The following is an 87867-nucleotide window of genomic DNA, read 5'->3' as shown; positions in this document are numbered from 1 at the left end:
CCCCGGCCGCCTGCTTCGCGTACAAACCCTTCACATCCCGCACCGAGCACACCTCCACCGGCGTCGCCACATGCACCTCCACATATCCGGTGCCGGAATTCGCATGGCGTCGGCGGACCTCTTCCCGGGCGTCCGCGTAGGGGGCGATCACCGGTACGAGCACGGTGATGCCGTTGCGCGCCAGTACCTCCGCGACCAGCCCGATCCGCTGCACATTGGTATCGCGGTCCTCGCGGGAGAAGCCCAGTCCGGCGGAGAGGAACGCGCGGATCTCGTCACCGTCGAGAATCTCGACGCGGCGTCCGTCCTTGCGCAGTCGCTCGGCCAGGGCGGCCGCGATGGTCGTCTTCCCCGCACTGGGCAGGCCGGTCAGCCACACGGTGGCTCCGGGGCCGCAGGTGCAGGTGGGCTCGTGGGTCATTCGGTTCCTCCTCCGGCCGGGACGGCGGACGCCTTTTCCGCCGGCTTCTTCTTCACCGCGTTCTCGTCCGCGCCCTCCGGCGGCAGTTGGAGGGTCAGCACGCCCAGGGCCACGGTCGCGAACGCGATCAGCACGTAGTACCACATGAAGTCGCCGGTCAGGTTCTTCAGTGCGCCGGCGGTGTAATTGCCGGCGATTCCGCCCACGCCCTGCACCACGTTCGTCACACCGAAGATGACCGTGGCGGCCGTTCCCTTGGCCGTCTTGGAGACATACGCCGGGACCAGGCCGTAGATCGGATAGAAGGCGACGGCGAACAACACCCCGGAGACCATGGGCAGATACCCCACGGGAGCGATCACGAGGAGCATGGACGAGAGGAAGAAGCAGCCGTAACAGATCAGCAGCGACGCCCGGACCCCGATCTTGTCGGAGAGCCAGCCGACGGCGAATCCGGAGAACATTCCGATGATGCCGATCACGCCCCACACCTGGGCCGCGAAGTCGATGTCGAAGCCGAGGCCCTCGCGGAGATACGGGGACAGGTAGTTCTGGAACGGCATGAAGGCGAAGCCGTTCATGAACTTGATGACCCAGATGATGATCACCCAGCGTACGAGCACCATGCGTACGCCGGAGAGCGCGCCGCCCTTGCCGCTGCCGGCCCCCGAGTCCGCCCGCTGCTCGGCTGCCTGCTCCTCCTCCGCCGGGTCGGGGCGGAACAGCCCGAGCCGCCAGAAGGTGAGCGTGGCCACGGCCGTCACCATCAGCGTTCCGAAGCCGACCGCGTACCAGAGGCCGCGCCAGTTGTCGTCCTCCACGAAGGACGGCACCAGGAGGCTGTTCACGAAGACGCCGTAGCTGGTGCCGCTGGATACCAGGCCCAGCACCTTGCCGCGGTGTTTGTAATCGATGACCCGGCCGACGATCTCGACCAATGGCACATACACCGATGCGGCGGTGCCGCCGAGGATCGTGAGCAGGATGCCGATGACCACGATGCTGTCGGTCAGTGGCAGCAGCACCAGACAGAGACCGCAGAGAGCCACCGATCCGATGGTCACCTGACCGCCGCCGATACGGGACGAGAGCCAGGTCCCGATCATGGCGAAGACCAGGAATCCGAGCTGCCCGGCGGCGGTGATCGTGCCCACGGCCGTGTAACCGAAGCCGAGGTCCCGCCGCATATCGGTGACGAGCTGGGAGAACAGATAGAAACCGAAGCCGTACGTCGCCGCGACGAAGCTCGTCAACAGCACCGTGATGACAAATCCGCCCAGCGGGCCGGTATGCCGCCGACCCGCCGTCATGCTGTCGCTCATGCCTTCCGCGCCACGTGGATGATGAAGTCCGACGCGAAGACGTCGAACTTTTCCTGGAAATCCCCGAAGGTCTGCGTCGTGTCGAATCCCGACTGCAGGAGCAGGCTCGTGAGTTCGTCCTTGAGGACGGGATAGACCTCCAGGTGGTGCGTCGACCCGTCGGGGAAGTCGTACCGGAACCGGCAGAGGTTCTCGTCGATGTGGGCGACCGAGACATTCGCGCCGGTGCCGCAGTAGTAGAAGTTCCCGCTGCTCTTGTACCGGTGGGCCCGGATGGCGTCGAAGTTCCGATGGTCCAGGATCAGCATGCCGCCGGGGTTGAGCGCCTCGTAGAACTCGGCGAGGACCGCCCGGCGGTCCGCCTCGTCGAAGAGGTGCGGGAAGGAGCTGCCGAGACAGACGACGGCGTCGTAACGGCCGTCGAGATTGTCCCCGAGCCCACGCCAGTCCGTGTGGATGATCTCGAAGCTCTGGCCCTCGCGCTGGGCGTTGACCGCCGCCCGCTTGAGCATTTCCTGGCTGCCGTCGACCGCCGTCACGTCGAATCCGGCCTCGGCGAGGCTGACCGAGTGGAAACCCGTGCCGGCCGCCGCGTCGAGGACCCGCCGGGCTTCGGCCTCCTTCAGCAGCTCGACGAAGAAGTTGTTCTCGCTCGCCTTGCGGCGGTCCCAGTCGATGAGATCGTCCCAGCGATCCACCAGCGTCGGCTTGTACTGACCCGTGTACTCCTCCGGTGCCACCTGCCCGGATATCGTGGCGCCGGCCGCGAAGTCCGTCGAACTTTCCGTCATCGTCATCTCTCTGGTCGGAGGGGGATTGCGGTGAGCGGCACCGGTGTGTGCCGCTCACCGTTCAGGTCAGGCGAACTTCTTCTGGAAGTCCCGGTATTTGGCGCCGAGTTCCTCGGCCCAGCCGGCGGTGTCGTCGAGCTTCATGGTGCGGCACTCGTAACCGATCAGCCGCTTCATGATCGCCATTTCGGGTTCGGTGAAGGTCACCGTGCCGTCGTCGTCGATCCGCTCGATGCCGTCGGCGCGCTGGCAGACCTCGTTCAGGCGGATGGCGTCGTCGAGCGTCAGGGACGCGTCGAGGTCGACCGTGCCGCCCTCGGCGCCCACCCGGACCGGGTAGCCGCCGGGCAGGCCGGCGGGGGCCGGGGCGTGGGCGAGGACGCCGCTGTCCGTGGCCATGCCGATGAGGACCCTGGCCGCGGAGGAGGCGGTGAGCAGTTGCCCGTCGATGCCGCCGAGGCGTTTCAGCGCCCCGTCGAGCTGGGCGAAGACCGCGGTGTGGGCGATGTCCTCGCCGACCGGCCCGCCGCCCGAGCGGACGCTGAGGTGGTAGGCGCCCTTCCCGGCGTCGCCGAACCGCGGCACGTAGTGGCTGAAGTAGTGCTGGGCGACCAGACGCAGTTCCAGGTCGGCCGGGTCCGCGCCGAGGAGGTTCGCGAAGCCGTAGGTCAGGGCCGGGACGATGTTGGCGACGTTGCCGACGCCGATCGTCGGGGCGAGGCCGACCTTGTCGAGTACGGGCCCCACCGCGTCGGGGAAGGCCGCGTTGACGACCCGGGCGTCGGTGCCGGACGCCCGTACCGCCTGCATCAGGAGGTGGTTGAGCGTGAGGTGCATCGGCAGCCAGGGGCCGAACTGGGCCTCGTCGAGCTCCTCGAACGTCTCCTTGGGCAGGCCCGTGATGACCCGCCACGACTGGAGCGAGGCGCCCATGAAGATGATGTCGGGACGCACCCGGGCGAGCGTCTCCGCCGTCGCGTCGATGTCGTACAGGTCGATGTGGACCGCGTCGACCTCACCGATCAGGCCCAGGTTCGTGGCGGTGAAGCGCGCGAGGTTGCCCCGCCTGCGGGCGGTCTCGACGTCGCGCCCGGCGAGCACCACCCTATTGGTGGCCGGATTGCCCAGCAGCATATTGAGCACACGGGACGACAGGTCGCCCATGCCCAGCAACATGATGAGCGGCTTCTTCCCGGCCGTGCTCTGCGCCGTGCTCTTCATCAACAGCTCTGCTCCATTTCGTCCACTCCGTTCATGTCTCCCACTGCCCCCGGCTCCCGCCGCCAATCAGCGCGGATAGCAGCCGTTGTCGGCGCGCAGCAGCGCCCCGGTGAGGGTCTTGGACTGGTCGCTCAGGAGGTAGGCGCAGACATTGGCCACGTCCTCGGGGAGGATGTCCCCGTCGAGCTGCTCCTGGCGCTTGTACTCGGCATAGCGGTAGTCGGGAATGCGGTCGGCTATCGCGGTATTGACGATGAGGCCGGGCGAGACGACATTGACGCGGATGTACGGGGCGAAGTTCATCGCGTTGGACTTGGTGAGGCCGATGACACCGGCCTTGACCGTGCCGTAGAGCGCATCGGAGCTGCCGACCTCTCCGGCGACCGACGCCAGGTTGACGATCGCGCCGCGCCGCTTCTCGGGCAGCAGGTGTCCGGCGAAGCGGCGGGACAGCCAGATCGGGCCCATGACGTTGACGCCGATGACCCGCTCCATCGTGGCGTCGTCGTAGTCCCAGACGGGCTGTCCCAGGTAGAGACCGGCGTTGTTGACCAGACCGGTCACGTCGGGGTGGTCGGCGAGGACGCGGTCCATGAAGGCGTCGCAGGCCGCGTGGTCGGCGACGTCGCAGACGTGGGTTTCGAGCGGGCGGTCGGCGTGCTCGTCGGCGAGCGCCTTGAGGGCCGGCTCGTCGATGTCGCAGGCGATGACGGTCATGCCGTCGTCCAGGCACCGGCGCACCAGGGCCCGGCCCACTCCGTTGGCGCCGCCGGTGACGATGACCTTATTGATGCTCACTGTGCTGCCTCCAGGGCGGGCTGTACGCGGAATTGGTCGAGGTGCTCGTAGAAGGGGCGGCAGTAGTCGGCGAATTCGCGCAGATGCGGCTTCTCCTCGTAGGAGAAGCGGTATTTGCGCTCGGGTCGCTGGAATCCGCTGCTGGAGGTGACATCGGTGTGCCAGCCGCTCCAGGTCGACCATTCGGCGCGTTCGCCCGAGGACCAGGTGAGCGCTTCCGGCATGAAGGGGATGCCGGCCGCGTCGCAGTATGCGGCGATGGTGCCGCCGGGGTTCCGGGCCAGATCGGCCGCGTTGATGACGACCGGTGTCGTGCCGGTCGATTCGCGGACGGTGTCGAAGAGGCGCGCGAGCTGCTCGTATCCGAGTACTTCGCGTGTCACGCCGGGGTGGACGGTGGCGTGGGAGAGCACGGCCTCCTCGGGGTCCCGGATGAGGAAGGTGTTGACCTGCCCGAGCAGGTATTCCGGGTCGGCCAGCAGGTGGTCGAGCGCGTGATAGGGGAAGTCCTTGTGGAATACGGGCCGTTCCAGCCGGGCCCGTTCCATCATCTCCTTGACGTCCGGATAGGTCTGCGGATGGTCCGGGTCGGGGTTCTTGTGGGGGATCTCGGCGCGTTCCTCGTGCATGAAGAACACATAGGCGAAGGCTTCGTGGAAGACCTTGAAGTCGCCGCGTTCCATGAACGAGCGCTCCAGCGCCGTCGACATCGACCGTGGATGGCTCCACAGGGCGATTGATGTGTGCATTGGGCGTTCTCCCGAACTCGTTCGTCGTGCTGATGTGCTCTCGCGGGCGTGGCTATCCGATGGATCCCGACACCAGGAGCGCGTCCTCGCGGGGCGGGGCCAGCTCCAATTGGTGTGCCACGAAGTCGATGAGCCGTCGGGTGTTCTGGATGACCTCGCTGTAGGTGCTCACGAAGGACCCGTAGCTGGCGAATTCCTCGGGCGCCATGCCGTACGGGGTGATGGCCCGGTGGAATGAGGGCAGGCGCATCAGCTTCTCCTCCACGGCCGGCGGCACGTCCCGGTCGATCGCGTCGGCGTCGAAGCCCTGGAACTCGCCGTCGCGGCGCATGATGTCGGCGATGAACTGGGGCTTGCAGGTATAGGCGATGGCGCCGCCCGCGCTCTGTTCCAGGTGCATGCTCAGCGAGGACATTCCCTGGTCCGGGTCGTCGGCCTCCAGGCTCGACAGCAGCATCTTCACCGGGATCCCGTCCTCCTGGATCATCCGGTGGATGCGCTTCGCCACCGCGATCTCCGCCCAGCGGATCTCGGTGGGGCTCAGCTCGATGCCCCTGGTGGCGGCCTCGACCCGCAGGTCGCCCTGCGATCCGAACCGTCCGATCATGTGGGTGAAGACGGCGCGCCACCGCGTGGTGTCCGTGCCCTCGCCGCGGGCCTGCTCCAGGCCCGCCTGGACGGCGCGGGCGCAGGAGACGAACTGCGGGACGGTGTAGGAGAGGGTGCTGTTGATGGAGATGCCGCGGGCGACCAACTGCCGTACGACGTCGTAGCCCTGGAGCGTGCCCGGCACCTTGACCATGAGGTTCGGTGCCTTGCGGGCGAGCCGCAGCGCCTGGTCGAGCATGCGCTCGGCGTCGAACATGTGGCGCGGGTCGAGCTGGCCCGACACCCAGCCGTACCGCCCGTCGGTGGCCTGCCACAGGGGCAGCATCGCGGCGGCGGCGCGGCCCACGGCCTCCTCGTAGAGGAGCGCGAACGTCCCTTCGATGTCGGGTGACTCCTGACATCGGATCTGTTCCCGGATCTCGGCGGCCCAGAGGTCGGGGGCGGCCAGGACGCTCTTGGCGACCAGTGAGGGGTTGGTGGTGACGCCGCGGACGAGGGTGCCGGCGGGCCGGGTGGGGATCAGGAAGCGGTCGAGTTGGGCGGCCCAGCGTCCGCGCGCGGCCTCGTCCGGTGCCCCTTCGAGGAAGGAGCCGCGCCAGCGCGGGAAGTCCAGGGGCGAGGAGTCCCACCAGATTTCGGCGGACGGGTGGGTCTGCTGAAGTTGTTCCAGGATGCTCAGCACGTGCCGTGTACCCTTTCTGGGCTCTGTTGAGGCGGCCTCGGCTAATAGGCGGCCCTTCTTTCGCCGCCGGTCCGCTGTGCCGTCGCTCGGGCGTGCCACGCGTCGAGGAGCGCGGGGAGCCGCTCCATCGAGGGGAAGGTGACGGCCCCGGCGTCGCGCAGCGGCCCGTCGGTGCCGCTCCCGGGTGGCGCGTATCCGAAGACGGTCATGCCGGCCGCCACCCCCGCCCGCACCCCGACCAGGCTGTCCTCCACGACCGCGCACCGCTCGGGGGCGACCCCCATGTCCGCGGCCGCGTGGCGGAAAAGGCCGGGGTCCGGTTTCCAGGCGCCGACTTCGTAGGCGCTGTAGATGCGGTCCTCGAAATAGGGCAGCAGTCCGGTGAGTCCGAGCGTGAGGCGGATCTTCTCGGCCGGTGCGCTGGACGCCGTGCAGAACGGGAGGGCGAGTGCGAGCAGGACCTGTTCGACATTCGGCACCGCCCGCAGCTCCGCGGAGAACGCGAGGGCCGTGCGCCGGCGGAATTCGGGAATGAAGGTGTCCGGCAGCGGGCGGCCGAGGCGGTCGCCCAACTCCGCGACCCATTCCGCGACTTTCCGTCCCCGTATCAGCGGAAGGGCGTCCTCGTGCGCGATGGCCAGGCCGGCTTCCGCCGCCATCGCGCGCATCACCTGTGCGCTGAGTACCTCGCTGTCAACGAGCACACCGTCACAGTCGAAGATGACGAGACAGTCGGGCATCGGCAGGGCCTTTCCTTTCCGTCCGGGCCCGCGCCCGGCGCAGGCGGTCGGCCCAGCGAATCAGCACCGCCTAACGGTTCCCTACTTTTTGGATTACGACGGCCCGCGGCCGGTACGAGCAGGCCGCCCCTGACCTGCGAGGCGACCGGCCCGGGGGGCTCTCGGGGCGGCCGGCCCGGGCGCCGGTGGCCGCCGCCCGGGGCCCCGCCGGGCGGTGCGGAAAGCCGAGGCGTATACCCAGCCTTCCGGAGCTCGATCTATGAACATGATCACGATGCGTGCACATGGCATCCAGGCCGTCGGCTGACTATCGTTCCCCCAAGAAACAAACCGCCCAGGCGGTTTATGAGCAATGGCTCGGGGTACGTCCCGGCTCTCCCCCACACCGAAAGTCCTTCCCCCACACCCCGAAAGCGGAGATCCCCTTGGTCGGCCACGCCGCTCCACGGTCCGGGAATTCGACGGAGTTCGCAGTTCTCGGGCCGCTCACCGCCTGGGACGACGGCGTGGTCGAACTTCCCACCGCCCCCAAGACCCGGCAGCTCCTGGCCCTGCTGCTGATCAACGCCAACTCGCCCGTGCCGCTGGAGGCGTGCCTCGACGAGCTATGGCCCTCCGGCGCCCCCCGCAGCGCCGTGCAGAGCGTGCACACGCGTGTGTTCCACATCCGTCAGGCCCTCGCGGCGGCGCCGTCCGTCGGCTCGCTGGAGGCCGCCAAGCACATGCTCTCGACGCGGCCTCTGGGCTACCGGCTGCGGGTGACACGGGGCTCGCTCGACCTGGCGCGGCTCGACGAGTCGCTGGAGGAGGCGCGCCTGGCCCAGGCGGCGGGCGACGACCGTCGGCTCTCAAGGGTGCTGCGGGCCGTCCTCGGTCTGTGGCGCGGGCCCACCCTGGTGGACGTGCGGCCCGGGCCCCAGCTCCAGGCGGCCGTCGCCGGGCTGGAGGAGCGGCGGCTGACCGCGCTGGAACAGTGCGTGGAGACCGAGCTCCGCCTGGGTCTCCACCACGAGCTGCTCTTCGAGCTGGGCGCGCTCGTCGCGCAGTACCCCACCCATGAGAACCTGCACGCCCAGTACATGATCGCGCTGTACCGCTCGGGCCGCGTCGGCCAGTCGCTGGAGATCTACCACCTGCTGCGCGACGCGCTCCGCGACGAGCTCGGCATCGAGCCGTCGCCCAGGCTCAGGCGCCTGCAGTCCGACGTCCTCACGGCCAGCCCGGCTCTCGACGTCGCGGCACTGCCCGGCTCGGAGCTGTCATTGAACCTCCGGGGTGTGTGAGGACCCCCGCCTCACACACCCCGGAGCATCGTCATGCGAACCGCTCAGTCGTTGGGGACGACCGGATAGCGCGGGGTGCCCTCTTCCATCTGCCGCAGCGCGTCCTTGCGCTCGCGCTTGGAGAGGCGGTCGATGTAGAGCCGGCCGTAGAGGTGGTCGGTCTCGTGCTGGAGGCAGCGGGCGAAGTAGCCGGTGCCCTCGACGCGGATGGGGTTGCCCTTGGTGTCCTGACCGCGCACGACCGCGTAGTCGGGGCGGGCCAGGGAGGCGTAGGCCGTCGGGACGGACAGGCACCCCTCGTTGGAGTCGTCCAGCACCCGGCGGTCGGCCGGCAGGTCCTCCAGGACGGGGTTGCACACCGTGCCCACGTGCCGGACGCCCTCGTCGTCCATGCAGTCGTAGACGAAGACCTTGAGGTCGACACCGATCTGGTTGGCGGCCAGGCCCACGCCCTCGGCCGTGCGCTGGCTGGCGAACATGTCGTCGACGAGCTGCGCGAGCTTGTCGTCGAACTCGGTGACGTCCTTGCACTCGCGGTGCAGCACCGGATTGCCGACAACCGTGATCGGTCGGGACGTGCCGCGCTCGCGGTGCGCGAGCTCGCGCTCCTCGCAGTCCTCGGTGTCCACGATGAACCCGTCGTTCACCGGCTGCTCAATCTCTTGCTGCGCCATGTCCGCCGTTATGCCTCTCTCAAAACCCAAAAGGATGTGCCTGTACAGGGTACGGGCGGCCGCGCGGAGCCGTCAGCAGACTTCTTCCAGATCGCGCCACTCGCGCGTATCGGGGCTGTCCGCGACCCAGCCGTCCAGCAGGCCCCGGACGAGCCCGGCCGGCGCGGCGATGCCGCACTCGCGCTCGGGCACCCACAGCGAGCCCGAACCGGCCGTGCGGTGGCCCAGCGGCCCCGGGTGACCCGGCTCGCTGTGGTCGTGCGGGTCCAGGTGCTCGCCGTCGCCCTCGTCGCTGGGCATCCGGCTCTCCGAGCAGGTGCGGCACAGCAGTCTCACGGAGGAGGACCAGTCCTCGGCGGCGAAGCCCGCGTCGGCCGCGAGCCGCTCCAGGGCGTCCCGGTCGCCCTCGGTCGCGGCCTCCAGGAGGACGACCCAGGTGGGGACGGGCGAGGGGGCCCACAGCTCGATCTCGTCGAAGACGGGATAGGCGGGCCCGGCGGCGGTGACCCGCTCGCCGTGCGGAACGCCGTCGTGCAGCACGACCTCGCCCCAGCGGCGCCCGGAGGACGGCAGCGGGATGGAGAGCACCTCCATCCGGGCCGGGTCGAGCCGGCGGCCCCAGACGACCTCCGCCTCGCCCTCCGGCGAGAGCCGTACGGCCGCGCTGCCCAGCTCCATGCCCACCGGCTCACCGGCCGGGCTGCCCTCGCCGGGCACCCGCAGCCCGTACGCCTGCCAGGCGCGGCGGGCCAGCGGCCAGTCCTGGAGGGCGGTGGCGGCGATTCCGACGTTCCACCAGTCGGGGGCGCCGGCCTCGCGGTCCAGCAGCGCGACGGCCCGCAGGCCGGCGGCGCGGGCCTGCTCCCAGTCGTGGCGGAACTTGTGCAGCAGGGCGAGGTTGAACCACGACTCCGACAGCCACGGCTCCATGTCGGCCGCGCGCGTCAGCAGCGCGCCCGCGTCCTCGTACCGGCCGTCGCCGATCAAAGTGAAAGCGCGGTCGGTGGCCTGCCGCCACGAGGCGGAAGGCCGATGCCGTACCTTGCCGAAGATCCTCACGATTCCCGCCTGCCGGTTTCTGCGTGCGACCACGCCGGATGACCCAGGTGACGGCCGCCGTCCTCCCTGACGGACAACCTGCCACATCTCACGTGCTCCGGGAAGCTGCGCCCACCACTCCTCCTTGCCGACGGCGGCGCGTCCGACACCCCCCGAAGTCTGCGTTCTTCACGTTCGCGTTCTTCGTTCCGCATGTCTTTCTCTTCGCATCCAACCATGCCCCTTTGGACGCCCGCTCATTACCCGTGGGTTCAGCCGTCCACTCCGGTTTCGCCGGACTCCTACGGGTCCGTGGGCGCCGGGGGCCCGCCCCGCGCCAGCACCCGCCCCAGGGCCTCCACCACGCGTGGATCATGATCGCGGGCGGTGGCCAGCCGCAGCCGCTCCAGGGCCAGCAGCGGGCCGCAGACCCTGTCGCCCGTGAGGTCGTCGAAGGCATTGACGGTGCGGACGATACGGGCGGTGAGCGGCTGCTCCCGATAGGGGTCCGCCTGGCGCTCCACCACCACCGCCACATCGGCCGGCACCCCGGTCTGGCGGACCACGGCCCCGCCCAGCAGGGCGATGCGGCGGCGCTCGGCGGGCGCCAGCGGCTCGGTCGCCCCGGCGGGCACGGGGTCGACGAGGGAGAGCTGGCCGATGTCGTGCATCAGCGCCGCGTACTCCAGAACGGTGAGGTCCGCCTCGGACAGGCCCAGCTCACGCCCGGTGGCCCGGCTCAGCGCCGCGACGCGGCGGGCGTGCCCGGCCGGGGTGTGCCCCGCGATCTCGGTGGACCGGGCCAGCGAGGCGATCGTCTGGTGGCAGGTGGCGCGCACGGCCGTGTAGCGCCGGAAGGACAGCTGGGTGAGCAGCAGGGGCAGGCAGAACACCGGCAGCGCCCACAGCCCGGCGACGGCGACGGCCAGCGCCATGACGACGCCGGTCGCGCAGATCGCGGTGCCGATGCCGGGCAGGGCGCGCAGCTCGTCGCGGAGCGCGGGGCCGTAGGGGCCGCCGGTGCGGGCGCGGGCGAGCGTGGCGGCGACGACGGCGTCGCACAGGGCGGTGAGGACGAGGAGGAGCAGCAGGAAGGGCGCGTAGTACGGGCTGTGGCCGGGCCAGCGGTCGAGGGCGCCGGTGTTGTGCAGGGGCTGGAAGCAGGTGGCGGCGAAGCAGGTGGTCAGCAGGCGGCGCGCGAGGTGGTCGCGGGCGGGCGGCCGGCCGAGGGCGCCGGCGAGCGTGGCGGCGAGGACGACGGCGACGGCCTGCGCCACGCCGTGCGCGGTGGGCTGTCCGCCGACCTCGCCGAGCAGCGCGTAGGCGAGCGCCCCCGCGGCGCCCACGGGCGCGGTCTCGCGGGCCTCGGTGGCGGCCGCGGGGTGGCCGCGCCGGGCCGCCTCGCCGAGTGCGATCAACGTTCCGTAGGCGAGTGCGACTTGGGGCTGGACGACGCCGTGCCAGGCGGTCCAGGCGAGCGCGGCCAGGGCGACGGTCCCGGCGGCGGCGTGCAGACAGGGGGCGGCGAGGGCGCCCGGAGACCGTGGTCGTGCCGTCATCGCCCCTCGCCACCGTGAACAGTCGCTCCGGTGACCGAATCCCGTGCAGAAGGGACGTTTCCGCTTTGCAGAATTATGCGTTCCGCGAGTTCGAGGCCCTCGGAGGTGACCCCGGGATGCCAGCCGTGGCGGTCGAGGGCCTCCGCGAGCGCGGCGACCATGCGGGGGTCGAACTGCGTCCCGGCACAGCGGTGGAGCTCGGCGAGGGCGGTCGGCACCGGGCGGGCGCGGCTGTAGCTGCGGGTGGAGGTCATGGCGTCGAACGCGTCGGCGACGGCCACGATCCGGGCGAACTGGGGAATCTGACGACCTTTCAGTCCGTAGGGGTAACCACTGCCGTCCAGCCGCTCGTGGTGATGCAGGATCGCCGCGCGCGCCTCGTCCAGGAAGCCGATGCCGCGCACCATCTCGTGCCCGTACTCCGGATGCAGTTCGATCACGCGCCGCTCCTCCGGGGTGAGCGGGCCGTCCTTGCGCAACAGGCGGGTGGGGACGCCGAGTTTGCCGACGTCGTGCAGGATGCCGGCGAAGCGCAGGGCCTCCAGCCGCTCACCGCCCATGCCCAGCTCGCGGGCGATCAGCACGGAGGCGCGCCCCACGCGCTCGCTGTGGCCGCGCGTGTACTGGTCCTTGAGGTCGACGGCCTGCACCAGGGCGCGGATGGTGGCCTGGTGGGCGGCGCGCTCGCGTTCGTAGCGGTCCAGGAACCAGGCGGAGACCGACATGGGCAGCAGGACGAGCAGCGCCGAGGCGGGCCCGTAGGCGCTGCGCCAGAGCACCGCCGTCATCAGCCCCGTCGGCCCGTGGACGAGCACCGGCAGCAGCGAGCCGGGCAGCATGCCGCGCCAGGCCACGCCCGGCGGACGGCGCTCGGCGGTGACGCGGACCACGCCGTCGAGCGCGGCGGCGGCGAGCGAGAAGGTGAGCGCGGCGATCAGGGCGGGCGGCAGTGCCGCCGGGAAGCCGCCGCCCCGGCCCGGCACGGCGAGGGCGAAGGCGTACGAGGCGGCGCACGCGGCGAGCGAGAGCTGGGCCGCGTGCCACAGCCGCCGCACCCATACCGGGGCCTGCTCCACGCGGCCGACGAGCGCGCCCGGAACGGCGACCAGCGCCGCCGCGGCGGGCGGCAGCAGGAACGCGCCGGCGAGCAGCACGGGCAGTGTCAGCGTGCGGCGGGGCAGCCGCTCGCAGACCGCGCAGACCAGCGCGAGCGAGGCGACCACACCCCAGGGCACGGCCGCCGCCGAGCGCAGGGCGGGCGCCGCACAGAGGGCGGCGGCCAGAACGGCGCACGTGATACAGGCGCGCGCCGACGCCGGAAGTGCCCACATGGCGCGACCTCCCCGTCCTGTTCGGATAGCGGCAAGCTTGCCGTCAGGAAGGGGAGAATAGGCTCAGAACGGGCTCGGGAACGGCGCATTCGGGTATTACCCCGCCCGCAGCGAGCGGATGCACACCTTCGGGTGATGTTCGCCGGGGAGGGCGTTTGCCTGCCCGAAACGGGCCGCCGGACGACGCTTCCGTCCCGGTATGTCCGGGGTTGGTTCAGTCCTGCGCGACCGGGGGCGCGGCGGCCTCCGCCGCCCTCGCCTCGGCCACGACGTCCTGCTCGGGCACCGACTGCCCGGAGCGGATCAGCTCGATCCGGCCCATGACCTTGGACCGCAGATCGGCGGGGACGTCGTCATGGCCGCAGCAGCGCTTGACGAGCTTCTTCACCGCCTGTTCCAGGCCGTACTTCTCCAGGCACGGGGAGCACTCGTCGATGTGCACCTCGAACTTGGCGCAGTCGCCGTCGGGCATCTCGTGGTCGAGGAACTCGTAGAGATGATCGAGGACCTCGGAGCAGTCCGTCTCGTGCGGATCTCCGCAGCTCATGAGTCCGAGCCTTTCCGATTGTGCGACTCGTCGGAACCATTCGGCGCCGGGGCGGTGCCCGCCGGGACCAGACCGCGCTCGCGGGCGTAGTCCTCCAGCATGCCGCGCAGCTGGCGGCGGCCGCGGTGCAGCCGGGACATGACCGTGCCGATGGGCGTACCCATGATGTCCGCGATCTCCTTGTACGCAAAGCCCTCCACGTCCGCGAGATAGACCGCTATGCGGAATTCCTCGGGGATGGCCTGAAGGGCCTCCTTGACATCGGAGTCGGGCAGGTGGTCCAGGGCCTGGGACTCGGCGGAGCGCAGACCGGTCGACATGTGCGACTCGGCGCGCGCGAGCTGCCAGTCCTCGATCTCCTCCGACGCGCTGCGCAGCGGCTCACGCTGCTTCTTGCGGTAGGAGTTGATGAACGTGTTGGTCAGGATGCGGTACAGCCACGCCTTGAGGTTCGTACCGTCACGGAACTGGTGGAAGGACGCGTACGCCTTGGCGTAGGTCTCCTGCACCAAGTCCTCGGCGTCGGCGGGATTGCGCGTCATGCGCAGGGCGGCCGAGTACATCTGGTCGAGGAAGGTCAGAGCGTCCCGCTCGAAGCGGGCGTTGCGCTCGGCGGTGCTTTCCCCACCGGTGGCGCTGTTCTTGGTCCCCTCGTCGGTCCCGGCGACCGGACCCACCTCCTCCAACAGCATGGCGGAACCGGATGCGGAACCGCTCGAATCGGAGAATAGACGACGATCCGGCCCGTCCGCCGCTCCAGCCGGGGCGGGCTGCGCCACATGCACCGCCGACCATCCCAGGTCAGCCGTCTGCGGGCGGGACAGGCATGCGGTCGAACCCATGCGGCGAGCTCCCATTCCTCTGTCGTGCCGGTCTTCCAGATGATCTGCACAACAGCCGGACGCCGTGGCGCATTCCCGGAACGCGGACACGGGCCGCGAGAGGACCGAACGGGTCAGCCGCGCAGCCCCGCGAGCCACCCGACGACGGCGTGCGTGATCACCGCGAGCGCCTCCTTCTGCCCCGTGACAGCCTTCTTCGGCACGGCGAATCCATGATCCGCGTCCGGTACGGGCACGAGCTCGGTGCCCACCGGGAACTCCTCGGGCCGCCCGAAGGGATCCTTGGCGCCCTGGACGACGAGCGTCGGCAGACCGGTGCCGGTCAGCTCGTCCGCGCGGGACTTCTCCGGCTTCCCCGGCGGATGCAGCGGGAAACTGAGCGCGAGGACGCCGGCCGCGCCCAGCTCACCGGAGGTGCGGCAGGCGACCCGGGCCCCCGCGCTGCGCCCGCCGGCGACGACCGGCAGCCCGACGTCCGCGAGCGCGGGCCACAGGGCCCGCCAGGCGACGTCCAGCGTCTTCGGCGCGGGCGCGACCTTCCGCCCGGCCACGCGCCAGGGCTGCTCGACGAGGGCGACGGTGACGTGGTGCGCCGGCAGCGCGGCGGCGACGGCCTGGAGATCCCTGGCCTCCACGCCACCGCCGGCGCCGTGCCCGACGGCGAGGACGAGGCGCGGGCGGGGGGCGCGGTACCAGTGGATACGGGCGTCGCCGGCGGGGGTGGGGACGATGTCGATCACGGGTCCATCTTGCACCGGGGCTCCGCCCGGATCCTGGTCCTCAAGCGTCGGCCGGGCTGGATTCCGGCCCGTCCGGCACTGAGGACACCAGGGCTCAGAACAGCGTCGCCTCCTCCGGCGCCTCCAGCTCCGTCGGCAGCTCCGGTCCGTTGTTACGGACATCGCTGACCGCCGTCGTCACCGGATACGCCCGGACAAGGCCGGCCGGCGGCGCGACCAGCAGCCCCCGCAGGTCCTCCGGATCCGTACGCCCCGGATCCAGCCACGCGTCCCACCGGTCCGGCGGAAGCCACAGCGGCATCCGCGGGTGGATCTCCGCCAGTGACCGCGGCCCGCCCTCCCCGCCGCCCGGGGCGAACGGCTCCGGATCGGCCTCGGTCGTGATCACCGAGCAGGTGGCCCACCAGGCCTGGGGGTGGTCCCCCGGCAGCCCCGGATCCCGCCAGAACTCGTACAGACCGGCCATCGCCATGACCGACCCGTCCGCCGGGGTCACGAAATACGGCTGCTTGCGGGCCCGCTTCCGGCGGCCGCGCTCCTCCAGCTCGCGCTCCCCCGCGCCGGTGACCCACTCGTAATACCCGTCGGCCGGTATCAGGCAGCGGCGGGCCTCGAAGGCGCGCCGGTAGGACGGCTTCTCGTGGACCGTCTCCGCCCGCGCGTTGATCATCTTCGCGGCGCCCTCGGGCGACTTCGCCCACGAGGGAACCAGCCCCCAGCGCAGCGGGCGCAGCTGGCGAACCGGACCGCGGTCCCTGGCGTCTTTAAGAGGACGTTCGAGCACCGCGTACACGCTCTTCGTCGGCGCCACGTTCCAGTCCGGAGCGAGCGTCTCCGCCGGATCCCACTTCTCGACCTCGAAGACCCCCACGAGGTCCTGGGGGCTCCGGCTCGCCGCATATCGACCACACATGTTCGCCACCCTGCCACGGACCCTTCAGGAGCCGCGCACAAATGGACAGCACCGCCGCCACCGACCTGTGGGACCGCGTCCTCGCGACCCAGCCCGACCCCGCCACCTGGCTGGTGGTGGTCACCGGGGTCGTCGCGCTGGCGGCGGTCGCCCCGCGCGGCGTCTGGCTGATCAGCCGCAACGCCGTCACCATCGCCCACGAGGGCGGCCACGGTCTCGTCGCCCTGCTCAGCGGCCGCCGCCTGGAAGGCATCCGGCTGCACTCCGACACCTCGGGCCTGACCGTCTCGCGTGGCAAACCGACCGGTCTCGGCATGATCCTGACCGCGGCCGCCGGTTATCCCGCCCCTTCGCTGCTCGGTCTCGGCGGGGCCTGGCTGCTGGCGGCGGGCCACATCACGGCGCTGCTGTGGGGCGCGACCGCGCTGCTCGTCGCGCTGCTGCTGATGGTCCGCAACGCCTTCGGCGTGCTGACCGTCGTGGCCAGCGGCGCCGCGTTCGTGCTGGTCTCCTGGCTGACCGGCCCGGCCGTACAGGCGCTGTTCGCCTACGGGGTGGTCTGGTTCCTGCTGCTGGGCGGGGTCCGGCCGGCCTTCGAGCTCCAGGCCAAGCGGCGCCACGGCGGGGCACCGGACTCCGACGCCGACCAGCTGGCCCGGCTCACGAACCTGCCCGCGGTGATCTGGCTGGGCTTCTTCCATGTCGTATCGCTGTGCGCGCTGACCGGAGGAGGGCGATGGCTGCTCGGCCTGTGACGCGGTACAAGCCACTAAGGTAAAGACATGACCGAGAGCCCCGCGCACACCGACCTCTGGCCCGCCCCCCTCGCCACGGGGGCCGTCGAAGCGACCGTCACCGTGCCCGGATCGAAATCGGTCACCAATCGCGCGCTCGTCCTCGCCGCCCTCGCGGCCGAGCCCGGCTGGGTGCGCCGGCCGCTGCGCTCCCGCGACACCCTGCTGATGGCCGAGGCGCTGCGCGCCATGGGCGTCGGCATCGAGGAGACGGTCTCCTCCAGCTCCTCCGGCGCGGGCGCCGACGCGGGCGACGCCTGGCGGGTCATCCCCGTCGGCCTGCGCGGCCCGGCCACCGTGGACGTCGGCAACGCCGGCACGGTCATGCGCTTCCTGCCGCCGGTAGCCACCCTCGCCGACGGCCCCATCCGCTTCGACGGCGACCCGCGCAGCTACGAGCGCCCGCTGCACGGCGTGATCGACGCGCTGCGCGCCCTCGGCGCCCGGGTCGACGACAACGAGCGCGGCGCGCTGCCGCTGACCGTGCACGGCGGCGGGGCGCTGGACGGCGGCACGGTCGAGATCGACGCGTCCTCCTCCTCGCAGTTCGTCAGCGCGCTGCTGCTGTCGGGGCCGCGCTTCAACCAGGGTGTCGAGGTGCGCCACGTCGGCGCCGTCCTGCCGTCCATGCCGCACATCCGGATGACCGTGGACATGCTGCGGATGGCCGGCGCGCAGGTGGACACCCCCGAGTCCGGCGGCGAGCCGAACGTCTGGCGGGTCTCCCCCAGCGCCCTGCTCGGCCGGGACATCGTCGTCGAGCCCGACCTGTCCAACGCCGCGCCGTTCCTGGCGGCGGCCCTGGTCACCGGCGGCCGGGTCACCATCCCCGACTGGCCCGAGCGCACCACGCAGCCGGGCGACGCGCTGCGCGACATCTTCACCGCCATGGGCGGCAGCTGTGAGCTGTCCGAGGCCGGGCTGACCTTCACCGGCACCGGCCGGATCAAGGGCATCACCGCCGACCTGCACGAGGTCGGCGAGCTGACCCCGGTGATCGCCGCCGTCGCGGCGCTCGCCGACTCCGAGTCCCTCCTGAGCGGCATCGCCCACCTGCGGCTGCACGAGACGGACCGGCTGGCCGCGCTGGCCAAGGAGATCAACGAGCTCGGCGGCGACGTCACCGAGACCGAGGACGGGCTGCGCATCCGCCCGCGCCCGCTGCACGGCGGTGTCTTCCACACCTACGAGGACCACCGGCTGGCCACCGCCGCCGCCGTCATCGGCCTCGCCGTCGACGGCGTCCAGGTGGAGAACGTCGCGACCACCGCGAAGACCCTGCCCGACTTCCCGGCCCTGTGGACCGGGATGCTGGGGCACGTCGCCGGGGCGACGACGGTGCCGAGAGCCTGAGAGAGCGGAAGAGCACCATGCGCCGCTACGGCAAGAACCCCGACGAGGACGACATCCGCGTCCGCCCCAACCGCAAGGGCAACCGCCCCCGCACCAACATCCGCCCCAAGCACGAGGACGCCGCCGAGGGCTTCGTCCTCACCGTCGACCGCGGCCGGCTGCACGTCCTCGTGGAGGACCGCACCATCATCGCGATGAAGGCGCGGGAGCTGGGCCGCAAGGGCGCCGTGGTCGGCGACCGGGTCGCGGTCGTGGGCGATCTGAGCGGCGCCAAGGACACCCTGGCGCGGATCGTGCGGGTCGAGGAGCGCTCCTCCGTGCTGCGCCGTACCGCCGATGACGACGATCCGTACGAGCGCGTGGTGGTCGCCAACGCCGACCAGCTCGCCATCGTCACCGCCCTCGCCGATCCGGAGCCGCGGCCGCGCCTGATCGACCGCTGTCTGGTGGCGGCGTTCGACGCGGGCCTGGAACCACTGCTCGTTCTGACGAAGTCCGACCTCTCCTCGCCGGACAAACTGCTGGAGTCCTACGGCGCGCTGGGCGTCCCCCATGTGGTCACGAGCCGGGAGGAGCTGTACGCCGAGGGCGGGGCGGCCGCCGCCGAGCGGGTCCGCGAGCGGCTGCGGGACCGGGTCACCGCGTTCGTGGGGCACTCCGGCGTCGGCAAGACCACCCTCGTCAACGCGCTGGTCCCGGACCGGCAGCGGGCCACCGGCGTGGTCAACGCGGTCACCGGCCGGGGCCGCCACACCACGACGTCCGCACTGGCCCTGCCGCTGCCCGGCGGGACGGGCTGGGTCATCGACACCCCGGGCGTACGGTCCTTCGGCCTGCACCACGTCGACCCCTCGCGCGTCATCAACGCCTTCCCCGACCTGGTGCCGGGCACGGAGGGCTGCCCGCGCGCGTGCAGCCACGACGAGCAGGACTGCGCGCTCGACCAGTGGGTGGCCGACGGCCACGCCGACCCGCAGCGGCTGTACTCACTGCGGCGGTTGCTCGCGACAAGGGAGCGGCGCGAAGGCGACTGATCGCCTACGTTTGCGGATGACCGTCAGCGGCAAGGGCATGAGCACACCGGACGGGCGGCGGTCACCGAGACGCGGGAGGCAAACTGATGGCGTGGCTGCTGGTGGTGGTCGCCGGTCTGCTGGAAACCGGCTTCGCCGTCTGTCTCAAACTCTCCCACGGCTTCACCCGGCTCTGGCCGACCATCGCCTTCGCCTGTTTCGCGCTCGGCAGCTTCGGCCTGCTGACGCTCTCGCTGCGCAAGCTCGACGTCGGCCCGGCCTACGCGGTGTGGACGGGCATCGGCGCGGCCGGCACCGCCATCTACGGCATGGTCTTCCTCGGCGACCTGGTCTCCACCCTCAAGCTCGTCTCGATCTGCCTGGTGATCCTGGGCGTCATGGGCCTGCAACTGTCCGGATCCGCGCACTGAGCGGCCCCGGGGTCCGGCGGTTCGCCGGCTAGGCGTTCCGGGCGACCGGCTCGCCACGCCCGTCGCCCGCGAGGGCGCGGACCAGACGGGCGACATGCGCGGCCGCCTCCTCGTCCGAGGCCGCTGGGGCGATCACATAGGACAGCGTCAGCCGGACCGCCGCCTCGCAGGCCCACGCGGTCCCCTCGGGCAGCGGCCGGCCCGCACCCTCGGTGACCGCGCGGACGGCCCGGTCGCGGATCCCCTCGGTCAGCGGCCCCGGCCCCGTGGCCCCGCGGTATCCGAGGGAGCCGGGCGAGGCGCGGGGCCGGGGCACGGCCGGGGCCGCGGCCGCCGGGAGCCGGTCGCCGCGACAACCGGTCAGCGCGGCCCGTACGAGGGGGTTGGCGCGCGCCGTACGCAGGATCCAGGCCGTGCCGGCGGCGCAGCGGTCCCCGGCGTCCGCGCCGGGCTCCGGCCCGGCGAGGGCGTGTTCGACACCGGCGAGGAAGGACTCCGCCTCCCGGCGCACCAGGGCGCGCGCGAGGCCGTCCTTACTGCCGAATTCGTTGTAGAGCGTCTGCCGGGAGACCCCGGCAGCGGCCGCGACGTCGACCATCCGGACCCCGTTCCAGGGCCGGGCGGCGAGCGCCGCGAAGGCCGCGTCCAGCAAGAGCTCTCGTGCCGCGGGCATCGTCGCCTCCCCGGCCGTGCGGCCGCACGGCGGTCGTGGCCACAGAATTGACGTGCCGCCATACGGTGTCAAGAGCCCTGGCGGGCCTCAGCCGTGGAAGGCGTGGTCACAGGTAGTGTTCAGCCATGTCCGATTACCACGATGATCTGCGCCTGGCCCACGTCCTGGCGGACGCCGCCGACGCGGCGACCATGGACCGGTTCAAGGCCCTCGACCTCAAAGTCGAGACGAAGCCGGACATGACTCCGGTGAGCGAGGCGGACAAGGCCGCCGAGGAGCTGATCCGCGGGCATCTCCAGCGCGCGCGGCCGCGTGACGCCGTCCTGGGCGAGGAGTTCGGCAGCGACGGCACCGGTCCGCGCCGCTGGATCATCGACCCCATCGACGGCACGAAGAACTATGTGCGCGGGGTGCCGGTGTGGGCCACGCTGATCTCCCTGATGGTGCAGGGCGAGGGCGGCTTCGAACCGGTCGTCGGTGTCGTCTCGGCGCCGGCGCTGGGCCGCCGCTGGTGGGCCGCCAAGGACTCGGGCGCGTACACCGGGCGCAGCCTCACCTCGGCGACGCGCCTGCAGGCTTCGCGGGTGGGCAGGATCGCGGACGCGTCGTTCGCGTACTCCTCGCTGACGGGCTGGGAGGAGCGCGGGCTGCTGCCGGGCTTCCTGGACCTGACGCGCGACTGCTGGCGGACCCGCGGCTACGGCGACTTCTGGCCGTACATGATGGTCGCCGAGGGCTCGGTGGACATGTGCGCGGAGCCGGAGCTGTCGCTGTGGGACATGGCGGCGAACGTCGTCATCGTCGAGGAGGCGGGCGGCCGCTTCACCGGTCTGGACGGGCGGCCGGGCCCGCACAGCGGCAACGCCGCCGCGTCGAACGGCCTGCTCCACGACGAGCTGCTGGCCTACCTCCAGACCTGATCCGCCGGCCGGGGCCGCGGTCCGGGACGCTCTGTCCTTCTGTTGCTCCCCCGGTTCACACCAGGGCGCGGGAGCGCGTGGAAGCGGAATTTCGGCTCCACGCGCCCCTTGTTGTGTCCTCAAGAGCGTGTGACGATGAGACATCTAGCTTGTGAACTTGTGAATTCCTTCTTGGGGTTCACGGTCCGTCAGCAGTCCGTCAAGGAGGTGGCTCCAGCCATGCTCGTCCGCGACGCCATGAGCACGGTGGTCCTCACCATCGGTCCCGCACACACCCTCCGCCAGGCAGCGCGGCTGATGTCCGCGCGCAGGATCGGCGCGGCGGTCGTCCTCGACCCCGATACCAGCGGTCTGGGCATCCTCACCGAGCGCGACATCCTCAACTCGGTCGGCGCGGGCCAGGACCCGGACCGGGAGACCGCCCACGCCCACACCACCACCGACGTCGTCTTCGCCGCCCCCGAGTGGACGCTCGACGAGGCGGCGGCCGCCATGTCGCACGGCGGCTTCCGGCATCTGATCGTCCTCGACGACCAGGGGCCGGTGGGGGTCGTGTCGGTGCGCGACATCATCCGCTGCTGGGTGCCGGTACGGGCGCGGGAGAGCGCGCTGCCGGTCTGACGGTGGGCGCGCGGCGGCCCGTACCCAGGACGAAGAGGCCGGAGCCCCATGGCGTCCGGCCTCTTCGTGCTGTTACGGCAAGCGTCTGGTGGAACATCCCCACCTCGGGCGACGGGGGCCGCCCAAGGGTGGGATCAGCCGCGCAGAGCCTGGACAGCGGCTTCCAGCCGCTTGCCGTAGTCGGGGTCCGCCTGGCGGAAGTTGTTGATCGCGCGCTCGGCGATGTCGTCGCGCGACACCTTGGCGATGAAGCCCGCGAGGTTGTCGATCAGGCGGCCCTTCTCGTCCTCCGACATCAGGCGGTAGAGGTTGCCCGCCTGGACGAAGTCGTTGTCCTCGGCGTGCGAGGGGGCCACCGTGGTGCCCGTGCCGCCGGTGACGGCGATCGTCTGCCACAGCGGCCGGCCGGTCTCGGTCGGGCCGCCGAAGCTGTTGGGCTCGTAGTTCTTGGAGCGGCCGTGGCGGCCGTCGTAGGCGTAGCCGTCGCGGCCGTTGGTCCGGGCCTCGGTGGCGTGCGGGCGGTTCACCGGCAGGTGGTCGGCGTTGATGCCGACGCGGTAGCGGTGGGCGTCGCCGTAGGCGAAGAGGCGGCCCTGGAGCATCTTGTCGGGGGACGGTCCGATGCCGGGCACGAAGTGGGCCGGCGAGAAGATGGACTGCTCGACCTCGGCGAAGATGTTCTCCGGGTTGCGGTTGAGCTCCAGCTTGCCGATCTCGATCGGCGGGTAGTCCTCGTGCGGCCACACCTTGGTGAGGTCGAACGGGTTGAAGCGGTAGGTCGCCGCGTCGGCCGCCGGCATGATCTGCACCTGCACGGTCCAGCTGGGGAAGTCACCGCGCTCGATCGACTCGCGCAGGTCGCGCTGGTGGCTGTCGGGGTCCATGCCGGAGAGCTGATTGGCCTCTTCGGTGGTGAGGTTCTTGATCCCCTGGTCGGTCTTGAAGTGGTACTTGACCCAGAAGACCTCGCCGGCCTCGTTGTTCCACTGGTAGGTGTGGGAGCCGTAGCCGTTCATGTGGCGCAGCGTCGCGGGGATGCCGCGGTCGCCGAACAGCCAGGTCACCTGGTGGGTGGACTCCGGCGAGAGACCCCAGAAGTCCCAGACGTTGTCCGCCTCCTGCGAGCCGGTGTACGGGTCGCGCTTCTGGGTGTGGATGAAGTCGGGGAATTTGATGGCGTCCTTGATGAAGAACACCGGGGTGTTGTTGCCGACGAGGTCGTAGTTGCCCTCTTCGGTGTAGAACTTCAGCGCGAAGCCACGGGGGTCGCGGACGGCGTCGGCCGAGCCGAGGTTGCCGGCGACCGTGGAGAAGCGCAGGAAGGTCTCGGTCTGCTTGCCGACCTCGGAGAGGAACTTCGCGCGGGTGTACCGCGTCACGTCCGCGGTGACGGTGAAGGTGCCGTACGCGCCGGCGCCCCGGGCGTGGACGACGCGCTCCGGGATGCGCTCGCGGTTGAAGTGCGCGAGCTTCTCCATCAGCAGCTGGTCCTGGATCAGAACGGGGCCGCCGATGCCCGCGGTCTCGCTGTTCTGGTTGTCCGCGACCGGAGCTCCGGACTCCGTGGTCAGCGGGCCTGTCTGCGTTATGGCCTCGCCCTGAACCGTCACGTGTGCCTCCGTCATCTCGTCCTGCCACCTTGGCCTGAGCCGAGTCCGATCCTACATTGGACATTGTCTAAGTCAAGAAGGGGCCGAGATAAATATCCGATCCAGTGATGGACGAGGGCCGCTGCTACGCTGGTCCTATCTGACTGATAGGTGAATGGCATGAGTGACCTGCTGGAACGACTCCGGGGACGCGGCTGGCGGCTGACCGCACAGCGACGCGTCGTCGCCGAGGTCCTCGACGGGGACCACGTGCACTACACCGCGGACGAGGTGCACGCCAAGGCGGCCGAACTACTGCCGGAGATCTCGCGCGCGACGGTGTACAACACCCTCGGGGAGCTCGTCTCCCTGGGCGAGATCATGGAGGTGAGCACGGACGGGCGAGCCAAGCGCTACGACCCGAACGCGCACCACGCGCACCAGCACCTGGTGTGCTCCCAGTGCGGCACGATCCGTGACGTTCACCCTTCCGGCGACCTGCTCGCCGGGCTTCCGACGGAGGAGCGCTTCGGCTTCCAGGTCGCGGGCGTCGAGGTGACCTACCGGGGCATCTGCCCGAACTGCGTCTCGGGGTGAGGGCGAGCGGCCGGCGCCGCCGCCCGTCCCGGCTTCCCGGCCCCTGGGCATGACGAAGGCCCGGATCCTTTTAAGGATCCGGGCCTTCGTATCGAGTAGCGGGGACAGGATTTGAACCTGCGACCTCTGGGTTATGAGCCCAGCGAGCTACCGAGCTGCTCCACCCCGCGTCGTTGACCCAACTGTAACCCGCCGGTAGCGACCAAGGCAAACGGCTTCCGGTCCGGGGACCGGAAGCCTCCCGCGGGCGGGGCCGGCTAGGGCCTGTCCGGCGGATCATGGGGGCGCACCACCGCTGCGCGGCGGTGTCCTCAAACGCCGGACGGGCTGGTTGCTGAGCCCAGCCCATACCAGCCCGTCCGGCGCTTGAGGACGTGCCCGCAGGGCGCTCGCCGCCGCAGGCGGCAACGACGGCCCGCAGTCGAAGATCCGCCGGACAGACCCCTAGGCCGACAGCTCCTGCTGTAAGGCGTCCCGCAGGCGTGCCGCGCGCTCGGCGACCTCCGCGGGGCCGAGCTCGACCGCGCGGTCGCACCAGTGCCGCCCCTCGGTGAGATCGCCGCGCCGGGCCGCCAGCAGGGCGAGCCGCAGCGCCGCCCGGCCGTGGCCGGCCTCGGCCGCGCGGGCCCACCACAGGGCCGCCTCCGGCTCGCTGCCCTCCCGGGCGAGGAGCAGCCCGAGATTGAAGGCGCCGTTGCGGCTGCCCGCCTCGGCGGCCTCGCGGTACCAGTGCGCGGCCTCGACCACGTCGCCGCGCTCGGCGACGAGCATGCCGAGCCGCACCTGGGCGCGCCGGTGGCCCTGCCGGGCGGCGCGCTCGTACCACTCCTCGCACTCCTCGCGCGCGTCGTCGTCGCGGTCGAGCAGGGCGGCCAGCCGGAAGGCGGCCTCGGTGTTCCCGCCGCGCACGGCGACCCGCAGATGGCGCTCGGCGGCCTCCTCGTCGCCGTCCCGCATCAGGGCCATGGCGACCTGGAGGGCGGCGTCGGTGTGGCCGGCGGTGGCGGCGCGCTCGTACCACTGGAAGGCCGTCCGGTCGTCGTCGCGGCCGGCGTGGAGGATGCCCAGATTGAACGCGGCGTCGACGCTGCCGGCCTCGGCGGCCTTGGAGAACCACGGCTCGGCACCGGCCGCGTCGCCGCCCTGGAGCAGCAGCACGGCCAGGGCGTTGGCGGCCTCCTTGTGCCCGGCGTAGGCCGCGCGGCGGTACCACTGCTCGGCCTGGGTGTTGCGGCCCTGCCCGGCGCACAGCAGCCCGAGGTTGTACGCGCCGTTGACGTCACCGGCGTCCAGCGCCTGGCGGTACCAGCGCTCGGCCTCGCCCGGCTCGCCCCGGTCGGCGTGCAGGGCGCCCAGGGCGTTGGCGGCGTTGCCGTCGCCGTCCTGGGCGGCGCGGCGCCACCACACGGCGGCGCTGTCGGTGTCCCCGGCGTCGCGCAGCAGGAAGCCGAGCGCGCACGCGGCGCGCGGCTCGCCGTCCTTGGCGGACGTCAGATACCAGCGCGCGGCCTCCTGGATCTCGCCGCGGCCCTCCAGCAGGGTGCCCAGGTGCAGGGCCGCGCGGCGGTGGCCGCGGGCGGCGGCCTGGCGGTACCACTGCTCGGCCTCGCCGGCGGGGCCGCCGGCGTCGCGGCTGTCCGCCGCGGCGGCGCGCAGCTCCCGTACGGACGTCTCCACGCCGCCGGGGCCGAGGCCGTCGTCGGCCCGGGGGCGCGGGGCGCGGCCGTCCAGGATGCGGGCCAGGCGGTACGCGGCCTCGCGGTGCCCCCGCTCGGCGGCGGCCCGGAACCAGCGCTCGGCGCCGACGTCGCTGCGGTGCTCCAGGAGGTCGGCGAGGGCGTAGGCACCGAGAGCGTGCCCGGATTCAGCCGATTGGCGCAGCCAATACTCGGCGGCGGGCTCGTCGCCGCGCTCCCGGTGATAGCGGCCGAGGGCGTGCGCGGCGGCGGCGGAGCCGGCGACGGCGGCGATGCGCCACCAGCCGGCGGCGTCGTCGGCGTAGCCCCGCTGGTGCAGCAGGACGCCGAGGTTGTTGGCGGCGGAGCGGTCGCCGTCGGCGGTCGCGGCCCGCAGGTGGCGCTCGGCCCCGTCGAGGTCGCCACGGCGCAGCAGGAGGGCTCCGAGCATGCTCAGAGCGGCCGGATCACCGGTCTCCGCGGCACGGCGGCGGGCGGTCTCCAGCTCAAGGTCGGCGGGGTCGGCGGAGTCACCCGGGTCGGCGGAATCCGCCGCCGGGGCGTATGCCTGCAGTTCCTGTTCGCTCCCGTCAGCGGGAGCCTCTACAAGCCGGTGTGTCTCCCACAGCCTCGTCCTGTCCCCCATAAGCCCCATCGTCGCACCACCCGCAACCCGCGTACACCTGGTATACCGCAGCCAGTGAGGTCACTTCAGCGTTTTGTCGACTTCCCGACTTCCCGACACGACGGGGCTCCAAACTCTCCACGTAAGCCCCGCACACAACCCGCACAGTCCGCGTCCGCCCGGACACCTCGCGGTCCGGCGGATCCGCCGACACCGCCCGGGTCCGGGCAACACGACAAGGCCCGGAGTCCGAGGACTCCGGGCCTTGTCATTGAGTAGCGGGGACAGGATTTGAACCTGCGACCTCTGGGTTATGAGCCCAGCGAGCTACCGAGCTGCTCCACCCCGCGCTGTTGTGGGACAACCGTACCACGGTGCGGGGTGGGGCCTTGCCTTGTCAGCTGCCCGGCTTGCCGCCCTTCTCCTCGGCGGCGGCCTCGGCCTTGGTCAGCCGGTCCAGCGCGTCCTTGAGCGAATCCTGCGCCTTGGCGTAGGCCCCCCAGTCCTTGTTCTCCATCGCCTTCTGGCCGGCCTCGAAGGCGTCCTTGGCGTCCTTCGCGGCCTGCTTGACGGTGGGGTTCTGCGGAGTGGGCTTGGAGGGTTCGCCGGTGGGCGGCGGGGTGGTGCCGGTGTCGGCCTTGCCCCCGAAGATCTCGTTCAGGGCCTCGTCGAGGGTGTCCTTGAAGGCGATCTTCTCGCCGTAGTTGACCAGAACCTTCTTCAGGAGCGGGTAATTGGAGCCCGCGCCCCGCATGTACACCGGCTCGACATACAGCAGCCCGCCGTCCAGCGGCACGGTCAGCAGATTGCCGTACTCGACCTCGGAATCGCCTCTCTTCCAGATATTGATCTGGTCGGCGACGGCCGGGTGTCCGTTGAACTTGCTCTGCGCCTGTTCGGGGCCCCACACCGTGGTCTCGGACGGCAGTTTCAGAATTCTGATGCTGCCGTAGCCGGAACTCTTCGCATCGGCGTCGACGCTCATGAAGGCACCGAGATTCGGACGGCTCTTGGGCGTGAAGGTCGTCGTCAGCGAGAACGTCTGCTGCTGCTGATCCGGCATCTTCATGCTCAGGTAGTAGGGCGGTACGGCGTTGCCCTTCTTGTTGGTCGGATCGTCCGGGACCTGCCAGCGCTCACTGCCGGTGTAGAACGTCCCCGGGTCGGTGACGTGGTAGCGGGTGAGCAGCTCGCGCTGGACCTTGAAGAGGTCCTGCGGGTAACGCAGGTGGTCCATCAGGACCGGGCCGATCTCGCTCTTCGCCTTCACGGTGCCCGGGAACGCCTTCATCCAGGTCTTGAGGACCGGGTCCTTGGTGTCCCACTGGTACAGCTTCACCGTGCCGTCGTAGGCGTCCACGGTCGCCTTCACGGAATTGCGGATGTAGTTGACCTGATTCTGCTGGGCCACCACCGCCCGCTGTCCGGTCGTCAGCGAGTCCGCCGTCGTGTCACCGAGCGTGGTGCGCGAGGCGTACGGATAGCCGTTGGTCGTGGTGTAGGCGTCCACGATCCACTGGATACGGCCGTCGACCACCGCCGGATAGGCGTCGCCGTCGATGGTCAGCCAGGGGGCGACCGCCTCGACACGCTCCTTGGGGGTGCGGTTGTACAGGATCCGCGAACCCTCGCCGATGGCACCGGAGTAGAGGATCTGCGGCTCGCCGAAGGCCACCGCGTACGCGGCCCGGTTGACGGGATTGGCCAGGTTGACGCCGCTCTTGCCCTGGTACGTGTAGCTCTTCTCGCCCTTGTCGGCGGAGTAGTCGAGCTCCTTCTGCGGGCCGCCGACGATCGAATACTGCGTCGTCTTCTCGCCGTAGTAGACGCGCTGCTCGTAATCCTTCAGCAGGCCCTCGGTCGGCAGGCCCTTGGCGGTGAAGTCCGGGGCTCCGGCCTTGTCCGTGACGGTGCCCTTGGCCGTGATGGCGCCGTATCCGTGGGTGTACTTGAAGTGGTCGTTGATCCAGTTGCGCTCGGGAATGCCCTTGATGTTCAGCTCGCGCAGACCGATGACCGTGTCCTGCTCCTTGCCGTCCACCTTGTAGCGGTCGACGTCCAGCGTGGAGGGGAACTGGTAATACCCGCGGACCTGCTGCTCCTGCTGGAAGGCGGGCGAGACGATGTTCGGGTCGAGGAGCCGCAGGCTGGCCGTGGAGTTGGCGTCGGCGCGCAGCTTCTCCGTGTCCTTGCCCTTGAGGTCGCTCCTGCCCGCGTAGTCCTTCACCTTCGCGTCATCGATGCCGTAGGCCTCGCGCGTGGCCGTGATGTTCTTCTTGATGTACGGCGCTTCCTTGGCCTGCTCATTCGGCTGGACCTGGAACTTCTGCACGATCGCCGGATAGAGCCCGCCGATCAGCACCGCCGAGAGCACCATCAGACCGAAACCGATCACCGGCAGCTGCCAGGTGCGGCGCCAGAGCGTGGCGAAGAACAGCACCGCGCAGATCAGCGCGATGATGAACAGGATCGTCTTGGCCGGCAGATAGGCATTGGCGTCCACATAGCGCAGACCCGTCCAGCCGTCGGTCGACTTCAGCCCGCTGGACTTCACCGCCAGGCCGTAGCGGTCCAGCCAGTACGCCACCGCCTTGAGCGCCACGAAGACGCCGAGCAGCACGGACAGATGGCCGGTGGCCGCCGACGTGGCCCGCCCGCCGGGGCTGGTGAGCCGCAGACCGCCGTAGAGGTAGTGCACCAGGGCCGCGGCGATCAGCGAGAGCACCGCCGCCGCGAAGCCGAAGCTCAGCAGGAAGCGGTACCAGGGCAGGTCGAAGGTGTAGAACGAGATGTCCTTGTGGAACTGCGGGTCCTTCTGCTGGAAGGACACGCCGTTGACCCACTGGAGCCACGTGCGCCACTGCCCGGCCGCGGACGCGCCGGCGACCAGGCCGACAAGCGCGGAGACCGCCAGCAGCGCCCATTTCTTGTACGGGGCGATGCTCATGCGGTAGCGGTCGAGGCTCTGCTGCTCCATCGACATCGCGCTCAGCGGCGGCCGCAGGCGGTGGGCCAGCCAGATGTTCACGCCCACCACCAGGGCCATCAGCAGTCCGAAGACCGCGAAAAGGCCGATCTTGGTGCCGAGGGTGGTGGTGAAGACGGATGAGTACTTCACCGAGCGGTACCAGAGCCAGTCCGTCCAGAACCCCGCGAACATGACGAAGAGCATGGCCAGTGCGGCCAGCACGCCAAACGTCGTCAGCAGGGTCCGGATCCGCCGGGACGGGCGGCCGACTCTGATCCGTGGCCCTGACGGGCCTCCGCCGCGGTCCGGCATCTGGAAAGCCAAGGTGCGCACCTCGAAGTTCGCGTGTCAGTGGAGCTTGTCGATCAGGGCCCAGCGATCCTAGGGCCCAGTGTGGCAACTTACCGAGGCTTTACTCAGTTCCCGTTTTTGGTCACTCTCGGGGCACGATATTGAGCATGTCCAGCACTTCCAGCATTCCCGACCCCGCCGACCAGTCCGGTCCCGCGATTCCGAACACCCCCATGGCGGCCAGTCCGCTGACCCGCGCCGTACTCGAGATCGACGAGTACGCCTCCACCCTCGGCTGGGACCAGCCCGCCCGGCTCTTCGCCCTCGTCGACACGGCGAAGCTGCGCGTGCAGGAGCCCGGTCTGGCCTCCCAGCTCGGTCTCGACGCCGAGGCCGCCGCCGGTTCGCTCACCCCGATCGAGCAGGACGAGGTGCCCGCCGGCACGGCCCTGGACAAGTTCCTCGGCACGATCGCCTGGCCGGACGCGGTGGCGGGCTGCGCCCTGACCGTCGAGCGCCTGATGCTGCCGCCGTCCGCCGAGGGCACCGTGCCCAACGGGCTGAGCGAGAAGCAGCTCGCCAAGTGGGTCGCCGCCCACCCGGACCGGCAGGAGGTGCGGATGACGGTGGCCGTGCTGCGCGACGGTGCGCGCGAGTCCGCGGTGCGGCTGCGGGAGAAGGACTCCCCCACCGAGGTCCTCACGGGCGCCGACCTCGTACCGGGCCTGGCGGAGGCCCTGGCGGCCACTTTCGCGGAGTAGGAGCGGGGCTCCCGGTCAGCCTGCCGCGCACTGCGGCAGGCCGGCCGCATCCCCCTTGCGGACCTTCTCCAGGGACTTCAGGGCGTCGGCCATGGTGTCGACCTTGATCAGGGTCAGACCCGCGGGGCGGTCCTTCGCGGCGGCCGCGCAGTTGTCCTTGGGCGTCAGGAAGTACCGCGCGCCCTTGGAGCGCGCGCCGACCGTCTTCATCTCGATGCCGCCGATCGGGCCGACCTTGCCGTTCTCGTCGATCGTGCCCGTACCGGCGACGAACTTGCCGCCGGTGAGGTCGTCCGGGGTCAGCTTGTCGACTATCCCCAGGGCGAACATCAGCCCCGCGCTGGGGCCGCCGACGTCAGCCAGCTTGATGTTGATCGTGAACGGGAAGGTGTGGTCGGGGCCGGCCTGGATGCCGACGATGGCGCGGTCGTCGTCGGGGGCCTTGCGCGTGGTGAGGGTGACGGTCTCCTCGGTCCCCGGCTGCCGCTTCTCCTTCTCCGCGGCGGCCGCCTCCTTGGCCGGGACGATCAGGAACGAGACCGGCTGACCGGGCCGGTGCTTGGTGACCAGCTTGGCGACATCGCCGGGCGCCTTGACGTCCGTACCGTCGACGGCCTTGAGCACATCGCCGGCGTGCAACCGGCCCTCCGCCGCGCTGCCCTTGACGACGGAGGAGACGACGACGCGGCTGCCGACGGGGATGTCCAGCTGCTTGAGCGCGGCGACCTTGGCGCTCTCCTGGGACTGGCTGAACTCCTCGGCGGTCTCCTGGTTCAGCTCGTCCGGGGACTTGTCGTCCGGGTAGAGCGTGGAGCGCGGGACGACGAGATTGTCGTGCCCCAGCCAGCCCGCGACCGCCTCGACCAGATTCATCCGGTACTGGGAGCCGGTGACGCGGACGGTCGTCATATTGAGGTTGCCGCTGGTCGGATACGTCTTGTGGCCGGAGATCTGGAGCACCGGCTCCCCGCCGTGCTCACCGAGGGTGTTGACCGTCGGCCCGGGCGACATCTCCGAATACGGCACGGGGATCAGCACGCCTGCGCAGAGCAGCGCGATCAGCATCAGGAGGGAGGCGAGCATCGTCGCGGTGCGGCGGGGCATGGAACGACAGTACGGGACCGGTCCGACAGTCCACCCCCGGGGCGGTCCGTACGGGGAAGCAGGGGCGCGCGCGTATGCGCGGGCGCCCGTACACGAGTCGACGCCCCCAAGTCAGCGCGGGAACGGCGCTAGGAGACCCCGCCGCCGGCGTCCGTGCGCTCCATCGCCTCCCGGAACCGGGCGTAGCCCGCGAGTTCCGCGACATCGCCCGACTTGCGGTTACGGGAGCCCCAGGCTGCCCAGCTGCCCCACAGGACGGCGACGACGACCGCGACGACCGGAATCAGCAACCACACCAGTGCCGCCATGTCACCTCCCGACCCCTCGCGTCACCATGTGCTCCTCATGAATGACTGATGAGCACACTAATCTTCTGTCCCCTCAACGCTCACGTCAGGGGGGCGGTTACGCAAGCGGAAGCCGCCCGTCAGAGGCGGCGGCCGGGTGGCGGTGGGCGGAGGCGGGCGCTATACGCCCACCCAGTCCTCCGTACCGTCGGAGAACCTCTGGTGCTTCCAGATCGGCACCTCGCGCTTGAGGTCGTCGATCAGCCGTCGGCAGGCCTCGAACGCCTCGGCCCGGTGCGGGCAGGAGACGGCCACCACGACGGCCAGGTCACCGATGGCCAGGTCGCCCACCCGATGGACGGCGGCCAGGGCCCGTACGGGGTGGTCGGCGGCCACCTTCTCGGCGACGCGGCGCAGCTCCGCCTCGGCCGAGGGGTGCGCGGAGTAGCCGAGTCCGGCGACATCCGCGCCGCCGTCGTGGTCCCGCACGGTGCCCACGAACAGCGCGGTGCCGCCCGCGGCGGCGTCGCCGACCGCGGCGAACACCTCGTCCACGGACAGGGGGGTGTCGCGGATCGCCAGGAGCCGGACCGGGTCCGTGGCGGCGAGCTCGCCGGGGTGGTCGGGGGTGCCGTGGGTGCCTGCCATGCGGTCCATCGTGCCGCACGCGGGCGACCGGCGACCAATGGGTGTTCGACCGGTCGTCCGACCGGTCGCCTGGACGCTCCTACAGCCCGCCGCTCCCCCGGTGCCACCGAACGCCCCCGCGGCCCCTCCCGGCCGCTCCTAGAGCCGTCGGCGCGCCTTGCGGGCCCGGCGGACCAGGGCGGCGGTGCCCAGCAGTGCCACGGTCGCCCCCGCGGCGCCCGCGGCGGTGGCGTCCTTGCGGCCGAGCCGGCGGCCCGCGACCGTGTGGCGGCCGGCGACCTCCTCCAGCAGCTCCGCGAGGACCTCCTCGTTGGTCCACCGGGGCCGCCAGCCGGCGTCGTGCAGCCTGCTGCCGCTGACCACCCAGGGATGCATCGTGTATTCCAGGTCGCCCGCCGGGGACGGCGTCAGACCCAGGCGGTGCAGCCGGGAGGCGGCGCCGAGGGCGACGGCCGAGGGCAGCTCCATGCGGCGGATCCCGGTGAGCTCCTCGACCTCCTCCTGCTCCAGCCAGCCGTCGCAACCGACCGCCAGCTCCCCCTCGGCCTTCTCCAGGGCGGCGAACTCCAGCGCGCTCACCAGGTCCTCCACATGGCAGAACTGCCAGGTCGGCCGGGAACCGGCGACCACCAGGAGGCGGGGGGACTCGAAATAGCGGGTCAGTGCCGTGTCCGTGCCGCCGACCAGGACGGCGGGCCGCAGCACCGTGACGTTCAGCCCGGGATGCGCACGGGGCGCGCGCCTGGCCAGCCGCTCTATCTCCAGCAGGTCGCCGACCCCGGTGGCCTCCGCGGTGGCCCGCAGCTCCGCGTCCTCGGCGAGCGGCACGTCGTTGTCGGGCAGGGCGCCATAGACCATGGCGGAGGTGCACAGCACCACGCGGTGCACCCCGGCGGCCGCCGCGGCGGTGAGCACGGTCTGGGTGCCGCGCACGTTGTAGGCGGTGCGGGCGGCGGGATCCGTCTCCAGATCGAGATCCAGGGCGAGGTGCACGACGACGTCGGCGCCGCGCAGCTTCTCGGCGATCGCGGGGTCGCGGACGTCCAGGACGTGCCAGTGCGCCTCGCTCACCTCGCCGCGGCGCTCGTCGATGGCCACGACCCGCTTGATCTCCTCGGATGCGGCGAGCCGCTGCGTGAGCAGCGCTCCGACGCCGCGGGCGGCGCCGGTGACCGCGACGACGGGTCGCCGGCCGTGCGGGCTCGTACTGTCTCGCGCGGAACCGTTTCGCGCTGCGCGAACTTCTGGGTCGGGGGAACTCACCGGGCGTCTCCAGCGGTTGTCTTCAGTACGTACGCGAGATGACGCGTACGGACCAGGTGACGTCCATCCTGCCGCAGGCCCCGGGTCGGCGAAGCACCAAGCCCGGATCACGGCGAGGTGTCTACGCTGGGTGGTGTTGTCGGGCATTCGCCGCCGGTCCTCGAAGCCGGCGGCCCTACGAGCCGAGGAAACCCGTGAGTGACACCCCATTCGGATTCGGTCTTCCGCCGGAGGAGCCGGAGAACGGCGGCGACGGCAAGAAGAAGGGCGACGGCCAGGGCGGCCAGGGACCTGCGAATCCGTTCGGGTTCGGGGGGCCCGGTGGCGGGGACAATCCCTTCGCCGCCATGTTCGGTTCCATGAACCCGAACGACCTGGGCGCCGCCTTCCAGCAGCTCGGGCAGATGCTGTCCTACGAGGGCGGCCCGGTGAACTGGGACATGGCCAAGGACATCGCCCGGCAGACCGTCGCGCAGGGCACCGCCGACGGCGGCAAGGACTCCAGCGTCACGGCCGGTGAGCGGGCCGCCGTCGAGGAGGCCGTGCGCCTGGCCGACCTGTGGCTGGACGGCGTGACGTCGCTGCCCTCGGGCGCCGGCACGGCCGTGGCCTGGAGCCGCGCCGAGTGGGTCGAGGCGACCCTGCCGGTGTGGAAGGACCTGGTCGACCCGGTCGCCGAGCGCGTCGGGGCGGCCATGGGCGATGTGCTGCCCGAGGAGATGCAGGCCATGGCGGGCCCGCTGATCGGCATGATGCGGTCCATGGGCGGCGCGATGTTCGGCACCCAGATCGGCCAGGCCGTGGGCGTGCTGGCGGGCGAGGTGGTGGGCTCCACCGACATCGGCCTGCCGCTCGGGCCGGCCGGCAAGGCCGCGCTGCTGCCGGTGAACATCGAGGCGTTCGGGTCCGGTCTCGGTGTGCCGCAGGAGGAGGTGCGGCTGTATCTGGCGCTGCGCGAGGCCGCCCACCAGCGGCTCTTCGCCCATGTGCCGTGGCTGCGCTCGCACCTTTTCGGCGCCGTCGAGGGCTATGCCCGGGGCATCAAGGTCGACACCTCCAAGCTGGAGGACGTGGTCGGCCAGCTGGACCCCACGCACCCGGAGCAGCTGCAGGACGCCCTTCAGCAGGGCATGTTCCAGCCGGAGGACACTCCGGAGCAGAAGGCGGCGCTCGCCCGCCTGGAGACCGCCCTGGCCCTGGTCGAGGGCTGGGTCGACGCGGTCGTGCACGCCGCCGCGGCACCGCACCTGCCGTCGGCCGGCGCGCTGCGCGAGACGCTGCGCAGGCGCCGCGCCTCCGGCGGCCCGGCGGAGCAGACCTTCGCGACGCTGATCGGCCTGGAGCTGCGTCCGCGCCGGCTGCGGGACGCCTCCCGGCTGTGGGCGTCGCTGACCGACGCGCGCGGCCTGGAGGGCCGTGACGGCCTCTGGGAGCACCCGGACATGCTGCCGACGGCCGCCGACCTCGACGACCCGGACGGGTTCGTCCACCGTGAGCACCTGGACTTCTCCGAGCTGGACAAGATGCTGGGCGAGGCGGCCGGGGGTTCCGGTTCCTCCACCGAGGGTCCGGAGCGGAAGCCGGACCTCAAGCGGGAGCAGAAGCCGGACCTCAAGAAGGACAGCGGCGAGGACGAGGGCGACGACAAGAAGTGAGCCTGCACGAGGACGCGGTCCGGGTCCTGAAGGAGTACCCGGACCAGGAGGAGCTGCGGGCCGTCTATCTCGACCACCTGGCCGGCCACCCGGACGGCATGTGGAGGCCCTGCCAGGCCGGGCACGTCACGGCGAGCGCCCTGGTGATCGACCCGGAGCGCGGTCAGGTGCTGCTCACCCTGCACCGCAAGCTGCGGATGTGGCTGCAGATGGGCGGCCACTGCGAGCCCGGTGACACCACGCTGGAGGCGGCCGCCCTGCGGGAGGCCACGGAGGAGTCCGGCATCGCGGGCCTGACGCTGCTGCCGGGCGGCCCGGTCCGCCTGGACCGGCACCCGATCCCGGCGCCCTGCAACTGGCACCTGGACGTCCAGTACGCGGCACTGGTGCCGCGGGGTGCGGTGGAGGCCATCAGCGACGAGTCGCTGGACCTGCGCTGGTTCCCGTACGCCGAGGTGGGCGAGGTCGCGGACGGCTCGGTCGGCCGACTGGTGGAGCGGACGCTCGCGCGGCTCTGAGACTGCTCCGGGACGAGGATCGGTAAGGGGCGGCCACCCAGGGTGGCCGCCCCTTACTCATGTCTTCGGATCCGCTTCCGGCGGATCAGTTGGACCAGATGTTGCCCTGGTTGTGGGCGTGCGCGCCCTGCTGGCCGACGCCGTACTGCGCCATCAGCCCCTGGCCGATCTGGGCGCCCTGCGGCGGCAGCAGCTCGCTGGGCTGGACGAGCGCGTAGCCCTGGCCGGAGAAGGCCAGCTCCCAGCCCTCGCCGGTGGAGCCGCGGCGCCGCCAGACGCTCGACGAGGACGTCGGCGCCTGCATGTTCACCCGCAGCGACGTCGACCAGGCGACGACGGCGTCCGCGTCGGCGTTGACCACGGTCTGCGGGGTGACCTGGAGCATCAGCGGCCGGCCCGAGGTCATCAGCGCGACCTTGCCCTGGCCGCTGATGACGAGGTTGTACGCCCCGGTGCCGGAGACGCCCGTGTGGCTGTCCACGGCGATGGTGTCCCAGTGCAGGGTCGAGTCCAGCGCCAGGACGTAGGCGCCGTCCACGGTCAGACCGTCGTGGTCCACGTCGATCACATGGACGTGCTGCGCCAGGTTGGCGAAGTAGACGGTGCCCTGGCCGGAGCAGCGCATCAGGTCCAGGCCCTCGCCGGTGTGGAGGCGGGCGTTCTGCTGACCGCGCGTCTGGTACTCGCCGTCGAACTCGATCATCCCCTGGTAGGCGACCATCGAGCCCTTGCGGGCGAGGACGTCGTCATGGCCGGTGAGGGAGACGCGCAGCATCTGCGGGTTCTGGAGCGCGTAGCGGTCCTGTGTCTGGGCCTCGGTGTGCGCGAAAAGCGGGCTCTGCATGGTGTCTCGTTCCCCCTCAGCCCCGGGCCCGGAGCCGGTCGGTGCTGTCCTCGCTGGGCTGTACGACCACGAAGCCCTGGCCGGAGAAGCCCAGTTGGTACGCCTCGCCGCTGCCTCGGCCGATCATGGACGACGCCTTGAAGCTGCGCTTGCCCTTCATCTTCAGACCGGTGGACCAGGCGACGAGCGCGTCCGGGTCCACATAGGTCTCGTCCTCGCCGCTGCCGCAGTCGACGACGATGGGGGTGCCGCGGGAGGTCAGCGCCACCCACCCGGTGCCGGAGATGGCCACGTTGAACAGGCCCTGCCCGGCGAACTTCGCCATGCCCTTGACGCGCTGCACGCCCCACTGGAGCGACGCGTCGAAGGCCAGGACGTTGGTGCCGTTGACGGAGAGCGACTCCCCGTTGAGCTGGAGGCAGACGACGTCCGCCCCGTAGTCGGCGAGGTAGAGCAGGCCGTCACCGAAGCACTTCATGAGGGGCATGCCCTCGCCGGTGAGCCACTGGGACGCCATCTGGCGGACGGCGGGCGGGTTGGCCTCGTACTGGACGTAGCCCTCGTAGGCGACCATCGAGCCGGTACGGGCGAACAGGTCGTTGCCGCTCTGCATGGCGACCCGGAGCATGCTGCTGCCGTGGTTCTCCATGCGGGCGGTGACCGGGGCCGGGGCGTAGCCCGAGATCGGTGTCTGATTCATGGTCATTTCGGGCTCCCTCAGACCTCGTAGGGCTGGACGACGATGAAGTTGCCGGGCGCGCCGCGGAACTGGAGGTTCACGGCCTCGCCGCTGTGGCCAGGGTAGGAGTTGCGGCGCAGCCGGACCTGGCTGGAGATGATCACCTGGGAGGCGGCGGACCAGGCGACGATGGCGTTGCTGTCCGCGAAGGTGGTCGGGGTGACCGGCAGCACGACGGGGATGCCGTGGGTCTTGACGACGACGGTGCCGTGGCCCTGGAACTGCATGGTGAACAGCGCGCCGCCGGGGATGCCGTGGCCCTCGATCCGGCGGACCTCGTGCTGGAGGGACTCGTCGAAGGCGAGCACGGACTCGGCGGAGACGCAGAGGGCGTCGCCCTGGAGCTCGATGGGGTGGACGTGCGCGGAGTTCTCGGCCAGGAAGACCTGCCCGCGCCCGGTGCAGCGCATCAGCTGCATCTCCTGGCCCGTCGCGTTGCCCACGATGCGGCCGGCGAAGCCCGCGCCCTTGTAGCCGAAGTCGACCTTGCCCTGGTAGAGGACCATGCTGCCCTGCCGGGCGAGCACGGGCTGCTGGTCGACGCCGAGGTCGACGCGGATGAGCTTGGGGTTCTGCAGGGTCCACCGCTGTCCGGTGGGCACCTCGCGGTACTTCTCGAACGCCGCCTGGACACCGGCCGGGGCGTGGGAAGCCATGCCGGGGGCGGACTGGCCGTAGGGGGGCGCCGGCTGGCCCGGGAAGGGTTGCGGGGGCTGCTGCCCGTAGGGCTGCTGGGGGGCCTGCGGCTGGCCGTAGGGCTGCTGCGTGCCGGGCTGCCCGTACGGGCCCGGCTGCTGGCCGTACGAGCCCTGCTGACCCGGCACTCCGGGCGGGCCGGGGGGCGGCGGGAGTTGGCCGCCGGCCGGTGCGCCCTGGTCGAAGTAGCCGGGCGGGGCGATGGGCGCGGCGATGGTGGGCGCCACGTGCACCTGCGGCGGGGCGGCCGGGGGCGGGGTGCTGCCGGGCGGGGGCGGGAAGCCCTGGTGCGGCGGCGGGGTCTGGTGGGCGGGCGCCGGGGGCGGCGTGTGGGTCACGGCCGGCGGTGCCTGGTGCGGCACCGGGGCGGCCGGAGCCGCGAAGGCCGGGGGTGGCGTCGTCTGCGCCGGGGGCGCGAACGCGGGGGTGGCGGACGGTGCCGGCGCCGCCTGGGGCTCGGGCTGCGGCTCCTCTTCCAGGACCTCGCCGCCGAAGTTCGTCAGCAGCGCCTCCAGGCCGCCGTCGAACCCCTGCCCGACGGCGGCGAAGCGCCAGACGTCCTTCAGGTAGAAGTCACCGAGCATCACCGCGCGTTCCGTGCTGAATTCCGCACCGGTGAAGGAATAGCGGGCGACTTCCTCGCCGCCCGCGACGACGCGCAGATAGCCGGGGCCGATCTGCGACATCTGGCCCGCACCGTCGACCGTCGCCGTGAAGGAGAGCTTCCGCACCTGCGGGGGGATCTGGTCGAGGGTGACCCGGAAGGATTCCGTGTCACCGGCCTGGGCGCCGAGCTGCTGGATGGCGCCCTCGGGGGAGTTGGGCTGGTTGAAGAAGACGAAGTACCGGTCGTCGGAGAGCCGCTCCTGGGCGTCGAGGCCGAAGCAGCTGATGTCGAAGGTCAGGCCGGGGCCGGCGATCTGCACTCCCACGTACAGATCGGTCCCCGCCGTCAGATCACTGATCTTGGCCTTGTGGCCGCGCTGGAATTCCCTGGCCATGCGTAACGACCGTCCCCCATCCGAACGTGCGATGAATGCGTTGCGTCAGGCTAACGGTTGTGCCTGGGCTTTCCTCATTCGCTCCGGGCGGCCGGGAGGTGGGGCAGCCGGTCGGCGGCCACCACCCCTTCGAGGTAGCCGCGGGCGCGCTCGGTGCGCGGATAGGCGTCGAGGAGCCGCCAGAAGCCCGGCCCGTGGCCGGGGACGAGCAGGTGGGCCAGCTCATGGAGGAGGACGTAGTCGACGACGTACTCGGGCATGCCCTGGAGCCGGTGGGAGAGGCGGATGCTGCCCTCGGCGGGGGTGCACGAGCCCCAGCGGGTGTTCTGGTTGGTGACCCAGCGGACGGTCTCGGGGCGGGCCCGGCCGCCGAGATACTGCTCCGACAGCCGGCCGGCGCGCTCGGCCAGCTCGGCGTCGCCCAGCATCCGCTTGCTCTCCTGCGCCGCGAGCTTGTCGAGCATCACTCGCACCCAGCGCTGTTCCTCGGCCTCGGACATGCGGGCGGGGATGAGCACGACGGTGCGGTCGGCCTCGCGGTACGCGGAGACCGTTCTGCGGCGGCGCGCGCTCCGTCTCACCTCGACCGCGCCGGTTTCCGGTCCGCCGGTGAGCGGGGTCGGGGCGCTGCGCGGCGGTCTTGCGGCACTGTGCAGAGGGTCGACGGGCACGGCCCCGACGTTACCCGCTGGCGAGGCGTGAAGTCCCGCCCATCGCTCCTTGTCGGAGCAAACAGCCGGAGAGCACACGGCTTGTATGACAATCACTCCGTGCCTGTGGACAACTTCGCACGGTGATCGGCCGGAGACCCCATTCTGGAGGCCGACGAACGGGGGAACGACCATGCGGACCACTCAGACCGCCCAGACCACTCGGACCGACCGGCCCACTCGCACCGCTCAGCCCACTCGGGCCGGCCAGAAGACCGGGACCGATCAGAAGGCCGGGACCGATCAGAGGAGCGGGACCGCGCATCCCATGCTCAAGCCCGCCCTGCGTCGCGGCTGGCGCAATCGCGACACCGTGCAGTTCGGGGTGGCCCCTGCGCACGCGGTGGTGGTGGGGCCGGTGGACACGGCGACCAGCAGCTTCCTCGGGCTGCTGGACGGCACGCGGGGTCTGCCCCTGCTCCGGCAGGAGGCGCGGGCCGTGGGGCTGCCCGAGGGGCGGGTGGACGCCCTGGTGGAGAAGTTGACGGGGGCCGGGTTGCTGGACGACCCGCGGGCCGGCGGTGAGCGCGCCGCCGCCGTCCGGGAGCGGGGCGCGGCGGTGGAGCGGCTGCGGCCGGACCTCGCGTCCCTGTCCGTGCTGCATCCCGGTCCGGGGGCGGCGATGGGGCTGATGGGAGCCCGGCAGGCGACGCGGGTGCAGGTCCGGGGCGCGGGGCGGGTGGGGGCCGCGATCGCCGCCCTGCTGTCGGCCTCCGGGGTGGGCCGGGTCGATGTGATGGACGGCGGCTGCGTGGAGCCCTGGGACGTGGGACCGGCCGGGGTGGGCGCCGAGCGGGTCGGGGAGCGGCGGGACGCCGCGGCGCGGCGGGTCGTACGGGAAGCGGCGCCGGGGCCCCGGCCCCGGACGCGCGGGGGCGGCGGGGCCGAGCCGCCGCTGGCCCTGGTGGTGTTCGCGCCGCGGGACGGTCTCGCCGCCTACGCTCCCGATCCCGACGGGGCGGAGGAGTTGATCTCGTCCGGTATTCCTCATATGTACGCGGGTGTCCTGGAAGCCACTGGATTGGTGGGGCCGTTGGTGTTGCCGGGAGAGACGGCCTGCGCGGGCTGTATCGAGCTGGGGCGCGCTCGGCGGGACACGGCTTGGCCTCGGATGCTCGCCCAGTGGCGGTCCGGTCGCGGGTCGGGGGTACCGTCGTGCGACATGGCACTGGCCACGGTGGTGGCGGGGCTCACCGTGGCGCGGGCACTGGCCTTCCTCGACGGTGGTTCCCCGGCGAGCGCGGGCGTGCGGTTGGAGTTGGCGCTGCCGGGTCCGGCCTGGCTCCCGCGTCCCGTCGAGCCGCATCCGCGGTGTCCGTGCGGCGCGGCGGGATCTTCGGATCCGGAATATGCCTCGGCCGCGGGGACGGCGCACGGGACAATGAGCAGGTAACCGCCGTCAGCGGCGTGGCTGTTCAGCTAGTTGGAGGGGCGCATGTCTGATCTTCCCCGCAAGGCGGTCACCCGTACCGCCAAGTTGGCCGCGTTGCCCTTGGGGTTCGCGGGGCGTACCGCGCTCGGGCTCGGGAAGCGCATCGGCGGGCGGTCGGCGGAACTGATCGCGACGGAGCTGCAGCAGCGCACGGCCGAGCAGCTCTTCGCGACCCTGGGGCAGCTCAAGGGGGGTGCGATGAAGCTGGGTCAGGCGCTGTCGGTCTTCGAGTCGGCGCTCCCGGAGCAGGTGGCCGGCCCCTATCGGGCGGCGCTGACCAAGCTTCAGGAGGCGGCGCCTCCGATGCCGGTGAAGTCGGTGCACGCGGCCCTGGCGGAGCGGCTCGGCGCGGACTGGCGGGAGCTGTTCCAGGAGTTCGACGACCAGCCGGCAGCGGCCGCCTCGATCGGGCAGGTGCACCGGGCCGTCTGGCACGACGGGCGCGAGGTCGCGGTCAAGGTGCAGTATCCGGGGGCGGGCGAGGCCCTGCTGTCCGACCTCACCCAATTGGGCCGGTTCGCGCGGCTGCTGGGGCCGCTGGTTCCCGGCATGGACATCAAGCCGCTGATCACCGAGCTGCGCGACCGGGTGTCCGAGGAGCTGGACTACGAGCTGGAGGCCCGGGCGCAGAGCGCACACGCGCGGGAGTTCGCGGATGATCCGGATGTGGCGGTCCCGGCCGTGGTGCACCGGAGCGATCAGGTGCTGGTCACGGAGTGGATGGAGGGGGTGCCGCTGTCGGAGGTCATAGCCGAGGGCACCCAGGAGCAGCGGGACCGCGCCGGTCAGCTGCTGGCCCGCTTCCTCTTCTCCGGCGCGGCGCGCACGGGGCTGCTGCACGCCGACCCGCATCCGGGCAACTTCCGGCTGCTGACCGGGGACGCCCCGGACGGCCCGCCGGAGAAGTGGCGGCTGGGCGTGCTGGACTTCGGCACGGTGGACCGGCTGCCGCAGGGCCTGCCACCGGAGATCGGCACCGCGCTGCGGATGACGCTGGACGGCGAGGCCGAGGCGGTTCACGATCTGCTGCGGGACGAGGGGTTCGTCAAGCCGGAGATCGAGCTGGATCCGGGGGCGGTGCTGGACTATCTGCTGCCGATCATCGAGCCGGCCCAGGTGGAGGAGTTCACCTTCACCCGGGGCTGGATGCGCGCCCAGGCGACACGGATCGCCGATCCCCGCTCCCCCGCGTACCAGCTGGCGCGGCAGCTCAATCTGCCGCCGGCGTATCTGCTGATCCACCGGGTGACGACCAGCACCATCGGGGTGCTGTGCCAGCTGGGCGCGACCGTGCGGCTGCGGGACGAGATGGAGGCGTGGGTGCCCGGGTTCGCGGTGGCCGCCGAGGAGAGTCGGGGGACACCCGCCTGACGGCCCCGCGGCCCGGCCTCACCACCAGGACGAGTCGAGCCGCCCCTCGATGGCTCTGAGGTTGGCGCGGGCGCAGTCGTCGCAGAAGTAGCGGCGAATGCCGTTCTCGACGGAGCAGGTCCAGGTCGGCGGCGTACCGTCGGCGGCGGTGCCACAGCCGGCGCACGTCACGGGCGCGGCGGTCTCGGTGGCCTCAGGGTCCAACTGCACTGGTTCATGGCTCTTCTGGTCCACTCCCAGACGATATCCCCGTGAACAGGTCGGGATGGGCGCAACGCACCCAACGCCCCGCGGGGCCGGTCCTTTCGGACCGGCCCCGCGGGCATTCGGTGGGAGTGAGCCTCAGGCGTGAGCCTCAGTGCATGACGGCCATGGCCAGCGCGCGGCGGGCGCGCAGCGAGGCGCGCTCGGCGCGCCGCTGCATCCGCCGGGCGGCGACCAGGCGGATGGCACTGCGTTCGGACTCGGCCTCCCGGCGGAGGTCGTCCATATGGGCCCGGGCCATGGCTTCTGGGATGAGTTGCATTTCGAGGTTCCTGTTCTGACGCGACGCGGTCGCGCGGGAGCTGTCACGGGCGGGGGCTGCGGAGCCGAATGGCTCGGTGGCGGGGCGGTGCATCGTCGGATCCTGCTTCTTGGGGTCGTGCGTGGTGGGGCGGTCGATGGTGCCGAAGAGGTTCATGCGGCGACCGGGTTCTTGCGCGGGCGGCCACGGGGCCGCTTGCGGGCCACCACGACGCCCTGGACGAAGAGCTCTCCACCCCAGACGCCCCACGGCTCACGGCGGTCCAACGCACCGGCGAGGCAGGCCTCACGCAGCGGGCAGGTCCGGCAGAGCGACTTGGCGTACTCGACGTCGGCCGGGGTCTCGGCGAAGAAGACCTCCGGGTCGTAGCTGCGGCAGGGAACGGGGGTGCCCAGGTTCTCGATGGCGTCGTCGAGGTCGGTCAGGGCGGTGAGGGGGGTCAAGGAGTCCTCCGTGGGGACAGGCGGGGGGATCAGGTCGGTCGCTACTGACGGGGTGTGTGCCTTGAGTTGCACGGTTTCTTTTCCTCGTCTGTTCTTCCGGCTGGTGGCCGGGCTGGTTCCCCTCGTGCTGGTGAGGGGGCAAACAAAAGGGCCGCGGATCCCGGTGTGGGTTCCGCGGCCCTGGAAGGTGCCGACCTGATCATGCCGATCAGGCTGGATCTCTCCAGGGTTCGAGCCCACGGAAGGCCCACATCGTGTGGTGCTGCTGCTGTGCGTGCCGGGATTCGGCGCCGTCGGTCGTCGCTTCAATGGCATAGGCCTGGGCCTGTGCCACTGCTGCTGCCTTTACCTTGGGCGCCTCGGTCGGTCGCTCATTGATCAGGGAGGTGCCGGTGCTGGACAGACCGGTGCCCTGGAACGAGAGCGAGAGAGAGCCGAAGGAGAAGCCGAGCGGACGAATGGCGACGACCGGGCGATCGGTCATTTTGTTGCTGTTGATGAAGCAGCTGATCATGGTCTTCGCCTCCTCTCGGCGTCTTGGGGACCGGTCGAAACCAGTCCGGGTCGGTTCAGTACAGCACGGATCGACCGGAACTCGGAAGTGCCGTTCTCTCCGTGCTCGGAAGGCTATGGGTAGGCCGTCCGCGTGCGCAAACTATTTTTCCGGAGATTCTTCCGGCGTGTCCCCGGACCCCTCTCGGGCCCCGGCTCCGGACACGTCTTCCGACGTCAGCTCCTTGCCCGCGCACAGGGTGAGGACGTCGGCGCCGAACTTGTCGAGCTTCCGTCCTCCCACCCCTGAGATGCACGCCAGCTCCGATTCGGTTCCCGGAACGGCCTCGGCGATCGCGAGAAGCGTCTTGTCGGTGAAGACGCAGTAGGCGGGCTGGCCGAGCAGCCCGGCCTGTTCGGCGCGCCAGTCTCGCAGCCGTTCGTACAGCGCCTCGTCCAGCTCCGAGGGGCAGTCCTCGCAGCGCATCAGCTTGATCTCGCCCGCCTCGGTCAGCGTGCGCCCGCAGACCCGGCACCGCGCGGGCCCGCGCCGCTTGCGCACCGCCCCCCGCTCGACGCCGGCCGCGCCGCCCGGGGCCGCCCGGCCGCCAACCGGTCTGGTGGCGCCCGGGGAACCCGGCCGCAGCCCGTTCAGGAAGCGGCTGGGGCGCCGCACGGCCCGACCGCCCGGGGCGCGGGACAGCGACCAGGACAGGAAGAGGTGGAAGCGAGCCCGGGTGACGCCGACATAGAGCAGCCGGCGCTCCTCCTCGACCTGCTCATCGGTCTTGGCGTAAGTGATCGGCATCATGCCCTCGGTGAGCCCGACCAGGAAGACGGCGTCCCACTCCAGGCCCTTGGCGGCGTGAAGTGAGGCGAGAGTCACACCTTCCACGGTCGGGGCGTGCTGGGCGCTCGCCCGCTCGTCCAGCTCGGCGACGAGATCGCCGAGGGTCGCCTCAGGCCTGGCCCGCACGAAGTCCTCGGCGAGCCGCACGAGGGCCGCGAGGGACTCCCAGCGGTCGCGGACCGCGCCCGAGCCGGCGGGCGGCTCGGGCGTCCAGCCACGGGTGCCGAGCACGGCCCGCACCTGGGAGGGGACGTCGTCGGCGTCGGCGAGCTGCGGGTCGGAGTGGCCTCCGGCGCGGGCGGCGCCGCGCAGCAGCAGCCCGGCCTCGCGCACCTCCGGGCGCTCGAAGAACCGCTCGGCACCGCGCAGCTGATAGGGCACCCCGGCGTCCGCGAGCGCCTGCTCATAGACCTCGGACTGGGCGTTGATGCGGTAGAGGACGGCGATCTCGCTCGCCGGCACCCCGGAGTCGATGAGCTCGCGGATCCTGCGGGCGGTGCCCTCGGCCTCGGCGGGCTCGTCGGCGAATTCCGTCCAGCCGGGCTCGGGGCCCGCGTCGCGCTGGGAGATCAGCTCCAGGCGGTGCTCGGCGGCCCGGCCCCGGGCCTGGGAGAGCAGGCCGTTGGCGAGGTGCACCACCTGGGGGGTGGAGCGGTAGTCCCGGACGAGCTTGACGACCGTCGCGCGGGGGTGGCGGGTGCGGAAGTTCAGCAGGTGGTCGGGGGTGGCGCCGGTGAAGGAATAGATGGTCTGGCTGGCGTCGCCGACGACGCAGAGATTGTCCCGGTCGCCCAGCCACAGGTCCAGGAGCCGCTGCTGGAGGGGGCTGACGTCCTGATACTCGTCCACCACGAAGTGCTGGTACTGGCGGCGCACCGTCTCGGCGATGTCGTGCCGGTCCTGGAGGACGCCGACGGTCAGCAGCAGGACGTCCTCGAAGTCGATCACGCCGCGGTCGCGCTTGAGCTGCTCGTACATGGCGTAGATCCGGCCGATCTCGGCCGGGTCCCGGGGGGCCTCCCGGCCGGCCTTGGCGGCCGCCGGGGCGTAGTCCTCGGGGACGGTCTGGGTGACCTTGGACCACTCGATCTCGCCGGTGACGTCCCGCAGCTCATTGCGGTCGAGGCGGACCCGGCAGCGGGCCGCCGCCTCGGCGACGATCTGGACCTTCCGCTCGACCAGGCGCGGCACCTCGCCGCCGACGGCCTTGGGCCAGAAGTACTGGAGCTGGCGCAGCGCCGCCGAGTGGAACGTGCGCGCCTGGACGCCGCCCGCGCCGAGCTGGCGGAGGCGGCCGCGCATCTCACCGGCGGCGCGGTTGGTGAAGGTGACGGCGAGCACACTGGCGGGCTGGAGCACCCCGGAGCGGACGCCGTAGGCGATGCGGTGGGTGATGGCGCGGGTCTTGCCCGTGCCGGCTCCGGCCAGCACGCACACCGGGCCGCTCAGGGCCGTCGCCACCTCGCGCTGCTCGGGGTCGAGCCCGGCGAGCACCGCGTCCGGGGAGTCCGGGACCGGCGGGAAGAGGGAGGAGTGCGTTGCTGCTGTCACTCCGCCATGCTGCCAGGTTCGCGGGGGCGACCGGGAATGCCGTCCACAGGCGGGGCGGGCCGGTCGTACTAATGCGGGAATGGCTGGAGACGGGTGCGTGTTCTAACACCGCAATAACACCCATGACCTAGGGAGAGCGAGGGCGCATGTCGGGCACCGTGACGATGTACAGCACCACCTGGTGCGGCTACTGCCGTCGGCTGAAGAGCCAGCTGGACCGCGAGGGCATCGCGTACAACGAGATCAACATCGAGCACGACGCCGAGTCGGCCGCCTTCGTGGAGAAGGCGAACGACGGCAACCAGACGGTTCCGACGGTCCTGGTGACCCCGCTGAGCGGCGCCACGCCGGTCACGATGACCAATCCGTCGCTGGCGCAGGTCAAGCAGGCGCTCGCGTCCTGACGCGCCCGACCCGCACACGAACGGCCGGGGCACCGACTCGCACGAGTCGGTGCCCCGGCCGTTTTGCGTCCTGCTCAGCCCGCCCAGGTGGGGCTCTGCGGCAGCGGCTCGCCGTACCAGAGCTCCAGCAGCCGGGCCGCGATGGAGATGCCGGTGGGCGGGAGCACCTCGCCGGACTCGAACGCCGCCCGCAGCTCGGCCCGCGAGAACCAGCGGGCCTCGTGGATCTCCTCGCCGTCCACCTGGATGTCGGAGGACGTGGCCCGCGCCATGAAGCCGAGCATCAGGCTGGAGGGGAAGGGCCAGGGCTGGCTGGCGACGTACTCCACGTCACCGACCGTCACGCCCGCCTCCTCGGCGACCTCCCGCCGCACCGCCTGTTCGATGGACTCGCCCGGCTCCACGAAGCCCGCGAGCGTCGAGAAGCGGCCCTCCGGCCAGTGCATCTGGCGGCCCAGCAGCGCCCGGTCGTCCGCGTCCGTCACCAGCATGATCACGGCCGGGTCGGTGCGGGGGTAGTGCTCGGCGCCGCAGGCCGGGCAGCGGCGGATGTGGCCGGCGGCCGCCACGACCGTGCGCTCGCCGCAGCGGGAGCAGAAGCGGTGCAGCCGCTGCCAGTTCTCCAGGGCCACCGCGTGCACCAGCAGCCCGGCGTCGCGCGGCGACAGCAGCAGCCCCGCCTCGCGCAGCCCGGCGGGGCGCGCCGACTGGTCCATGCGCCCCGGCAGGGCGTCCTTCTGGAGGGCGAAGTAGGCGATGCCCTTCTCGTCCTCACCCAGGAAATAGCGGTGCGTCTCGGTGACGGGCGCCTCGAAGGCGGGGGTCATCACCAGCTCGGTGCGGCCGTCGGGGGTGTCGTCGATCAGCACCTGGCCGCCGGAGACCACGAAGACCCGCGTGGAGGGGTGGCTCCAGGCCGCGGCGAGCCATGCCTCGTCGAGGCGGTGATGCGCGGCGCGGTCGATGCCGCTGTCGCCGCTGAGCGTGATGGGCCGGGCGGCTGCGAGATCGGTCCAGGTGGTCACGGCTGCTTCCAACTCCCCCTGCGAATGGTGTGCGTACGTCGAGCGTGGGCTAGCGGGCCCGACCGGCCCCCGCCAGGTCGGTCCACAGGTGGGCGGCGGTCTCGACGCCCTTCATGAGGAGGTCCAGTTCGACCTTCTCGTTCGGCGCGTGCCAGCCGTCCGAAGGCACGGAGATGCCCAGGAACAGCACCGGGACGCCGAGCACGTCCTGGAGGTCGGCGGCGGGGCCCGAGCCGCCCTCGCGCGTGTAGCGGATCTTCTGCTCGAAGGCGCGCCCCATGGCCCGTACGGCCGACTGGAGGTACGGGTGGTCGAGCGGGGTCAGGCAGGGGCGGGTCGCGCCCCAGAAGGTGATCTCGTGGCGGACGCCGTCCGGCAGGCGGTCGGCGACCCAGTCCCGTACGGCCTGCTGGACGCGGTCGGCGTCCTGGCCTGCGACGAGCCGGAAGGACAGCTTCAGCTGGGCGGTGGACGGCACGATCGTCTTGCCGCCGGGGCCCTGATAGCCGCCGGAGATGCCGTTGACCTCGGCGGTCGGCCGGGCCCAGACCCGCTCCAGGGTGGTGTAGCCGCTCTCGCCGAGGGCGGCGTGGGAGTGGGCGGTGCGCAGCCAGCGCTTCTCGTCGAACGGCAGCTCGGCGAAGAGCTCGCGCTCGTGGTCGGTCAGCTCCACGATGCCGTCGTAGAAGCCCGGTATCGCGACCCGGCGGTCCTCGTCGTGCAGGGCGGCGACCAGCCGGGCGGCCTCGACGGCCGGGTTGGGCACGGCGCCGCCGAAGGAACCGGAGTGGATGTCCTGGTCGGGGCCGTAGAGGTCGATCTGGCAGTCCGTGAGGCCGCGCATGCCGGTGCAGACGGTCGGGGTGTCCTCGGACCACATGCCGGTGTCGGAGACGATCACGGTGTCGCACCCGAGGCGGTCGGCGTGGGCGCGGATGAGCTCGCCGAAGTGCGCCGAGCCGGACTCCTCCTCGCCCTCGATGAGCAGCTTGAGGTTGACCGCGGGGGCGGTGCGGCCGGTCGCGGCCAGGTGGGCGCGGACGCCCAGGGTGTGGAAGAGGACCTGGCCCTTGTCGTCGGCGGCGCCGCGGGCGTACAGCCGGCCGTCCTTGATCACCGGCTCGAAGGGCTCGGTGTGCCAGCCGTCCTCGCGGGCGGCGGGCTGGACGTCGTGGTGGCCGTAGACCAGCACGGTCGGGGCGTCGGCCTCACCGGAGGGCCACTCGGCGAACACGGCCGGGGCGCCGTCGGTCTCCCAGATCTCCGCGGTCGGGAAGCCGGTCTCGGTGAGCTTGGCGGTCAGCCACTCGGCGCTGCGGCGCACATCGGCGGCGCGGCCGGGCTCGGCCGACACGGAAGGGATGCGGAGCCATTCGACGAGGTCGTCGAGGAATGCGGCGCGGTGGCCCTCGATAAACGCTCGGACGGCGCTGTCCGGTGTGTCGCTCATGCCGTCGAGCCTATCCGGACACGCCGCGTGATCATGACCGGGCTCGATCACGCGTCCTCCCCCGTCAGCAGCCGTTCGAGCCCCGCGCGGTCCGGGAGCCCGGCGGGGCGGACGGTCTCGCCGTCGCGCACGTACACGAAGGCGGCGGTCACCGATGACAGCGGCAGGCCGTGCCGCTCGGCCCAGGCGACGCGGTAGATCGCCAGCTGGAGGGGGTCGGCGCCGTGGACGCGGCTCGTCTTCCAGTCGACGATCTCGTAGGTGTCGCCCTGGGGGCCGCGCTCGCGGTAGACGGCGTCGATGCGGCCGCGGATCACTCGGCCCGAGAGGGTGAGCTGGAAGGGCACCTCGACGCGGTACGGGGTGCGGTGGGCGTACGGGGTGAGCTCGAAGGCGTCCTTGAGCGCGGCCAGCTCCCGCTCGTCGGCGATCTCCGGCTCGTACGCGTCCTCGTCCGCGCCGGGCAGCTCGTCGGGGCCGAGCAGCGGCAGGGGCAGCGCCTCGAAGCGGGACTCGACCCAGGCGTGGAAGCGGGTGCCGCGGCGCGCGGCGGGCTGCGGCGGGCGCGGCATGGGGCGGGCCAGTTCGCGCGCGAAGCCGTCCGGGTCGGCAGCGAGCCGGACCAGCTGCGAGGCGCTGAGCGACGACGGCAGGGCGACATCGCGCACCCGCGCGCGTGCCCGCCGCAGCTCACCGGCGAGCGCGTCCAGATCCCGGTCCCAGGAGGCGACGAGGCGGGCCTCCTCGGGCGAGAGGGAGGGCGCGTGGTGTCCTGCGGACGGCTCCTGTGACGTCGCTCCGGGTCCGGCCTGCGCGGGCGACCCTCCGGGCCCCGCGTGCGCATGCCCTGCGGCCGGGTGTTCCGCGGCCTTCTCTTTGGCGTCAGGAGCCGGGTGCGGGCGGCCGTCCGCCGGGCCGGGCCGGGCGGGCGCGTGGTCGTCGCGTACGGGCGCGTCGGCGGGCCGGAGCGGGGCCGGTGGCGCATCGTGCGGGTGCCCGTGGGCCGGCGCGGGCCTGCCCGGCGCCCGGCGGGGCGAGGGCAGCACGGCGTGGCCGGCGTGCGGCACGGAGGGGTCGGCGTGCTCGTGCGCGGCCGTCTCCGAGCCGGGTGCGGCGTCCGTGGGCGCCTGGTCCCAGGCCGCGGGGCGCTCGCCGGAACGGCCGGACGCGTCCTCGTGCGCGCGCGTCCCCGATCCGGCGACGGCATCCGCCGACGCCCGCGACGTCGGCAGGTCGTCCCAAGCCGCAGGGCCCTCGCCCGAACGGCCGGACGCGTCCTCGTGCGCGCGCGTCCCCGATCCGGCGACGGCATCCGCCGACGCCCGCGACGTCGGCAGGTCGTCCCAGGCCGCGAGGTCCTCGTCGGAAGGGGGCTCCGACTCCTCGTACGCGTCGTACTCCTCGTCCTCCGGCGGAGGTGGCCAGTCCGGGTCGTACGCGGCCTCCGGCTCGGGCGAGGGCTCCGGATCCGGCGCCGCCGCCAGGCGGTCCAGGTGGGCCAGGACGGCGTCCGCCGCGGCGCGGCGGCGGGTCAGGGACACGGGGTCCAGCGGCAGGGGCCAGGAGTGGTCGGTGGCCGACTCCCGCAGGGCGGGGTTCTCCGCGTCCTCCTCCGGCGGGTCCGCCCAGACCTCGATCTCGCCGTGGCCGGCCTCGCAGTGCGCGCGCAGGGCCTGGAGGAAGTCCGAGGGGCCGCGGGGCTTCTTCTGGTTGGGGCCCCACCAGTGGCCCGAGCCCAGGAGGAGCGAGCGGGGGCGGGTGAAGGTGACGTAGCCGAGGCGGAGTTCCTCGATCCGCTGGTGTTCCTTCATGGCGCCCTTGAAGGCGGTCATCGCCTTGCCGTCCCACGCCTCGATGTCGGGAAGGGTGTCCGCGTCGCCGCGCAGGGCGTGCGGGAGCACCTTGGCCTGGGCCGTCCAGGACTCGCGGGACTGCTCGCTGGGGAAGGTCTTGGTGACGAGGCCGGGGACGGCGACCACGTCCCATTCCAGGCCCTTGGACTTGTGCGCGGTGAGGACCTTGACGGTGTTCTCGCCGCCGGGCAGGGAGCTGTCGAGGCCCTTCTCGTACTGCGCGGCGGTGCGCAGGAAGCCCAGGAAGGCGAGCAGGGTGGCCTCGCCGTCGACGGCGGCGAAGCCCGCGGCGATGTCCAGGAAGTGCGAGAGCGTCTCGCGGCGGCGGGCGGCCAGCGCGTGCGGCGAGGCGGACAGCTCGACCTCCAGGCCCGTGGTGGCCAGCACTCGGTGCAGGACGTCCATGAGCGGGTCGGCCAGGGAGCGCCGCAGGTCGCGCAGCTCGGCGGCGAGGCGGGCGAAGCGGACCCGGGCCTCGGCCGAGAAGGGCAGGCCGTCGTCGGGGCCGTCGGCCGTCAGGAACGTGTCGAGGGCGTCGGCGAGGGAGATCACCTCGGCCGGGTCGACGCCTTCGACGGCCTCGGCGAGCCGGCGCTCGGGGTCGTCCCCGGCGCTGCCGTAGGGCACGAGCGTACGGGCGCGGCGGCCCAGCAGGGCGAGGTCGCGGGGACCGATGCGCCAGCGGGGGCCGATCAGCAGGCGGACGAGCGCGGCATTGGCGGTGGGGTCCTGGAGGACCTCGCACACGGCGACGAGGTCGGCGATCTCCGGCAGGTGCAGCAGCCCGGACAGGCCGACGACCTCGACGGGGATGTCGCGCTCCACAAGCGCGCCCTGGATCTGCGCGAAGTCGACGGCGGTGCGGCACAGGACGGCGATGTCGCCGGGGCGCGTGCCCGTGCGCACCAGGTGGGCGAGGGAGTCGGCGAGCCAGTCGAGCTCCTCGGCGTGGGTGGGCAGCAGGGCGCAGCGGACCACGCCGTCCCGCTCGGCGCCGGGTGCGGGCCGCAGCGCCTCGACGCCCTCGTGGCGGGCGCGCAGCTCGGCGGCCAGGCCGTTGGCGAGGTCGAGGAGGCGGCCGCCGCTGCGGCGGTTCTCGCTGAGCGAGAACCGCTGGGCGGGGCGGCCGTCGGCGTAGGGGAAGTGCCGGGGGAAGTCGTCGAGGTTGGCCACGGAGGCGCCGCGCCAGCCGTAGATGGCCTGGCAGGGGTCGCCGACGGCGGTGACGGCGTGGCCCGCGCCGCCGCCGAAGAGGCCGGCGAGCAGCAGCCGCTGGGCGACCGAGGTGTCCTGATACTCGTCGAGGAGGACGACCGCGAACTGCTCGCGCAGGATCCGGCCGACCTCCGGCCGGGTGCGGGCCAGCTCGGCGGAGCGGGCGATCTGGTCGCCGAAGTCGAGGAGGTCGCGCTTGGCCTTCTCCTTGCGGTACGCCTCGACCAGCTCCAGGAGTTCGAGGCGGGCGCGGGCGGCCTCGGGCACCTTGCGCAGGTCGGCGTTGGAGAGCCGGGCGCCTTCCAGCGCGGCCAGCAGCCCGGTGTCGTGGGCGCGGAGGTCCGCCGCCGCCACGAGGTGCTCGGAGAGCTCGCCGTCGAGGGCGAGGAGGTCGGCGACGAGGTCGCCGAAGGAGCGGGTGAGCGCGGGATACGGGCCCGGTGAGGTGCGCAGGACGCGGGCGGCGAGCTGGAAGCGGGTGGCGTCGGCGAGCAGCCGGGCGCCGGGCTCCAGGCCGATGCGCAGGCCGTGCTCCTTCAGGAGCCGCCCGGCGAAGGCGTGGTAGGTGGAGATCTGGGGCTCGCCCGGTGCCCGGTCGGGGTCGGCGGGGCCGGGCTCGGAGTCGGTGACGCCCGCCTCGACGAGCGCCTTGCGCACGCGCTCGGACAGCTCGCCGGCGGCCTTGTTGGTGAAGGTGAGGCCGAGGACCTGCTCGGGGGCGACCTGCCCGGTGCCCACGAGCCAGACGACGCGCGCGGCCATCACCGTGGTCTTGCCGGATCCGGCGCCGGCCACGATCACCTGCGGGGCGGGCGGCGCGGTGATGCAGGCCGTCTGCTCCGGGGTGAACGGGATGCCGAGCAGCTCCTTGAGCTGCTCGGGGTCGGTCAGGCGCGGGGTCACGGCATCAACGCTAACGGGCACCACCGACAACGCCCCGCGCGTCACTCCACCACCTGCCGGCCCTCGGGCCGCGCGGTGCACGAGGCCCGGAACGAGCAGTGGCCGCAGTGCTGGCCGGGGCGCGGCGAGAACCGCTCCTCCAGGACCCGGCCGGCCGCCTCGGCGAGCAGCCCCTCGACCCAGCCGTCCGCCCCGAGCGCCTCCTGGGCCTGCACCTTGGGGACGGCGTCCCCGCCGTCCTTCTTCGCCGCACCCTGCCGCAGCTGTACGAGCTCGGCGCCGCCCGCCTTCGGCCGCGCGCCCTCGAAGAGCTCGTCGACGGCACCGTGCTCGACGGCGAGCTGGTAGACGGCGAGCTGCGGATGTCGTTCGACGTCGCCCGCCGACACGGCCCCCTTGCCGGTCTTGAAGTCGACGACGTAGGCGTGCCCGTGGCGATCCGCCTCGACGCGGTCCATGGAGCCCCGGATGCGCACCAGGTGGTCCTCGGCCTTCAGGGTGACGTCGAAGCCGTGCTCGGTGGCGACCGGGGTGCGGCCGCCGCGCTCCATCACGTGCCAGCGCAGGAAGCGCTCCAGTGCGGCGCGGGCGTTCTCCTTCTCCTGGACCGACTTCCAGGGGGCGTCGAAGGTGAGCGCGTCCCACACGGAGTCGAGCCGCTCCATGAGGACGGCCAGATCTGCGGGGGTCCGCCCGGAGGCGACCTCGTCGGCGAGGACGTGCACGACGTTGCCGAACCCCTGCGCGGCGGTGGACGGGGCGTCCGCCTTCACCTCCCGGCCGAGGAACCACTGCAGCGAGCAGGAGCCGGAGGTGCCCGCCAGCTGCCCGACAGCGGAGCCGGACAGCGCGAGCGGAAGCTCCCGGTCGCGCAGCGGGACCTCGCTGTGCGTCGGCTCGTGCAGCCCCCACCAGCGGTAGGGGTGCGCGGCCGGTACGAGCGGCTGGCCCTCCTCGTCGCGCAGCGCCGCGAGCCGGGCGAGCCGCCGGGCGGCGACGGCGCGCAGCGCGTCGGAGACGTCCGGGTCGACCGTGGTGGCGCGCAACTCGGCGACCAGCGCGGCGACGGCCAGGGGCCGGCGCGGGCGCTGGGTGACGTCGACGGGCTCGGTGCCCAGCTCGGTGAGGAACCGGGAGGGCTGGTCGCCGTCCTCGGCCGCCGCCTTGACGGCGGTGACGACCAGCCGCTCGCGCGCGCGCGTGGCGGCCACGTAGAACAGGCGGCGCTCCTCGGCGAGCAGCGCGCCGGGGCTGAGCGGTTCGGCGAGGCCGTCGCGGCCGATGCGGTCGGCCTCCAGGAGCGAGCCGCGGCGGCGCAGGTCGGGCCAGAGGCCCTCCTGGACGCCCGCGACGACGACGAGCCGCCATTCCAGGCCCTTGGAGCGGTGCGCGGTCATCAGCCGCACCGCGTCGGGGCGGACGGCCCGGCGGGTGAGGGTGTCCGCGGCTATGTCCTGGGCCTCCAGCTCGTCGAGGAAGTTCAGGGCGCCCCGGCCGCCGGTGCGCTGTTCCGCGCGGGCGGCGGTCTCGAACAGCGCGCAGACGGCGTCCAGGTCACGGTCGGCGTTGCGGCCGGCGGCCCCGCCGCGGTGCGCGGCGCGCTGGAGGCGGGCCGGCCACGGGGTGCCGTTCCACAGCTCCCAGAGGGCCTCTTCGGCGGTGCCGCCGGAGGCGAGTCGCTCGCGGGCCGTCCGCAGGAGCGCGCCGAGGCGCTGTGCGCCCCGCGCGTACGCGGCGTCGTGCGCCACGAGGCGCTCGGGCTCGGCGAGGGCTTCGGCGATGAGGTCGTCGGAGGCGCGCGGCACGGGGTTGCCCGCGGCTCGCTCCTCGTCCCTCAGGGCGCGGCCCAGCCGGCGCAGGTCGGCGGCGTCCATGCCGCCCAGCGGCGAGGTGAGGAGGGTGAGCGCGGTCTCGGCGTCGAGCCAGGCGTGGCGCGCCCGCGGCGGAGCGGCCTCACCGGGACGCGCCGGGCCGTCGTCAGCCGAGGGCTCCGGTGCCGGGCCCGCGAAGGGCTCTGCCGGAGGCGCCCCCGCCTCCGCCACCACCCGCAGGGCCGTCAGCAGGGGGGCAACAGCCGGTTCGTGGCGCAGGGGGAGGTCGTCGCCGTCGATCTCCACGGGAACGCCCGCCGAGGTCAGGGCGCGGCGGAGGACCGGTATGGAGCGCGAGCCGGCGCGGACCAGGACGGACATCTCGTGCCAGGGGACGCCGTCCTCCAGGTGCGCGCGGCGCAGGATGTCGGCGATGTTGTCGACCTCGGCGCCCGCTGTCGGGTAGGTGTACGCCTCCACCCGGCCGTCCTCGCGGACGGCGGCGAGCTCCCTGTGGGCGCGTACCGCCCGCGCCGGGAGGCGGGTGAGCGGCATCCGGCGGGTGAGCAGCCTGGTGGCCGCGAGGAGGTCCGCGGCGGAACGGCGCGAGGTCGTGAGGACCTCGACGGGCGCGGGCGAGCCGTCGGGGCGCGGGAAGGCGTCCGGGAAGTCGAGGATGCCGTTGATGTCGGCGCCCCGGAAGGCGTAGATCGACTGGTCGGGGTCGCCGAAGGCGACCAGCGTCCTGCCGCCGCCCGCCAGGGCGCGCAGCAGCCGCGCCTGGGCGGCGTCGGTGTCCTGGTACTCGTCGACGAAGACGGCGTCGTACCGCAGGGCCAGCCGCGCGGCGGTCTCCGGGCGCTCGGCGAGCAGCACGGCGCGGTGGACGAGTTCGGCGTAGTCGAGCACGCCCCGGGCGTCGAGCACGTCCAGGTATTCGGCGAGGAAGGACGCGGCCGCCCCCCAGTCGGGCCGGCCGGTGCGCCGGGCGAAGGCGCCGAGCGCGTCGGGGCCCAGCCCCAGCTCGCGGCTGCGGGCGAGGACCGCGCGCACCTCGTCGGCGAAGCCGCGTGTGGTCAGGCAGGCGCGCAGCTCGTCGGGCCAGCGCACCGCCGCGCGCCCCTCGCGCTCCAGGTCCGCCTGGCCGGCGAGCAGCTCGCGCACGACGGTGTCCTGCTCGGGGCCGGACAGCAGCCGCAGCGGGTCGGCGAACAGGTCGGCGTCCTGGTGGGCGCGGACCAGGGCGTAGCAGTACGAGTGGAAGGTGGTGGCCTGCGGCCCCTGGGCGCCGCCCAGCCGGGCGGCCATCCGGTCGCGGAGTTCGACGGCGGCCTTGCGGCTGAACGTCAGGACCAGGACGCGCTCCGGATCGGTGCCCCGCCGCACCCGCTCCGCGACCGCCTCGACGAGCGTGGTGGTCTTGCCCGTGCCCGGGCCCGCCAGGACCAGCAGCGGTCCTTCCCCGTGGTCAACCACGGCCCGCTGCCGTGCGTCCAGCTCAGGAGGGGCCGTGCGGCCCGGCCGGGTGCGTACGAGGCGGTACGCGCCCGGGGACGCCTGGCGCGCCTGCTGGTGCGGCGGGCGGGCCGAGCCGGTCGAGCCGGGGGAACCCGGGAAGGGGGAGGAGCTCACGTGGGTTGCCGGTCCTGGTGGGTGTGCGGGGTGTCGTGCGGCGGCGGGTGCCGGCGGCTCGCGAGGTCCGGGCGGGGGGCCTGGGAGTGACGGCGGTTCCCGACGCTACGCCAGGCGGCACGCGGGGCGCAGGGCGTCCCGCGGACCGACGCACGCCGTCAGCGGTCTCTCCCGTCCCGTTCAGCCCTAGGGGGGAGCGGTCGCCATGTGGTCGGGGGTCCCCCGGACGACGGATCCTTTCAGGTGTGAGGAGTCACATCCGTACCGCTGCCGGCGGCCCCTTCCACAGGGGCGCCGTCCCAGCGGGCGCGGGCCATGGCGAGGCGGGGGACGTGGCCCTCGGCAGAGCGGGCGGCCTCGCGGAGCGGGGTGCCCTCGTCGCGGTAGTGGGCGAGGGCGCGCAGCTCGCTGCCGGGCAGCAGCACGCCGTCCGAGCGGACCACCCGCCACCACGGCACCGCGCCGCCGTAGAGGGCCATGACGCGGCCCACCTGCCGGGGCCCTCCCTCGCCCAGCCACTCGGCGACGTCCCCGTAGGTCATCACCCGGCCGGGCGGGATCAGCTCGGCGACCGCCAGAACCCGCTCCGCGTACTCGGGCAGCTCTTCGGCGGCCCCCGCGCCCGTCCGTACGTCCTCGCTCATCCGGCCCATACTGCCGCACAGCGCGGACAGCGCCCGGTCCACGGGCGCCCTCGCCGACTTCACAAGATCACCCAGAGTGCGTATCCGCACTACAGCGCGTACGATCCGGAGTCCGCGCCCCCGAAATGCACCCTGATGCCCCCTCGCCCGGCGGGGCCATGCCACCATCTTCCGGGCGGTGACTGGTGATACGAGACCAAGAAGAGAAGACGGACAGGCAGCAGGGCGCGGCGCCTCGGGAAGAGGCCGGCGCTCCCGGAGCGCTGTCCGAGTCCGCTGAGTCCTCCCCCGCGACCGGGTCGGACCCGGACCGCGAGCGGGCGGCCGACCCGTCCGGCGAGCCCGACGAGGGTTACCCGTGCGGGAAGGACGGGCCGCACATCGACAAGGTCTCCGGCGACGAGCCGCTGCTGCCGGCCCGCGTCCACCGCCCCGCCGACCTCGTACGGCTCTTCCTCGGCATCGTCGGCATCGCCCTCGTCCTCGCCCTCGCGGCCTTCGCCCACGGCACCACCCAGGGCCTGGAGAAGGACATCGGCGACAGCACCGGCCGGGCGCCGCAGCTGCTGGCGAACTTCGCCGGGCTCGCCGCCAACATCGCCATCTTCATCGTGCCGGTGGCCTTCGCCATCGAGCGGCTGATCAAACGCGACGGGCTGCGCATCGCCGACGGCGTCCTCGCCGCCGTCCTCGCGCACGGCGTCTCCCTCGCCACGGACCTGTGGGTGGCCGAGACGGCCCCCGAGTCGATCCGGGAGGCGCTCACCCAGCCCGCGCCCACCGGCGGCCTCACCGACCCCGTACACGGCTATCTGGCCCCCGTGATCGCCTATATGACGGCCGTCGGGATGTCCCGCCGCCCGCGGTGGCGGGTCGCGATGTGGGCCGTCCTGCTGCTGGACGCCTTCGCGGTGCTGGTCAACGGCTACACCACGCCGTTCTCGATCGTCACCACGGTGCTGATCGGCTGGACCGTCGCCTACGGCACGCTCTACGCCGTCGGCTCCCCGAACGTACGGCCCACCGGCCGGCACCTCCTGTCCGGGCTGCGCCGGGTCGGCTTCAAGCCGGTCACCGCGCTGCGCGCCGAGGACAGCGCCGAAGCCGTGGGCACCGAGCATTCCCTCCCTCTCGACCGCGGCCGCCGCTACATCGTCACCCTGGAGGACGGCCCGCCCCTCGACGTCACGGTCGTCGACCGCGAACAGCAGGCGCAGGGCTTCTTCTACCGCCTCTGGCAGCGGCTGGCGCTGCGCGGCATCACCCAGCGCCGCAGTCTGCAGTCCCTGCGCCAGGCCCTCGAACAGGAGGCGCTGCTCGCCTACGCGGCCATCGCCGCCGGCGCCAACGCCCCCAAGCTCATCGCCACCTCGGAGCTGGGCCCCGACGCCGTCATGCTCGTCTACGAGCACATCGGCGGCCGCACCCTGGACACCGTTCCCACCGAGGAACTCACCGACGAGCTGCTGGCCGGCGCCTGGCGGCAGGTGCAGGCGCTCCAGTCACGCCGCATCGCGCACCGCAGACTCGACGGCGACACGCTCCTGGTGGATCGTTCCGGCAATGTCGTCCTGACCGACCTGCGCGGCGGCGAGATCGCCGCCGGTGACCTGGTGCTGCGCATGGACGTGGCCCAGCTGCTCGTCACCCTGGGCCTGCGGGTCGGCGCCGAGCGGGCCGTGGCCACGGGCGTGGAGGTCCTCGGCCCGGACGCGGTCGCGGACAGCCTGCCGCTGCTCCAGCCGCTGGCCCTCACCCGCGTCAGCCGCGCCACCCTCCGCCAGCTGGCCCGCGAGCGGGCCCAGCGCGAGCGGGAGACCGTGCTGGAGGCGGCGCGCGCGGCGAAGGAGGCCAAGGACGCCCAGGTCGCCGAGGAGGGCGCCGAGGCGCCCACGGAGGACCGCAAGTCCCTCAAGGCCGAGCGGCAGGCCGAGAAGAAGGCGATCGACGAGGCCCTGGAGGAGGCCCGCGAGGAGGACCTCCTCTCGCAGATCCGCCAACAGGTGCTGCTGATCCGCCCGCAGGCTCCGATAGAGCCGGTGCGCCTGGAGCGCATCAAGCCGCGCACGCTGATCACCTTCGTGGCCGGCGCGTTCGCCGCGTACTTCCTGCTCTCCCAGCTCACCCACTTCCAGTTCGGCGACCTCGTCGACAAGGCCAACTGGGTGTGGGTCGCGGTCGCGGTGGCCTTCCAGGCCCTGACCTACGTCGCCGCCGCGCTGAGCCTGCTCGGCTTCGTGCCCGAGAAGGTGACCTTCGGCCGGACCGTCCTGGCCCAGGTCGCGGGCTCCTTCGTGAAGCTGGTCGCGCCCGCGGCGGTCGGCGGCGTCGCCCTGAACACGCGCTTCCTGCAACGCGCCGGCGTCCGGCCGGGCCTGGCGGTCGCGAGCGTCGGCGCGTCCCAGCTCTTCGGCCTGGCCTGCCACATCCTGCTGCTGCTGTCCTTCGGCTACGTCACCGGCACGGAACGCAGCTCCTCCATCGGCCCCTCCCGCACGGTGATCGGCGGCCTGCTGACGGCGGCGGTCCTGGTCCTCGTCGTCGCCGCGATCCCGGTCCTGCGGAAGTTCGTCTCCACCCGGGTCCGGTCGCTGTTCGCCGGCGTCGTACCGCGCATGCTGGACGTCCTCCAGCGCCCGCAGAAGCTCTGCGCCGGCATCGGCGGGATGCTGCTCCTGACGGCCGCGAACGTCATGTGCCTCGACGCCGCGATCCGCGCCTTCGGCGGCGAGCTCAGCTACGCGAGCATCGCGGTGGTCTACCTGACCGCCAACGCGCTGGGCTCCGCGGCCCCGACGCCGGGCGGCGTGGGCGCGGTGGAGTTCGCCCTCACCGGCGCCCTGACCTTCGCCGGCCTCCCGGCGGAACAGGCGGCGCCGGCCGTGCTGCTGTTCCGCTTGATGACACTGTGGCTGCCGGTGCTGCCGGGCTGGCTCTCCTTCACCCACCTGACCCGCAAGGGAGCGATTTAGGCAGGCTGCTGCCCCTGCGACCGGGGGTGCGCACGGTTCCGCGCCTGCGGGACGGGGGGCCTGGCCGGGCGGCAGCTTGTACGGGGCCGGGGGCCGTCCCTCCGTCCGCGCGACGTGGTCGCACCCACCCCGCGTCGGGCCGTGCCCCGGTGGGCGTAGACGGTCGCGTGCCGCTCCGGGGTGTTGTGGGGCTGCCTCGGCCCCACAACACCCCTGCGCGTCCCGCGACCTTCCGCCAGTTGGGCAGACCTCAAGGCGTACCGGTCGACCGATCAAGCCTTGGCCGGCGTTTGAAGACACACAGCCGCATCTGCCATGGCAACAGGCCCCCCAACCTTGCATCTGCGGGCCGCATGGCCATACCGTGCTGCTCATGCAGTCCTACTCCATCGGCCGCGCCGCACGTCTGCTCGGCGTCAGCCCCGACACCGTGCGCCGGTGGGCCGACGCCGGGCGCGTTCCCACGCGGCGGGACGAGGCCGGTAAGCGGCTGATCGACGGGGGCGACCTCGCCGCGTTCTCCGTCTCGCTCGCCGCCGAGGCGACCGGCGACGACACCGCGTACACCACCGCGCGCAACGCCTTCCCCGGCATCATCACCGCCGTGAAGCTCGGCGACGTCGCCGCCCAGGTGGAGATCCAGGCCGGGCCCCACCGGCTCGTCTCGCTGCTCACCAGGGAAGCCGTGGAGGAGCTGGGCCTCGCCGTCGGCATGGAGGCCGTGGCCCGGGTGAAGGCCACCAACGTGCACATCGACCGCGCTTGACCCCGGCAGCTGGAGAAACCGATGCACCGCACGCCCGTACGCCGCGCCGCCCTCCTGGCCGCCGCCCTCCTCGCGCCGCTGCTCGCCGGCTGCGAGGGCGGGGACGGCAAGAGTGACGCCAAGTCCTCGACCACCCTCACCGTGCTCGCCGCCGCCTCCCTGACGGATGTCTTCAAGCAGGCCGGGGCCGCGTACGAGAGGGCGCATCCGGGCACGACGGTGAAGTTCTCCTTCGCCGGGTCGCAGGAGCTCGCCGCGCAGGTCCGTCAGGGCGCGCCCGCCGACGCGCTGGTCACCGCCGACACGAAGACCATGGACGCCCTGAAGGCCGACACGGACAGCCCCGCGGTCATCGCGAAGAACCGCCTCACCATCGCCACGGCCAAGGACAACCCCAAGGGCGTCAAGGGCCTGTCCGACCTCTCCAGGAGCGACCTCAAGGTCGTCCTGGCCGCGCCCGAAGTGCCGGTGGGCCGCTACAGCAAGAAGGTGCTGGACCAGCAGCACGTCGCGGTCGAGCCGGTCTCCCAGGAGCCGAACGTCCGCGCCGTCCTCAGCAAGGTCTCGCTCGGCGAGGCCGACGCCGGCATCGTCTACGTGACCGACGCCGCGTCCGCCAAGAGCAAGATCTCCACGGTCACCGTCCCCGACGCGCAGAACGCCGTCGCCTCCTACCCGGCCGCCGCCCTCAAGGGCTCGAAGCACACCAAGGAAGCCGCGGACTTCGTGAGGTGGCTCGGCTCGGACGAGGCGCAGAAGCTGCTGCGCGCGGCCGGCTTCCAGCAGCCGTGAGCCCGGGCAGGCGCCGGGGGCGCACGCCCCTGGCGCTGGCGATACCCGCCGCCCTGGCGATCGCGTTCCTCGCCCTCCCCCTCGTCGGCATCCTCGCCCGCACCCCCTGGAGCACGCTCCCCTCCCGCCTGGGCTCACCCGCCGTCACCGAGGCACTCGGCCTCTCCCTCCTGGTCTCGGCCTGGGCGCTCGCGCTCTCCCTCGTCCTCGGCGTGCCCCTGGCCTGGCTCCTGGCGCGCACCACCTTCCCCGGCAAGGCGCTCGTGCGCTGCCTGGTGATGCTGCCGATGGTCCTGCCCCCGACCGTCGCGGGCGTGGCGCTCCTCCAGGGTTATGGCCGCCGCGGCATCCTGGGCCCGTACCTGGAGTCGTGGTTCGGCACCACGCTGCCCTTCTCGACGGCCGGGGCGGTCGTCGCGTCGGCCTTTGTGGCCATGCCGTTCCTGGTGATCAGCCTCGAAGGCGCCCTGGCGGGCCTGCACCCCCGTTACGAGGAGACGGCGACCTCCCTGGGAGCGGCCCCCCTCCGGGTGTTCCGCACGATCACCCTCCCCATGGTCGCCCCGGGCCTGCTCGCGGGCGCCGCCCTCAGCTGGGCCCGGGCCCTGGGCGAATTCGGCGCGACGATCACCTTCGCGGGCAACCTCCCGGGCACCACCCAAACCCTCCCCCTCCAGGTCTACCTGCTCCTCCAGGACGACCCGGAAGGAGCGACGGCGGTCTCCCTCCTCCTCCTGGCGATCGCGGCGGCGGTCCTCCTGGCCCTGCGGGGCCACTGGCTGAACCGGGGACCGGCAGGCCGTTCCGGCCCGCAGCGTCCCGACCGCAGGGCGGAGGCCGTCCATCACGCGGCCCCGGAGGGCCCTCCCCACCCCGCCCCCGACCTCGACTCCGCACCCGCCCCGCGACACCCGTTGCGCACCACGGTCACCGGCGCGACAACGGCGGACATCGACGCACCCGAACGCACCACCATCGCCGTAGTGGGCCCGAACGGCGCGGGCAAGACCACCCTCCTCCGCGCTCTCCTGGGGCTCACGGACCGGGCGACCTCCCGCCCGCTGACCCTCGGCGGCGAGGACGTCTCCGCCACTCCCCCGCACCGCCGCCGCATCGCCTGGGTCCCCCAGGACGGTGCCCTCTTCCCGCACCTCACGACCCTGGCCAATACCGCGTACGGGTTGAGAGCCCGAGGCGTGCCCAAGGCGGAAGCGCACCGCGACGCCCGGCACTGGCTGGACAGGCTCGGCGTGGGCGACCTCGCCCACCGCCGTCCGCACAGCCTCAGCGGCGGCCAGGCCCAGCGCGTGGCCCTCGCCCGGGCCCTGGCCTCCCGCCCCCGCCTCCTGCTCCTGGACGAGCCCCTGGCCGCCCTGGACCAGTCGACGCGCGCACACGTCCGGCACACCCTGCGCACCCACCTCGCGGACTTCCCCGGCGTCTGCCTGATCGTCACCCATGACCCCGTGGAGGCCGTCTCGCTCGCCGACCGGGTCCTCGTGCTGGAGGACGGCCGTACGGTGCAGTACGCGTCACCGGCCGAGCTGACCCGCCACCCCCGCTCCCCGTGGGTGGCCCGGATGCTGGGCCGCAACGCCTGGCCGGGCAAGTCCACCGCGGAAGGAACCCTCCTCCTGGACGGCGGGTCGAGTCTGATGACGGCGGACCCCATCCCTGAACATGCCACCTCCGGCCTCGCCGTGGTCGGCCCGGAGGCAGTCTCCCTGCACATCACCCGCCCCACAGGCAGCCCCCGCAACGTATGGCCGGGCACCATCCGCGAGATCACCGCCCAGGGAGGCCGCCTACGCGTCCTGGTGACCGGCGAACCGGACGTCACGGCGGAGATCACCCCGGCGGCAGCGGCGGACCTGGCCCTGGCGGAGGGCACCCACGTCTGGGTCGGCATCAAGGCGACCGAGGTCACGTTCGTACCACTGTGAGCGAAGCGGGGAGGGGCGGCCCCTAACCCGTACGCCCCACCCCGCGCGCACCCCCACCTCCCGCCCCGGAAGATGGCAATCGGTCCCATTTGCGGTCCTTTCACCGTCGACTCCGGGAGTGCCGCCGTGTCCATATCCGTACGGGCCGGGGGCCTGCTGTCCGCCACGCTGCTGACCCTCACCGCCGCCGGGTGCGCGGGGGACGCCGACGGCCGTTCGACCGGTGACGCCCCGGAGCGCCAGCGGCTGGCCTGGAAGCCGTGCCCGGCGCCGAGCGACAGCGAGAGCGGCTCGTCGGGGAGAGCGCCCGGCAGCGAGTGGGAGTGCACGACCCTGCGCGCGCCCCTGGATTACGGCGACCCGGAGGGCGACAGCATCGGCATCGCGCTGATCCGCGCCAAGGCCACCGACCCGGCCCACCGCATCGGCTCGCTCGTCTTCAACTTCGGCGGCCCCGGCGGGTCGGGCATCACCACGCTGCCGGCCTTCGCCGAGGACTACAAACAGCTGCGCACCCGCTACGACCTGGTCAGCTTCGACCCCCGCGGGGTGGGCCGCAGCAGTGGCGTCACCTGTCTGAGCGACAAGGAACTGGACGACTATTACGCGGCCGACGGCGCCCCCGACACCAAGGAGGAGGAGAAGTCCCTGGTGGAGCGGGTGGGGAAGTACGCCGCCGCGTGCCAGAAGAAATCGGGGAAGGTCCTCCCTCATGTGGGCACGGCGAACGCGGCCCGCGACATGGATCTGATGCGCCAGGTGCTGGGCGACGACAAGCTGCGCTACTTCGGCGTCTCGTACGGAACGGAACTGGGCGGCGTCTACGCCCACTTGTTCCCGGACAAGGTGGGTCGCGCGATCTTCGACGGCGTCGTGGACCCGACCGGCGACCCCGTGGAGAGCGCCCTCGGCCAGACGAAGGGCTTCCAGCTCGCGCTGGGCAACTACATGGACGCCTGCGTGAAGAACTCCGACAACTGCCCCACGGAGCAGCAGATCGGCGACCTGCTGAAAGGGCTCGACAAGAAGCCGATACCCGGCGGCGAGAGCGGCCGGATGCTGACCCGGTCGCTCGCCACCAGCGGCATCGCCCAGGCGCTGTACTCGCAGGACTTCTGGGACTACCTCACCGAAGGCATCGAGGACGCCGCGAACGGCGACGGCAGGCTCCTGCTGACCCTCGCCGACTCCATGAACGGCCGTGGCACGAACGGGCATTACAGCACCTTGCAGTCGTCCCTCAACGCCATCACCTGTGCGGACTCCGCGCCGCGCTACACGGTGGACGGGATCGAGGGACAGGTGGCCGGATTCCGGGCGGCGTCGCCCGTGTTCGGGGACTTCATGGCCTGGAGCCTCGCCCAGTGCACCGGCTGGCCGGTCAAGGGCCAGTGGCGGGACCCGGACGTCAGCGCCAAGGGCTCCGCGCCGATCGTCGTCATCGGCAACACCGGTGACCCGGCTACCCCTTACGAGGGGGCGCGCAGGATGGCGCGGGAGCTGGGCGCGGGCGTCGGAGTGGAGGTCACCTACCGGGGACAGGGGCATGGGGCCTACGACAGCGGCAACGCGTGCGTGAAAGAGGTGGTGGACGCGTACTTGCTGGGCGGTACGGTGCCTCAACCGGGCAAGATCTGCTCATAGCACACATAGCACATAACACCGGTGGCGCGATCCATATGCATCGAATGTCAGTGGCTCGCACTACGATCGCCCGCACAGCAGTTCCGTGACGGACGGCCGGGGGGGAACAAGGTGTCGTACGACCCACCACAGACCGCCGGGCACGCCGACCGCAGGGTGCGCGTCCTCACCGGGGCCCTGGCCATCGCGGCGCTGGTGGCCGCCCTGGTCGCGCTCTGGCAGACGCAGTCCACGCCGCTCGCCCGCCGCACGTACTGCTGGGGCGCCTGGCCGGAGGGCGCGGGCCCGTTCCAGCGCGGCGACCACGGCCGCATGTCGGACGAGAGCGTGCCCACCCGCGCGCGCCCGCGCGGCCATTGCACGCTGAGCTGGCGCGGCGGGCGGGGCGCCGGGGCGTACGAGCAGCGGGTGGAGGTCCGCCTCGGCACGGGCCCGAGCGATACCGCCGGGCGGCTGGCGTGGCTGGGCGGGCTGTTCGTGGGCGGTGACAGCGCGCTCCCGGGCCGGCTGCCCGGGTTCACGGCCGCCGGGTCCGGGGCCCTGGTGCTGCCGAAGAGCTGTGATGTGGGCGGCCGCCCGTCGGTCGTGACGATCACCAGTTCGTTCACGGACACCAGCGGCCGCGGCAGCCACCCGGGCTTCCCCGACCGCTCCTCCGCCACGCGGACCGGCGAGCTGCTGGTGGGGATGGCCAACCGGGCCGCGAAGGCCACGCGTTGCTCCTCGGAGCCGCCCCTGCGGTTGCGCCCCGACCCGTCCGGCCGGTCGTCCGGGCCGGGCTCGGCGGCGAAGCCGGGCGCGCGGAGCGGCCGGTGCGCGATCCCCGGGCTCGGCGAGGACGCGGCCGGCGAGCGCCTCACCGACACGGTGGGCGGCGTCGGCGACGACTTCCAGACCTGCGCGGTCTCCGACGAAGGCCGGCCGGCGGCCCGGTTCGCGATGATCGGCAGGCCGCGGCTCGTGGCGCTCTTCGAGGGCCTCACGGGCGACCGCCCGCCCGCGCCCGGATGGCGCGCCCATGGCCGTATCGACGCCACCGGAGCTCTCGTACGGGCCGACTGCGACGGCCGCCCCACGGTCTTCGCGATGCGCACCGGCCCCGGGCGCACCCACAGCCGGCTGGACGACCCGCGCAGGTCCTTCCCCGCGTTCGTCGACGCGGTGGGCAAGAGAATAGGCTGCGCGCCCCTACGCGCCCGCTGAGCGCTCCGCGCCGCTGAGGCGAGGTCCGCTCCACGTCCGTAGAGTCGGTGGAATGAGTCCACGACGCCCTCGGGCCATCGCCCTCACCGCCGCCGCTGTGGCGGTCGCCCTCACCGCCGGCGGTTGCGGCGGGGACGGCCGGCCGGACACCTCGGGCAGCGGCTCGACCAGTGACGGCCGCGGCCCGGACGTACGGCCGCGCTGGGCGGCGTGCCGGGCGCCCACCCCGGCGCAGGGCGGCGACGGCAAGGCGCCCGGCAAGGCGTGGGAGTGCGCCAAGCTGCCCGTGCCGCTGGACTACGCCAAGCCCGACGGCGAGAAGATCGAGCTGGCCCTGATCCGGTCGAAGGCGAAGAACGGCTCCCGCCGCCTCGGTTCGCTGGTCTTCAACTTCGGCGGGCCGGGCGGCTCGGGCGTCTCGGCCCTGCCGGGCCTGGCCGGCACGTACGACAAGCTGCGGGAGCGGTACGACCTCGTGAGCTTCGATCCGCGCGGGGTCGGCGAGAGCGCGGGCGTGCGGTGCCAGGGCGACAAGGAGCTGGACGCCGCCGCGCAGACCGACGCCACGCCCGACGACGACGCCGAGGTGCGCACGGCCCTGGCGGCGAACAAGGCGTATGTGGACGCCTGCCGCAAGAACTCCGCCCGGGTCCTCCCGCACGTCGACACCATCAGCGCGGCGCGCGACATGGACCGGCTGCGGGCGGCCCTCGGCGACCCGAAGCTGAACTACTTCGGCATTTCCTACGGCACCGAACTGGGCGGCGTCTACGCCCATTTGTTCCCCGGCAACGTCGGGCGGGCCGTCCTCGACGCCGTCGTGGACCCCACACAGGATCCCCTCCAGGGCAGCCTCGGCCAGACCAAGGGCTTCCAGCTGGCGCTCGACAACTACCTCAAGGACTGCGCCGCCACCGGCTGCCCCACCAAGGAGCAGATCACCGGCCTGCTGAAGAGGCTGGACAGCAAGCCGCTGCCCACGGCCACCGAGGGCCGCAAGCTCACCCAGGACGAGGCGGTGAACGGCATCGCGTCCGCGCTCTACTCCAAGGAAACCTGGAAGTTCCTGACGAAGGGCCTCAAGGAGGCCATGGGCCCCGGCACCGGCGACATCCTGCTGGCCCTCTTCGACGCCCTCAACGGCCGCAATCCCAATGGCACTTACAGCAACCTCCAGGCGGCCAACAGGGCGATCTCCTGCGCCGACGCCGAGCAGCGCTACACCGTGGACGACGTCAAGCGGCGCCTGCCGGAGTTCCGCGCGGCGTCACCGGTCTTCGGGGAGTCCGCCGCCTGGGCCCTCCTCGGCTGCACCGACTGGCCGGTCAAGGGCCATTGGAAGAGCCCGGACGTGAGCGCCCCGGGCGCCGCGCCGATCGTCGTCGTCGGCAACACCGGCGACCCGGCCACCCCGTACGCGGGCGCGCGGCAGATGGCGCGGCAGCTCGGCAAGGGCGTCGGCGTCGAGGTGACGTACAAGGGCGAGGGCCACGGCGCGTACAACAGCGGCAACGCGTGCATGGTGGGTGCCGTCAACGGCTATCTGCTGGACGGCAAGGTCCCGGCGGAGGGCACGACCTGCTCGTGAGCGGCCCGCCCGGGAAAGAACGGAAGGGGCCCGTCCGCCATCCGGCGGAGGAGCCCCTTCCCGTCGCACCACGGGCTTGCGTCGCGGCCTCGAACGACGGCCCTGAACGGCGGCCTTTCGGCCTAGTACACCGGCTTCTGCGGCTCGATCTGGTGGACCCAGCCGATCACACCGCCGCCGACGTGGACGGCGTCGGAGAAGCCCGCGGCCTTCAGGACCGCGAGGACCTCCGCGGAGCGGACACCCGTCTTGCAATGCAGGACGATCTTCTTGTCCTGCGGCAGGTCCTGGAGGGCGTTGCCCATCAGGAACTCGTTCTTGGGGATCAGCCGGGCGCCGGGGATGGAGACGATCTCGTACTCGTTCGGCTCCCGGACGTCGATGATGTCGATCGTCTCACCGTCGTCGATCCACTCCTTGAGCTGCTTGGGAGTGATCGTGGCCCCGGCCGCCGCCTCCTGGGCCTCCTCGGACACCACGCCGCAGAACGCCTCGTAGTCGATCAGCTCGGTGACCGTGGGGTTCTCGCCGCAGACCGCGCAGTCGGGGTCCTTGCGGACCTTGACCTGCCGGTACGTCATCTCCAGGGCGTCGTAGATCATCAGCCGGCCGACCAGCGGCTCGCCGATCCCGGCCAGCAGCTTGATCGCCTCGTTGACCTGGATCGAGCCGATGGAGGCGCAGAGCACGCCCAGCACGCCGCCCTCGGCGCAGGAGGGCACCATGCCCGGCGGCGGGGGCTCGGGGTAGAGGCAGCGGTAGCAGGGGCCGTGCTCGGACCAGAAGACCGACGCCTGGCCGTCGAAGCGGTAGATCGAGCCCCACACATACGGCTTGTTCAGCAGCACGCAGGCGTCGTTGACGAGATAGCGGGTGGCGAAGTTGTCCGTGCCGTCCACGATCAGGTCGTACTGGGAGAAGATCTCCTTGACGTTCTCCGACTCCAGGCGCTCCTGGTGGAGGACGACGTTCACATAAGGATTGATGCCCAGCACCGAGTCGCGGGCGGACTCCGCCTTGGACCGGCCGATGTCGGCCTGGCTGTGGATGATCTGGCGCTGGAGGTTGGACTCGTCGACCTCGTCGAACTCCACGATGCCCAGCGTGCCCACGCCGGCCGCCGCCAGGTACATCAGAGCGGGTGATCCCAGGCCGCCCGCGCCCACACAGAGCACCTTGGCGTTCTTCAGCCGCTTCTGCCCGTCCATCCCCACATCCGGGATGATCAGGTGGCGGGAGTACCTGCGAACCTCGTCGACGGTGAGCTCGGCAGCCGGCTCAACCAGGGGTGGCAGCGACACGGGGTCTCCGTAGGTCGGTGGACGGATCATCCCCGCAGGTGCGGGGCGCTCTTCCGCGTAACACTGCCACGCCCCGCCTCATTCCGAGACACCAGGTCCGATGCGCGAGACGATCTCGTCCCAGTAGCCGGGCATCACCTCCCAGGGGTCCGCTTCGTCCCGGTCCGTCCGGTCGGTGAAGTAGATGGTGCCCGCGCCCTGCCAGCGGGCGATCCGCAGCGCCTCCTCCAGGTGCGACTCGGGGACGCCGTGCACCAGGTGGCAGAAGCGCTCGGGCGGGTGGTCGGCGGTCCACTCGGCCACCTGCGACCAGCGGTAGGCCGACCAGGGCCCGCAGAAGGTCACCAGCTGGTCGGCGAGGTCGGCGTAACCGGCACAGGGGTGGGTGCCGTGGACGAGCACGACGTACGCGCCCTCCAGCATCGCCCGCAGCGTGGTGACCGTACGGCGGGTGCCGGGCAGCGCGGCCCGGTCCGTGGGGCAGCCGTCGAGCGAGAAGCCGTCCACCTTGTACCAGTTGATATAGCTCTGGGCCTCGGCGAGCAGCTCCTCGAAGGGCCGCTCCCCGAACCGCAGGTCCAGGTGTCCCAGGATCCGGACACCCGCCTGGCGCAGCCGGGCGGCGGCCGGCAGGCGGTACGGATCCGGCCGGGCGCCGGGTCCGCCGGTCGTCTCGCCGGCCCCGGCCATGCCGCCGCTGCCGAGGACCACCCAGTCCACCGGCACGTCGGTGCGCAGGAGTTCCCCCCACTCTCCCGGGGCGAGCAGCGGGTGGGCGACGCCGGGGACCCCGAAGCGCAGCGGGGCGTCGGCGGGCGCCCGACGCCGGCCGGACGGGATCAGATACGACACGCCGCCTCCATCCAGATGTCGGCCAGCGACTCCTCCAGGCCGATCCGGGGGCGCCAGCCGAGCCGGTCGCGGGCGGTGCGGACGTCGGCCTGCTGCCAGCTGCCGCAGCCGTCGGGGTAGGGGTAGGTGGGCGGGGTGCCCAGGTGCGGGTCGTCCAGTTCGTGGAGGGCGCCGCCGAAGCCGGCGACGCGGGCCAGCAGGGAGGCGGCGTCCCTGAGGCGGACCGCTCGGCCGGTGCCGATGTTGACGGCGCCCTGGGCGGCGGACAGGGAAGCGGCGTGGACGGCGCGGGCGACGTCGCGCACATCGACGAAGTCGCGCTGGACACCGAGGCCGCTGAGCTTCAGTTCGTTGTCGCCGCTCTGCATGGCGCGCCGCATGGCGTCGGCGAGCCGGCCGAGGGGGGAGCCGGCCGGGGTGCCGGGCCCCACGGGCGAGAAGACGCGCAGCACGATGGCGTCCAGGCCGGAGCCGAGCACCAGCTCGGTGGCGGCGAGCTTGCTGACGCCGTACGGGCCTCCGGGGCGCGGCACGGCGTCCTCGGCGGTGGAGGAGCCGGGCTGCGAGGGGCCGTACTCGGAGGAGCAGCCCAGCTGGACCAGGCGGGCGCCGCAGCCGCTGCGGCGCAGGGACTCGCAGACGGTGGCGACCGCGACGGTGTTGTGCCGGGTCAGGTCGCGGGCGCCGCCACGGGTGGCGCCCGCGCAGTTGATCACCACGCCGGGGTGGACGGCGTTGAGGAAGCGGGTCAGCGCGCCGGGGCTGCCGGTGGCGAGGTCGAAGCGGACATCCGCGTCGTCACCGCGGCCCAGCGCGGTGAGCTGGACGGCGGGGTCGGCGAGCAGCCGGTCGGCCACATAGCGGCCGAGGTAGCCGTTGGCGCCGAGCAACAGGACCCTCATCGGTCGCGCCCTCGCTCTCGCCCGGCGGTGCGGATGGGGTGAACGGTCATGTTCCTTGCTCCTCTGACAGGGTGTGCGGCCCGGTGGGGTGGGTCGGGCCGGGGCTCGCCGGGGCGGCGGGGTCGGGTGCGCTCGGCCCGTACGGCCGGCTCCGGTGGGCGGAGGCCCGGGAGAGCGCGGAGAGGGCGTGCGTCAGCAGGGCGAGCGCGGGGACGGCGCACGCCACGAGGGGTACGACGGAGAGGCCGTGGGCGTCGACGGCCCGGCAGAGGGGCTCCGCGAAGGGGCCGCCGGCGGTCGGCCACGTGCCGAGCAGCACCGCCGCCTCGGTCGCGCAGGCGCCGAGCACCGCGCCGGCCGCCGCCCTGCCGAAGCCGCGGGCGGCCGCCAGCCGGGCGAGGAACAGCAGCCCGCCCAGGGCCGTGGCCGCGGCGAGCGGGCCGGGGGCCACCCCCGTGCCCAGTGCCGTGTGCGCGGTCCACACCAGGGCGAGCAGGGCGCCGAGGAACAGCCCGGTGGCCACGACGAGCACCGGCCGGACGCGCGCCCGGAACGCGGCCAGCGTGCGGCTGTCCACGAGCGCCCGGCGCACGTGCGCGGCGAACCAGCGCGCGCACCAGACGGCGGGCGCGACGGCGCAGAGCAGGGCGAGCGCCGTCGGCGCGGCGGCCGGGAAGGCGCCGGGCAGCCCCGGTCCCGGGTGGCCGGGGAGCAGGGTGGCGAGCAGCCGGTCGCCGATGAGGCCGTACATCACCAGCCACAGCGCGGCGAGCCAACCGGCGGCGTGCCAGGGGCCGTACGTCTCCGGCGCGTACGCCTCGGCCGGGCGCCCGGCGCGCGGCGGAGGGTCGAGCGCCGTCTCGTCGCGCCGTCCGCGTGCGTAGAGCTCCTCCGCCAGCGAGAACACATCGCGGTGCCGGCATTCCACCGCCAGGCGCTCCGCGAGGCCGCGGGCCTCCAGGACGGCGGCGATCTCCAACGGATCGACGGCCCGTGCGCACAGCTCGCGGTGGCGTTGCAGGAGCGCCTTGACCGGGTCGGCCGGGGTGAGTGGGGGTGCCGTGTCCACCGGGGCAGTGGGTATGCCGGCGTTGCCGTCCCGCAGGGGTGTGCTCATGGCCGGCCCGCCCAGGTGGGAGAGGTGGCGCGTGGCGACCAGGAGAGCGGTGGGTGGGATTCCGCGGCGTGGGCGAAGGGGACGGACGGGTCACCGGTGTCGTGCCGCACCGGGGCGCGCGAGATGAGTTCGAGGTAGATGCCGCGGAAGGCGGTCACATGGCGCTCGACGGTGAAGAGTTCGAGGGCGCGGGCCCGGGCGGCCGCGCCGAGCCGGGCCCGCCGCTCGGGGTCGCGCAGGAGGGCGGTACAGGCGTCGGCGAGCGCCCGGGGATCGCGCGGCGGGACGACCAGGCCCGTGCCGCCGATGACCTCCCGCACGGCGCCGGCGTCCTGCGACACCGTGGCCCGGCCGCAGAACATCGCCTCCACCAGCGGCAGTGGGAAGGCGTCCACGGCCGCGGCGAGGACGACGACGCTGCCCGCCGCGTAGGTCTCCGGGCGCACGGTCTCCTCATAGGAGACGCCGTCGGGCGGCTCGGTGCCGGGCGGCGGGGTGCCGACGACCCGCAGCCGCGCGGCCGGTTCGGCCTCGCGCAGTGCGGCGAACGCCTCCCACAGCCAGGGCTCGGCGCGGCCGCCCGCCCACACCAGCGTCCGGCCGTCGTCCGCGGGGGCGCCGTCCGGCTCCTCCGCCCCCTCCCCCACCGATTCGTAGGGCCGCTCGTCCACCCCGGGGTGGACCGTGCGCACCCGCTCGCGATCGGCCCCGCAGCGCTCCTGCCAGCGCCGTACGTGCGCGTCGCCGGGGGTGATGAGGTCGGCGCCGGCGTAGACCTCGGCGGACAGCAGCCGGTGGAAGGCGGCGAGCAGGGTCCGTACGCCCAGGGAGAGGCCGGCGGCACCGGCGGCGCTGTCCAGATAGTGGGCGCGCAGCCGGACCTCGTACTCCGTGACGAGCAGGGGCGTGCCGAAGAAGCGTTTGGCCAGCAGGCCCGGCAGCGCGGCGGGCCCGGCGGACGTGGCGTGGCACAGATCGACGCCGGCCAGCCCCCGGTCGCCGTCGGCGGCGCCGTACCAGTCCAGGGACAGCGGCCGCAGGGCCCGTTCCAGGAGGGTGGAGAGGGTGAGGAGGTCGGCGACGCGGATGCCGTAGGCGGCGGGGTGCGCGCCGGGCGCGCGGCAGGCCGTCTCCAGGATGCGCAGGGCCTGTTCGGAGCGGAGGGCGGCGCTCAGGCCGCCGGCCTCGCGGGCGAGGTCGGCGAGGCCGTGGAGCGCGTCGGCGAAACGGTACGCCTGACCACCGACGGGCTCGGGGGCGCCGGTCGCACGTGTCGTATCGGCGGCGTCCCCCGTGCCGGGGGCGGCGATGGCCGCCGCCAGCTCCCGGAAGTGTTCGCCGAACCGCTGCCGTTCACACCGTCCGTACGCGCGCCCGGTCCCCCCTTCCGGTGGGTCGCCCCACAGCGGAGCCGTCCGTACGCGCCGCACCTGCTTCGGGAGTCCGTACCACCCGCCGCGCTCCTGGCGGGCGCACCGGCTCAGGGCGTAGACCTCGAAGTCGTGCTGGTCGAGCCCGCGCACGAGCTGGTCGCACCACTCGCCGCCCTCACCCGCCGCATACGGAAACCCACCCTCCGTGAGGAGTCCCACGCGCACGCACGCACCCCCGTCTGTCCACTGTGGCCTCGGCAGCCGCCGATCGGCAGCGTGAGCACGCTATGCGGGCAGCGCTGGGGCGCGACGGACGGTTGTCCGTCGCGCCACCGGAAGGGGTGAACAGAAGTGACTTTCCCGGAGATGCGGCGTTGCTTCGCGCTATGCGGCGGCTTTCGCCTGTTCGAGCCGGGGGACCGCGGCCAGGAGGCCCTGGGTGTAGGGGTGCGCGGGCCGCTCGTAGACGGCGTCGGCGTCGCCCTCCTCCACGATCCGCCCGTTCTTCATCACGACCAGCCGGTCGCTGACCTGCCGTACGACGGCGAGGTCGTGGGCGATGAAGACGAGCGCCAGCCCCAGGTCGCGCTGCAACTCCCCCAGCAGCCGCACCACCTGGGCCTGCGTGGTGACGTCCAGGGCGGAGACCGGCTCGTCGCAGACGATCAGCTTGGGCTCGGGCGCGAGCGCCCGCGCGATGCCGACCCGCTGCCGCTGGCCGCCGCTGAACTCGTGCGGATAGCGGTGGTACGCGCCGGGGTCGAGCCCCACCCGCTCCAGCAACTCCCGCACCCGCGCGGTGATCTCCGCGTCGCGCAGCTTCCCCGCGGCGCGCAGCGGGTCGGCGATGGACTCGCCGATGCTGCGCCGGGGGTTGAGGGAGGAGACGGGGTCCTGGAAGACCATCTGGAGCTCGCTGCGGAACGCCCGCAGCTCACGGTCGCTCAGACCGCCGATCTCCCGCCCCTGGTAGCGCAGGGCCCCGCCGGTGGGCTCCAGCAGCCGTACGAGCATCCGGCCGAGCGTCGTCTTGCCGCTGCCGGACTCGCCCACGACGCCGACGGTCTCGCCGGCCCGTACGGTCAGCGAGACCTCGTCCACGGCCGTGACGGCCCGCTTGCCGCTGCCGAAGGTCCGGCTCAGGCCGGTGGCTTCGAGCAGCGCGGAGTCATCGCGGCGTACCGCGCGTTCACCCGGACGGCGGACGTTCACGCGCGGGACGGCGGCCAACAGGTCGCGCGTGTACGTCTCGCGCGGCGCGCCCAGCACCTCGCGGACCGGTCCGCGCTCCACGGCACGGCCGTCCTTCATCACCAGCAGGTCGTCGACGCTCTCGGCCGCGACGCCCAGGTCGTGGGTGACGAGGATCAGGCCCATGCCCGTCTCCGCGCGCAGTTCGCGCAGCAGGCCGAGGATCTGGGCCTGCACGGTGACGTCGAGGGCGGTGGTGGGTTCGTCGGCGACGAGGAGGCCGGGTTCGCAGGCGAGCGCCATGGCGATGAGGGCGCGCTGGCGCATGCCGCCGCTGAACTCGTGCGGGCGGGAGCGGGCGCGGCGGGCCGCGTCCGGGATGCCGACCCGGTCGAGGACCTGAACGGCCCGGGCCCGCGCGGCGCGGCGGGAGGCGCCGCGCCGGTGTACGCGGTAGACCTCGGCGATCTGGTCGCCGACGGCCTGGTACGGGTCGAGCGAGGACAGCGGGTCCTGGAAGACCATGGCCGCCGCGTCGCCTCGCAGCCGGCGCAGCCCGGCGTCGTCCGCGGCCGACACGTCGTGGCCCGCCACCCGCACCGAGCCGGTGACCTCGGCGCCCGTACCGCGGTGCAGCCCGAGCAGGGCGTAGGCGGCCGTGCTCTTGCCCGAACCGGACTCGCCGACGATGGCGAGCGCCCCGCCGGGGGCGAGCTCGAAGGAGAGACCGTCGACGGCCCGTACGACGCCGTCCCCGGTGGGGAAGGCGACGGACAGGTCGGCCACGGACACCAGGGGCTGGGGGTCGGCGGTCATCGCAGGGCCACCCTTCGGTCGGCGACGGCGTACAGCACGTCCGCCACGATGTTGGCGATCACGACGGCGGCACCGGTGACGACCACGACGGCCACGACGACCGGCAGGTCGATGGTCTTCGTGGAGTCCACCAGCAGCTTGCCGATGCCGGGCAGGCCGAACATCATCTCGGTCAGCACGGCGCCGCCGAAGATCGACCCGAAGTCGGCGGCGGTCAGGGCGATGACCGGGGCCAGCGCGCCCCGCAGGGCGTGCCGCGCGACCAGCGACCGCTCGGGCACACCGTAGGCGCGGAAGGTGCGGATGTGGTCCTCGGCCAGCGTCTCCAGCGTGGAGCTGCGGGTGAGGCGCGCGTACTTGGCGGATTCGAGCAGGCCGAGCGCCACCCAGGGCAGCAGCATGTTCCAGGCCCACTGCTCGGGGTCCTCGGTCAGCGGCACGTAGGACGGGAAGGGCAGCCATTCCAGATACGCGCAGAAGATCATCAGCAGCACCAGGCCACTGATGAAGACCGGGGTGGCGGTGCCGGCGAGGGTGAGCCAGGTGAGGACCCGCTCGGTCACCCCGCCGCGCCGCAGCGCGGAGAGCAGACCGGTGCCGATGCCCACCACGAGCCAGACGACCATGGCGCCGACGGCCAGCGAGGCCGTGGCGGGCAGCCGCTCGACGAGCAGGTCGGTGACCTGCTGGTTGTTCTGGTACGAGAGGCCGAAGCAGGGCGCGTCGCAGTGCAGCACGGAGGTGCCGGTGGAGTAGTCCTGTCCGACGAACACGCCCTGGAGGAAGTGCCAGTACTGGATCAGGAGGGGGTCGTCCAGCGCGAGCTGCTCGCGGACCTGCCGGATCTGCTCGGGGTTGCAGCGCGGGCCGCACGCCAGGCGCGCGGGGTCGCCGGGCGCGACGTAGAACGTCACGTAGACGACGGCCGAGAGCACGAGGACGACGGCGACCGCGCCCAGCGCGCGGCGCAGGAAGTAGGTGGTCACGCCGTGCCTCCGGAACGGGACTTGCGGGCCGCGCGGCCGCCTCTGCCGACCCGCAGCCGGGACGCCTCGCGCGGGTCGAGAGCGACGCGCACCCCGTCGGCGAGCACGGTGAAGGCGAGCGTGGTGACGAACAGCAGCAGCGCGGGCAGCAGGACGTACGTGGGGTCCGAGCGGAACCACGTGGTGGCCGTCGAGAGCATCTGCCCCCAGGAGGGCGTCGGCGGCTTCACGCCCACGCCGAGGAAGGACATGCTCGCCTCGATGACGATGTTGCTCGGCAGCAGGATGGCCGCATAGGTGATCACGGGCGCGGCGAGCGCGGGCAGCAGCTCGCGCCGTGCGACCCGCCAGGACGAACCGCCGGTCAGCCGGGCGGCCGAGACGTAGTCGAGCTTCTTCAGGCTCAGCGTCTGACCGCGCACGAGCCGTGCCATGGGGCCCCAGGCGAGCAGGCCGATGGCGAAGACGAGCAGCAGCGGCCGCGGGAAGTCCGTGGGCACGACGGCCATCAGCGCGATGGCGAAGACGAGCAGTGGCATCGAGACCATCACATCGGTGAGGTGGCTGAGCGCGCTGTCGGCGAACCGGTTGCCGAGCGCGGCGGCCAGGCCCACCGCGAGGCCGATGAGCACCTGGACGACGGTGGCGCTGAGGGCGACGAGCAGCGAGACGCGGGCGCCGTAGAGGAGGCGTACGAACATGTCGCGGCCGGTGCCCGGTTCGACGCCGAGCCAGTGCTCGGCGCTGATGCCGCCGAAGTCCCCGAGCGGCACGCCGCCGCGCGCGGAGTCGACGAGGGTGTCGTGGTAGCTGTTCGGATCCTGGCCCTCCACCCCGGCCAGCAGGGGCGCGGCGAGGGCGAGGAGGACGAGCAGGCCCAGCACGGCGGCGGCCGCGAGCGCGGACTTGCGCGCCCTCAGCCGCCGCCAGACCTGCCGGGCGCCGGAGGGGGGCGCGAGCCCCGCCTCCGGTTCCTGGGCGATGAGGAGGTCCGTCACTTGACCGCGACCTGCGAGACGTCGAGGACACCGGTCCAGTCGCTGATGACGACGTTCTTGACGTCCTTGCCGTAGAGGCGCTTGTAGACCGGGTGGAAGAGCGGCACGGTCAGGGCCTGCTCGCCGATCCTGCGGTCGAGGGCGCCCCAGCGCTTGGCGGCGGTGTCATGGTCGGTGATCTTGTTGATCGCGTCGATCTCGTCGTTGACCTTGGAGTCGTCCAGGCGGGAGGCGTTGTAGTTGCCCGCACCCTCCTTGACGATCTGCCGGCCGTCGAAGATCGGCGCGAGGAAGGGACCGCCGGAGGGCCAGTCGGCACCCCAGTGGGCGAGGAAGAGGCCCGGCTGCTTGTCGAGGCTGTGGGTCTTCTCGTCGTAGTCGTTGATCTCCAGGCCCTCGAGCTTGACCTTGATCCCGGCCTCCTTGAGGGCGGCCTGCAGGGCCGTGGCGATCTCGGGGCTGGTCTCGAAGTCCTGGGCGGTGGAGTGCGTCAGGGTGATCTCCAGGCCGTTCTCGTGACCGGCCTCCTTCAGCAGCTCCTTGGCCTTGGCCGCGTTGCCGGTGGCACCGGCGGCGAAGTGGTCGTAGGGCGTGAAGCCGAAGGACTTCTGGTTGGGCAGGAAGGTGGTCGCCGGCTCGGCCAGCGAGGAGCCGCCCGCCGCGTTCACCACGCTCGTACGGTTGACGGCGTAGGAGATGGCCTCGCGCACCTTCGGGTCGTCGAAGGGCTTCACCGTGGGGTTGAAGGCCAGGTAGTTGGTGTAGCCGAAGCGGCCGGTGCCGACCCGGTCGGCGAGCTTCTTGTCGCCGCTGACCTGGGCGAGCTCGGCGGGGCCGAGGTTGGTGTCCGTCGTCACGGCGGCGGCGTCCGCGCCCTGGCCGGAGGACAGCCGCTGGTTGATGACCGCCGAGGAGAGGCCGGACTTGACCTCGATCCGGTCCGGGTAGGCGTGGCGCTGCTTGTCGGTCTCCTCGGACCAGTTGGTGTTGCGCTCCAGCACCAGCTCCTGGCCGTCGCCGACGTTCTTGACGACCTTGTACGGGCCGGAGGAGACGGGGTGCTCCGCGTACTTGGCGCCGGTGTCCTTCGCCTTGGGCACGGGCGCGAACTGCGTGGAGGTGGCGTAGTAGGGGAAGTCGCCCTCGGACTTCTTCAGCCGGAAGACGATCGTCCGGTCATCGGGCGTCTCGATCGAGTCGAGGCCCTTCTTCTCCTTGTACGGGCCCTGGTACGTGTCGCCGCCGATCAGCCAGTCGCGCAGGTACGGGGCGCTGCCGGAGAGCTCGGCGGCGAAGGAGCGCTCGACGCCGTACTTGATGTCGGCGGCGGTGATGGGCGAGCCGTCCTCGTACTTCAGCCCGTCCTTGAGCTTGTACGTCCAGGTCTTGGCGTCGTCGCTGGGCGTGCCGGTGTCGGTGGCGAGGTCGGGGACGACCTTGGTGCCCTCGGCACCGTCCGCGCGCTTGCGCGTGGTGAGGGTGCGGTAGACGAGCGAGGGTATGTTGCCGCCGCCGGAGGTGTAGAGGCGCGCCGGGTCGAACTGCTTCTGCGGCTGCCTGTTGAGGACGGTCAGGGTGCCGCCCTTCGTGGCCGAGCCGTCGCCGCTCTTGGCGTCGCCGCTCTTCTCCGGGCCGCACGCCGCCGCGCCCCCGAGCAGGACCACACTGACGGCGGCCGCGGCCACGCGGCGGGAAATGGCGGGAAGTTGACGCATGACGGGGTCAGCCTTTCGCGGGAATGCGAGGAGAGGGAAGGAGCGCGGGCACCCACGGAAGGCGGTTCGGGAAAGCGCACGACGGCGCGGGACCGCCCCCGGCGGACGCGACGCTGACGCGCGGGGAGCGCGGCGCGGAAGTACGCGGGGGAAGAGGCGGTCTCAGCGACAGAGGATGTCGGCGACTGCGTGCGCGGCCACGCCGATCAGCGCCAGCTCGAAGCCGGCGATCTCGGAGGCGTGGTGGTGCGACATGCGCAGAACACTGAACGAATTTTCGGACCATGGCAAAGCTGTCTCACAGAGAGAGACCTGCCGTCTTGAAGAACGAGATATTCGATCAAGGGCCGGGCGCGGGCCGAGCCGCGCCGGGGATCACCGTCCCGGGTACGGCCAGGGGTTCGGACGGCACGTCCTGCCGTCCGTCGTCAGGAACTTGGTCTGCTGCATCATCACCGGCGCGGGCGCGCCCTCCTTGTCGCAGGTCTCGTGATCGTGCCCGAGGCGGTGGCCGACCTCGTGGTTGATCAGCATCTGGCGGTAGGAGTGCATCCGGTTGCCGTAGGTCTGCGCGCCCTGCGCCCAGCGGTAGGCGTTGATCATGACGCGCTCGGTGGCGGCCGAGTCGCAGGAGACGTTGTCCTGGGTGGTGTCGAGACCCGACTTGGCACACCAGTCGGCCGTCGTGCCGGGGGTGGCCAGAGTGATCACGAAGTCGGTGCGTCCGGAGGAGACGCGCTCGAAGGTACGGGTGCCGTCGTGGCCCCAGCTGCGGTCGTCGTTGAGCGTCCGCTGCACGGCCGTGGCGAAGAGGCCGCCGTCGAGCGGCAGGCCCTTCTCCACGTCGACGCGGTAGCGCAGCACTTCACCCTTGCCGGGCGCCTTGTCGTGACCGCCCACGGTCTCGAAGACGCCGGAGCCGCGCGCCTTCTCGTCCAGGGGGTACTTCTTCGCCATCTTCTCGTCGTACGTGGCCGCGACCACGGCGCCGCCGTGCGGCGTCGGGCGGCTGTCGGAACGCGAGGCGGCGTCCGGGCCGCCGCGGTCGAGGTCCGCGGAACGCGCCTGCGCCTTGCTGTCCGAGCCGCCCTCGACCTGACCGGCGACGATCACGGCCAGCACGGCCGTCACCACGGCGGCGGCCAGACCGGTCGCGGTGCGGGCCATGCCCTGGACGGGCTTGGCGGCGGCACGGGCCGCGCGGCGCCTTCCCGCCCGGGGCCGCGAGGGGGTGGTGTCCCCGGCCTCGCCGCCCTCGACCTCTGTGCGCTCGGTGTCGGCGACGGGAGATCCGCCGTCCCGCTCCCCGCCGTCCTGCCCGGAGGCGGAGGAGGAGGGCGGCTCGGTGGGCTCCGGGGCGGCGGGCGCCCGGACGGCCTCGTCCGGGGCGGCCGCCCGGTTCGGCGTCACGGCCGCGTACCCGGGCCCGTAGAAGTGTTCGTATCCGCTCGCCGGCCCCGTCGCCCGGTCGCGCTGCACGCCGATGACGCCCCAGCCGATGCCTTGCTCCTGCTGCTCGGGGTGGCCCTCGCGCGCGGACGGCCGCGCGGGCTCGTCCCGCGGGTCAGCCGCCCCCGCCTCCGGGGTCGCCGGCGGGGCCGCGGGCTCCGGTGCGGTGGAGGCCCGTCTGCGGCCGGTGCCGGCGGCCGCGCCGCCCGCCGTGGCACCGCTCCCGGCGGAGGCGGCGGGCCGGCGGGCGGCATGGGGGGCGCGTGCGCTGTGTTTACCCACGAGGCGTGGCGCTCCGTTCTGCAGTGGCGGCGGTGTCCGCGAGCAGGTCGCGGAAGGCACGAGCCACCGCGTCCGGGTCCTCCATCATGGCGACATGTCCTGATTCCAGAAGCGTCAACAGCCGCGAGTCGCGGAAAGTCTTGCCCGCGCGGGCCGCCATGCGGAAGGAGACGAGCTGGTCGCGCATTCCGTAGACGAGCAGCGTAGGGGCAAGCACCTTCTCGGCCTGCCGCCACAGAGAGTGCTGGCCACCGAGGGTATAGGCGTCGACGATGCCGCGCGCCGAACGGGCCGTCACATCCCAGAAATAGGGCAGTTCCAGCCGTCGCTCGTATTCGGCGACCGCCAGCGCGAACCCTTCGGGTGTCACCCGTCCGGGGTCCCCGTAACAGAGCGCGAGCACCTCGCGTGTACGCCTCTCGGGTGTCCAGTCCTTCGTCACCCGGGCGAAGAGGGAGACGATCCCGGGCACCGCGAGCAGCCCGGTGGGCACCGCCGTGCGCTGCGGGCGCAGCTCCGGCAGGGCGGGCGAGACGAGGGTGAGCGTGCGGACCAGGTCGGGGCGGACGGCCGCGACGCGGGTGGCGATCGCGCCGCCCATGGAGTTGCCGAGGAGGTGCACCGGCCCGCGCCCGCTCGCGTCGAGGTGGCGGATGACCACGCGCGCGAAGCCGGTGATGGAGTAGTCGCCGTCGTCCGGTGGCGGAGAGTCACCGAAACCGGGCAGGTCGAGGGCTTCGCCGTCGACGTCGTCCGCGAGCAGCTCCATGAGGGCGGACCAGTTCTGCGAGGAACCGCCGAGCCCGTGCACATAGAGGGCGGGCGGCAGCCCCGGTCTCCCGGGCCGCCGGGACCGCACCGCCAGCGTGGCCCCCGGGAGGGTCACCGTCCGGACCTCCTCGCCCTCGCTGACCTGCGAGGGCCGCCCGGGCGGCACCACGGGAACGGCGCGGGTTTCGGGCGACTCGGTCGAAGACATGCGGGCAATGTTACGAGACGATCACGCCGGGGTTTGTGTGGCGGCGGTCACAGATCGCCTGGCGTCGGAGGGGCGCCTCTCCTAGGCTCGTACCCAGGAGTACGAGCGCGTCCTCCGTGGGAAGGGGTACCGCATGACCGTTGACCCGACCGATCCGGACACGTTCGAGGAAATCGACGACACAGATGTTGCGGAGATCGATGTGGAAGCTCCCGAAGCCGACGCCGCCGAGCAGCACGCCGACCTCTCGCCGCAGCAGGACGACCCGTACGCGGACCTGACCGGCGTCGACCCCGACAGCGGCAACGAGGCCGACATCGCCGAGCAGGCCCGGGTCGTGGAGCTGGACGAGGACGACTACCGCTGAGACGGGCGGCCGGAAACGGCCCCGAACCGCCGGGGGCCGGGGGGACCTGCGCCGTTTGTCGGCTATTTGTCGGCTTCCCACAGCGTCCGGTACGTGAAATTCTCCGCTCCGACCACGCACGGCCCGGTTACCCAAAAGTACGATGGCGGGCGCGGTGCACACCGCGCAGGACACATTCATGGGAGGCGGCGTGACAGCCATCGAGCAGACCGAGGCGCGGCCGCGAGGCACGCGTCTGCCACGCCGAGCCCGACGCAACCAGCTCCTGGGTGCGGCTCAGGAAGTCTTCGTCGCCCAGGGTTACCACGCGGCGGCCATGGACGACATCGCCGAGCGCGCCGGCGTCAGCAAGCCGGTGCTGTACCAGCACTTCCCCGGCAAGCTCGACCTCTACCTGGCGCTGCTGGACCAGCACTGCGAGGCCCTGCTGCACGCGGTCCGCACCGCGCTCGCCTCGACCTCCGACAACAAGCTGCGCGTGGCGGCCACCATGGACGCCTATTTCGCCTATGTGGAGGACGAGGGCGGCGCCTTCCGCCTGGTCTTCGAGTCCGACCTCACCAACGAGCCGGCCGTGCGCGAGCGGGTCGACAAGGTCTCGCTGGAGTGCGCGCAGGAGATCAGCGACGTCATCGCCGAGGACACCGGCCTGTCCAAGGACGAGGCGATGCTGCTGGCCGTCGGCCTCGGCGGCGTCTCGCAGGTGGTCGCCCGCTACTGGCTCTCCAGCGAGAGCGCCGTCCCGCGCGACACCGCCGTCCAGTTGCTCACCTCGCTGGCCTGGCGCGGTATCGCGGGCTTCCCGAAGAACGCGCCGGAAGGGCACTGAGCGCCTGTTCGCTGCCAGCGTGCGGGCTCCGGCTCGGCGCGCGGCCGTACCGGGCTAGTGTGTGGAAGGTACGGCGCGGCTGACCGCGCACCCCTCCCCTGGGCTTCGCCATGGGGGACCCCAAACCTTCGGAGGGACAAAAGCCGTGGAGGTCAAGATCGGCGTGCAGCACGCGCCCCGCGAGATCGTTCTCGAGAGCGGGCAGTCTGCCGAAGAGGTCGAGCGTGCGGTGGCCGACGCGCTCGGTGGCAAGGCACAGCTGCTGAGCCTGGTGGACGACCACGGCCGCAAGGTCCTGGTTCCGGCCGACCGCCTGGCGTACGTGGAGATCGGCGAGCCGACCGCCCGCAAGGTCGGTTTCAGCGCGCTCTGAGCCACGGACGGCCGAGTTCGAACGGCGGGGCCCCGGTGAGGAATTCACCGGGGCCCCGCCGTTGTCGTACCAAAAGGACACACTCCGGCCGCACCGGAGCCTCACCCTCGAAGTCGCACCCGACCGGGCGATCGGACGGAGGGTTGCCGGACAGCACCGAGGGGTAGTACGGCTTCGACCGATTTGCACCCGCTCCTCGGCATCAGCACGGGAGGGAAGTGACCATGCTCCTCTGGGAAGCGCTCGGCTCGGTTCTCATCGGGCTCGCCGTCTCGTACGGAGCCCTGCGCTGGCTGCCCGAGCGGTATGGGCAGTTCCGCCCCCGCGGCCTGGCCCTGGCCACGGGACCGGCCGCCGCGCTCTTCGGCGCGCTGCTCGCGCACTCGGTGCTGGGTCCGGGACACACGGCGGCCACCCTGGTCGTCTCCCTGGGGGTGGCCGTCGCGCTGCTGTCCCTGCTGCTGCGCCAGGGGGACCGGGCCCGGCGATCAGCCACGGCCTGAAGAGGGCCGGACCGGTCGCGGGGGCCCGTCGTGCCCCTCGCCCCGCGCGGGCAGGCGTCAGGCCGCGAGGCCCAGCGCCGCCATGCGCTTGGTGTGCGCCTCGGTGATGCGGGAGAACATCTTCCCCACCTCCGCGAGGTCGAAGCCGTCGGCCACGCCGCCCACCAGCATCGTCGACAGCGCGTCGCGGTCGGCGACCACCCGCTGCGCCTGCGAGAGCGCCTCGCCCATCAGGCGGCGCGCCCACAGCGCGAGCCGGCCGCCGACGCGCGGCTCGGCCTCGATCGCCGCGCGGACCTTCTCGACCGCGAAGCTCGCGTGGCCGGTGTCGTCGAGGACCGCGAGCACCAGCGCACGGGTGTCGGAGTCCAGGCGGGCCGCCACCTCACGGTAGAAGTCACTGGCGATCGAGTCACCGACGTACGCCTTGACCAGGCCCTCCAGCCAGTCCGAGGGCGCGGTCTGGCGGTGGAACTCGTCCAGCGCGGCGGCGAAGGGCTGCATCGCGCCGGTCGGCTCCACGTCGATGGCCGCGAGCCGGTCGCGCAGCCGCTGGAAGTGCTGGAACTCCGCGGCGGCCATCTTCGCCAGCTCGGCCTTGTCGTCCAGGGAGGGCGCCAGCTTGGCGTCCTCCGCGAGCCGCTCGAAGGCGGCGAGCTCGCCGTAGGCGAGGGCGCCCAGCAGGTCGACGACCGCCGCGCGGTACTGCGGTTCGGCGGAGGCCCGGTCCCAGTCCTGGGCGGCGATTCCGGTGAGGGCTTCGGCGGGCTCGGTGGCGTTGTCAGCGTTGTCGGGCGTCTGCATGAAGCGCACAATAGCCCGCCTCACATCTCAGGGAAGGCCCTGGTCAGCCAGTTCCTCCACATCTGTCCGAAGGATTGTCCGGACACACATGCGTGTTTCCGGGGTACAGTGGTATTGCGCCTGCCGAGTATTCGGCGGGCTGTCCCATGCTGTGTCTTCCGAGGGCGTCATTCACCGGCCCCCGGATCCCCAGCGGATGCCCGGTCGGTGGCCCGATCGGCTTCCAAACCCGACCGCCCTCCGCGCGGTGTGTACGAGACGTACACACCAGGAGGGATCCGCTCGCGGCACGTGTGCAAGAGCGAAGGCAGTGGTCCCGCGCCAGCCGGCTTCCCCAGGCCGGACCAGTACCCAGGCGCGGTACGTACGACCCCCTTCGCCGCCTCGCGCCGCGTCTCACAGAAGAGGCAAGATCCTGTCCACTCTCTCTACTTTCCGAGAAATCGGGATTCTTCCCGAGACCGCCGAAGCCCTTGAGGCCGTCGGCATCATCCACCCCTTCCCCATCCAGGAGATGACGCTCCCGGTGGCCCTGTCGGGCTCCGACGTCATCGGCCAGGCCAAGACCGGCACCGGCAAGACGCTGGGCTTCGGCCTCCCCCTGCTGGAGCGCGTGGTCGTCCCCGCGGACGTCGAGGCGGGCCGGGCCAAGCCCGAGCAGCTGACCGACGCCCCGCAGGCGCTCGTGGTCGTCCCCACCCGTGAGCTGTGCCAGCAGGTCACCAACGACCTCCTCACCGCCGGCAAGGTCCGCAATGTGCGGGTCCTGGCCATCTACGGCGGCCGTGCGTACGAGCCGCAGGTCGAGGCGCTGAAGAAGGGCGTCGACGTGATCGTCGGCACCCCCGGCCGCCTGCTCGACCTGGCCGGCCAGAAGAAGCTCGACCTGTCGCACGTCAAGGCCCTCGTCCTGGACGAGGCCGACGAGATGCTCGACCTGGGCTTCCTGCCGGACGTCGAGCGCATCATGATGATGCTGCCCGCCAAGCGACAGACGATGCTGTTCTCGGCCACCATGCCGGGCGCCGTCATCAACCTCGCGCGGCGTTACATGTCGCAGCCCACGCATATCCGCGCCGCCGCGCCGGACGACGAGGGCCAGACCGTCGCCAACATCAAGCAGCACGTCTTCCGCGCGCACAACATGGACAAGCCGGAGATGGTCTCCCGCATCCTGCAGGCCGAGGGCCGCGCGCTCGCGATGGTCTTCTGCCGTACGAAGCGGACCGCCGCCGACATCGCCGACCAGCTGGCCCGCCGCGGCTTCGCCTCCGGCGCGGTCCACGGCGACCTGGGCCAGGGCGCCCGCGAGCAGGCGCTGCGCGCGTTCCGCAACGGCAAGGTCGACGTGCTGGTCTGCACCGACGTCGCCGCCCGCGGCATCGACGTCGACAACGTCACGCACGTGATCAATTACCAGTCCCCCGAGGACGAGAAGACCTACCTGCACCGCATCGGCCGCACGGGCCGCGCCGGCAAGTCGGGTACGGCCGTCACCCTCGTCGACTGGGACGACATCCCGCGCTGGAAGTTGATCAACAAGGCGCTGGACCTGCCGTTCGACGAGCCGGAGGAGACGTACTCCACCTCCGCGCACCTGTACGAGCTGCTCAAGATCCCCGCCGGCACGAAGGGCATCCTGCCCCGCTCCGAGCGGACCCGCGCCGGTCTCGCGGCCGAGGAGATCGAGGACCTGGGCGAGACGGGCGGCCGCGGCCGTGGCCGTGGCCCGAAGGCCGCCGCGCCGGTGGAGGAGGAGCGCCCCGCGCGCACCCGCACCCCGCGTCAGCGCCGCCGCACCCGCGGTGGCGGTGCCCCGGTCGCCGAGGCGCCCGCCGCGCCGGTCGAGCCGACCGCGACCGAGTCCCGGCCGGTGGCCGAGGGCGCCCCGGAGACGCCCGCCAAGCCGCGCCGTCGCCGTCGCACCCGTAACGGCTCCGCGCCCGCGGCCGCCGTCGTGCCCGTGACGGGCGAGTCGCCGGCGAAGCGCGAGGCGCCGTCCGCGTCGGCCCCCGCGCCGGAGCAGCAGGCCACCGAGCGTCAGCCGCGCCGTCGCCGCCCGCGTGGCGTGCGGCCGGAGGCGTCGGCCCCCGAGCTCGACTTCCAGACCGTGGAGACCGCCGCGGCGGCCGTCGCGGCCGCCATCCCGGCGCAGGCCACCGAGTCCGCTCCGGCCGCGCCGAAGCGCACCCGCACCCGGAAGGCCGCCGCCCCGGTGGCGGAGGCCGTGGCCGTCGTCGAGACGGTCGAGCCCGTCAAGGCCGTCGAGGCCGAGGTCGCCGAGGCCAAGCCGAAGCGCACCCGCACGGCGAAGAAGGCCGTGGCGGCCGTCGACACCGTGGAGGTCGCCGAGGTCGCGGAGGCCAAGCCGGCCCGTCGCACCCGCGCCAAGAAGGCCGTGGAGACGGTCGAGACCGTGGAAGCGGTCGAGGCCGCGCCGAAGCGCACGCGCGCCAAGAAGGCCGTCGCCGCGGTGGACACCG

At 72.4% G+C, this 87867-nt stretch carries 77 protein-coding genes and 2 tRNA genes; 26 read left to right on the top strand and 53 right to left on the bottom strand.

The features are described 5' to 3' along the window. The 8 genes from cysC to ACZ303_RS20185 form a co-directional block, all read right to left on the bottom strand. Positions 1-421, bottom strand: a 421-nt coding sequence (gene cysC / locus ACZ303_RS20220; protein ID WP_467340776.1) for an adenylyl-sulfate kinase, incomplete at its 3' end; no start/stop codon positions are given. Beyond that, positions 418-1743, bottom strand: a complete 1326-nt coding sequence (locus ACZ303_RS20215) for an MFS transporter (RefSeq protein WP_467340774.1) — start codon at positions 1741-1743, stop codon at positions 418-420. The genes ACZ303_RS20215 and cysC, both read right to left, overlap by 4 nt. After that, entirely contained in the window at positions 1740-2534 is a 795-nt protein-coding gene (locus tag ACZ303_RS20210) for a class I SAM-dependent methyltransferase (RefSeq protein WP_467340772.1), read from the bottom strand. The genes ACZ303_RS20215 and ACZ303_RS20210 overlap by 4 nt, the downstream gene beginning before the upstream one ends. Positions 2535-2600: 66 nt before the next feature. After that, entirely contained in the window at positions 2601-3755 is a 1155-nt protein-coding gene (locus ACZ303_RS20205; RefSeq protein WP_467340770.1) for a hypothetical protein, read from the bottom strand. A 66-nt stretch (positions 3756-3821) separates the two neighbouring features. After that, positions 3822-4553: an SDR family NAD(P)-dependent oxidoreductase gene (locus ACZ303_RS20200; RefSeq protein WP_467340768.1), complete on the bottom strand. Its 732-nt coding sequence runs from the start codon at positions 4551-4553 to the stop codon at positions 3822-3824. After that, positions 4550-5302, bottom strand: a complete 753-nt coding sequence (locus ACZ303_RS20195; RefSeq protein WP_467340766.1) for a sulfotransferase-like domain-containing protein — start codon at positions 5300-5302, stop codon at positions 4550-4552. The genes ACZ303_RS20200 and ACZ303_RS20195 overlap by 4 nt, the downstream gene beginning before the upstream one ends. A 52-nt stretch (positions 5303-5354) precedes the next feature. Continuing rightward, entirely contained in the window at positions 5355-6593 is a 1239-nt protein-coding gene (locus ACZ303_RS20190; protein ID WP_467340764.1) for a transaldolase family protein, read from the bottom strand. 41 nt (positions 6594-6634) lie between these two features. Then, positions 6635-7333, bottom strand: coding sequence for an HAD family hydrolase (locus ACZ303_RS20185; RefSeq protein ID WP_467340762.1), 699 nt, complete (start codon positions 7331-7333; stop codon positions 6635-6637). Between the two features lie 506 nt (positions 7334-7839). On the opposite strand from ACZ303_RS20185, the gene ACZ303_RS20180 reads away from it, so the two are divergent. Then, positions 7840-8616 carry an AfsR/SARP family transcriptional regulator gene (locus tag ACZ303_RS20180; RefSeq protein WP_467340760.1) on the top strand — a complete coding sequence of 259 codons (777 nt, stop codon included), beginning with the start codon at positions 7840-7842 and terminating at the stop codon, positions 8614-8616. A gap of 44 nt (positions 8617-8660) precedes the next feature. On the opposite strand, the gene def is transcribed toward ACZ303_RS20180, so the two are convergent. From def to ACZ303_RS20140, 8 genes are all read right to left on the bottom strand, one after another. Further along, complete coding sequence (def, locus tag ACZ303_RS20175) at positions 8661-9290, bottom strand: peptide deformylase (RefSeq protein ID WP_467340758.1); 630 nt, start codon at positions 9288-9290, stop codon at positions 8661-8663. Between the two features lie 72 nt (positions 9291-9362). Beyond that, positions 9363-10349 carry a tetratricopeptide repeat protein gene (locus ACZ303_RS20170; RefSeq protein ID WP_467340756.1) on the bottom strand — a complete coding sequence of 329 codons (987 nt, stop codon included), beginning with the start codon at positions 10347-10349 and terminating at the stop codon, positions 9363-9365. A gap of 281 nt (positions 10350-10630) precedes the next feature. Beyond that, the gene (locus ACZ303_RS20165) at positions 10631-11887 is read right to left on the bottom strand and encodes an HD-GYP domain-containing protein (RefSeq protein WP_467340754.1); all 1257 of its coding nucleotides are present in this window, start codon (positions 11885-11887) and stop codon (positions 10631-10633) included. Continuing rightward, positions 11884-13218: an HD-GYP domain-containing protein gene (locus ACZ303_RS20160; protein ID WP_467340752.1), complete on the bottom strand. Its 1335-nt coding sequence runs from the start codon at positions 13216-13218 to the stop codon at positions 11884-11886. The genes ACZ303_RS20165 and ACZ303_RS20160 overlap by 4 nt, the downstream gene beginning before the upstream one ends. Positions 13219-13432: 214 nt before the next feature. Next, positions 13433-13765, bottom strand: a complete 333-nt coding sequence (rsrA, locus tag ACZ303_RS20155) for a mycothiol system anti-sigma-R factor (protein ID WP_467340750.1) — start codon at positions 13763-13765, stop codon at positions 13433-13435. Beyond that, positions 13762-14442: a sigma-70 family RNA polymerase sigma factor gene (locus tag ACZ303_RS20150; protein ID WP_467340806.1), complete on the bottom strand. Its 681-nt coding sequence runs from the start codon at positions 14440-14442 to the stop codon at positions 13762-13764. The genes rsrA and ACZ303_RS20150 overlap by 4 nt, the downstream gene beginning before the upstream one ends. Positions 14443-14720: 278 nt before the next feature. After that, the gene (locus tag ACZ303_RS20145; RefSeq protein ID WP_467340748.1) at positions 14721-15347 is read right to left on the bottom strand and encodes an alpha/beta hydrolase family protein; all 627 of its coding nucleotides are present in this window, start codon (positions 15345-15347) and stop codon (positions 14721-14723) included. 94 nt (positions 15348-15441) lie between these two features. After that, positions 15442-16260, bottom strand: coding sequence for an SOS response-associated peptidase (locus ACZ303_RS20140; protein WP_467340746.1), 819 nt, complete (start codon positions 16258-16260; stop codon positions 15442-15444). A 41-nt stretch (positions 16261-16301) separates the two neighbouring features. Here ACZ303_RS20140 and ACZ303_RS20135 point away from each other — a divergent pair, with 41 nt between their 5' ends. The 4 genes from ACZ303_RS20135 (at position 16302) to ACZ303_RS20120 (ending at position 19851) form a co-directional block, all read left to right on the top strand. Further along, the gene (locus ACZ303_RS20135; protein WP_467340744.1) at positions 16302-17015 is read left to right on the top strand and encodes a M50 family metallopeptidase; all 714 of its coding nucleotides are present in this window, start codon (positions 16302-16304) and stop codon (positions 17013-17015) included. 27 nt (positions 17016-17042) lie between these two features. Then, positions 17043-18407 (top strand): 3-phosphoshikimate 1-carboxyvinyltransferase, encoded by a 1365-nt coding sequence (gene aroA, locus ACZ303_RS20130; RefSeq protein ID WP_467340742.1) that lies wholly within the window; start codon positions 17043-17045, stop codon positions 18405-18407. 17 nt (positions 18408-18424) lie between these two features. After that, positions 18425-19441, top strand: coding sequence for a ribosome small subunit-dependent GTPase A (rsgA, locus tag ACZ303_RS20125; protein ID WP_467340741.1), 1017 nt, complete (start codon positions 18425-18427; stop codon positions 19439-19441). A gap of 86 nt (positions 19442-19527) precedes the next feature. Next, on the top strand, positions 19528-19851 hold the full coding sequence (locus tag ACZ303_RS20120) for a DMT family transporter (protein WP_467340739.1): 324 nt from the start codon (positions 19528-19530) through the stop codon (positions 19849-19851). A 28-nt stretch (positions 19852-19879) separates the two neighbouring features. Here ACZ303_RS20120 and ACZ303_RS20115 read toward each other — a convergent pair whose 3' ends face one another. After that, the gene (locus tag ACZ303_RS20115; protein ID WP_467340737.1) at positions 19880-20524 is read right to left on the bottom strand and encodes a TetR/AcrR family transcriptional regulator; all 645 of its coding nucleotides are present in this window, start codon (positions 20522-20524) and stop codon (positions 19880-19882) included. A 125-nt stretch (positions 20525-20649) separates the two neighbouring features. Between ACZ303_RS20115 and hisN the strand changes: the two genes are divergently transcribed. Then, positions 20650-21444: a histidinol-phosphatase gene (hisN, locus tag ACZ303_RS20110; protein ID WP_467340735.1), complete on the top strand. Its 795-nt coding sequence runs from the start codon at positions 20650-20652 to the stop codon at positions 21442-21444. Between the two features lie 219 nt (positions 21445-21663). Beyond that, positions 21664-22065, top strand: a complete 402-nt coding sequence (locus tag ACZ303_RS20105; RefSeq protein WP_467340804.1) for a CBS domain-containing protein — start codon at positions 21664-21666, stop codon at positions 22063-22065. A 134-nt stretch (positions 22066-22199) separates the two neighbouring features. Here ACZ303_RS20105 and ACZ303_RS20100 read toward each other — a convergent pair whose 3' ends face one another. Then, entirely contained in the window at positions 22200-23690 is a 1491-nt protein-coding gene (locus tag ACZ303_RS20100; protein WP_467340733.1) for a catalase, read from the bottom strand. Between the two features lie 144 nt (positions 23691-23834). On the opposite strand from ACZ303_RS20100, the gene ACZ303_RS20095 reads away from it, so the two are divergent. After that, positions 23835-24251, top strand: coding sequence for a Fur family transcriptional regulator (locus ACZ303_RS20095; protein ID WP_467340731.1), 417 nt, complete (start codon positions 23835-23837; stop codon positions 24249-24251). 96 nt (positions 24252-24347) lie between these two features. On the opposite strand, the gene ACZ303_RS20090 is transcribed toward ACZ303_RS20095, so the two are convergent. The 4 genes from ACZ303_RS20090 to ACZ303_RS20075 all read right to left on the bottom strand — a co-directional run bounded on the left by ACZ303_RS20090 (position 24348) and on the right by ACZ303_RS20075 (position 29832). Further along, positions 24348-24421, bottom strand: a tRNA-Met gene (locus tag ACZ303_RS20090). Between the two features lie 274 nt (positions 24422-24695). After that, positions 24696-26582, bottom strand: a complete 1887-nt coding sequence (locus tag ACZ303_RS20085) for a tetratricopeptide repeat protein (protein WP_467340729.1) — start codon at positions 26580-26582, stop codon at positions 24696-24698. A gap of 246 nt (positions 26583-26828) precedes the next feature. Continuing rightward, positions 26829-26902, bottom strand: a tRNA-Met gene (locus ACZ303_RS20080). A 47-nt stretch (positions 26903-26949) separates the two neighbouring features. Continuing rightward, positions 26950-29832, bottom strand: coding sequence for a UPF0182 family membrane protein (locus ACZ303_RS20075; protein WP_467340802.1), 2883 nt, complete (start codon positions 29830-29832; stop codon positions 26950-26952). Between the two features lie 146 nt (positions 29833-29978). Between ACZ303_RS20075 and ACZ303_RS20070 the strand changes: the two genes are divergently transcribed. Then, a complete protein-coding gene (locus ACZ303_RS20070) occupies positions 29979-30572 on the top strand; it encodes a PPA1309 family protein (RefSeq protein ID WP_467340727.1) in 594 nt (197 codons plus the stop codon). Between the two features lie 15 nt (positions 30573-30587). Here the strand turns inward: ACZ303_RS20070 and ACZ303_RS20065 are convergent, their stop codons facing one another. The 4 genes from ACZ303_RS20065 to ACZ303_RS20050 all read right to left on the bottom strand — a co-directional run bounded on the left by ACZ303_RS20065 (position 30588) and on the right by ACZ303_RS20050 (position 33874). After that, a complete protein-coding gene (locus tag ACZ303_RS20065) occupies positions 30588-31676 on the bottom strand; it encodes a YlbL family protein (protein WP_467340725.1) in 1089 nt (362 codons plus the stop codon). A 128-nt stretch (positions 31677-31804) separates the two neighbouring features. Next, positions 31805-31984, bottom strand: a complete 180-nt coding sequence (locus ACZ303_RS20060; protein WP_467340723.1) for a hypothetical protein — start codon at positions 31982-31984, stop codon at positions 31805-31807. A 159-nt stretch (positions 31985-32143) separates the two neighbouring features. Continuing rightward, complete coding sequence (locus ACZ303_RS20055; protein ID WP_467340721.1) at positions 32144-32611, bottom strand: molybdenum cofactor biosynthesis protein MoaE; 468 nt, start codon at positions 32609-32611, stop codon at positions 32144-32146. Positions 32612-32749: 138 nt separating this feature from the next. Beyond that, positions 32750-33874 carry an SDR family oxidoreductase gene (locus ACZ303_RS20050; protein WP_467340719.1) on the bottom strand — a complete coding sequence of 375 codons (1125 nt, stop codon included), beginning with the start codon at positions 33872-33874 and terminating at the stop codon, positions 32750-32752. A 194-nt stretch (positions 33875-34068) separates the two neighbouring features. On the opposite strand from ACZ303_RS20050, the gene ACZ303_RS20045 reads away from it, so the two are divergent. Next, positions 34069-35529 (top strand): zinc-dependent metalloprotease, encoded by a 1461-nt coding sequence (locus tag ACZ303_RS20045; RefSeq protein ID WP_467340717.1) that lies wholly within the window; start codon positions 34069-34071, stop codon positions 35527-35529. Then, positions 35526-36047, top strand: coding sequence for an NUDIX hydrolase (locus tag ACZ303_RS20040; RefSeq protein ID WP_467340715.1), 522 nt, complete (start codon positions 35526-35528; stop codon positions 36045-36047). Before ACZ303_RS20045 ends, ACZ303_RS20040 begins: the two co-directional genes overlap by 4 nt. 85 nt (positions 36048-36132) lie before the next feature. Here the strand turns inward: ACZ303_RS20040 and ACZ303_RS20035 are convergent, their stop codons facing one another. From ACZ303_RS20035 to ACZ303_RS20020, 4 genes are all read right to left on the bottom strand, one after another. Further along, positions 36133-36891, bottom strand: a complete 759-nt coding sequence (locus tag ACZ303_RS20035; protein WP_467340713.1) for an AIM24 family protein — start codon at positions 36889-36891, stop codon at positions 36133-36135. Between the two features lie 16 nt (positions 36892-36907). Further along, positions 36908-37591 (bottom strand): AIM24 family protein, encoded by a 684-nt coding sequence (locus tag ACZ303_RS20030; protein WP_467340800.1) that lies wholly within the window; start codon positions 37589-37591, stop codon positions 36908-36910. A 17-nt stretch (positions 37592-37608) separates the two neighbouring features. Continuing rightward, the gene (locus tag ACZ303_RS20025; protein ID WP_467340711.1) at positions 37609-39327 is read right to left on the bottom strand and encodes a TerD family protein; all 1719 of its coding nucleotides are present in this window, start codon (positions 39325-39327) and stop codon (positions 37609-37611) included. Positions 39328-39401: 74 nt separating this feature from the next. Next, positions 39402-39998, bottom strand: a complete 597-nt coding sequence (locus ACZ303_RS20020; RefSeq protein ID WP_467340709.1) for a M48 metallopeptidase family protein — start codon at positions 39996-39998, stop codon at positions 39402-39404. Between the two features lie 307 nt (positions 39999-40305). Here ACZ303_RS20020 and ACZ303_RS20015 point away from each other — a divergent pair, with 307 nt between their 5' ends. Both ACZ303_RS20015 and ACZ303_RS20010 read left to right on the top strand, forming a co-directional pair. Continuing rightward, the gene (locus ACZ303_RS20015) at positions 40306-41430 is read left to right on the top strand and encodes a ThiF family adenylyltransferase (protein ID WP_467340707.1); all 1125 of its coding nucleotides are present in this window, start codon (positions 40306-40308) and stop codon (positions 41428-41430) included. Between the two features lie 42 nt (positions 41431-41472). After that, a complete protein-coding gene (locus ACZ303_RS20010) occupies positions 41473-42840 on the top strand; it encodes an ABC1 kinase family protein (RefSeq protein ID WP_467340705.1) in 1368 nt (455 codons plus the stop codon). An 18-nt stretch (positions 42841-42858) separates the two neighbouring features. Here ACZ303_RS20010 and ACZ303_RS20005 read toward each other — a convergent pair whose 3' ends face one another. From ACZ303_RS20005 to ACZ303_RS19985, 5 genes are all read right to left on the bottom strand, one after another. Then, the gene (locus ACZ303_RS20005) at positions 42859-43074 is read right to left on the bottom strand and encodes a hypothetical protein (protein ID WP_467340703.1); all 216 of its coding nucleotides are present in this window, start codon (positions 43072-43074) and stop codon (positions 42859-42861) included. 121 nt (positions 43075-43195) lie between these two features. Beyond that, complete coding sequence (locus tag ACZ303_RS20000) at positions 43196-43522, bottom strand: hypothetical protein (RefSeq protein WP_467340701.1); 327 nt, start codon at positions 43520-43522, stop codon at positions 43196-43198. Continuing rightward, positions 43519-43881 (bottom strand): WhiB family transcriptional regulator, encoded by a 363-nt coding sequence (locus ACZ303_RS19995; protein ID WP_095578690.1) that lies wholly within the window; start codon positions 43879-43881, stop codon positions 43519-43521. Before ACZ303_RS19995 ends, ACZ303_RS20000 begins: the two co-directional genes overlap by 4 nt. 136 nt (positions 43882-44017) lie before the next feature. Beyond that, positions 44018-44323 (bottom strand): hypothetical protein, encoded by a 306-nt coding sequence (locus ACZ303_RS19990; protein WP_467340697.1) that lies wholly within the window; start codon positions 44321-44323, stop codon positions 44018-44020. A 141-nt stretch (positions 44324-44464) separates the two neighbouring features. Next, complete coding sequence (locus ACZ303_RS19985; protein ID WP_467340695.1) at positions 44465-46702, bottom strand: ATP-dependent DNA helicase UvrD2; 2238 nt, start codon at positions 46700-46702, stop codon at positions 44465-44467. Positions 46703-46848: 146 nt separating this feature from the next. On the opposite strand from ACZ303_RS19985, the gene ACZ303_RS19980 reads away from it, so the two are divergent. Further along, a complete protein-coding gene (locus ACZ303_RS19980) occupies positions 46849-47106 on the top strand; it encodes a mycoredoxin (RefSeq protein ID WP_467340693.1) in 258 nt (85 codons plus the stop codon). A gap of 74 nt (positions 47107-47180) precedes the next feature. Here the strand turns inward: ACZ303_RS19980 and nudC are convergent, their stop codons facing one another. The 5 genes from nudC to ACZ303_RS19955 form a co-directional block, all read right to left on the bottom strand. Beyond that, positions 47181-48131 carry an NAD(+) diphosphatase gene (gene nudC, locus ACZ303_RS19975; RefSeq protein ID WP_467340691.1) on the bottom strand — a complete coding sequence of 317 codons (951 nt, stop codon included), beginning with the start codon at positions 48129-48131 and terminating at the stop codon, positions 47181-47183. A 49-nt stretch (positions 48132-48180) separates the two neighbouring features. Continuing rightward, positions 48181-49581 carry a dipeptidase gene (locus ACZ303_RS19970; protein ID WP_467340689.1) on the bottom strand — a complete coding sequence of 467 codons (1401 nt, stop codon included), beginning with the start codon at positions 49579-49581 and terminating at the stop codon, positions 48181-48183. 47 nt (positions 49582-49628) lie between these two features. After that, the gene (locus ACZ303_RS19965; RefSeq protein ID WP_467340687.1) at positions 49629-53552 is read right to left on the bottom strand and encodes an ATP-dependent helicase; all 3924 of its coding nucleotides are present in this window, start codon (positions 53550-53552) and stop codon (positions 49629-49631) included. A 41-nt stretch (positions 53553-53593) separates the two neighbouring features. Continuing rightward, entirely contained in the window at positions 53594-56995 is a 3402-nt protein-coding gene (locus ACZ303_RS19960) for an ATP-dependent helicase (RefSeq protein ID WP_467340685.1), read from the bottom strand. Between the two features lie 239 nt (positions 56996-57234). Next, positions 57235-57702, bottom strand: a complete 468-nt coding sequence (locus tag ACZ303_RS19955; RefSeq protein WP_467340683.1) for an MGMT family protein — start codon at positions 57700-57702, stop codon at positions 57235-57237. A 122-nt stretch (positions 57703-57824) separates the two neighbouring features. Here ACZ303_RS19955 and ACZ303_RS19950 point away from each other — a divergent pair, with 122 nt between their 5' ends. The 7 genes from ACZ303_RS19950 (at position 57825) to ACZ303_RS19920 (ending at position 68547) form a co-directional block, all read left to right on the top strand. Continuing rightward, complete coding sequence (locus tag ACZ303_RS19950) at positions 57825-60611, top strand: lysylphosphatidylglycerol synthase transmembrane domain-containing protein (protein WP_467340681.1); 2787 nt, start codon at positions 57825-57827, stop codon at positions 60609-60611. A gap of 373 nt (positions 60612-60984) precedes the next feature. Beyond that, positions 60985-61377 (top strand): TOBE domain-containing protein, encoded by a 393-nt coding sequence (locus ACZ303_RS19945; protein ID WP_467340679.1) that lies wholly within the window; start codon positions 60985-60987, stop codon positions 61375-61377. Positions 61378-61398: 21 nt separating this feature from the next. Continuing rightward, positions 61399-62169, top strand: coding sequence for a molybdate ABC transporter substrate-binding protein (modA, locus tag ACZ303_RS19940; RefSeq protein ID WP_467340677.1), 771 nt, complete (start codon positions 61399-61401; stop codon positions 62167-62169). Next, positions 62166-64112 carry an ABC transporter permease gene (locus tag ACZ303_RS19935; RefSeq protein ID WP_467340675.1) on the top strand — a complete coding sequence of 649 codons (1947 nt, stop codon included), beginning with the start codon at positions 62166-62168 and terminating at the stop codon, positions 64110-64112. The genes modA and ACZ303_RS19935 overlap by 4 nt, the downstream gene beginning before the upstream one ends. A 126-nt stretch (positions 64113-64238) precedes the next feature. Further along, a complete protein-coding gene (locus ACZ303_RS19930) occupies positions 64239-65756 on the top strand; it encodes an alpha/beta hydrolase (RefSeq protein WP_467340673.1) in 1518 nt (505 codons plus the stop codon). A gap of 111 nt (positions 65757-65867) precedes the next feature. Next, positions 65868-66959, top strand: coding sequence for a hypothetical protein (locus ACZ303_RS19925; RefSeq protein WP_467340671.1), 1092 nt, complete (start codon positions 65868-65870; stop codon positions 66957-66959). Positions 66960-67011: 52 nt separating this feature from the next. Beyond that, the gene (locus tag ACZ303_RS19920) at positions 67012-68547 is read left to right on the top strand and encodes an alpha/beta hydrolase (protein ID WP_467340669.1); all 1536 of its coding nucleotides are present in this window, start codon (positions 67012-67014) and stop codon (positions 68545-68547) included. A 122-nt stretch (positions 68548-68669) separates the two neighbouring features. On the opposite strand, the gene moeZ is transcribed toward ACZ303_RS19920, so the two are convergent. From moeZ to ACZ303_RS19860, 12 genes are all read right to left on the bottom strand, one after another. After that, positions 68670-69848, bottom strand: coding sequence for an adenylyltransferase/sulfurtransferase MoeZ (gene moeZ / locus ACZ303_RS19915; protein ID WP_467340667.1), 1179 nt, complete (start codon positions 69846-69848; stop codon positions 68670-68672). A 78-nt stretch (positions 69849-69926) separates the two neighbouring features. Then, entirely contained in the window at positions 69927-70700 is a 774-nt protein-coding gene (locus ACZ303_RS19910; protein ID WP_467340665.1) for a spherulation-specific family 4 protein, read from the bottom strand. Continuing rightward, positions 70688-71602: an NAD-dependent epimerase/dehydratase family protein gene (locus ACZ303_RS19905; RefSeq protein ID WP_467340663.1), complete on the bottom strand. Its 915-nt coding sequence runs from the start codon at positions 71600-71602 to the stop codon at positions 70688-70690. Before ACZ303_RS19905 ends, ACZ303_RS19910 begins: the two co-directional genes overlap by 13 nt. Positions 71603-71648: 46 nt before the next feature. After that, on the bottom strand, positions 71649-72719 hold the full coding sequence (locus ACZ303_RS19900) for a hypothetical protein (protein ID WP_467340662.1): 1071 nt from the start codon (positions 72717-72719) through the stop codon (positions 71649-71651). Continuing rightward, positions 72716-74317 (bottom strand): DUF3492 domain-containing protein, encoded by a 1602-nt coding sequence (locus ACZ303_RS19895; RefSeq protein WP_467340660.1) that lies wholly within the window; start codon positions 74315-74317, stop codon positions 72716-72718. The genes ACZ303_RS19900 and ACZ303_RS19895 overlap by 4 nt, the downstream gene beginning before the upstream one ends. Before the next feature lie 159 nt (positions 74318-74476). Beyond that, positions 74477-76099, bottom strand: coding sequence for a dipeptide ABC transporter ATP-binding protein (locus tag ACZ303_RS19890; protein WP_467340658.1), 1623 nt, complete (start codon positions 76097-76099; stop codon positions 74477-74479). Beyond that, positions 76096-77085, bottom strand: a complete 990-nt coding sequence (locus tag ACZ303_RS19885; protein ID WP_467340656.1) for an ABC transporter permease — start codon at positions 77083-77085, stop codon at positions 76096-76098. The genes ACZ303_RS19890 and ACZ303_RS19885 overlap by 4 nt, the downstream gene beginning before the upstream one ends. Further along, positions 77082-78083 carry an ABC transporter permease gene (locus ACZ303_RS19880; RefSeq protein ID WP_467340654.1) on the bottom strand — a complete coding sequence of 334 codons (1002 nt, stop codon included), beginning with the start codon at positions 78081-78083 and terminating at the stop codon, positions 77082-77084. Before ACZ303_RS19880 ends, ACZ303_RS19885 begins: the two co-directional genes overlap by 4 nt. Then, positions 78080-79798, bottom strand: a complete 1719-nt coding sequence (locus ACZ303_RS19875; protein ID WP_467340652.1) for an ABC transporter substrate-binding protein — start codon at positions 79796-79798, stop codon at positions 78080-78082. Before ACZ303_RS19875 ends, ACZ303_RS19880 begins: the two co-directional genes overlap by 4 nt. Before the next feature lie 162 nt (positions 79799-79960). Further along, positions 79961-80053, bottom strand: a complete 93-nt coding sequence (locus ACZ303_RS19870; protein WP_311775271.1) for an Ms4533A family Cys-rich leader peptide — start codon at positions 80051-80053, stop codon at positions 79961-79963. Between the two features lie 120 nt (positions 80054-80173). Then, positions 80174-81529 carry a DUF3152 domain-containing protein gene (locus ACZ303_RS19865; RefSeq protein ID WP_467340650.1) on the bottom strand — a complete coding sequence of 452 codons (1356 nt, stop codon included), beginning with the start codon at positions 81527-81529 and terminating at the stop codon, positions 80174-80176. Next, complete coding sequence (locus ACZ303_RS19860; protein WP_467340648.1) at positions 81522-82508, bottom strand: alpha/beta fold hydrolase; 987 nt, start codon at positions 82506-82508, stop codon at positions 81522-81524. The genes ACZ303_RS19865 and ACZ303_RS19860 overlap by 8 nt, the downstream gene beginning before the upstream one ends. Before the next feature lie 133 nt (positions 82509-82641). Here ACZ303_RS19860 and ACZ303_RS19855 point away from each other — a divergent pair, with 133 nt between their 5' ends. The 4 genes from ACZ303_RS19855 to ACZ303_RS19840 all read left to right on the top strand — a co-directional run bounded on the left by ACZ303_RS19855 (position 82642) and on the right by ACZ303_RS19840 (position 84580). Beyond that, entirely contained in the window at positions 82642-82875 is a 234-nt protein-coding gene (locus tag ACZ303_RS19855; protein ID WP_467340646.1) for a hypothetical protein, read from the top strand. A gap of 190 nt (positions 82876-83065) precedes the next feature. Further along, a complete protein-coding gene (locus ACZ303_RS19850; RefSeq protein WP_467340644.1) occupies positions 83066-83704 on the top strand; it encodes a TetR/AcrR family transcriptional regulator in 639 nt (212 codons plus the stop codon). 145 nt (positions 83705-83849) lie between these two features. After that, positions 83850-84077, top strand: coding sequence for a DUF3107 domain-containing protein (locus tag ACZ303_RS19845; protein WP_215083509.1), 228 nt, complete (start codon positions 83850-83852; stop codon positions 84075-84077). 224 nt (positions 84078-84301) lie between these two features. Next, positions 84302-84580 (top strand): hypothetical protein, encoded by a 279-nt coding sequence (locus ACZ303_RS19840; RefSeq protein ID WP_467340641.1) that lies wholly within the window; start codon positions 84302-84304, stop codon positions 84578-84580. Positions 84581-84637: 57 nt separating this feature from the next. On the opposite strand, the gene ACZ303_RS19835 is transcribed toward ACZ303_RS19840, so the two are convergent. Further along, entirely contained in the window at positions 84638-85384 is a 747-nt protein-coding gene (locus ACZ303_RS19835; RefSeq protein ID WP_467340639.1) for a ferritin-like fold-containing protein, read from the bottom strand. A gap of 514 nt (positions 85385-85898) precedes the next feature. Here ACZ303_RS19835 and ACZ303_RS19830 point away from each other — a divergent pair. After that, positions 85899-87867: DEAD/DEAH box helicase (locus ACZ303_RS19830; RefSeq protein ID WP_467340637.1), on the top strand; the 1969-nt coding region annotated here is incomplete at its 3' end.

This window comes from Streptomyces sp. NPDC023527, from assembly GCF_055560115.1.
The sequence above is the reverse complement of the archived record's forward strand: the minus strand, read 5'-3'. Positions and strand labels throughout refer to the sequence as shown.

Excerpts from the sequence above, each read along its gene's own strand:
- ACZ303_RS19945 (WP_467340679.1), top strand. The coding sequence starts at position 60,985 with ATGCAGTCCTACTCCATCGGCCGCGCCGCACGTCTGCTCGGCGTCAGC.
- rsrA (WP_467340750.1), bottom strand. The coding sequence starts at position 13,765 with ATGAGCTGCGGAGATCCGCACGAGACGGACTGCTCCGAGGTCCTCGAT.
- ACZ303_RS20095 (WP_467340731.1), top strand. The coding sequence starts at position 23,835 with ATGAGTGACCTGCTGGAACGACTCCGGGGACGCGGCTGGCGGCTGACC.
- ACZ303_RS20035 (WP_467340713.1), bottom strand. The coding sequence starts at position 36,891 with ATGCAGAGCCCGCTTTTCGCGCACACCGAGGCCCAGACACAGGACCGC.
- ACZ303_RS20140 (WP_467340746.1), bottom strand. The coding sequence starts at position 16,260 with ATGTGTGGTCGATATGCGGCGAGCCGGAGCCCCCAGGACCTCGTGGGG.
- ACZ303_RS19905 (WP_467340663.1), bottom strand. The coding sequence starts at position 71,602 with ATGAGGGTCCTGTTGCTCGGCGCCAACGGCTACCTCGGCCGCTATGTG.
- ACZ303_RS20210 (WP_467340772.1), bottom strand. The coding sequence starts at position 2,534 with ATGACGGAAAGTTCGACGGACTTCGCGGCCGGCGCCACGATATCCGGG.
- ACZ303_RS20010 (WP_467340705.1), top strand. The coding sequence starts at position 41,473 with ATGTCTGATCTTCCCCGCAAGGCGGTCACCCGTACCGCCAAGTTGGCC.
- ACZ303_RS20215 (WP_467340774.1), bottom strand. The coding sequence starts at position 1,743 with ATGAGCGACAGCATGACGGCGGGTCGGCGGCATACCGGCCCGCTGGGC.
- ACZ303_RS20165 (WP_467340754.1), bottom strand. The coding sequence starts at position 11,887 with ATGACGGCACGACCACGGTCTCCGGGCGCCCTCGCCGCCCCCTGTCTG.
- modA (WP_467340677.1), top strand. The coding sequence starts at position 61,399 with ATGCACCGCACGCCCGTACGCCGCGCCGCCCTCCTGGCCGCCGCCCTC.
- def (WP_467340758.1), bottom strand. The coding sequence starts at position 9,290 with ATGGCGCAGCAAGAGATTGAGCAGCCGGTGAACGACGGGTTCATCGTG.
- ACZ303_RS19870 (WP_311775271.1), bottom strand. The coding sequence starts at position 80,053 with ATGTCGCACCACCACGCCTCCGAGATCGCCGGCTTCGAGCTGGCGCTG.
- ACZ303_RS20135 (WP_467340744.1), top strand. The coding sequence starts at position 16,302 with ATGGACAGCACCGCCGCCACCGACCTGTGGGACCGCGTCCTCGCGACC.
- ACZ303_RS19920 (WP_467340669.1), top strand. The coding sequence starts at position 67,012 with ATGAGTCCACGACGCCCTCGGGCCATCGCCCTCACCGCCGCCGCTGTG.
- ACZ303_RS19990 (WP_467340697.1), bottom strand. The coding sequence starts at position 44,323 with ATGATCAGCTGCTTCATCAACAGCAACAAAATGACCGATCGCCCGGTC.
- ACZ303_RS20105 (WP_467340804.1), top strand. The coding sequence starts at position 21,664 with ATGCTCGTCCGCGACGCCATGAGCACGGTGGTCCTCACCATCGGTCCC.
- hisN (WP_467340735.1), top strand. The coding sequence starts at position 20,650 with ATGTCCGATTACCACGATGATCTGCGCCTGGCCCACGTCCTGGCGGAC.
- ACZ303_RS20025 (WP_467340711.1), bottom strand. The coding sequence starts at position 39,327 with ATGGCCAGGGAATTCCAGCGCGGCCACAAGGCCAAGATCAGTGATCTG.
- ACZ303_RS20075 (WP_467340802.1), bottom strand. The coding sequence starts at position 29,832 with ATGCCGGACCGCGGCGGAGGCCCGTCAGGGCCACGGATCAGAGTCGGC.
- ACZ303_RS20115 (WP_467340737.1), bottom strand. The coding sequence starts at position 20,524 with ATGCCCGCGGCACGAGAGCTCTTGCTGGACGCGGCCTTCGCGGCGCTC.
- ACZ303_RS19875 (WP_467340652.1), bottom strand. The coding sequence starts at position 79,798 with ATGCGTCAACTTCCCGCCATTTCCCGCCGCGTGGCCGCGGCCGCCGTC.
- ACZ303_RS20085 (WP_467340729.1), bottom strand. The coding sequence starts at position 26,582 with ATGGGGCTTATGGGGGACAGGACGAGGCTGTGGGAGACACACCGGCTT.
- ACZ303_RS19970 (WP_467340689.1), bottom strand. The coding sequence starts at position 49,581 with ATGAGCGACACACCGGACAGCGCCGTCCGAGCGTTTATCGAGGGCCAC.
- ACZ303_RS19835 (WP_467340639.1), bottom strand. The coding sequence starts at position 85,384 with ATGCAGACGCCCGACAACGCTGACAACGCCACCGAGCCCGCCGAAGCC.
- ACZ303_RS19840 (WP_467340641.1), top strand. The coding sequence starts at position 84,302 with ATGCTCCTCTGGGAAGCGCTCGGCTCGGTTCTCATCGGGCTCGCCGTC.
- ACZ303_RS19890 (WP_467340658.1), bottom strand. The coding sequence starts at position 76,099 with ATGACCGCCGACCCCCAGCCCCTGGTGTCCGTGGCCGACCTGTCCGTC.
- ACZ303_RS20160 (WP_467340752.1), bottom strand. The coding sequence starts at position 13,218 with ATGTGGGCACTTCCGGCGTCGGCGCGCGCCTGTATCACGTGCGCCGTT.
- ACZ303_RS20015 (WP_467340707.1), top strand. The coding sequence starts at position 40,306 with ATGCTCAAGCCCGCCCTGCGTCGCGGCTGGCGCAATCGCGACACCGTG.
- ACZ303_RS20185 (WP_467340762.1), bottom strand. The coding sequence starts at position 7,333 with ATGCCCGACTGTCTCGTCATCTTCGACTGTGACGGTGTGCTCGTTGAC.
- ACZ303_RS20120 (WP_467340739.1), top strand. The coding sequence starts at position 19,528 with ATGGCGTGGCTGCTGGTGGTGGTCGCCGGTCTGCTGGAAACCGGCTTC.
- ACZ303_RS19980 (WP_467340693.1), top strand. The coding sequence starts at position 46,849 with ATGTCGGGCACCGTGACGATGTACAGCACCACCTGGTGCGGCTACTGC.
- ACZ303_RS19900 (WP_467340662.1), bottom strand. The coding sequence starts at position 72,719 with ATGAGCACACCCCTGCGGGACGGCAACGCCGGCATACCCACTGCCCCG.
- ACZ303_RS20205 (WP_467340770.1), bottom strand. The coding sequence starts at position 3,755 with ATGAAGAGCACGGCGCAGAGCACGGCCGGGAAGAAGCCGCTCATCATG.
- ACZ303_RS19855 (WP_467340646.1), top strand. The coding sequence starts at position 82,642 with ATGACCGTTGACCCGACCGATCCGGACACGTTCGAGGAAATCGACGAC.
- ACZ303_RS20100 (WP_467340733.1), bottom strand. The coding sequence starts at position 23,690 with ATGACGGAGGCACACGTGACGGTTCAGGGCGAGGCCATAACGCAGACA.
- ACZ303_RS20065 (WP_467340725.1), bottom strand. The coding sequence starts at position 31,676 with ATGCCCCGCCGCACCGCGACGATGCTCGCCTCCCTCCTGATGCTGATC.
- ACZ303_RS20195 (WP_467340766.1), bottom strand. The coding sequence starts at position 5,302 with ATGCACACATCAATCGCCCTGTGGAGCCATCCACGGTCGATGTCGACG.
- ACZ303_RS20030 (WP_467340800.1), bottom strand. The coding sequence starts at position 37,591 with ATGAATCAGACACCGATCTCGGGCTACGCCCCGGCCCCGGTCACCGCC.
- ACZ303_RS19860 (WP_467340648.1), bottom strand. The coding sequence starts at position 82,508 with ATGTCTTCGACCGAGTCGCCCGAAACCCGCGCCGTTCCCGTGGTGCCG.
- ACZ303_RS20000 (WP_467340701.1), bottom strand. The coding sequence starts at position 43,522 with ATGAACCTCTTCGGCACCATCGACCGCCCCACCACGCACGACCCCAAG.
- aroA (WP_467340742.1), top strand. The coding sequence starts at position 17,043 with ATGACCGAGAGCCCCGCGCACACCGACCTCTGGCCCGCCCCCCTCGCC.
- ACZ303_RS20055 (WP_467340721.1), bottom strand. The coding sequence starts at position 32,611 with ATGGCAGGCACCCACGGCACCCCCGACCACCCCGGCGAGCTCGCCGCC.
- rsgA (WP_467340741.1), top strand. The coding sequence starts at position 18,425 with ATGCGCCGCTACGGCAAGAACCCCGACGAGGACGACATCCGCGTCCGC.
- ACZ303_RS20060 (WP_467340723.1), bottom strand. The coding sequence starts at position 31,984 with ATGGCGGCACTGGTGTGGTTGCTGATTCCGGTCGTCGCGGTCGTCGTC.
- ACZ303_RS20070 (WP_467340727.1), top strand. The coding sequence starts at position 29,979 with ATGTCCAGCACTTCCAGCATTCCCGACCCCGCCGACCAGTCCGGTCCC.